Genomic DNA, 115,343 nt, shown 5'->3' with positions numbered 1-115,343 from the left:
GGTACTATCCTGGGGATTCTTCCTTATCATACATACTTGGTTTTGTTGATAAAGACAGTAATGGTATGTATGGGGTAGAAAAATATTATAATGAAGATTTAAAAGGAGAGCCAGGACTAAATATTTTTTCTAGTACAAGAGAGGGTAATCCTATAGCTTTTGAAAAAAACAAAAAGCTTGATGCTACTGAGGGAAAGAACTTAAAATTAAATATAGATGAAAATATTAATGCAATAGTTAGTAATGTTGCAAAAGAGGCTTATGAAAAATATGAACCGAAAAGTTTATCTATTATAGTAAGTGAACCAAAAACAAATAGAATTATAGCAATGGAAAATTTTCCAAGGTATGACTCAAATAATCCTAGAAATGGAAGAGATAGTGAAGAAACAAAGGAACTGGAGAATCTTTCTGAAGAAGAACGAGTTGAAAAGTATTATGATATTTGGAGAAATATTGCCATAAGTGATACATATGAGCCTGGATCTGTTTTCAAATTAATAACTACAGCAATAGCACTTGAAGAAAATACAGCAAATGAAAAATCTATTTACACCTGTGAAGGTATTTATAGTGAAATACCAGGTGTTAAAATAAAATGTATAAGATGGTATGACCCACATGGCGATCAAACAGTAGAAGAGGCTTTAGCAAATTCATGTAATCCGGCCTATGTAAGAATAGCTCAGGATATTGGATATGCAAAATTTTATGAGTATATAAAGGCTTTTGGCTTTGGAGAGACTACAGGCATTGATTTAAATGGAGAAGCTAAGGGGATAATTCCTAAAAGTGCTGAAGATGTAACTTCTACACAATTAGCAACTATGTCTTACGGACATGGAATTGCTGTTACACCTATTCAAATGATTACAGCAGCAAATGCTATTGTAAATGGTGGATATATTATTGAACCAAAGGTTGTTAAGGAGTTAGAAGGCGACGAAGATAAAAATGAACCTGTCGTAAAAAGACAGGTTATATCAGAAGAAACAAGTAAAAGAATGTTGAGTTTATTGGCAAATAATGTTGAAAATGGTGCAGCTAGTGGAGTAAAATCAGCTAATTATAGAGTCGGCGGCAAATCAGGGACTACTATAAAAATAGAAGATGGAAAATATACATCTGAAAAAGTAGTAGCTTCTTTCTATTCAGCATTTCCAATAGACAATCCGAAATATTCAGTAATGGTAGTCGTTGATGAACCAAAGGGAGCTAACTCTGGAAATGCAGTTTCTGGTTCGATTTCTAAGGAAATTAACAATCAAATTGTTAAATATAAAAATTTAGAAGAGCATAATTACAATACAGGGGACATAGAGGAATCAACAGTACCTGATTTAGTAGGACTATCATTAAAAAATGCGGTAAAATTGCTGGAGGAAAATAATTTAAAGGCAAATATAGTAAATACTTCTTTAAGTGATTCTATTATAATTACTAATCAGTCCATTAACCCTGGAACTAAAATAGAAAAAAATTCTACAGTTGATTTAAAGGCTGATGATTCAGGAACATCTTTAATAAAAGTACCGGATTTAATAGGAATGACCTCTAAGGAGGTTAGTGTTGAAATTGGAGATTTAAACATAGAATTAAGGAACAAGGGTAACTCTGATGATGGAAAAGTAATAAAAACCATACCTGAATATAATGAATTTATAGAACCGGGAAGTAAATTAGAAGTTATATATGAAAGTAATTAATAGGCTTAAGATTTTTTCTTTTGCCTATTATTTATTATAATGCTCAAATATTTGCTATAATAAGTATTTGAGTAAAGGAGAGATTTATGAAAAATATTAAAAGTGATTTACTATTACCATTAGGAGTTAGTATTATACTTTCTTTAATTATAGGTAAAATAGTAATTAAAATTTTAAAAAAAGCACATATAGGACAAAGTATAAGAGAAGATGGACCAAAAGCTCATTATTCTAAAGCTGGTACTCCAACAATGGGAGGAATTATTTTTATTTTTTCCACTTTAATTACTTTAGCAATATTTAGAGGATACAGTTTTGAAAACATATTAATAGTTTTAGGAATGCTGGGTTTTGGTTTAGTAGGATTTGTTGATGACTTTTTTAAATTAGTTATGAAAAGATCATTAGGACTTACTGAAATGCAAAAAATAGTATTCCAAATTATAATAAGTTTTATATTGATTTATTTAGCATCAAAAGTTTCAATTAAACCTATAGGAACATTTATAATTCCATTTTTTAATATAGAATTTAATCTAGGTATATTTGCCTATCCTATACTTGCATTTATAATGATTGGAACAGTTAATGCTACAAATATAACAGATGGCTTAGATGGATTGGCTACTAGTGTTACTATTCCAGTTTTTATTGCTCTAACGATAATTGCCATTAATATGAATTCAAAAATAAGTTTATTTAGCGTTATTTTCACAGGTGCTTTAATAGGGTTTTTAGTTTATAATTCTAATCCAGCAGCTGTTTTTATGGGAGATACAGGCTCTATGGCTATTGGTGGAGCATTAGTAATGGCGTGTATAATATTTAATATGTCTTTATATCTTATTATTCTTGGTGGAGTATATGTAATGGAAACTATGTCGGTAATTATTCAAGTAATCAGTTACAAAACTAGGAATAAGAAAAGGGTCTTTCTAATGTCACCAATACACCATCATTATGAATTAAAGGGATATAAGGAACAAAAGATAGTAACAGCATTTACTACTTTAAGTACAGTACTTTCAATAATCACCTTATTATTATTTTTATAGGAGTATAAAATGAATTATTTTATATTAGGACTAGGAATCACCGGGATTTCAACTATTAAGACCTTATCTTCAATGGGATATAACATATATGCCTTTGATGAAAACCTAGAGGACTTCAGTACAGTAGAAGCTTCATTAAAAGGTTATAATTACAAGCTTATTAAAAACAAGGAAGATATTAACTATGAAATTATAGATACAGTTGTAAAAAGTCCAGGCATTAAATTAGAAAATGAAATCCTTGAAAATTTTAAAAAATCAAATAAGGAAGTAATAAGTGATTTAGAGTTGGCTTATAGATTATTTCCGGAAAAAAACTTAATTTCTATTACAGGGACTAATGGCAAGACTACAACAACAATGCTTTTAACCCATATTATTAATTCTTCTGGGAAAAAAGCAATGGCAATTGGAAATATTGGAGTTGGAATGTTATGGGAGATTTACAGTAATAGAAATATTGATTACTTTGTTATAGAAGCATCTAGTTTTCAATTGGCAACTGTTAACACATTTAGAAGTAAGGTAGCTGGAATTATAAATATAAGTGAAGATCATATAGATTGGCATGGTAGCTATAAGAAATATATAGATGATAAAAGTAATATCTTTAAGCATCAAAAAAACGACGATTTTTTAGTTGCCAACAAAGATGATGAAATAATTAATAAAATCATAAAAGAAGTAAAATCCAAGGTGATTTATGTATCACAAAAAGAAGAATTGACAAATGGAGTATATGAAAAAAATGGAGAAGTTTTTTATAGCAACAATGGTATAAAAGAATATATACTCAATACTAAAGATTTGAAAATAGTAGGTAAACATAATGTTCAAAATACATTAATAGCAGTGGGAATGGCTATTTGTTTAAAAATTGATACTGATATTATAAGTAAGGCTTGTACTAGCTTTAATCCGGTAGAGCATAGAATAGAATTTGTTAGAGAATTTAAGGGCATAAAGTTTTACAATGATTCAAAAGGGACAAATATTGATGCTACCTTAAAGGCTTTAAATTCTTTTAAAGCTCCAATAATATTAATAGCAGGCGGATATGATAAAAAAGTTTCTTTTGATGAATTATTTAAAGCTGGTGACCATAACTTAAAATCATTAATACTTTTTGGAGATACGAAGTATAAAATAAAAAATAGTGCTGAAAAATTTGGATATGATAATATTCATCTTGTCGATAATATGGAAAGTGCTATTAATAAAATAGAGGAAATTGGCAAAAATGGAGATATTGCCTTGCTTTCTCCAGCATGTGCCAGTTGGGGGATGTACAAATCCTATATAGAAAGAGGCAAAGATTTTAAACGGTTAGTTTATAAATTAGGTGAATAATTGTGAAAAACAAACAGGGTAGTATAGATTATAAAATATTAATAACTACAATAATACTTATTATTATAGGAACTATAATGGTATTTAGTGCTAGTTGGCCTTATGCAACTAGACTAAAAAACGATCCATACCATTTTTTAAAAAAACAAATTGTATTTTTAATAATAGGTTTTGTAGCTATGTATATAACATCTAAAATTAATTATAAAATATATAATAAATATGCTGTAATATTATATATTCTTACAATCTGTCTTTCAATAATAGTTTTATTTGTAGGTGATGTTGAAACCTACTCTGCTAAAAGATGGATTACTATAAAAAGTATAACAATTATGCCCTCTGATTTTTTGAAATTAGGAACAATATTTGCTATTTCTAGGTATATTTCAAATAATTATAAAAAAATAAATACAATAGCATATGGTTTTATTCCGATGGTTATATTTGCTGCCATATCTGGATTTTTAGTATTTAAACAACCAGACTTATCTACAACATTAGTGATTTTAGGGTTAATACTAAGTATGTTCATAATAGCAGGAATAGAAATGAAGTACTTAACGGTGGCAATTTTAGGAGTAGGAGCAGTAGGTTTAGTAGGTATACTGGCTTCTAAAAGTATATATAGTAGAAGTTCTAGAATTGAAGCTTGGCTAGATCCTTTAAAGGATTTGTCCAATACAGGATGGCAATTAGCGCAGTCCTTGTTTGCCATAAGTTATGGTGGCTTTTTTGGCGTAGGCATTGGAAAAAGTAGACATAAATTCAGTTATTTATCAGAAGCTCACAATGACTTTATTTTTGCAATTATATGTGAGGAATTAGGATTTATTGGTGCAATGGTAATAATTTTATTGTATATTTATTTAATATACTTAGGAATGAAATTAGCATTTTCACTTAAGGATGTATTTGCCAAATTTTTAGTTATAGGAATAATGTTATTATTGGGAATTCAATCCTTTACCAATATAGCAGTAGCATTGGGATTAATACCTCCTACAGGTTTAACTTTGCCTTTTATAAGCTATGGAGGTAGCTCTTTAATAGTTTATATGACTATGATAGGAATAGTATTAAATGTTTCAAGAACGGCAAATAGGAGGTAAAATGAAAGCAATAGTTTCTGGAGGTGGAACTGGAGGACATATTTATCCGGCAGTTTCAATTATTGAAGAATTAAAAGATAGAGATAAAAATATAGAAATATTATATATTGGAAAAATTAATAGTATGGAATCAGAAATTATTCCAAAAATGGATTTGAACTTTAAAGGTATAAGAGTAGAGGGGTTACCAAGAAAATTAAATAAAAAATCATTAAGGTCCCTTAAAGAGCTAATATTTGGATTAAAGCAATCTAGAAAACTTATAAAAGAATTTAAACCGGATATTGTTATTGGAACTGGGGGGTTTGTTACAGGACCAGTACTATTGAATGCATCATTGATGAAATATAAAACATATTTCCATGAGCAAAATAGTTATCCTGGAGTAACAAATAAAATTTTATCTAGATTTGTGAATAAATATTTTGTAACCTTTGAAGAAAGTATAAAATATTTTAAAAAACCTCAAAATGCAATAGTAACAGGAAATCCCATAAGAAATAGATTCAAAAATATAGAATTGATAAAAGATAAAACCTATAGTGAATATGGATTAAAAAAGGATATAAAAACCGTATTTTCTTTTGGAGGTTCTAATGGCTCTGTTATTTTAAATAAAACAATTAAAAACTTATTAAATAGCAGTAAAGAACATAATGAATTTCAAATTATCCACGTTACAGGAAGTGATAATTATGAAGAATTCATATCAGGTATAAGTAAAAAACAATTGTCAGAAAATAAAATTTTTCCATATTTAAAGGATATTCAAAAGGCATATAGTGTTGCAGACCTAGTAATTACAAGTTCAGGAGCAATTACTTTAGCGGAACTTGCTTTTTTAGGGTTGCCTAGTATTTTAGTGCCAAAATCCTATACAACAGAAAATCATCAGGTACATAATGCAAGAGAGTTCGAAAAAGTAGGGGCTAGTAAAGTAATATTAGAAAAGGAACTAAATGAAAATCTCTTATATGATTCTATTATGGAAATAGTGTCAGATGAAGAAAAAATTGAACAAATGCAGAATGCTGCAAAAACTTTAGCAACACCAAATGCTGCAAAAACAATAGTAGATGAAATATTTAAGGATATAAAATGAGACAGGTAGGAAAGAAAAAATACAAAAAAACTAAAAAAAATAAAAATAGCGTTTTTGTAGTAATATTATTAACTTTTTTAGGAATAATATTAACCTTATCCTTTTTTGCATTGACCCATGATTATTTTAATATAAAGACTGTAAGCATTCAGGGAAATAAATATTTAGATGAAAAAGATATAGTGGAAAAATCAAACTTATTAGGCAAAAATATTTTTCGGACTAGTGAAAAACAAATAAAAAAAAGCATATTAGATGATAATATACTTAAAATAGAAGTCAGTAAGGAATATCCCAATAAAATTAATATTAAAATAGTTGAAAATGGTATAATTGCATATATAAAAAATGAAGATGGCTCATATAATTCGTTAGATGCATTGGGAAAAGTAAGTAAAAAAAAGATAGAGGATATTAATGACATACCTGAAATTAATGGAGTAGATGCAAGTTTATTAAAAAATGAATCCAGTATTTTTGATGATAAAAATATAAAGATTATTTTTGATTATACTAATAAATCAAAAATAGATGTAAATAGATATGACTTTTCAAATATAAATGATATAGTATTGTATGATAAAGACTCTACTAAATATATTATTGGAAATACTGCTGATTTAGAAGATAAAATGATCCTATTGGATCAGCTAGTGAATCAAATTAGTACTGATGATATAAGTGTAAAAATTATTGATGTAAGCAATATAGACAAACCCTTAATAAAAGCTGATTAAACAGGGGAATTAATTAGAAATTATTTAGTGTAATGTGTTAATATGAATGTATTAATAGTACAAGTTTTTATATAAATACAAAAAAATACTTTAAATTATAATAAAACAAATATTATAATTTTTAATAAAAATACTGGATTAATAGTAGTTTTATTGAAAATATATCATAAGCATAAACTTAGATTATGACAAATCAACAAAAAAGAACGAATCTTAATAAGTAGTGTACTAGAAGTACATTTAAGTTTAGGAACTGAATTTAGGCTTTGCAAGATAGTGGTTATTAGAACTAAGACTTACTATTATGATAAAATAAGAGATAATGATGTAAATGACTTAAATATAAATATATCGGGGAGGAAAATAAATGAGCTTTGAAATGGAAGTAAACAATAATGATGATTTAGCTAAAATTAAAGTAGTAGGTGTTGGTGGCGGTGGTAATAATGCAATAATGAGAATGCACGAAAGTGGTTTATCAGGTGTTGAATTTATTGCTGTAAATACGGATAAACAAATTCTTACTACTAGTCAAATCGAAAATAAATTACAAATAGGACAAAAACTAACAAAGGGTTTAGGTGCAGGAGCTAATCCGACAGTAGGTCAAAAAGCTGCAGAAGAAAGTAGAAATGATATTGTTGAAATGCTTCAAGGAGCTGACATGGTATTTATAACTGCTGGAATGGGCGGTGGTACTGGTACAGGAGCTGCACCAATAGTGGCGGAAATTGCTAAGGAATTGGGAATACTAACAGTTGGAGTTGTAACAAAACCTTTTGCTTTTGAAGGAAGAAAAAGACAGTTACAAGCTGAACAGGGTATTGAAGCTTTAAAGGATAAAGTAGATACTTTAGTCATAATTCCAAACGATAGACTATTACAAGTAGCAGAAAAAAGAACAACTATGTCTGAAGCTTTTTCTATGGCAGATGAAGTTCTTATGAATGGAATTAAGGGTATATCTGACTTAATAGCAGTACCTAACTTAATTAACCTAGATTTTGCAGACGTAAAAGCGATTATGTATGATCAAGGTATTGCTCATATGGGTATTGGAATAGCTACAGGGGAAAACAGAGCTGTTGAAGCAGCAAAAGCAGCAGTTAAGAGTCCTCTATTAGAAACATCTATTGATGGAGCAAAAGCTGTTCTTATTAATGTTACTGGTTCTGATTTAGGATTATTTGAAATTAATGAAGCTTCAGAGTTAATAAGGGAAGCTGTAGATGCAGATGCAAATATTATTTTTGGTGCTGGAATAGATGAAAGCTTAAAAGATGATATTAAAATTACTGTAATAGCTACTGGATTTGATGAAAAATTAGGTAAAAATATTATTTCAGGCGATAATGAGAAAAATAAGAAAACAAATGAAAAATCAGAAGGAGATGCTAGTTCAGAAAAAGACAATATATCAGACGAATTAGAAATTCCTTCATTCTTGAAAAAAAGAGGCTTTTAATTAATGAGATGTCCTTTCTGTGATTCAACAAATACTAAAGTTGTGGACTCTAGACAAGTAGATTCTGAAACTTCAATTAGAAGACGCAGAGAATGTCTGTCATGTAAGAGGAGATTTACTACTTATGAGAAATATGAGAATAATCCTCTTATTGTAATAAAGAAAAACCAAGAAAGGGAAGCTTATGATAGAAATAAGATTTTAAATGGAATGGTTCGTTCTTGTTATAAGAGAAAAGTTCCAATGGAAGATTTAGAAAAAGCGACTAAGGAAATTGAAATAGATATTAATCATTTAAATTTAAAAGAAGTTCCTTCTTCCTTAATTGGTGAAATAATAATGGAAAAGTTAAAAGAAATAGATAAAGTAGCATATGTAAGATTTGCATCTGTCTATAAAGAATTTCAAGATGTTAGTTCATTTTATGATGAAATAGAAAAAATCAAATAGTTTAAATAAAAAAAAGACAATTTTGTCTTTTTTTTATTTTTATATTTAGGTAAGATATGGTAAAATGCTAATAAAAGTTTGGAGATAAAAATGGATTTATTTGAATACAGTAGAAAAAAATCAATTAATAAAAATGCACCCTTAGCCGATAGAATTAGACCAAAAACCCTAGAGGATTTTTACGGTCAAAAACATATTATTTATAAAAACAGCCCCTTAGATAGATTAATAAAGAGCGATAGAATAGGTTCATTGATTATTTATGGACCACCAGGTATTGGTAAGACGACTTTAGCTATGATAATTTCCAATACAACTAATAGGGTATTTGAAAAATTATCTGCTGTAACTTCTGGAGTTAAGGACATAAAAGAAGTTGTAAAAAATGCAGAGTCTAATTTAAGCTTCTATAATAAAGGTACAATATTGTTTATTGATGAAATTCATAGATTTAATAAGTCGCAACAGGATGCATTATTACCTCATGTAGAAAATGGATTAATAACCTTAATTGGGGCAACTACAGAAAACCCATATTTTGAAGTTAATAAGGCGCTATTGTCAAGATGTAAAATAATTGAATTAAAAAATCTTACAGAAGATGATATAGTTAAGGCTTTACAAAGAGCCCTAACTCTAGAAAATGGACTAAAAAAATATAATGTTGAAATTAATAAAGAAACATTATATTTTGTTGCTAAATTATCTAACGGTGATGTTAGAGCTGCTTTAAATGGCTTAGAAGTTGCAGTACTTTCTACAGAACCTGTAGATGGTATTATATTAATAGATAAAAAAATTGTTGAAGAATCTTTTTTAAATACAACAAACTTGTATGATAAAGATTCAGACTATCATTACAATACAATTTCTGCATTTATTAAGTCTATGAGAGGTTCTGATCCTGATGCAGCTATACTTTATTTAGCTAAAATGATAAAATCAGGAGAGGATCCTAAATTTATTGCTCGGAGAATGGTTATATTTGCATCAGAGGATATAGGTAATGCTGATCCCAATGCACTTCAAGTGGCTAATAATGTTTTTAGGGCTGTGGAAATAATTGGCTTACCAGAAGCTCAATTAAATTTAGCCCAAGGTGTTTTATACTTAGCAACTGCACCTAAAAGTAACAGATCTTATTTAGCAATAAAAAATGCTATGAGTGATATTAATAATAATACTAACTTAGAAATACCTAACTATTTAAAAGATGCTCATTATAAGGGAGCAGAGAAATTAGGAATAGGTAAGGGTTATAAATATCCTCATGACTATGAAAATTCATATGTTGAACAAAGATATTTTCCAAACAATTTTAAAGAGAAGAAATATTATATACCAAGTGATATAGGATATGAATTAAATATTAAAGAATATATGAAAAAGTTAAAGGAGAAATAAATTGATATTATTAAAGGACTTAGAAAAAAAATACGAAGAATATATTGACAAAGATATAGAAGTAGCTGGCTGGATTAAAAATTCAAGATTTCAAAAAAAATTAGGATTTATTGAACTTCACGATGGAACTCAATTTAAACCAATTCAAGTAGTAGTGGATTCAAACCTAGAGAATTTTGAAGAGATTAGTAAACTACATTTAAGTAGTGCTATTATTGTAAATGGGAAATTAGTTAGTACGCCAAATGCAAAGCAAAAATATGAAATTCAAGCTAAACAAATAGTAGTAGAGGGAAAATCTTCTGATGACTATCCTTTACAGAAAAAAAGACATACTTTTGAATTTCTAAGAACTTTATTACATTTAAGGTCAAGGACCAATACCTTTAATGCTGTTTTTAAAGTTAGGTCTGAACTGAGTTATGCTATTCACAAATTCTTTAATGAAAGGGGATTTGTATATGTGCATACACCAATAATTACGGCATCTGATGCAGAAGGTGCTGGAGAAATGTTTGAAGTTTCTACTTTAGATTTAAACAACCTACCTAAAGATGAAGATGGAAATGTAGATTTTTCGGAAGATTTCTTTGGTAAAAGAACTAATTTAACAGTTAGTGGACAATTACAAGTTGAATCTTATGCTATGTCCCATAGAAATGTTTACACATTTGGTCCTACTTTTAGAGCTGAAAATTCAAATACACCAAGACATGCTGCAGAATTTTGGATGATAGAACCAGAAATAGCTTTTGCTGAATTAGAAGATGTATGTAATTTAGCAGAGGATATGGTTAGATATATTATTAAATATGTACTTGAAAAATGCCCACAAGAAATGGAGTTTTTCAATAATTTTATTGACAAAGGGTTAATAGGAAGATTAGAGAAAGTATCAAATAGTGAATTTAAAAAAATGACCTATACAGAAGCTATTGATATATTGGAAAAAGCAGATGTAAAGTTTGATTATCCTGTAAAATGGGGAATAGATTTACAAACAGAACATGAAAGATACTTAAGTGAAAAAATAGCTAATGGTCCTATTTTTATAACCGATTATCCAAAAGAAATAAAAGCTTTCTACATGAAACTTAATGAAGATGGTAAAACTGTAGCTGCTACAGATTTATTGGTGCCTGGTATAGGTGAATTAATCGGTGGTAGTGAAAGGGAATATAGATATGATGTACTATTAAATAAAATTGAAGAAGCAGGTTTAAAACCAGAAGATTATAGTTGGTATCTAGATTTGAGAAAATTTGGTACTGCTAAGCATGGTGGTTATGGCTTGGGATTTGAAAGAATGCTTATGTATTTAACAGGTATGACAAATATAAGGGACGTAATACCATTTCCAAGAACAGTAGGTCATTGTGAATATTAGTTGACATAAGAATTATTTGATAGTATAATAGGCAATGTTGAATAAGTAGAGTTATCCGCTCTCACCTTATCATTAGATGAATAAGGTATTAATTTAATTACGTTTATATTTGTAATTTTGGCGGGTATTTCTACCTGCCATTTTTTATTTAAAAACACGGAGGTGTGTATTATTAAGGAATTACAAATTAATGATGAGATTAGAGCAAAAGAGGTTAGATTGATTGATGCCAAAGGCGAACAGAAAGGAATAGTTCCTATTGCCAAAGCATTAGAATTAGCTAGGGAGAGTAATCTTGATCTAGTAAATGTAGCTCCAACTGCTAATCCACCTGTTTGTAAGATTATGGATTATGGTAAGTTTAAATACGAAACTATAAAAAAAGAAAAGGAATCTAGAAAGAAACAGAAGACAATCAATGTTAAAGAAGTGAGACTTTCCCCAAATATTGATACACATGATTTAAATGTAAAGGCTAAAAGAGCTAATAAGTTTTTACAAAATGGGGATAAAGTAAAGGTTTCTGTTAGATTTAGAGGAAGAGAATTAGGACATACTGCAATTGGTAGAGATGTTCTTAATAAATTTGCTGAATTGACTGAAGAAAATGGTGTAATTGAGAAAAAGCCTGCTATGGAAGGTAGAAGTATGATTATGATACTAAACTCAATTACAGATAAATAATTAGGAGGAATATTATGCCAAAGATGAAAACACATAGAGCTTCTGCTAAGAGATTTAAAAGAACTGGAACTGGTAAATTAAGAAGATTCAAAGCTTATAAAAGTCACTTAACTTCTAAGAAATCTCCAAAGAGAATTAGAAATTTAAGAAAAGGTACTTTAGTAAGCAGTGGAGATCAAAAAAGAATTAATCATATGATTCCATAAATATTGTTAGGAGGAAAATTAAATGGCAAGAATTAAACGTGGTGTTACAGCACATGCTAAACATAAAAAAGTATTAAAAGCAGCAAAAGGTTATTATGGATCAAAATCTACATTATATAGAACAGCAAATCAAGCTGTTATTAAGTCAATGACTTATTCTTATATAGGTAGAAAAAGAAGAAAAAGAGATTTTAGACAATTATGGATTGCTAGAATAAATGCAGCATCTAGACAAAACGGCTTAAGCTATAGTAAATTTATGCATGGTTTAAAAAAAGCTAATATAAATATGAATAGAAAAATGTTATCTGAAATGGCTATTAACGATCCAAATGCATTTGCACAATTAGTAGAAATAGCTAAAAACGCTTAAATCCCAAAACTTGGGGTTTTTTTGTTTACCTAAATAATTAAAACAAATAATATATATAAATCAAATATATCAGAAGTGGTTAAAATGAAAACTATAAGAAAAAAAAGAATAATAGATAATCCATCACTATATTTAGTTTTAGGTTTTTTTACTGTAATTATAATAGGAAGCTTTTTATTAATGCTTCCTATATCATCTGCAGATGGTAGTGTAGGTAATTACATAGATTGCCTCTTTGTTTCAACGTCGAATGTCTGTGTTACTGGACTTACTCCAGTAGTTACAGCTAGCCATTGGAGTACATTTGGACATGTTGTAATTATTGTATTAATACAAATTGGTGGATTAGGAATAATGACAATGTCAACATTAATGGCATTGATTTTAGGTAAAAGAATTACCTTATCTTCAAGATTAGTAATAAAAGAACAATTAAGTACAGATAATATGAAGGGGCTTGTAAAGTTAATAAAATACGTTTTAGCATCAACTTTTATTATTGAATTAATAGGAGCGGCTTTACTATCTATTACTTTTATACCTGAATATGGTTTAGGAAAGGGTATTTGGTATAGTATATTTCATTCAATTTCATCTTTTTGTAATGCTGGATTTGATATTTTAGGCGATTCAAGTTTAACTAATTATAATTCAAACGCTTTAGTAATGTTAACAATAGCCGGATTAATAATTTTAGGTGGTCTTGGATTTAATGTATACATGAATATAACGGCATATAAATTTAATTTTAAGAAGTACTCATTACACGCTAAAATTGTATTAATAGGAACAGGATTTTTAATAGTTTCTGTAGCGGTTTTTATATTTATAGCTGAGTATAATAATCCAGGTACCTTAGGAGGACTTAATACAAAAGATAAAACAATAGCATCATTTTTTCAATCGGTAACATTAAGAACTGCAGGTTATTATTCAATAGACCAAGCGGCACTAAAGGATAGTAGTGCTATTGTAAGTATACTTACAATGTTTATTGGGGGAGCACCGGCTAGTACAGCAGGTGGTTTAAAAATAACGACATTGGCATTATTAATAATTACTGTAGTAAATGAAGTAAAGAGAAATGAAAATATTGTAGTATTTAATAAAAGTATTAGAACAGAACAGGTATTTAAAGCTATTACAGTATTTATTATTTTTACATTTTGGGTATTATTTGTTTCTTTAGTAATAATTATTATAGAACCATTTCCTCCACTAGATGTTTTTTATGAAGTTGTTTCAGCTACGGCAACAGTAGGAATTAGTAGAGGAATTACTCCAGAGCTAGCAAATATATCAAAGTTGTTAATTATTTTGACTATGTATTTAGGTAGAGTTGGAATGTTAACTTTATTATTTGCTTTTTCAAAAGACAAGAAGAAGAAACAATATAAGGAAGCTTACGGAAATATTATTTTAGGATAGGTGAGAAATGAAACAATTTGTAGTTATTGGTTGTGGTAGATTTGGAAAATCTTTAGCCTTAAAACTATCTGAATTAAATCAAGAGGTTTTGGTAATAGATCAAGATGAAGATGTAGTAAATGAAATTAGTCCATTTGTTAACTATGCAGTAACAGCAGATGTTACTGCAGAAGGTGTACTGGAAGATTTAGGGGTACAGAATTTTGATGTAGTTATAATAGGTATGAGTTCAAATTTTGAAGCTTCTGTACTAGTTACTGCAACAGCAAAGGAATTGGGAGTAGACACTGTAATAGCTAAAGTAAAAGATACCTTACATGGGAAGATTATGACAAAAATTGGTGCAGACAAGGTTATAATTCCGGAAAAAGAAACAGGACTAAGATTAGCCCATAGCTTAACTAAGAAAAGCATTATAGATTTTATTGAAGTATCTGAAGAATTTAGCTTAATGGAAATAAAGGCTCCTAAAAACTGGACAAATAAAATGATAAAGGATTTAGAAATAAGAAATAAATATAATTTAAGTATTATTGCTGTAAGACGTAATGAAGATATTATCATTAATCCTGATGCTGATTTAATAATAGGAGATTCAGATATATTGTCAGTAGTAGGAAAAACTTCCGATATAGAAGAGTTGGTTAATATTACAAATGATTAAAAAAATAGAAAGTAAGGATAATAAAGAGTTTAAGAAGCTTAAATCTTTAAAAACCAATTCTGGCAGAAAAAAGAATAAATTATTTCTAATTGAAGGCAAAAAAATGTTAATAGAAGCATTTGAGTCAAAAGTATCAATTAAAAATATAATTATAAATGAGGATTTTAAAAATTTAAATATATTAAAGGACAGTAATGTAAATATTATTCTATTAAAAAATTCATTATTTAATGAAATAACAGAAATGAAAAATCCTGAAGGAATAATGGCTAGCTGTGATTTTCTAAAAAATGAAACAATAGATTTTAACAATAATCTTCTAATTTTAGATAATATTAGAGATCCAGGAAATATGGGGACAATAATCCGTACAGCTGAATCCTTTGGATATAATAATATACTCTTAATAAATGGCTGTGTAAATATATATAATTATAAGGTATTACGTTCTTCTATGGGTTCTATATTTAGAGTTAATTTAAAAGAAATAGAATTAAAGGATTTAAATACCTTAAAAAATACGCATCTATTATATTCAATGGCATTATCCAATAGTGCTGAGAGTATATATAATATGACAGATATAAAAAAACATGCTATAATTATTGGAAATGAGGCAAATGGAGTAAATAAGAAAATTATAGATATTTCTGATAAAAATGTTATTATTCCTATTTCAAAAAATGTTGAATCTTTAAATGCAGCAATTGCAGCATCGGTTACAATGTTTTATTTTAATTTAATAAAAACAAAGAAGGAAAAAAAGATAGATTTTAATTAATAGAGAGCTATGAATTGGTGAAACATAGTAATTAAACTATCCCTATTCATTCCGGAGTTCTCAGGTAATTCTGAGCGTTAACTAACGATATATAGTTTCAAATTAAGTGATGTTTTCATAATTTGGGTGGTACCGCGGAAATCTTCCGTCCCATTTTGGGATGGGAGATTTTTTTATTTAAAATAGGATACTAATTAGGAGGAAAAATGAAAAATAAATTATTGAATATAAAAGAGCAAACTTTAGCTAAACTAAATGAAATAAAAAATTTAGATGAATTGGAAAGTATTAGAGTTAAAATATTAGGGAAAAAGGGAGAATTGACTCTAGTTTTAAGAGGAATGGGTAAATTATCTAAAGAAGAAAGACCTGTTGTTGGACAATATGCAAATGAAATTAGAAATGATATAGAAAATTATATTGCAATAAGAAAAAAAGAATTAATTGAAAAAATGAATAAAATAAAAATAGAAGAAGAAAAAATAGATGTAACAGCCAAAAAAGGATCTTTAAAAATAGGTCATAGACATCCACTAAACAAAACTATGGAAGAATTGGAAAATCTATTTCAAACAATGGGATTTTCAATTATTGAAGGACCAGAAGTAGAAACTGTTGCAAATAACTTTGATTTATTAAATTCACCAAAAAATCATCCTTCTAGGGATTTATCAGATACTTTTTATATTAATGAAGACATTTTACTTAGAACCCATACATCAACAGTTCAAATTAGGACTATGTTAAATAACAAACCTCCAATAAGAATGGTGTCAGCTGGGAGAACTTTTAGATTTGATGATGTAGATGATACACATTCACCAATGTTTCATCAAATTGAAGGATTAGTAGTGGATAAAAATGTTACTATGTCTAACTTAATACATACATTAGATGTATTTATTAGAGAATTCTTTGGAGAAGATATGAAAACCAGATACAGACCACATTATTTTCCTTTTACAGAACCATCTGCAGAAGTAGATGTATCATGTTTTGCCTGCCATGGTGAAGGATGTCCAGAATGTAATTATACAGGATGGAGTATGGAACTATTAGGGTGTGGAATGGTTCATCCTAACGTTTTAAGAAATTGTGGTATAGATCCAGAAGTTTACTCAGGATTTGCCTTTGGAATGGGCGTAGATAGAATTACAATGGTAAAACATGGAATTGATAATATTAGATTATTATATGATAATGATAAGAGATTTTTAGAACAGTTTTAGGAGGAATATATGCTATTACCAATAGTTTGGATGAAAGAATATGTTAATATCGACACAGATATTATGGAATTAATAAATGAAGTTACACTATCAGGTTCACATGTTGAATCTGTTGAAAATTTAGGAGAAAAATTAAATAATATAGTAGTTGCAAAAATATTAGAAATAAAAAAACATCCTAATGCTGATAAATTATCTTTAGTAAAAGTAGACTATGGAGAGAAAATAGTTGAAATAATTACAGGTGCTAAAAACATGAAAGAAGGGGATTTAGTAGCCTTTGCAAAGCTAGGAGCTATATTACCAGATGGTTTAGAAATAAAACCTATTGATTTAAAAGGAATAGAGTCAACAGGAATGTTATGCTCATATGAGGAGTTAGGATATGCTGATAATGTAATACCTAAAAACTCTGCAAATGGAATTATTATTTTAGAAAATGGTAATATTGGTGAAAATATTATAGATGCTTTACAGTTAAAAGATTCGGTTATAGAATTTGAAATAACACCAAATAGATCTGATTGTTTATCTATAGTAGGAATTTCAAGAGAAGTAGCAGCTACTTTTAATACAAAAATCAATTTACCAGAAATTACTATAGAAAAAGAAGAAGATAAAATAGAGGATTACTTTAATTCAATTGAAGTTTTGTCTGATAATTGTTTAAGATATGTAGGTAAAGTTGTAAAAGATGTAGTAGTAAAAGAATCTCCTCAATGGATGCAAAACTACTTAATGCAAGCAGGAATGAGACCAATAAACAATATTGTAGATATAACAAATTATGTTTTATTAGAACTAGGTCAACCTCTCCATGCTTTTGATATTGAAACCTTAGAAGACAAGAAAATTATTGTAAGACAAGCAGATGAAAATGAAGAAATGACAACTTTAGATAATAATAGTAGAAAATTAAGAAAAACGGATTTAGTTATATCTGATGGAAAAAAACCGGTAGCTATAGCCGGAGTTATGGGAGGACTAAATAGTGAAATAACTAACAGTACAAAAACTATTTTAGTTGAATCTGCAGTATTTGATGGTGATTCAGTTAGAAGAACTTCTAAACATCTAGGATTAAGAACTGAAGCTTCTCAAAGATTTGAAAAGGGAATATCCCCAGAAATAAGTAAATATGCCGCTGAAAGAGTATGTGAACTTATAGAAAAAACAAATTCAGGAACAGTTGTTAAAGGCTCCTATGATATATATAAAAATCCTCAAGAAAATAGAATAATCAGTATTAATTACAATAGAATTAATAAATTATTAGGAACAGAAATCTCTAAGGAGGAAATTGTAAATTATTTAGAAAACTTAGAGTTTAAAGTAGAAGTTAATGGAGATATTTTAGTAATAACCGTTCCTAAATTTAGACTTGATATTAATATAGAGGAAGATATAATTGAAGAAGTTGGAAGATTATATGGTTTTCATAATATTAAACCAGAACCATTAGGTGGAGGCTTATTAAGAGGAAAAAGATCTGATAGTAGATTAATAGAAGATGAAACTAAAAATATAATGTATGCACTAGGATTATATGAAGCCACTACTTATTCCTTTATTAGTAAAAAGGCCTATTCAAAAATTTTAAAAGATGTTAAAGATGAAGAACTTGTTACATTAAAAAATCCACTAGGAGAAGATTTTAGTGTTATGAGAACTACTTTAATTCCAAATATTTTAAATGTATTGGAAAAAAATAGTAAAAATAAAATTGATGAGTTTAAGGTATATGAATTAGGAAATACATTTCATTCATATGATTCAAAAAAACTTCCAGTGGAAAGTAAAAAAGTAACATTAGGAATGTATGGTAAATATGATTTTTATGATATAAAGGATATAGTAACTGTTTATTTAAATGAGTTAGGATTAAAAGATTTACAATTTACAACTTTATCAAATAATAAGACATTTCATCCAGGTAGAGCGGCTAATATAATATTTAAGGGTGAAGTACTAGGACAAATTGGTGAAATTAGCTATGAAGTAGCAGAAAATTATAATATTAGTTCAAGAGTATATATTGCAGAAATAGATTTATCCATAGTTGGAAAATTTGTAGACCTAGAGAAAAAATACAAAAAAATTATAAAATACCCTAGTATCGAAAGGGATATAGCAATTGTTGTAGACAGAAACTTAGAAACAGCAAAAATTGAAGAAGTAATAAAAAAATCAGGAGAGGGAATTGTTCAAAGTATAGATTTATTTGATATATACACTGGAGAACATGTTGACAAAACAAAAAAGAGCTTGGCTTATAGGATAGTTTTCCAATCACCAGAAAGAACATTAAAAGAAGAGGAAGTAAATATTATTGTAGATAATATATTAAATGAGTTGGATAAAGGCTTTGATGCTAAATTAAGGAGCTAAAATGTCTGAAAAAACAAAATATAATATAAAGATATTAAATAATACCTATACAATAAAATCTGATAAATCAGAGGAATCAATTGAAGAAATAACAAATAAAATTAATATTAAATTATCAGAATTAAGGAAAAATAATCCTAATTTAAAACAAGAAATGCTTCTAAGCTTAGCATTACTATATTTTAGTGAGGAAATTACAAACAATGGTTTGGAAATATCTAATTTAAAAGAAGAAATTGACAGTTTTCAACAAGAAAAAAGAGCTATAAAAGAAAAGAATGAAAACTTTATCAATAGTATAGATAAATTAGAGAAGGAAAATCTACAGCTTAAAGAAGAGGTTAATATTTATACTAATAATATAAAAAAATTAAATCAACATATTGACACACTTAAAATAGAAGTTTCAAACTATTTACAAGAACTGGAAGGTAAAAATATTACCATTAAAAACTTAAATGAAAATATAGATAGTTTAAGAAGGGATTATACACAAACATTAATAATAGTTAATTCTGTAAAAAGAGAATTGGATAAAATTAAGGGTAAGGTTTTATAATTGGAAAATTATGATTTTGAAGTATTAGCTCCTGTAGGAAATTTGTTGATGTTAGACGCAGCAATTAAAGCAGGAGCTGATGCTGTTTATTTAGGTGGAAAAAACTTTAGTGCAAGAGCCTATGCAGAAAATTTTACAATAGAAAATATTAGGGATTTAGTAAAGAAATGTCATAGTAATAATATTAAGGTGTATGTAACTGTAAATACTTTACTTCATGATTATGAATTAAACGATGCTTTAAACTATATAATTGAATTATATAATTCAGATGTTGATGCTGTTATAATTCAGGATTTAGGTTTACTTAGTTTAATAAGGCAATACTTACCTAAATTAGAGGTGCATGCTAGTACACAAATTAATATTAACAATTACTATGGTGCTAAGTTAATGAAAAAGTTAGGATTTAAAAGAATTGTTTTAGCTAGAGAAACTCCAATAGATGAAATTAAGTATATTGCTGAAAATGTAGATATAGAACTAGAGGTTTTTATTCATGGTTCCTTGTGTGTTTCATCTTCAGGTCAGTGTCTTATGAGTTCATATATTGGTGGTAGAAGCGGCAATAGGGGAAAGTGTGCTCAACCTTGTAGAAAAGAATATACATTGTACAATTCTAGATTTGAAATTTTAAATTCTAAAAATAATCCTAAATCCTATTTAAGTCCCAAAGACTTATGTACAATAGAAAATATAAAGGAATTAAGGGATATAGGAATTAAATCTTTTAAAATTGAAGGAAGAATGAAAAAACCTGAGTATGTTTATACAGTAGTTAAAACATACAAAACTAAATTAAATAATGAATATATTGACGATTCTGTTTTAGATGAAGTGTCTAATAGAGGTTATACAAAAGGATTAATTAATTATAGCTTTGGAAAAGATTTTATTGAAATGAATAGAGAAAAGAATAAAAAAGGTATAATTGTTGGGAAAATTATTAAAGAAAATAGACAAAAGGCAATTAAATTCTTTATTGAAGTCAAGAAAGGTGATATTCTTCTTTTTGAAACAGAAAAAGACAAAGTTATTCAACTTACATTAACTAAGGATTATGCCACTGGAGAAAAACTTTTTAGTGAGCATATCCACGATTCAAAAATTAATTCACGAGTTAGAAGAACAAGCTCGATTAAAATAAAAAATGAATTAGAAAAAACTAAAATAGATAATCGTAAAAATATAGATATTAAATTTATTGGGAAAATTGGAGAAAATCCGAAAATTTACGCTAAAAGTTGTAATAAATCAGTATCTGTGGAATCGGATCATATTGTACTAAAGGCAATAAAACAACCATTAACTGAAGACAGAATAATAGAACAATTGTCTAAAATGGGAAATACTAATTATAAATTACAGTCAATTAATTTAGAATTAGACGATAATATATTTATACCTATAAAGGTTTTAAATGAGTTACGAAGAGATATAATATCAAAACTGGATAGTATATTTAGTAATTTTAATAATAGGGAATTTTTAAATAGAGTAAGTATAGACTTTGACTATGATATATCTACAAATGCTTCTGATGTAAATATTAATTTGGAATTAATTGATGTAGTAGAGAATATAAAAAATAATTATGGAGATATTTATACAAATAATTATGAAAAAAATACTGGAGAATTTTATTTCAAAACACCAAGAATAGCTACAACAAAGGACCTGAGAAAGCTAAATGAAGAAATTAGAGATACAAGGAACCTAAAGGGATTTTTAATAAACAATTTAGGGGATATTCAGTTTGTTAAAGAGAATTTTCCTGATTTAAAAATTATTGGAGACATTGGATTAAATGTATTAAATAGTAAAACTTATTGGCTTTTGAGAAACTTAGGTCTGCATAGAGTTACAATGTCAACAGAATTAAATATAGATGAAATTAATGATATAGTTACAAAAATTGATAGTAATTTTGAAATTTTAGTTCATGGATATTTAACTTCTATGGTAATGAAAAATTGTCCATTTAGTACTATTAAAGGTTGTAAAGACGATAGTAATTGTAATTTATGTAAATTTTCTAAAGATCATTATTTGAAAAACAATAATAATGAATACTTTTTAATTAATAGATATGAAGGCTATAGTGAACTTTACCATAATAAAATATTAGATATTTACGATATTGTTAATGATATTAATTTGGAAAAAGGTGGCAATTTAAGAATTATTGCTTATAATAAAGTAGATGATTTAATAAATATATATTATGATAAAATTAATAGTGGGAAATCCTATAAAATAGATAATAATAAGGGAAAATATACTAAGGGGCATTTTTTAAAAGGTATAAATTAATGAATGATAAAGCTTTAAAAATTTTAGAATACAATACAATAATAAATAAATTAGTAAATTATACGAAATCAAAATTAGGAAAAAAAATATCTAGTAAACTAGAACCTATTTCTGATTTTGAAGAAATTGAAGAGAAATTAAAAGAAACAGAAGAAGCCACTAGTTTGATATTTGCTTTTGGAAATCCATCTATATATGAAATTAATGATTTTATATTACCATTAAGACATGTAGAGAAAGGTGGAAGCTTAAGTACTAGAGAACTTTTAGATGCTTCTGCTTTGTTAAGGTCAGTTTATGAAATAAAAAAATATTTACCTTACACTATTGAAAATGAAGGTAAGTATCCGATTATTTCCAATATAATTTTTTCTTTAACAGAATACAACAATATTGAAAAAGAAATTTCAAATGCTATTATTTCAGAAAATGAAATAAGTGATAATGCAAGTAGTGAACTAAAAAGAATTAGAAGGGAAATATTAAGTAAGTCTAATTCTATTAGAGAAAAATTAAATAATATTTTAAAATCACAAAATTCACAAAACTTATTACAGGATTCTTTTGTAACAATGAGAGATGGCCGATATGTTATACCGGTAAAATCAGAAAATAAAAATTTAATAAAGGGTATTGTTCATGATCAATCATCTTCAGGAGCTACTTCTTTTATAGAACCAATGGCTGTAGTAGAAATAAATAACGATATTAGAATATTAGAAGCCAAAGAAGAAGAGGAAATAAAAAAAATATTAAGAGAATTATCTTTAGAATTATTAAAAATAAGAGATGATTTAATTATTAATCAAAATAATTTATCTAGATTGGATTTTATATTTGCAAAAGCTAATTTAGCTATTGAATATAACTGTTCTAGGCCTATTATTAATAAAAAAGGTATAGTAAATTTGAAAAAGGCTAGACACCCTTTATTAAATAAAGATACGGTAGTTCCAATTGATATTGATTTTGGCCGAGATTATAATACTTTAGTTATAACAGGTCCTAATACTGGTGGAAAAACAGTAACATTAAAAACAGTTGGTCTACTAACTTTAATGGCCCAGTCAGGGTTACTAATTCCCTGTAAAGAAAATTCTGAAATAGCTATTTTTGATGAAATTTATGCAGATATTGGAGACGAGCAAAGTATAGAACAATCATTAAGTACATTTTCTTCACATATGACAAATATTGTAGAGATAATGAATAATTTGAAATATAATTCCCTAGTGCTTTTTGATGAATTAGGAGCAGGTACGGACCCAACTGAAGGTGCTGCCTTAGCTATAGCAATTTTAGAAAAATTATTAAACAAAAATATAAGAACAATGGCTACTACCCATTATTCTCAACTAAAATTATTTGCATTAAATACTGAAGGAGTAAAAAATGGATCAGTGGAATTTGATGTAAATACCCTAAGTCCAACATATAGACTAACAATAGGTTTACCTGGTAAATCCAATGCTTTTGAAATTTCAAAAAGACTAGGTTTAAGTGAAGCTATTATAAACGAGGCTAGAAAATTAATATCAGAAGAAAATCAAAACTTCGAAGATATATTATCTAAAATAGAATATGATAGACGTGAAATTGAAGAAAGTAGAAATAGACAAAGAAAATTAGAAGAAGAAATTAGTCTATTAAAAACCGAGCTAAATGAGGAAATTAATAAGACTAAATTATCTAGAGCTAAAATTATTGAAGATGCAAAGGAACAAGCCTATAGGATAGTGCAGGAAGCTAAAGATTCTAGCTCTGAGCTGTTAAAAAAATTGAAATATCTACAAAGTAGCTCTGAAGAAAATATTGCCTATGAAGCTACTAAAATTGAACAAAATTTTAATAAAAAACTAAAGAAAAATGTAAGTAAAAAAGGACTTTTGGACACAGTAGACAATGGAGAAAAAAGAGAAATAACCATAGGGGATGAAGTAGAAGTACTAGGTATGAACGACATAGGTCAAGTAATTTCTAGGCCAAATAAAAAAGGTGATGTTCAAGTTCAAGTAGGTATAATTAAACTAAATGCAAATATTAATAATTTAAAACTTGTAGAATCTACTGATGAAAAAAAAGCAAAAACCAATATAAAAAATATTATAAAAAGTAAAGCTAATAAAAATATAAGTAGTGAATTAGATTTAAGAGGTTATAATATAGAAGAGGCTATTTATGAAATAGAAAAATTTATTGATGATGCTTATATAGTAGGAATTAAAGAAATAAGATTAATACATGGTAAAGGTACTGGAGTTTTAAGACAAGGTGTTCAAAATTATTTAAAAAGGAACAAATATGTAAAATCTTATAGAATAGGTTCTTATTCTGAAGGTGGTACTGGTGTAACAGTTGTACAAATAAAGTAATGAGAGGTAAATATGATAGATTTTAAAATTAAGGTTGCAGATAAATTAGAAGAATTGAAACTGGATATTTCAAGAGATGAAATAATTTCTCTTATAGAAATACCGCCGGAATCAAGTATGGGTGACTATGCTTTTCCTATGTTTAAATTTGCAAAGATTTTTAAAAAAGCACCAAATTTAATTGCAGAGGAATTAGTTGGTAAACTTACTAAGGGGGAATTCTTTTCAGATATTGTCAATACAGGTCCCTATATTAATTTCTTTGTTAATAATGAATTATTAACAAGGGAAGTTTTAGAAGGGGTTTTAAATAATAAAAAATTTGGTTCAAAAAATATAGGTTTAGGTAAAACAGCCGTAGTTGAATTTTCTTCAACAAATATAGCCAAACCCTTTCATATTGGACATTTAAGATCCACTGTAATTGGTAATTCCATTAACAATATATTAAAATATCAAGATTATAACACAGTTGCAATAAACTATATTGGGGATTATGGTACACAATTTGGAATGATGATTTCAGCATATAAAAAATGGGGAAGTAAAGAAGAAATAGATAAAGATCCTATTAATGGTCTGCTTAATTTATATGTTAGATATAATAAAGAGGCTAAAGAAGATGAATCCTTAATGGATGAAGCAAGAGATTGGTTTGATAAACTGGAAAAGAAAGATGAAGAAGCCGTTGAATTATGGCAATGGTTTAAGGATATAAGTCTAAAGGAATTTAATAGGGTTTACGAATTATTAGGAGTTAAATTTGACAACTATCATGGAGAGGCCTATCATTCTCAATTTATGGAAGAAGTAATTAAGGAACTTGAAGAAAAAAGTCTATTAAAAGAATCAGAAGGTGCAATGATAGTAGATTTAGAAAAGTATGATTTACCACCAGTGCTTATTAAAAAAAGCAATGGCTCAAGTACTTATATTACAAGGGATATAGCTACAGCTATATACAGAAAAAAAACCTACGATTTTTATAAAAACAACTATGTTGTAGCATCACAACAAAGATTACATTTCCAACAGCTTGTGGCAGTTTTAAAAGAAATGGGATATGAGTGGGCAGACGATTGTGTTCATATTTCCTTTGGAATGGTATCTATGCAGGATGGTGCAATGAAAACCAGAGAAGGAAAAGTTATATTTCTAGAAGAAGTATTAAATCAAGCCATAAGTAAAACCAATGAAATAATTGAAAATAGAAATCCAGACTTAGAGAATAAAGAAAAAGTTGCAAGGGAAATTGGTGTTGGAGCAATAATCTTCCAAGATTTATTTAATAATCGTATAAAAGATTATGTGTTTGACTGGGACCAAGTATTAAATTTTGATGGTGAAACAGGTCCATATGTTCAATATGCAAATGCTAGAGCATCATCAATTTTAAATAAAGTCAACTTCCAAGTTGAAGAAAATGTTGATTATACCTTATTAAAAGAAGATGAAGAAATAGCTATAATTAAAATTTTAGATAATTTTAGTAATGTTTTAGAAAACGCTGCTAATAAGTTAGAACCATCATTTGTTACAAGATATTCTGTTGAATTAGCAAAGGCCTTTAATAGATTTTATAATTCATGTCCAATAAATTCAGCAGAAGATAATCTGAAAAGTGCTAGATTGCTTTTAACTTACGCAACAAAGGTAGTTTTAACAACAAGTTTAAATTTATTGGGAATTGCAGCTCCTGAAAAAATGTAAGACTAGTTTAACTAGTCTTTTTTAGATAGGTGAAAAATGAAAATACTATTAACATCATTAAATACAAAATATATTCATAGTAATATAGCAATACAGTATTTAAAATCAACTGTAAAGGATTATTATGAAGTAGATACAAAGGACTTTACAATTAATCAAAATATTGATGATATTATCTATGAAATTATGAAAAATGATTATGACATTATTGGCTTTTCTACATATATTTGGAATGTTGAAGAAACCTTAAAAATATGTAGAAAAATAAAAAAAATAAAAGAAGACATTATAATCATTTTAGGGGGACCGGAAGTTTCCTATAATGGAGAAGAATTATTAAAAGAAAATACTAGTTTAAATTATATTATTTCAGGTGAAGGTGAATTTGTTTTTTTAAAACTACTAAATTATATAAAAGGAAAAGAAAACACTTTACCAAATGGAATTGTAGAAAGAAATAATAACAATATACAAGGTAATACAAATTATCAAGTAATAGATGATTTATCAATTTCTGAATTTGAATATACCGATGACTATATTAAGGATAAAAAAATAATATATTATGAAACTTCAAGAGGATGTCCTTATAATTGTGAATTTTGTCTTTCCTCATCGACTAAAAAAGTTAGATATTTTGATTTAGAAAGATGTAAAAAAGATATAAAAAGATTTATTGATTTAGAAGTACCTCTAGTTAAATTTATAGATAGAACATTTAATTATGATAAAAATCGTGCATTAGAGTTAATGAAATTTATTAAAGAAAATGATAAGGGAATAACAACATTTCATTTAGAAATACATCCGACCTTAATAGATGGGGATTATTTAGACTTATTTAAGAATTTGAGAAAAGATCTCTTCCAATTTGAAATTGGAGTCCAGTCGACAAATGTAAAAACTTGTAAAGCTATAAAAAGAGTAGGAGAATTTGAGCAAATAAAAAAGGTCTGTAAAGAAATAATAAGTTATAATAACATTCACTTACATTTAGATTTAATTACAGGACTTCCTTTTGAAGACTATGAGAGTTTAAAAAAATCCTTTAATGATATTTTGTCAATTAGACCAGATAAACTTCAATTAGGTTTTTTAAAAGTTTTAAAAGGGTCGCCATTATGGTATAAAAGTAAAGAATATGAAATAGTTTATGATGATGACCCACCATTTGAAGTTATATATACTAAATGGATTAGTTATAAAGAAATTCAAAAGATTAAACTTATAGAAACCTTAGTAGATAAATATTATAATGAAAAATATTTTATTAATACTTTTGAATTTTTAGTTAAAAATTTCTATAAAACTGATTTTGACTTTTTTAATGATTTTTCAAACTATTGGAAAATTAATGATTATTACTTTAAAAATCACTCAAGGAATAATCTATATGTAATTTTTAAAAAATTTATTGAATATAAGGATTTTAAATTTAAGAATATTCTTAAAGAATTATTAATACATGATTATATAATTACAAATAAAAAAATTCCTTATTTTTTAGATGCGGTAATAATAGAAAATAATTTAAAACATGAATTACTAAAAGATAGAGAAATTTTAAATATTATTGGAGAATATGCTTTAGATATAACTACTAAAAAACTAGTTAAGAATATTTTTATCTTGAAATTTAATTATGATATAATTGATGTTATGGAAAATAACAATTATTATGAAAAAAAATGTATAGTCCTATATGACAATACAAATAATGCATTTTATAATATAACAAATTATTATAAGGAGATAATATGAATTATCTAAAAGATTTTTTTTATGTACAAAAAACTGCCATAACAAATACCTTTAAAGGAATAAGATATTTTTTCATAGTAGCATTTGCAATATTAGCAGGCTCACTGGCAGTTAACATTATTAGTAATGTTTTATACTCAATTTTTGGCGTAGGAGTTCTATCGATAATAATAGGAGTCCTAATATATGTATTGGAAATTTTTGCAATATCCTTTGTAATGAATATTTTATACAGGGCTGTAAAGGAAAATGGAAAAGGTAGAGGGTTTATTCAAGATAATAGTAGCCAATTTATGTATAAAATAATTCAAATAGCTTTTATATTTTATTTAGTAAGACTAATTTTACAAATAGGTGGTTTATATAAAATATACTATTTAATATTACCAATAATATTAATAATTTTTAATGCCTTACCAGAATCTATATATTTGGAAAATTATGATTCCCAAGGTACCTTAATCCATTCTTTAGAATTTTTAAAGAATAATATTATAAACTGGGGAATACCAAATTTATTAATTTATGGAGTTTTATGGCTTTTTAAAATACCTTATATACTGCCTTTTAATATTTCATTTAATAGAAATATTTTAGATATAGTAATTTCATTGGCGATATTATTATTATATAGTATATTTTTGATATATAGAGGCAATTTATTTGAAGTATTAAATGGTTCATCTATGAGAAAAAGAGAATATATGAGGAAATTTGATTAATGGAAAATATTAGGGATTATTATAAATCAAAATCTGAAGAAATCTTATATTTAGAATTAAGAGAGAAGTTAGTAAATATTGATTTTCCGCTACCTATCTTAAAAAAAGATTTTGTAGAAGAGATAAAATCGGGAACTTTTAACGAGGAAATAGAGTTTAAATATTTTTTTAGAGGAATAATATTTAATTTAGCAATTGACCCAGATTTTAAATATGCAAAAAAATATTTTGATTTTTTAGTTAAAAATATTACAAATTTAAAAGGAGCGGTTTTAAATTTGTCAATTAATGAATTAAAAAATGATTTAGAAGCATCTAATGTTTTTTTAAAATTTAATTATGATAATTTTAAAGATGCAAGTAGTAATTATTACTATGCCTTATCACTTTTAGAATTATATGAGACTAAAAACAACTATATATTTTTAGAAGAAGCTGAAAGAGTTTTAAATCAAAATATATCTATTGATGAAAATTATCCACTAACATATTTTTTACTTGGAAATATTGAATTAAATAGAAACAATTTAATAAAGGCTAACTATTATTTTTTAGAATCTAAGGAAAAATTGAGTAATTTAAATATAAGTAATATAGAGGAAATTGAAAAGGAAATAAACAAAAAAATAGACTCTTTACAGGTTGAAGTAATACTATTAGAAAGTAAATATCTACTTGAAAATGGTAAATTTTATGAAGTAGTAGAAAGTTTGGAAAATGTAGATATATACGATTATAGAAAATATTATTATTTAGCTAATGCGTATTTTGCATTAATGGAGAATAACAAGGCTTTTAAAAATTATTCTTTAGCAGATGATTTTAATAATAAAGCTGTAGAATTTTATATAGATTATGGTTATTTTTTATCACAAGTAGGATATGTAGATTTAGCTTTAGAAATAATAGAAAAAGGTTTAAAAAAATATGAGGATAATGAAAAATTATTATTTAATAGAGCTGTTATATATTTAAATATAGGTGAAAATAAAAAAGCGAAAGAAGATTTAGAAAATATTATACAATATTACGATATTTCGGAAGATATTTTTAACAATGCAATGATTTTATTAGAACAAATCCAGGATTAATAATTATTTTATTAATCCTGGATTTAATTTATCTAGAATTTCCAATGCAATTAAAATATTTTGCCTAGAATTCGAATTTTCTAAATCTATATCAACAAGTTCATTAACCTTATTAATTCTATAGACAATGGAATTTCTATGTACATCCATCTGCTTAGAAGCTTTTATTAAAGACCTTTCTTCAATTAGGTAGTAATAGAGAGTCTTTAATAATTCTGAATTTTTGCCCTCATCATAATTTTTTAAAATTATTAATTCTTCTGGTATGGCAATTTCAATAAAATTATTTGAAATTGACATGGAGAATATTAATTTGTCTAAATTTAAATCTATATTTTCTTTAATATTTAAATTATTATCAACTATATATTTAGTTAATTCATAGGCCTTATAAAAATTTAACAAATTTTTCCTTAAGTATATTGAAGAATAATTAAAATTGTATTTATCAATATAATTTTCTATGTCCGAAATTACTTTATTATTATTTAAATTTGACTCATTTAAAAGTATTAGTAAGTTATTATTTATAATTATAGAATATAGGTACATAGGATAATCTAATATAAACCTATTTCCATGTATAAACATATCTCTGTATTTAAATAGACCACCTTCTAATTTTAGATTATATAGTCTATACTGGTCATTTATATTCCAGTTTAGAGTTTTTAATATATCCATATCTTCATCTGTAAAGTTATTAACAGATAAATTTTTAATAGTATCATAGAACTTATCCTTAGTATTAATGAATTTGCTAATACTATTATAAATATATGTATCAATAATACCTATTAATTTATATATATTATCATTAAACTTTTCATCTATTTTTTCAAAAGCTAGGTAACCATAAACTCTAGAAGATGCTTTTTTTGATATTTTAAGGGGGAATATATCGTTAACTTTGTTAAAATCAAAGATATTGTAAACTAGTTTTTTATTATTTCCTAAAATACATACATTTGAATTATATTCGTTTTTTAAAATTTTTAATAAATTATCAATTCCCTTATTATTTGTAATAATATCATAGACTAAAAAAATAAAATTATTGTATTTATGTAAGGACTCATTTACAATATCTACAATTTCATTACTATTTTTTAAATTACTAATAATGTAATTAATACTTGAATCTAAGGAAATATCTTTATTATAATTAAAAATTAAATAATTACCCTTCTTAATTTTCACCTTATTTAATAAATTTCCATCAATAATATTTAGTGTATTTTTGTCATCTATAAAGTTATTAGTTCTAATATGAATTATTTCATTATTAATAGGTACATTATTTTTTTGTATTTTAAGTGTAGTTAAATTTAATAATTCTTTGAAAAACATAACATAGAGCTCCTTATTTTATTATACTATTAGTATAGCATATAACTTTATAGGCAATAACAAATCTAGCAAATTATACTTTTTTATATTATAATATGTTTTATGTTTAATATAAAAATTAGGAGAAATTATGAAGTCAACAGCTTTTTTATTAATGATAATTACAGTAATATCTAAATTTTTAGGTTTACTAAGAGAATCCTTATTGGCTAAGTACTTTGCAACAGGTATAGTTGCCGATGCTTTTAATATAGCTATGGACTTACCAATATTAATATTTAGTTTTGTAGCTGTAGGTATTTCTACAGGTTTTATTCCTACTTATAAGAGAATAGAAAAAGACGAAGGTGTTTTATTAGCTAATAAATTTACCAGTAATATGGGAAATGTTAGTATAATAATCGGTATAGTAATTGTTATATTTTGTGAGATTTTTGCTGGCCCCTTAACTAAGTTATTAGCCTATAATTTTCCGGAAAAATCCCATGCATTAGCAACTAGTTTTTTAAGAATAACCTATTTAAGTTTAGTTGCTACGTCAGTTGCTACAGTCTATAGAGGCTATTTATATGCTAGAGAAAACTACTTAGTACCAGCTATACAGGGCTTTATTTTAAATTTTTTTATAATAGTTTCAATTATATTAGGTTCAAAAATAAACATATATATACTTCCTATAGGTCTAACCTTAGGAACAATGGTACAATTTATTCCTTACTTTCCAGCTGTAAGAAAAACAGGATTTAAATGGACACCTAAAATCAACTGGTCTGATAAGTACCTAAAAAGTATGTTATATTTAGCAATTCCTGTAATATTTGGAGTATCTGTTAGTCAAATAGGTGTTATGATTGACAAAAACCTAGCTACATTTATTCAGTCTGTCGGTGGATATTCTACAATGAAATATGCATCTAGATTAAGTGAATTTGTAAATGGAATTGTAGTTGTATCAATAGGAACCGTTGCCTATACAGCCCTAAGTGAAAGTACAGCATCAAGAGATATTAGAAAATTCAAAAGAATGATTTTATCTTCAATGGACTCTATGAATATATTGGTTTACCCTGCTTCTATTGGTCTTATGGTATATGCAATACCAATAGTAAATTTAGCATTTAATAGAGGAGAATGGACTCAACAGAATACTATAATTACAGCTCAAACTTTACAGTGCTATGCTTTTGGATTAGTAGGAATAGCTTTTAGAGATATACTACTAAAATCTTTTTATGCTTTAAAGGATACTAAAACACCAACTATTAATTCTGTATATATGATTTTTGTTGATTTAATACTTAGTTTAATAGCAGCATATTTTATTGGTTTACCAGGACTTGCTCTAGGTACATCACTAGGAGCTTATTTTGGCTCATTTACATTGGCAATAAGACTAAAAAGAAAAGTAGGTAGATTTGGTGGAATAAGAATATTTTTAAGAGAAAATACAAAAATGATATTATCCAGTTTAATTATGGGTGGACTTTCCTATTTACTATATAAATTTATATTAAATTATTTAGGAAGTACTATTTCTTTACTAATTGCAGTGATTTTTGCAGTTATAGTATACGGTTTGTGCTTATACTTATTAAATGTAAGGGAATTATTTAGAACCTTAAACAGTTTTAAAAATAAATTTGGGAAAATTAGAAAAAGAGGCTAAAAGCTTCTTTTTTATTGCCTGAAAAATACAAATATGGTAAAGTTATAGTTTATAGTAGATAAATAAGGGGGAAACATGAAAGCCACTACAATTATTTTAATGATTATAACAATTACATCTAAAGTCATAGGAGCTTTAAGGGATGCTGTTTTAGCAAGATTATTTGGAACCGGTGATGTGGCAGCTGCATTTAATTTAGCTATGTCAATACCTGTTGTAATATTTAGTTTTATATCCGTAGGAATTACTACAGGATTTATTCCAACTTATAAAAGATTAGAGGACAGAGAAGGATATTTAATAGCCGATAGATTTACAAGTAACTTAGGTAATATTATTTTGGTAATAAGTCTTATTTTAATGGTTATTTGTCAGATTTTCGCAAAGCAGATTACTTATTTATTTGCATTTAAATTAGAAAGTGGACCTAGGGAGTTAACTACGATATTTACACAAATTACATATTTTAGTTTACCTGCCATGGCTGTGGCTACAGTTTATAGAGGTTATTTGAACTGTAAAAATGAATTTGTAGTTCCGGCAATACAGGGGTTTATTTTAAATTTTTTCATACTAATATCATTATTTTTAGGTAAATACGTTAATGTGTACTTTTTAGCTATAGGTCTTACCTTTGCTACTATTGCTCAATTTGTTCCATACATACCGGCAATTAGAAAAAGAAAATTTAAATGGACTAAAATTTTGAATATAAGAGAGCCGGAAATAAAAAGTATGTTAATAATGGCTATACCGGTCATATTTGGAACATCTATTAGTCAATTAAATATAATTATTGATAAAAATCTTTCTTCCTTGATTTTAGGTACACAAGGCATTAATGTAATGAATTATTCTTCGAAGTTAAGTGAATTTGTAAATGGAATAGTCATTGTATCAATAACTACAGTGGCCTATCCACTATTAAGTAAAATAGCTAGTAGAGGAAATATAAAGGAGTTTAAAAAAACCATACTGGATACTTTAACCTCAATGAATATACTGGTTTTACCGGCAATGATCGGACTTGCTGTATTGTCTGAGCCAATTGTAAGATTGGTTTATGAAGGAGGAATTTTTAAACCGGAAGATACTGTATTAACTGCTCCTTGTTTATTATTTTATGCACTAGGGCTTTTGGCAATAGGCGCCAGAGATGTTTTATTTAAATCCTTCTATAGTTTGAAGGATACAAAAACCCCTACAATAAATTCTTTTTACATGGTACTGGTAAATATAGTTACAAGTATAGTATTATCGAGATTTATTGGTTTAACAGGCTTAGCTTTAGGTTCTACAATTGCTGCTTATTATGGTGCAATAACTCTATACTTAAGGCTTAGAAAGAAAATTGGAGAATTTTCAGACTTGAAAATCTTCAAGGAAGAAAATATAAAAATGATTATAGCAAGTCTATTAATGGGAGCATTTGCATATATTTCATTTAGCTTATTAAATAATATATTTGGTAGTAATGTTAGTTTGCTAATTTCTATTATGATGTCTGCTCTAGTATATTTAATTTTATTATTGCTATTTAGAGTTAAAGAGTTATACGCACTTTTAAATAGTATTAAAAATAAACTAAGCAGAAAAAAATAAATTGACTTAATAAATAAATATTATATAATGATAATTAGAAATACAGAGAAGAGAAGGGTATTTTAGAATATGTATTTTAGAGAGATAAGGCCTGGTGAAACTTATTATGCATACTAAAATTGACATCTTGGAGTAGATTATTCCGCTAGAAGCGTTAAAACAATGAGAGAGGTTTACCTAATTAGGGTGGTACCGCGAGTTAACTCGTCCCTTGTGGCGAGTTTTTTTATTTCAAATAATATTTATGTTTTAATCATATAAATTTAGGATATTAAATTAATTGGAGGAATTATGGATACAATAAAAAATTTTAAGAGAACGAATATGTGTGGAGAGGTTTTAGAAAATTGCCTAGGAAAAGAAGTTATTGTAATGGGGTGGGTAGCCAAAGAAAGAAATCTAGGCAGTATTATTTTCATGGATATTAGGGATACAACTGGAATAGTCCAAGTTGTTGTAAATGAAACTGACAACAAGGAACTTTTTGAAAAGGCAAAAGGAGTAAGAACTGAATTTGTTGTAGGAGTAAAGGGTATTGTTAGGGAAAGAGAATCTAAAAATCCTAATATTCCAACAGGTAATATTGAAATTCTAGTAAATGAATTTAGAATTTTAGACAAGGCGGAGACTACTCCTATATATATAAAAAATGATGATAATGTTTCAGAAGAAGTAAGATTAAAATATAGGTACTTAGATTTAAGAAAGGAATTTTTACAAAATAATTTGAAGTTAAGGGCTAAAACTTCTAATATAATTAGAAATTTTTTAGCAGAAAATAACTTTATTGAAATAGAAACTCCATTTTTAGGAAAACCAACTCCTGAAGGAGCAAGAGACTACCTAATCCCTTCAAGGGTTAATCCTTATGAGTTTTATGCATTGCCACAGAGTCCTCAATTAATGAAACAATTGCTTATGGTGGCAGGAATGGACAGATATTATCAAATAGTAAAATGCTTTAGAGATGAAGATTTAAGGGCGAACAGACAACCTGAGTTCACTCAAGTAGATTTAGAAATGTCCTTTGTAGAAGAAGATGACGTTATAGAAATTAATGAAAAATTAATTAAGAAAATATTTAAGGAAATTAAAAATATTGACTTAGATATTCCTTTTAGTAGAATGACCTATGCTGAAGCAATGGAAAAATATGGAAGTGATAAGCCAGATTTAAGATATGGATTTGAATTAGTAGATATATCTGAAATTGTTAAGGATTCAGATTTTAAAGTATTTTCTTCAGCAGTTAAAGAAGGTTTTTCCGTTAGAGGAATAAATATTGGTGAATACCAAAAAGAATACTCAAGAAAAAAAATAGATGCATTACAAGAATATGTAAAAACATATGGAGCTAAAGGGTTAGCTTGGATAAAAATTAATAATGGGGAAGTAAACTCACCAATAGCTAAGTTTTTAAAAGAAGAAGAAATAAACGCAATATTAAAAGCTTTTAGTGTAGAAAAAGATGGACTTATTCTAATAGTTGCAGACAAGAATTCAGTAGTATTTGATTCTTTAGGAGCTTTAAGAAGACATATCGCACAGAATTTAGGTTTGTTGAAAAATGATGATTTCAAATTTACTTGGATAGTTGATTTTCCATTATTTGAATATGATGATGAAGAAGAAAGACTTGTAGCTAAACATCATCCATTTACAAGTCCTAAAGATGAGGATATAGAACTATTGGAAAAAACTCCGGAAAAAGTAAGAGCAAAAGCATACGATATTGTAGTAAATGGAGAAGAATTAGGTGGTGGCTCTATTAGAATTAATAATAGTGAACTACAAGAAAAAATGTTTAATGCTTTAAATTTAACAAAAGAAGAAATAGAAAATAAATTTGGTTTCTTTGTTGACGCATTAAAATATGGGACTCCTCCACATGGTGGTTTAGCCTATGGATTAGATAGGCTTATGATGTTATTATGCGGTACTGAAAACATTAAAGATGTAATAGCTTTTCCAAAAACTCAGTCTGCTACAGATTTATTATCCGGTGCTCCTTCTCAGGTTACAGAAGAACAATTAAAGGAAATTCATATAAAACTGGATAAGTAAATATGGAAAATAATTTTTTACAAAGAACTGAATTATTAATAGGAGAAGAATCTCTAAAAAAATTAGCCAACTCTAAAATATTGGTTTTTGGAGTTGGTGGTGTTGGAGGTTATGTTGTTGAGGGACTAGTTAGGGCAGGAATAGGAGAAATTACAGTAGTAGATTTTGATACAATTGATATAACTAACATTAATAGACAAATCATTGCTTTACATTCTAATATAGGTGCCTATAAAGTAGATATTATTGAGCAGAGAATAAAGGATATTAATCCTAAATGTAAAGTTATTAAATTTAAAGAAAAATTAGTGCCTGATAACATTGATAAATTTTCCTTAAAAGAATATGATTATATAGTAGATGCAATTGATAGTGTTCAAAGTAAAATTGCTTTAGCAGAATATTGTTATAATAATAATATAAACTTATTTTCATCAATGGGAGCTGGCAATAAGTTAGACCCTAAGAAATTTAAAGTTTCTGATATTAGTAAAACAAGTGTCTGTCCACTAGCGAGAACTATGAGGGTTAATTTAAAAAAGAAAAATGTTAAGAAACTTAAAGTTATTTGGTCTGATGAATTACCTAAAAAAAATAACAATACAAATAATGGTTCAAATAAAACACCAACATCTAGCATTAGTTTTGTGCCATCTGTAGCAGGACTTATTATTTCAGGAGAAATAATTAATGAACTAATATCAAAGGAGGATTATGGATAAAACAGGTGTAGTAATAGATAGTAATAATAATCATATAGATGTCTTAGTAGTAAGAGAAAGTGGCTGTGGGGGGAACTGTAGCTCATGTACAGGCTGCAGTTCAGAAAACAAGCCTATGATTGTTAAAATAGAAAATGAATTAAATGCAAAAAAGGGAGATAGAGTACTGCTTTCTATAAAAAACGGTACCATTTTTAAATACTCTATAATAATGTACTTTATTCCATTGATATTCTTTGTTTTTGGAATTATTAGTGGTATAATAATATTTAGTGGAAATAACGTTTCCAGTCAAGAGATTAAAAGCTTAGGACTTGGTATAGCATTTCTGCTAATTTCACTATTTATTTTAAAAATTTTAGATAATAAATATTTTAATAAAAATAGTGAAGTGATTAAGGCAATAAAAATTATTAATTTTGAGGAGGAGTAAAATGAGTTTAAGACCTTTACCACAATTGGAGAAATTCGATAAGGAAATTTATGATGCTGTAAAAAATGAAACACAAAGACAAAGAGACCATGTGGAATTAATAGCATCAGAAAACTTTATTTCAGAAGCTGTTTTAGAAACATTAGGAACAACATTAAACAATAAGTATGCAGAAGGTTACCCTGGTAAGAGATATTATGGTGGTTGTGAGTTTGTTGATGTCGCTGAAGATCTTGCAAGAAAACGTCTATGTGAATTATTCGGAGCTGACCATGCAAATGTTCAACCTCATTCAGGAGCAAATGCTAATATGGCTGTATATTTAGCAGTTCTTAAACCAGGTGATACTGTTTTAGGAATGAATTTATCTGAAGGTGGTCATTTAACTCATGGTTCACCAGTTAATATTTCCGGTTTATACTACAACTTTGTTGACTACGGAGTTGATCCAGAAACAGAAACAATAGATTATGATCAAGTAAGAGAACGAGCTTTAGAACATAAACCAAAACTAATAGTTGCAGGTGCTAGTGCTTATTCAAGAGTGATAGATTTTGCAAAGTTCAAAGAAATTGCAGATGAAGTAGGAGCTTACTTCATGGTAGATATGGCTCATATTGCTGGATTAATTGCTGCTGATGAACATCCTAGCCCAATTCCATATGCAGATTTTGTAACGACTACAACACATAAAACTCTTAGAGGTCCTAGAGGTGGAGCTATTCTATGTAAAGCAGAACATGCTAAAAAAATAGATAAGGCAGTTTTCCCTGGTTTACAAGGTGGACCATTAGAGCATGTAATAGCTGCTAAAGCTGTATGCTTTAAAGAAGCTTTAACAGATGAATTTAAAGAATATATAAGACAAGTTAAGAAAAATGCTGTAGCATTAGGAGAAGCTTTAACAGAAGGCGGAATTAGACTAGTTTCTGGCGGTACAGATAATCATTTGTTATTATTGGATGTTAGAAATTTAGGTTTAACTGGAAAAGAAGCAGAAGCTCTATTAGAAGAAGTTAATATAACTACAAATAAAAATACTATTCCTAATGATCCTGAATCACCATTTGTTACTTCTGGAGTAAGAGTAGGTACTCCTGCAGTTACAACTAGAGGAATGAAAGAAGATGGATTTAGAGAAATAGGAAAATATATGGTACAAGCATTAAAGAAAGAAAGACCAGCAGAAGATATTAAAGCAGATGTTCTTAAATTAATGAGTAACTATAAATTATATGAATAAAATAAGTAAACTTGGGTTAGCCAGTTAGCCCAAGTTTTTTTATTGGATTAAAGGAAACCATTATGTTATTATATCTAAGAAAAGAGGTGTTATATGAAAAAACCAGTAGTAGCAATTGTAGGTAGACCAAATGTTGGAAAATCTACTTTATTTAATAGAATTGTAAGAAAAAGAGTTGCAATAACTCAGGACGACCCAGGAGTAACAAGGGATAGATTATACCAGGAAGCTGAATGGCAAAATAGATATTTTAATTTAGTAGATACTGGTGGTATAGAACTTGATTCAAAAGAGAGATTTTCAAAAGAAATAATTAATCAAGTTGAATTGGCTATTGAAACTGCAGAAATAGTTTTATTTGTTGTAGATGGAAGAGCTGGAATTACATCTGATGATAGGGAAATTGCAAACTTATTAAGAAAATCAAAAAAAGAAATAATATTAGTTGTTAATAAAATTGATAACAAAAAATTTGAAGATAATATATATGAGTTCTATGAATTAGGAATTGATAATATTAAGGCTATAAGTGCTGAAAACTCAATGGGTCTAGGAGATTTACTAGATGATATTGTAGAAAAATTCCCTATAGATTTAGATATGGAAAGTGATGAAGATATTACAAAAGTTGCAATAATAGGAAAACCAAATGTTGGTAAATCTTCTCTTATTAATCGTTTATTAGGAGAGGAGCGAATGATAGTTACGGATATTGCAGGGACAACAAGGGACTCCATTGACAGTAAATTCAAGTATAATGGTGAGGATTATATTCTAGTAGATACAGCAGGACTAAGAAGAAAAAGGGCCATAAGTGAAGAAGTTGAAAGATTTAGTGTTGTAAGGACCTTAGATGCAATAGATAAATCCGATATTTGTGTATTGATGATAGATGCAAAAGAAGGAGTCACAGAGCAGGATTCGAAAATTATAGGATATGCTCACGACCAGGGAAAAGCTATGATTATTTCAGTTAACAAATGGGATTTAATTGAAAAAGATAATAAATCACATATTAACTTTGAAAGGGAAATAAGGAATAAGCTAGGTTTTATAAATTATGTTCCTATTATATTTATGTCTGTAAAAAATAATTTAAGAGTATACAAATTATTTGAATTAATAGAACAAATAAATAACAATTACTCTATGAGAATAAGTACAGGAATTTTAAATGATATTATAAATGATGCGATTTTGTATAATCCTCCTCCGACAGACAAGGGAGAAAGATTAAAAATCTTTTATATTACTCAGGTAGCAGTTAGACCTCCTAAGTTTATTATCTATGTCAATAAGTCGAGTTTAATGCATTTTTCATATATTAGGTATATCGAAAATCAAATTAGAGAGAATTTTCATTTTACAGGGGTACCGTTAATTTTTGAATTAAGAGAACGAGGTGACTAATGGGAATATTTTTTCTTGCAATAATATCTTATTTTATAGGGAATATTTCTGGAGGATTAATACTTAGTAAAGTGCTTTTTAAAAAGGATATTAGGGAGTTTGGTAGTGGTAACACCGGAACGACTAATGCTTTAAGAGTATTTGGTAAGAAAATAGGAATATTGACATTTATAATCGATTTTCTAAAAGGAATTATTGTTGCCTATATTGGTGGAAAAATTTATGGTGATATTGGAATGTTTACAGCTGGCTTAGCAGTTGTATTAGGACATGATTGGCCAATTGTATATGGCTTTAAGGGTGGTAAGGGAATTGCCACTTCTTTTGGTGTATTAATGGCTATATCACCATTACATATACTGGCTGTATTTGGGGTTTTTTTAATTATAGTAGCAGTTTCTAGATATGTTTCATTAGGATCTGTTTCAGTGGCAGTATTGTGTATTTTAGTTGGCATATATTTTATTGTAAAGAAAGATTTCTTTTATGGTGGATTATTATATATAATTTTAGCTGTAATTACTATTTTTAAGCATAGAGGAAATATTTATAGGCTTTTAACAGGAAATGAGTCTAGAATCAAATAAAATTTGTTAAATTTATGTTATAATCAATTTTGATTACGATTATTATAATAATTATATATATTTAGGAGGAAAAATGAAGGTTTTAGTTGTAAATTGTGGTAGTTCATCATTAAAATATCAATTATTTAACATGGATGATGAAACTGTTATGGGAAAGGGACTTGTTGAAAGAATTGGAATTGATGGATCAAAAATAACTCAAACAGTTAATGGAGACAAGTATTCAAAGGAAGAGCCTATTGAAGATCATACCAAAGCTATAAAAATGGTATTTGATTTTTTAACAGACAAAGAACATGGAGTAGTTGAATCTGTAGATGAAATAGGAGCTATAGGTCATAGGGTTTTACATGGTGGAGAAGAATTAATCGATTCTACTTTAATTGACTCTAAGGTAAAGGAAATTATAAGAGATTACATAAAATTTGGACCTTTACACAATCCTGCAAATTTAATGGGAATAGAAGCTTGCGAAAAAATAGTACCTGGAAAACCAAATGTTGCTGTTTTTGATACTGCTTTCCATCAAACAATGCCAGCATATAACTATTTATATGGTATACCATATAAGTACTATGAAAAATATAAACTTAGAAAATTTGGATTCCATGGAACAAGCCATAAATATATTACTCATAGAACTGCTGAATTATTAGGGAAAAATGTAGAGGATATTAATATTATTAGTTTACATTTAGGTAATGGATCTAGTTTAGCAGCTATAAAAAATGGTAAGTGTATAAATACAACAATGGGACTTACACCATTAGAAGGATTAATTATGGGAACTCGTTCTGGAGATTTAGACCCAACAATTATTTCTTTCTTACAAAATGAAGAAAATCTATCTCCAGATGAAATTAATGAAATTTTAAATAAAGAATCAGGAGTTTTAGGTATTTCTGGACTAAGCAGTGACTTTAGAGACTTAGAAGAAGCACATGTTAAGGGAGACGAAAGAGCAACCTTAGCTCTAGATATGTTCCATAATAGAATTAGAAGATTTTTAGGAGCATATATGATAGAATTAGGTAGAGTTGACGCTATATGTTTTGCAGGTGGTGTAGGAGAAAACGGCCCAGATACAAGATATCAAGTTACAAAAAATCTTGAAGACTATGGATTGATTTTAGATAATGAAAAAAATCTATTAAGAGAAGAAGCTTGTATATCTACAGATGAATCAAAAACTAAAATCTTTATAGTACCTACTAATGAAGAATTAATGATAGCAAGGGATACTTTAAAAATAGTTAAGTAATTATTGACAATTTACCAATAAATTTGTATAATAAATTCTGTTGTATGTATAAATTTATTCATAAAGGTTAGTTTTAGATATATGGGATTGTCAACCTACCCATATCTAATTGTTTAATATATTTGAATAAAGCTTTAATATTCAAGGGAGGTGTAGCAATGGCAGTACCAAAGAGAAAAACATCCAAAACTAGAAGAGATAAAAGAAGAGCTTCTTCATATAGATTACCTAGAGTAACTATACAAGAATGTTCAAATTGTCATGAACCAAAATTACCACATAGAGTTTGTAGATCTTGCGGATATTATGATGGTAAGGAAATAATTTCAGTAGAAGACTAAATGTTTAAAAAGATAGGTTTTTACCTATCTTTTTTTATATTATTAAATCTTAATAGAATATGTTAAAATACTATTAGTAAAGAGGTGTATAATGAAAATATTAGTAGATACATTAGGAGCGGATAAAGGTTATAAAGAAATTGTAAATGGAGCATTAAAAGCTTTAGAAAATCATAAAGATTTAAGTATAACTTTTATTGGAGATAAAAATGAAATAGAAGAAGTGGTAAGCGAAAATTCAAATAGAATAGATTATATAGATACAAAAGAATACATAAAAAATGATGAAGAACCAGCATTAGCTATTAGACGAAATAAAAAATCGTCTTTACATTTAGGATTTAAGGCCTTAAACGGTGAAGATTATGATGGACTTATATCCTGTGGTAGTACTGGAGCCTTGCTAGCAGGAGCGACTTTAATAACTAAAAGATTACAAAGTATAAGTAGAGCCGCTTTAACAATAGTATTTCCAACTGAAAAAAAACCTTGTGTTCTTTTAGATGCTGGTGCTAATATGGATTGTACTCCTGAATTATTAGCTCAATTTGCATTAATGGGCAGTGTATATTCACAAGGGGTTTTAAATATTAATAACCCTGAAGTAGGCCTATTAAGTGTTGGCACAGAGGAAGGTAAGGGAGACAAGCTTAGAAAAGACACCTACGAATTATTGAAAGAATCCAATCTTAATTTTCAAGGTAATGTTGAAGCAAGGGATTTACTTTCTGGTAATTCAGATGTTATAGTAACAGATGGTTTTTCAGGAAATGTTTTATTAAAATCTACAGAAGGTACAGCAATAACTATAATGGGAAGACTTAAAAAGGGTATATTAGGTTCTTTTAAGGCGAAGATTGGTGCACTATTGTTAAAGGATGTATTGAAAGATATAAAGGATATGCTAGATTATAACGAATATGGTGCAGCACCTTTGTTAGGAGTAAAAAAAGCTGTATTTAAAGCTCATGGAAGCAGTAATTCTAGAGCAATAGAAACTGGAATTGATGCAATGGTGAAGTTTATAGAAAATGATATAATTAGTAAGATAGAGAATGAATTAGAAAAAAAGGAGAATGAGCAATGATTTATGATAAAGTTGTAGAAATTATAAAAGAAGAATTCAAAGTAGATAATATTAATGAAAATACAATTATTAGGGAAGATTTAGGAACCGATTCTATTGGTTTACTTGAACTTGTTATGGCAATAGAAGATGAATTTGATATTGAAATATCAGATGAAAATTTAGATGAAATTGTAACTGTAAAAGATATAGTAGAAAATATAGAAAAATTAAAGAAGTAGGATATTTTGAAACTCAGTAATAGTAGAATTAAGTTATTAAAACAATTAGAAAAAGAAATATTATATGAATTTAATAATTTGGAAATATTAGATTCTGCTTTTCATCATATATCAAAAGTAAATGAACAAGAGGATTCAAATTATAAATCAAATGAAAGAATGGAATTCTTAGGTGATTCTATTTTAGGATTGGTTTTTAGCGAATATTTTTATAGAAAATACAACGATATTGATGAAGGTGAATTAACAAAATTAAAAAGCGAAGTAGTTTGTGAAGAAAGTTTTTCAAATGCAGCTAAATATTTTAATCTAGGCAAATATTTAGTATTGGGAAAAGGAGAGGAAAAATCTGGAGGAAGACAGAGAAATTCTATTTTATCCGATACATTTGAAGCTTTATTTGCAGCAATTTACTTGGATTCAAATTCATATAGTACCGTATATGATTTAATTACAAAAAAACATATTAATATTTTTGATGATTATTTAAAAATTAACAAGAATAACTATAATTATAAAGCAATTTTACAAAACTATGTACAAATTAAATATAAGAGTAAAGTTAAATATCGATTGGACAAATCAATTGGTCCAGATCATGCAAAAGTATTTTTTGTTACTGCCATGTACAACGATATTGTCTTAGAGCAGGGGAGAGGGAAAAACAAAAAGATTGCCGAACAGAAGGCTGCGAAAAATTCTATAGAGAGATTAGGTATTAAAATTGAGTAAATTAAATATTATACCGGTATTTGTACCACATTATGGTTGTCCAAATGATTGTATTTTTTGTAACCAGAGAAAAATAACTAATAAAAATTATGCTGATGATTTAATAAAAACAAGGTTAGATATTGAAGAATACCTAACTTTTTTTTCGAATAAAAATCAAGAAACTCAAATTGCTTTTTACGGTGGTAGCTTTACAGGTTTAAGTGAAGATGTAATGATAGAGTATTTAAAATTAGCTAATTTTTTTATAGATAAAAATTTAGTTAATTCTATTAGATTATCAACTAGGCCAGATTATATTAACGATAGCATACTAGAGATTTTAAAATATTATAATGTAAAAACAATAGAGTTAGGAGTTCAATCTTTAGACGATGATGTCCTATACTATAATAATCGAGGTCATAACTCTCATACAGTATTTAAAGCATCGGAAAAAATAAAAGAATATGGCTTTGAATTAGGACTTCAGCAAATGATAGGTTTGTATAAAGATAATTATGAAAAATCATTAAGGACTGCAAAGAGATTTGTAGAAATAGGACCTAAATTTGTAAGAATTTATCCTACTTTAGTTATAAAAGATACTAAATTGGAAGATTTATTTTTAAAGGGGATTTATAAGCCCTTAACAATTGATGAAGCAATTAACATAATAAAACCGATTTATATTATGTATTCTTTAAATAGTATAGATGTTATTAGGATAGGTTTACAGCCAACAGATAATATTAATGAAGGTAAGGATGTTGTAGCAGGTCCTTTCCATGCTGCATTTCGTCAACTTCTGTTACAAGAAATATTTAAAGAAATGTCGTCAAAAGAATTGAGTTTATTTGAAAACGGTGAAGAAATATCAATAATAGCAAATAATAAAAATATTTCATACTTAGTAGGAAATAAGGGAATAAATAAAAAATATTATTCTAGTGAATTTAATATAAATAAAATTAAATTTATTGGAACAAAAGAAGATAATAGTAAGGTTATAATTAAATCAAATATTGAGAAAATCAAGATAGATATTTATAATTACTATAGAGAATACTTACGGAACTTAGAGGTGTAACTATTTGAAATTACAATCAATTGAAATTCAGGGATTTAAATCTTTTAAGGATAAAATTAAATTACAATTTAATAAACCTATTTGTGCAATAGTTGGACCTAATGGCAGTGGAAAATCGAATATATCAGATGCGATTAGGTGGGTTTTAGGTGAACAAAGCGTTAAGTCCTTACGAGGAACTAAAATGGAAGATGTAATTTTTTCAGGAACAAATAAGTATAAGCCTTTAAATTTTGCTCAAGTTTCTTTAAATTTTGATAATGCTGAAAAATGGATACCAGTTGAATATGGTGAAGTAAACATTACTAGAAGAGTTTTTAGGACGGGAGAATCTGAGTACTATATAAATAAAAAATCTTGTCGCTTAAAGGATATTCGAGAAATATTTATGGATACAGGTATAGGCAAGGAAGGGTATTCGATTATCGGACAAGGAAGAATTGATGAAATTCTATCTTCTAAAAGTGAAGATAGAAGATTTATTTTTGAAGAAGCTTCTGGCATATCTAAATATAAATATAAAAAAGAAGAGTCTTTAAAAAAACTTGAAAAAACCATCTCTAATTTAGGGAGAATAGAGGATATTTTAACTCAGAAAATAGAGCAAAGAGATTACCTAAAAGAACAATCAGATAGAGCAACAATTGGATTACAATTAACAAATGAAATAAAGATATTGGATTTATATTTTAATAAATTAGAAATTGAAAAGAATGAAAGAGAAATATTAAGAAATTTAGAAGAAACATCATCGTTAAATGATGATATTAGTAAAAATAGAAATAAAATTAATCTCTTAAATACTGAAATTACTTCCTTAGAAGAAAAAGTAGATATATTAAAAGAAAAATATGAAAGTTTACAAAACGAGTATAGTAATTTAGAGAAAGAAATAAATAATTTAAATTTAGAAGTTAAGTTAAATGAAGAAAAAATCAAATATGAAGATTCAGAAATAATTAGATTAAAAGAGGAAGAAAAATATCTACAGGAAAAAAACAATAGATTAAAAATCAAAATTGAAGAAAATATAGAAGAAAGACAAGTAATTGAAAAAAACATTGAAGAAACTTCTAAAAATATAGATAAATACAATAAAGAAAAAAATATTTTTTCAAAAGAACTACAAAAAAATGAAGAGTCTTTAAAAATACTAGAAGAAGAAAAAGAAAATTATATAGAGAAATTAAAAAACATAGAAGTAGAACAAAGAACAGAGGAAAACATTGAAAATTCTAATAGGGAAAAAATAAAAAACGATGAAGTTATAAGGGATAAACTACTTAAAGATATAGAAGAATTAAAAAATAATATTAATCATAAAGAAATTGAACTAAAAGATGATTATAAGATTATTGATGATTTAAATAGTATTATAGCTGATTTAGAAAAAGAAATTAATATTTTAAAGAATAATATTCAAAATAAAAATAATAATAAAACGGATATTTCTATTCAAATTAAAGATTTAAATAGGGAATTTTCTTTTTATAAAAACATAATAGAAAATTATGAAGGATATAATAGACAGGTAAGTACTTTTTTTAAAAAAATCAAATCTTCTAATTTGAATACACTGCCCTTAGGAACGTTAGCAGAATTAATAAATGTAGAGGAGAAATATTCTGTAGCAATTAATAATGTTTTAGCTGGAACATTACAAAATCTTGTTGTAAATAATGAAAATGATGCAAAGGAATTAATAGATTTTTTAAAAAGAGAAAAAATTGGGCGATTAACATTTTTACCCTTAAATAAAATTAAAGGAAGAAATCCTATACCTAACTTTAATGATAATAGAATATTATCTATTGCATCTGAAATTATTGAATGTGATGAAAAGTATAAATCACTAATTAACTACTTTTTAGGTAGGACTATTCTAGTCTCAAATATTGATGATGCAATTATAATTAGTAAAAAATACAAACAGTTTAGGGTTGTTTCTCTGGATGGGGATATTTTTAATTCATGGGGTTCTGTAATAGGTGGATATTCAAATAACAAGAAAACCATAAACATAATAAATAGGAAAAAGAATTTAGACTCTATTAAGGATAAATTAGAGGATTTAAAACAAAAATACAATAAACTAGAAAATGAAATAAGTGATTTACAAAATAAAATAATTTATAATAAAAATTTATTTAATGAAAAAAATAAAGATTTAGAAATTCTTAAAAAAAATAAAAACTTAAAAGAAAAGAAAATAGAGGAAATTAATACTCAAATATATATTAAAGAAAATTCTTATAATGAAATTGAAAAATCGATTAATGAATTTTATTTAAAGTCTTTAGAAACTAAAGATATTGGAAATGTAGATGAAATAAAAGAGAAATTAGATAAAATTAAGATTTCTTATAATAATGTTAGAGAAAGAAGAAGTCAAATAACTTCTAAGATTAATTTTTTAGACCTTGAAATAATAAAGGAAAATTCTAAACTGGAATCTTTTAAAAGAGATTTAGGTATTAATGATAACAATAGAAATGAATTTAAAAACGAAATTGAAGATACAAATATTAGAATTAAAACTATTTCAAATACTATACTAGAACTTATTAATAATTTAAAAACCAGAGAAGAAAAATTAAAGGTAGATAGGTATAATTTAGAGGAAATTAACGGTAAGGCAAGTTTATTAAAAGAAGTTATTCCTACTGAAAAATATAACTATGAAACCAATTTAAAGTTATTTTTAGAAAAGAAAGATGAAGTAAATGATATAAAAAACATATCTTCAAAATTAGAGTATAATTTAGAAATAATTAATAATAAAATAGAGAATCTTACAAGTAGTAAAAATAAAATTTTATCTAATATATACGAAGAGTATAATGTATTTTTAGAAAAGTTTACCTTAGTATACAATATAGATAATAGAAGTAAAAGTGATTTGAAAAAACTAAAATCTAAATTAAAAAATTTAGGTTATTTTAGTACAGATTCTATTGAAGAATATAAAACTATAAATGAGGAAGTGGAGTTTTTATCTGCTCAAAAAGATGACTTATTAAATTCAAAAGACGATATTGAAAGTATTATTAAAACTTTAGATATTGATATGAAAAAAATGTTTGCCAAGAGTTTTAATGTGATTAATACTAAATTTAATGAGATTTTCCATATTCTTTTTGATGGAGGACATGCAAGTTTAGAAATACAGGACAATGATGTTTTAAATGGTGGTATAGATATAGTAGCTGAACCACCTGGAAAAAAATTACAAAACTTGTCCCTGTTATCAGGGGGAGAAAGAGCATTAACAGCAGTGGCCTTATTATTCGCTATTTTTGAAACAAGCCCATCACCATTTTGTATACTAGACGAAATTGATGCAGCCTTAGATGAAGCGAATATTTCAAGATATACTAAATATTTAAAATCATTTACAGATACTACTCAATTTATTATGATTTCTCATAGAAAGACAACAATGGAAATTGCAGATATTCTTTATGGTGTAAGTATGGAAGAAGAGGGAGTAAGTAAAGTTATATCCTTAGAAATTGAATAGGAGGAATTATGTTTAAAAATTTTTTTGATAAATTTAAGAATAAAGACAATGAAGAAATAGAAGAAAAGGAAGAACTGGAGAAACAAGAGGAAGAAAAAAGTGGCTTAGAAGAGGAAGATTTAAATAAATCTTCCGAAAAGGAAACAGAAAAAATCGTAGAGGAAACAGTTGAAGTAGTAGAGGAAGTAAATCAAGAAGAAATAGTTACTGAAGAAAAGGAAAGTTTTTTTAACAGGTTAAAAAAGGGATTAACAAAAACTCGTGATAATATTTCCAATAAAATAGATACAATTTTAGCAAGCTATCAAAAAGTAGATGAGGAATTATTTGAAGAAATAGAGGATACTTTAATTTCAGCAGATGTTGGAGTTGATTCTACTATGCAAATAATAGATGAATTAACAGAAAGGGTAAAACTTGAAAGAATAAAAGATCCAAAGGAAGTAAAAAGTCTTTTAATTTCTATTATGAAGCAAAAACTAGCTGAAGCAGTGCCAAATAATGATCTTGACACTTCAAAAAGTCCAACAATTATATTGGTAGTCGGTGTAAATGGAGTAGGGAAGACTACAACAATTGGTAAAATGGCAGCAAAATTAAAGCAACAAGATAAAAAAGTAATGTTAGTTGCAGCTGATACTTTTAGGGCGGCAGCAATTGAACAATTAACAGAATGGGCAAATAGAGCTGAAGTAGATATTATCTCCCATAAAGAAGGAGCAGACCCTGCATCTGTAGTTTTTGATGGAATAGCTTCTGCTAAATCTAAAAATGTAGATGTATTAATTTGTGATACTGCAGGTAGATTACACAATAAAAAGAATTTAATGAACGAGCTTAATAAAATACATCGTGTTGTTGAAAGAGAATATCCAGAGGCAAAGAAAGAAACATTATTAGTAGTAGATGGTACAACAGGTCAAAATGCAATTTTTCAAGCAAAAGAATTTAAAGAAGTTGCAGATTTAACAGGTGTAGTAATCACTAAATTAGATGGAACTGCAAAGGGAGGAGTTGTATTTCCTTTAGAAATAGAACTTGGATTACCTGTAAAATTAATAGGTGTTGGAGAACAAATAGATAATTTAATGGAATTTGATTCTGATAATTTCGTAGATGCAATATTTAATTAATAATTATTCGTTTATTTGAAAATATACATGTTATTTGTTAAAATTATACAACGGGGGTACGTTATGCTTAATAAAAATAAATTTAAAAATGGTTCTGTAAAGATATCTAATGATATTATAAATAAAATTGCAGGCACTTCTGCTTTAGAAGTTGAAGGTGTTACTGCATTAATTGGCTCTATGGGTGAGAAAATTACCAGTTCTAAAAAAGGAGCTATGAAAGCTACTGAGGTAGAAGTTGGTAGGGACTATGTTATTGTTAGTATAAACTTGATTTTAGATTCTGAATCAAAAATACCAGAGACTACAAAAGCAGTTCAAAATAAAATTAAAAGCGATATTGAAAATATGACAGGACTAAGTGTTAGTCAGGTTAATATAAATGTAGTAGGAATAGATAATAATTAGAAAATACCCTCTTTTAAATAGAAAGAGGGAATTTTTGTGTGGAGGAATTTTGAGTAGAAAATCAGCTAGAGAATGGGTTGTAAAGTATATATTTCAAGCAACAATAAATAATGAATATAATAATTACAATTTTGAAAAATTTTGTGAAAATTTTGAAATAAATAATAATGAAAAAGAATTTATAGATAGTTCAATAAAATCAATTTTTGAGAACTTAGAAACAATAGATAAGCATATTGAAAAAAATCTTATCGGTTGGGAATTTAATAGATTATCCAGTATTGATAAGTCTATTTTGCGAGTAGCAACTAATGAAATTTTATTCAATGAAAATATACCAAATAAGGTAGCTATTAATGAAGCAGTAGAAATAGCAAAAAGATTTTCTTCAGACGATGCTTATAGGTTTATTAATGGGGTCTTAGGATCAATATCAAGAAAGAGTTTGATGGAATGACAAAAGCTATAAAAATAAAGGAATTAAGTAAATATATTAATTCTTTAGTTAAACGTGACCCAATTTTGGCAAATTTACACGTTGAAGGTGAAGTTTCTAATTTTAAGATATCATCAGGTAATGTTTATTTTGTTTTAAAAGATGAAGCAGCATCCTTAAGATGTATTATATTTAAAAATATGGAATTAGCAAAAACCATATCTATAAAAGATGGAATGAAAGTAATTGCGAGAGGTTCATTAACAACTTATGATTATGGAAGTTATTATCAATTATTAGTTAAGGAAATAGTATCAGATGGTATAGGTGATATATATCAACAATTTGAAATTTTAAAGAGCAAACTAGCAAAAGAAGGTTTGTTTTCATCTGACCATAAAGTAAACATTCCTAATATGCCTAATTCCATAGGTGTTATAACATCTCCAACAGGAGCAGCAGTTAGGGATATTATAAATACTATAAGAAGAAGGTTTCCAATAGCTAATATCTATATTTATCCTTCAAAAGTTCAAGGAAATGAAGCTGCTGAAAATTTAATAGAGGGATTAAAATTTTTTGATGAGTCTAAACTTGTAGATACTATTATTATTGGTAGAGGTGGAGGATCTTTTGAAGATTTAAATAGTTTTAATGATGAAGGTTTGTTGTATGAAATCTATAACACTAAAACTCCAGTAATATCTGCAGTCGGTCATGAAATTGATAATATGTTATCTGATTATGTTGCAGATCTTAGAGCAGCAACACCAACAGCAGCTGCTGAATTAGCAACACCTAAAATTGAAGATTTAAAAAACAATTTAAATGAATCATTTAATTTATTAAATAAGTATTTTTATAATTACTTTGTTGAAGAAAAAAAACTTTTAGATTTTTATTATAAGGAAATTAATTACTATAATCCTAAAGAAAGGATTATTAACCTAAAAAAAGAATTAACCTATATAAAAGAAAGACTTGAAAAAAACAATTTGAACTATTTTAGTTCTGAAAAGAATAAGATTGATAATATTTATTTAAAAATTAAAAATTTTAATCCAATTAATAGAATTCAAAAAGAAAAAGAAAAATTACAAGTTTTAAATAAATTGTTAAATATGAATATAAATAATTTACTTTCTAAAGAAAAATTCAAAATAGATAGTTTTAAAATTAAATTAGATACCTATGATTCAAATAAAGTCTTAAAATATGGGTATGCGAAGGTATATTTAGATAATAAACCTGTAGGAAGTATAAATAATATTAATGTCAATGACAATGTTAAGATTTATTTTCATGATGGTGAAGCAAATGCATTAATAGAAAGTAAGGAGAATAAATTTGAGTAATAATTTTAGTGAATATGAAAAGGGTATTGAAAGATTAAATGAAATTTTAGAAAAAATGGAAAATGGAGATATTTCCCTAGAAGAAAATGTTTTATTATACGAGGAAGGAATTAAACTTCATAATAAATTATCTAAGATTTTAGAAAGAGAAGAAGGTAAAATTAAAATAATTTCCAATAATAATATTGAAGAAATAGATGAGATGAATTTTTTAAATGAAGAGTAGAAATAATTTTAAAACAGATTTACAAATTAAACAAAACATAATTAATGAAAAATTAAATACAGTTTTTACAGATGATGATATACTATCAAAAGCTTCTAAATATGCAATTATAAATGGGGGAAAAAGGTTAAGACCAATTTTACTTATTGAATTTGCAAAACTATTCTCTAAAGAAGATGACTATATTTATGATTTTGCAATAGCTTTGGAATTAATACATAATTATTCCTTAGTTCATGATGACTTACCTTCTATGGATAATGACGACTATAGGAGAGGTCAACTAACTGTCCATAAGAAGTTTGGTGAGGATATAGCCATACTTGTTGGAGATAATTTACTTAATACTTCAAATGAAATTGTCTTGGACATTATTTATAAAACAAAAGAAAAAGATAGTGTTATTGAAGCAGGTAGGTATTTGGCATATAAGGCAGGAAGAAATGGTATGATAACTGGTCAAATTTTAGATATATCCAATGAATTTTTAAATTCAGATCAGATTTTAGATATGTATAATAAAAAAACCTGCGGATTAATTATGGCTGCTTGTAAATGTGGTGCTATTTTAGGTAAGGCTAATAGTGATGAAATCAAACTAGCCGAAGAATTTGGATATGCCTTAGGATTGTCTTTTCAAATTCAAGACGATATTTTAGATTATGAAGAGGATAAAAAAATAGGAAAGATTACTTTTGCTAATTATACATCAAAAGACAATGCTGAAAGAATACTATTAGAATACTCTAATAAAGCACTGGGGATTTTAAATAAATTTAAAAAAGACACGTATTTTCTTAATAGTTTAGTTAAATATTTAATTAATAGGGATATTTAAATGGAAAAAAAAAGAATAGACCTACTTTTAGTAGAGTTAGGATATTCAAAATCTAGAACATATTCTAAAGAATTAATTAAACAAAAAAGAGTTTATCTTAATAACAAATTAGTAACTAAGGCATCGACCTTAGCAAGCTCTAATAATTTAAAAGTTATTGAAGGTAAAGATTATGTTTCAAGAGGTGCTTATAAACTTATTAAAGCTATAGAAGTTTTTAATATAGATATTAACAATAAGGTATGTTTGGATATAGGTTCTTCAACTGGAGGATTTACACAGGTATTATTGGAACATGGTGCAAGAAAAGTTTTTGCCCTAGATGTTGGAACCAGTCAATTAGACAGGAGTTTAAAAGATAACCCTAGGGTTGTATCTTTAGAAAATACCAATATAAAAAATATTGATACCAATGTATTTTTTAATTATAATCTAGAAATAATTACTATAGATATTTCTTTCATATCTATAAAAAAAATACTTTTTGTATTGGATAAAATAGTACATGATTTTACCAATATTATTATTCTTATTAAACCTCAATTTGAAGGTGATAGCTCGTTATTAAAAAAAGGAATAGTCAATAAAAAGTTTCATTATAATATTCTTAGAGATATTGTAGATTATATTAATAAGAATGGTTTTATTGTTATGGATATAAGTTTTTCACCTATTTTGGGAAAAGAAGGAAATGTTGAGTATTTAATGCACTTAATAAAGGGAAAAGAAGAAAAGATATTTCCAAAAGATATTATAGTAGAAACTATTGAATCAGCATTTGATAAAAGGAGAAGAAATGAAGAAATATACTAGACAAAGACTGATTTTAGATTTAATTCAAGATAATGAAATTCATACCCAGGAAGAATTGTCAGATCTTTTGGAAAAAAGTGGAGTCAGAGCGACTCAGGCTACTATTTCTAGAGATATTAAAGAATTAAGAATTTCAAAAGTTCAAACACGAGATGGTGAGTATCACTATGCAATAATTGATACAGTACATGATTCTTTAAATGAGCGATTAGATAAAATTTTTAAATCAGCAGTCTTAACTGTTAAGCATAATAACGACATGGTTATTGTTAAGACAATTTCCCATACAGCAACAGTTTGTGCAACGTCTATTACAAATGCAAAAATTGATAACATAAGTGGGATTATTGCAGGAAATGATACTATATTTATTGCAGTTGAAGATAAAAGTAAATTGGATATTACAGTTAACGATATTAAATCAATTATAAGGTAGAATTATGCTTGCAGAATTATACATAGAAAATTTTATTATAATAAAAAAACTTAATATAGAATTTTCCAATAGATTTAATGTAATTACAGGAGAAACGGGTTCTGGAAAATCGATACTAGTTAATTCTTTACAACTATTACTTGGAGGTAGATTTCAAAAGAGTTTTTTTGGCAAATATGGAAATAAGTCTATAGTTGAAGGAAAATTTCTAGTATATGATGTTGATAAGCTAAAAGAGTTTCAGGATGCAGGTTATACTTTAGATGATAATGAGCTAATTATTACTAGAGAACTACAATTAAATGGAAAAACTTCTAATAGAATTAATGGACGTAATATTAGCTTGGCCCTACTTAAAGAATTAATGGATGGGCTAATGGATATTCATAGTCAAAATGAAAATCAAACTCTTCTAAAAAAAGAAAACTATTTAAATTTAATAGATTCTTTTAATCCTAATATAATCAATGATGAATTAAAAAAGATTGAAAAGCTTCTAAAGGAAAAAGATGAATTATTAAGGGAAATAGAGAGTTTGGAAATTTCTCCTCAAGAACTAGATAGGGAAAAAGATATACTACAGTATCAATTATCTGAACTTGAAGAGTTAGACTTGGAAAATATAGATGAAGAGGAGATTTTATCCGAATATAAGCTATTAAGTAATATTGAAGAAATAATTAATGATTTAAATAGCTTTTCCAATCTTTTTAGTTCTGAAGACTATAATAGTATAGATATTTTTACAATGCTTGGTAAAAGTAAGGAATTATTGGGAAATGTTGAAGAAAAGGATAAATATATTAAGCCTTACTATGAAGAACTAAATAATATATATTTTCAATTAGAAGATATAGTTTCGGAAATTAGTCGATATACAAGTAATTTATATGTAGATGATGAAAAATTAGCAATACTTAATAGCAATATAGAAACAATAACAAATCTAAAAAGAAAATATGGTGCAAGTATTGAAGATTTAATTGTTTTTAGGGATAATATTTATAGTAGAATAAATAGACTTAATAATATTGAAGAAAATTTAGAAAATTTAAAAAAACAATTAGAAAAAAATAATAAGGAATTAAATATTACAGCATCTATAATAACAGGTGAAAGAAAAAAAATTTCAGAAAAACTAGAAGAGGACATACTCTTTAATATTAAAGATTTAAATATGCCAAATGCAAAGTTTAGAATTGAATTTTCAGAACTTGAAAATGTTGTTAATTCTGGTAAAGACAAGGTAGATTTTTTAATATCTACTAATATTGGACAGGATGTTTTGCCATTAATAAAAATTGCTTCAGGTGGTGAATTATCTAGAATAATGCTTGGATTTAAAACAGCATTAGCTAATGTAGATAATGTAGAAACTTTGATTTTTGATGAAATCGATGCGGGCATTAGTGGTAGAACAGCACAATTAGTTGGAGAAAAACTAATAGATATTTCTAACTACAGGCAAATTATTGTAATATCCCATCTTCCTCAAATAGCTTCTTTGGCAGATAATCATTTATTAATCGATAAGGAAGAATTAGATGATAATACTATTTCAAAAATATATAGTATTAAGAATGAGGATAGAATAAATGAAATAGCAAGGTTAATTGGTGGAGTAAATATTACTAATACAACAATTAAACAAGCAAAGGAAATGATTGATCAAGGTATGAACTTACTTTTATCAAAAAGGAGTAAAAAATGACTTATGAAGAAAACACTATAAAAAGTGAAATGGTATACGAAGGAAGAATTTTAAATTTAAGAATTGATACAGTAGAATTACCAAATAGAAAATATTCAAAAAGAGAAATAGTTGAACACAATAATGCAGTGGCAATAATAGCTATTAAAGACAATAGAATTTTTTTCATAAAACAATATAGAAAAGCTGTAAATAAAGTATTACTTGAAATTCCAGCAGGATTAATAGATGCAAATGAATCTCCAAGAGAAGCCGCTTTAAGAGAACTACAAGAAGAAATAGGCTATGGTGCAAATAAACTAGAATTTTTGTTTGATGGTTATTCTTCACCGGGATTTACAGATGAAAAGACATCTTATTTTTTAGCACAAGACCTTTTTGAAAGTAAATTAGAAGCTGATGATGATGAATATTTAGAAGTTTTAGATTTTGATATAGATGAGGCTTTAAAAATGATAGATGATGGTGAAATTGAAGATACTAAAACTATAACGGGAATTCTATATGTTTATAGAAAGTTTATGACAAATGATAAATAGTATAAAAATAATAGATGTTTTGGCTATGGCAGTTGCTCTTCTAACTGCCCTAGTACTACATGAAAATGCCCATGGTCTTATGGCTTACTTAATGGGGGATGATACTGCAAAAAATAGTGGACGATTATCTTTAAATCCATTTAAACACCTGTCTTTAATTGGAACATTATCTTTATTTATATTTAAATTTGGATGGGCAAAGCCAGTTCCAATTAATCCTTATAAGTTTAAGAAAAAAAGATTAGGTAATTTTTTAGTTTCAATTGCTGGAATTATGACTAATTTATTCCTAGCAATTATTTTTATTATTGTCTATGGATTTATTAAAAATATAAATGTCACTAATTTATTTTCGTTTTTTTTAATACAGTTAATATCTTATTTAATTTTATACAATGTATATTTGGCAATTTTTAACTTAATACCTATTCCTCCTTTAGATGGTTCTAAAATTATTTATAGTTTTTTACCGGAAAAAATTGTATATAAAATCTCTTCTATGGAGCAGTATTTAAATATAATTTTAATTTTATTGATTATTTCTGGTACTATTCCTACAATTATAAGTACTGTAGCTTCAAATTTGTTAAGCTTTTTATTTAATATACTAAGGGTGTTTTAATGACTTTAAATATTGATACAGAATTTTATAATGGTCCTTTTGATCTTTTATTAAAACTAATAGAAAAAAATAAAATAGATATCTATGATGTTTTTCTAAGTGATATTACAGAGCAATTTCTTATTGAAGTTGAGACTTTAAAAGTTAAAGATCCCGATAATATTACTGAATTTATTTATTTAGCTAGTACTTTATTAGAGATTAAATCAAAAAAATTACTGCCTAAAAATGAATACTTAGATGAAGAAGAGGAAATAACTGAGGAGATATTGCTAGGTAGATTAATAGAATATAAGAAATTTAAGAAACTAAGTAAAGAATTTATAGAGATGAAAAAAAATGCAGATTATTATTTGCCTAAATTTCAAGAGGATTTTTTAGAATATACCGTTGAAGAAGCAAAGAACGATATTATTGGTGATAGTAATTTATTACTTCAAGAGTTATTGAATTTACTTGAAAAAAATAGAAATGAAGAAGAAAACTTAAAAAAATTTGAAATAATTAGAGCTGAAGAATACTCTGTAGAAGAATATATGGAAAATATACAATGGAAGCTTGAAGGTGAGAAGAAGCTTCCTTTAGCTAGTTTTGTGGAAAAAAATGGAACTAGACAAGAAATAATAGTAGTTTTTTTATCTGTTTTGGAACTAATAAAAACTAAAGTAGTAAGAGTTATTCAAGAAGATGTATTTTCAGAAATAATTGTAGAACTGAGATGATAAAATGAATAATTTAAAATCTATAATTGAGTCATTGCTTTTTGTTTGGGGAGAGCCCTTATCCTATAAAGAGATTGCAAAAGTTGTTGAAAAAGAAAATAGTGAGATAAAAAAAACCCTAGAAGAAATGAAGGAAGAATATGAAAGAAATGATAGGGGCTTAGAATTAAAAAGTTACAATGGAGAATATCAATTTGTGACAAAAAAAGAAAACTTTGATTACATTAATAAATTAGTGGATAAAAAGAAAACTAAAAAATTAAGCAATTCTGCTATGGAAGTACTATCAATTGTAGCATATAAACAACCGGTAACAAGATTGGAAATAGAAGAAATTAGAGGTGTAAAATCCAATAGCTCTATAGATTTACTTGTAAATAGAGGGTTAATAGAAGAAGTTGGAAGACTCGATAAAATGGGAAAACCAATCCTATATGGGACAACTAAGGAATTTCTTAGAGTATTTTCGCTAGATAGTTTGAAATCCCTTCCTAAATTAAAAGAGATAGAATTAATGTTGGAAGATGAGGAAGAACATGAGAATTAATAAATATTTAGCAAAAGCGGGGATAGCTTCTAGGAGAAAAGCGGAAGAATTAATATTAGAAGGCAAAATATCCATTAATGATAAAATTATAAAAGAACTTGGCACAATAGTTAAAGAAGGGGATGTTGTAAAGTTTAACAATAGGATTATAGAGCCAGTAGATGAATATGTTTATCTATTATTGAATAAACCTGTAGGATATGTAAGTACAGTTGAAGATCCTTATGCAGATAAAGTTGTACTGGATTTAATTGATTATAAAAATCGTATATATCCAGTTGGTAGATTAGATAAGGATAGTAGAGGTTTATTAATATTAACAAATGATGGCGATATTACCTACAAATTAACACACCCTAGTAATGATTTTCCTAAAACATATATAGTAAAATTAGATTCTATACCTAAATTAGATGATTTAAAGAAGCTGGAATCTGGAATAGTTTTAGAGGGGACTTTAACAAAAAAGTCAGAAATTACAAAAATTTCCGAATTTAAATATAAGATTACGATTACTGAAGGTAGAAATCGACAAGTTAGAAAAATGTTTCAATATATTGGTTGTAATGTTGTAGATTTAAATAGGATAGCCATAGGTAACATTCGGGGAAAAGGAATAAAAGAAGGGGAGTACAGACCCTTATCTACAAAGGAAATTAATTATTTAAGGAGTATTTAATGTATATTGTAAAAAATCCAATTTTAGAAGAATTTTACTATATAAGAGATGAATTTAAAATAGATTTGAATATGGATTATAAAAATCCTAGCCTATATTATATTTTTAAAGAAGATGATAACATTATAGGATTTAGTGAAGTTATTATTACAGAAAATATACCTGCTTTAGTTAGATTCTGTATAGATGATAGTTATAAAAATACAGAAAAATTATTTTTTTTAAAGGGTACGGGATCGAAGGTAAAGGATATTGGATTTGATTTTTTAAAAAACGAAACCGAGAGTTTGAAGTTTTATAAAAATAATCCCCAAAATATAAATTTAGATGAACTTTTTTTAGGAACCTGTAATGAATAATATATTATTTAAAAATACAGTTGAAATAACTGACCACTATATTAACTTGTTTAAAAATAAGATAATTATTGCTGCCGATATGACAGTAGGAAATGGTAATGATATATATAAAATTGTAAAAACAGTAGATAAAAAAAGTGAAATATTGGGATTTGATATTTCTGAAATAGCAATTGAAAATACAAAAAATCTTTTAAAAGAATTTAAAAATAATAATATACAAATTATTAAAGATAGTCATAAAAATATTTTTAAATATATTAATAAAAAACTTGACCTAGTTATTTACAACCTGGGCTATTTACCAAAAGGCAATAAGGACATAACTACAGATTATGTAACAGTAATAAAGAGTTTAGAATATGTTTTAAATTTTTTAAATATTAATGGGATTGTTATAATAACCTTTTATCCAGGTCATAGTAGTGGTAAATTAGAATCAATAGAAATTGAAAAATACTTAGCTGATTTAAATCAGAAAAATTATAATGTATTAAAATATTATTTTGTAAATCAAATAAATAATCCACCATATGTAGTGGTTATAGAGAGGTTAAATTGAAAAATACTATAGTAGTAGGTGCAGGACCAGCAGGGATTTTAGCTGCAATTACAGCAAAAACAAATAATAATAATGTTTTAATTTTAGAAAAAAATGAGAAAATTGGAAAAAAATTATATATAACAGGAAAAGGCAGATGCAATATTACTAATTATTCACCTATAGAAGAATTTTTTCCTATGATAAATAGTAATCCTAAATTTATGTATAGTTCCCTATATAATTATACAAATATGGATGTTTTGAAATTACTTGAAGATTATGGATTAAAATATAAGGTTGAAAGAGGAAATAGAGTATTTCCAGAAAGTGATAAATCAAGTGATGTTATAAAAACTTTCAATAAAATTTTATCAGACTTAAATATTAAAGTGATATTAAATGAAGATATTAGATTTATAGAGAAACAGGACAATACTTTTAAAGTATATGGGAGAGCTAATAAATATGAATCTGATTTTCTAGTAATAGCAACAGGTGGAATTTCATATCCGGCAACAGGTTCAACAGGAGATGGTTATAAATTTGCTAAAACTTTTGGACATAGTATTAAAGAATTAAAACCAAGCTTGGTACCTATGGAAATAAAGTCTAATTATTTAAAGGAATTACAAGGGATTAGCTTAAAAAATATTGAATTAACTGTAAAGTTGAATAATAGGGTTATATGTAAGGAATTTGGAGAATTATTATTTACTCATTTTGGTTTATCTGGTCCAATAGTTTTGAAAGCATCAAATTCAATTTCAAATATAGGGGAAAATTCTATTATTTCTATAGATTTAAAACCTAAATTAAGTCCCGATACTTTAGATAAAAGAATACAAAGGGATTTTACTAAATATAGTAATAAAAATTTAGAAAATGCTTTAGGAGATTTGTTAATAAAGAAATTAATACCTGTAATTTTAAATGAATCTGGAATTAATCCTTATAAGAAAGTTAATCAAATTACAAAAGAGGAAAGACTTAGATTAGTTAATACAATTAAGAATTTAGAGTTTAATCTAATAGGATTAAGACCTATTAAAGAAGCAATTATTACAAAAGGGGGAGTTTCTGTAAAGGAAATAAATCCTAAAACTATGGAAAGCAAAATAATTGATAATCTATATTTTGCAGGAGAAGTTATTGATGTTGATGCTATGACGGGAGGATATAATTTACAGATTGCTTATTCTACCGGATATGCTGCAGGAGAAAGTATAAAGGAAAAAAGTAATGAATTATGAAATTATTATAGATAATTATGTAAATAAAAACTTAGAAGAAATTTCTGAGGAAATTGTAAAGATGGTAAGAGAAACCAATATAAATGTAGATTCGTTAATAGTACAGCTTCCCAAAGAAATGTATTATTTAGATGAGAATATTCTAGAAAAACTAGGCAATATCAATATTTTTATTACTAATAATGTAAATAATAATATAGATGATAAAAGAATAATTGTAAAAATTAAAGAAAAGAAAATTTTTAGAATTGCCATAGATGGACCATCAGCTTCAGGGAAAAGTACAATTTCAAAATATTTAAGCGAAATTTTATCTATAGATTATTTAGATACAGGAGCTATGTATAGAGCAATTACATTCTATTTGTTAGAAAAAGGATACTCCTTAGAAGATGAGGATAAAATTGAAAAGGGAATTGAAAATATTATTATTGAATACAAAAATAACAATATTTTTTTAAATAAAAAATTATTAGAAGATGAATTAAGGACAGAGGCTGTTACAAAAAGTGTATCCTTGGTTTCTAGTTATAGCAGTGTTAGAAATAAATTAGTTCATATTCAAAGGAATATTGCTGAAAAAAACTCTATAATATTAGATGGAAGAGATATAGGAACAGTTGTTTTACCTAATGCAGAATATAAATTTTTCTTAATTGCTGATGCTGAGGTACGTGCAAAAAGAAGGTTAAAGGATAAGAATAGTAGATTAAATATGACCTTTGATGAAATAGTTAAAGATATTGAGAGAAGGGATTATCTTGATTCAACTAGAGCTATTTCACCTTTGAAAAAGGCAGAAGATGCTGTTATTATAGATTCTTCTAAATTATCTATTAATGAAGTAGTAGAAAATATGTTAAAGATTATTCGAGGTATGTAATGTATTGGTTTTTTAGAAATATTTTGTGGGTATTATTAAGAATTATATTTAGAATTGAAATTCATGGAAAAGAAAATATGAATACAAATGGGAAACTTATTATTTGTTCAAACCATATTAGTCTATTAGATCCATTAATTCTGGCCATAACCTATAATAGACAAATTCATTTTATGGCAAAAAAAGAATTATTTGAAATTCCCATAGTAGGTAAACTGTTTTATAAAGTTGGAGCATTTCCAGTTGATAGGAAAAAAGCTGATTTAAAAAGTATAAAACAATCTTTAAAAATATTAAAGGAAGATAAGGTTTTAGGGATTTTTCCAGAAGGAACAAGAGTAAAGACAATAGATACAAATAATGTAAAAGATGGTATAGGCATGATGGCTAATAGAGCCAATGCAGATATTTTACCAGTTCATATAGAGACAAATTATAAATTATTTAGAAAGGTAAAAGTAAGTTATAAGCCTGTAGTAAAAATAGATACTTTTTCAGAAATACCAAAAGAGGAAAAGAACAGAACTATTACCTTGGCAGCTTATAATGAAATATATGATTTATCGGAGTAATTATGGAAATATATATTGCAGAAAATGCAGGATTTTGTTTTGGAGTAAAAAGAGCTATAGATATAACAGAGGAAGCTTTAAATAGTTTAGTAAAAACAAATTCTTTAGGATTATTAATACACAACAAACAAGAAGTAGAAAGATTAGAGAAAAAAGGTCTTAATGTTTTACAAGATGTAAAACAAGTAGAAGATAAAGAAAATTTAATAATTAGAAGTCATGGTGAGACTTTAAAGAAAAAGAAAGAAATTAAAAGTCTAGGATATAATCTTATAGATGCAACTTGTCCGATTTTGTTATCTATCTATAAAAAAATACAAAAAGCAGAATCAGAAGGATATACTATTGTAATAATTGGTGATAGGAATCATCCGGAGATTATTGCAATGTGTGGTCAAATTTCAAGTGAAGCTATTATAATAAATAGTGTTGAAGAGGCAGAAAAGTTAAAAAATAAAAAAAATTTATATATTATCTCTCAAACTACTAATTTAATAGAGAAATTTTTGAAATTATCTGATATAATAAATAGAAGTAATACTAATGTAGTGATAAAAAATACAATATGCAATGCTACAAAATTAAGACAACAGTCAGCAGTTGAATTAGCAAAACAAATGGAAGCAATGATTGTTATTGGAGGAAAAACGAGTTCAAATACTAACAAACTCTATGAATTGTCCAAGAAGCATTGTAAAAATTCATTTAGAATTGAGACAATAAATGATTTATCTTTACAAGAAGTATTGAAATATAAAAAAATAGGGATTACCGCAGGTGCGTCTACACCTGAATGGATAATTGAGGAGGTTGTTCAAGTAATGGATAATTACAGCAAAGACGAGTTTATGGAGCAAGTAGAAGGAAGTATAACTAAGATATACCCTAAAGATGTAGTTAAAGGTAGTGTTATTTATGTTACTGATAATGAAGTTATGGTAAATATTGGTTATAGTTCAGATGGGATAATTAAATTAGATGAATTATCAACTGATCCAGACAAAAAACCTAAAGATCTTTTCACAGAGGGTCAAGAAATAGAAGTTTACGTTATTAAACTTGACGATGGTGAAGGAAACGTAGTTTTATCTACGAGAAGAGTTGAGGGCTTGAAAAACTGGAAAAAACTCGTAGAAATTTATGAAAATGACGAAACAGTAAATGCTGAAGTTATTAAGGAAGTTAAAGGTGGTTTGTTAGCTTCTATACTTGGTATCAATGCTTTTATTCCTGGTTCTCAGATTACTACTTCTTATGTAAAAGATTTATCACCATATGTTGGTCAAACATTAGAATATAAAATTATAAGTATAGACGAAAAGAAAAGAAGATTAGTTTTATCGAGAAGACAAATAGAAGAAGCTGCCGAAAAAGAAAGAATTGACAAAGCTTGGGAAAATATCGAAGTAGATAAAATACTTCCTGGTAAAGTTGAAAGATTAACAGATTTTGGTGCTTTTGTTGATGTTGGTGGAATTGATGGATTAATTCATATTTCTGATATTTCATGGAGAAGAATAAAACATCCTTCAGATGTATTAACAGTTGGTGATGAAATCGAAGTTAAGGTACTTAGAGCAAACAAGGAAAAGAACAGAATATCATTAGGATTAAAACAACTTACTAAAAAACCATTTGAATTATTTATGGAAAATAATAATGTTGGGGATATTGTAACAGGTGAAGTTGTTAATCTATTAGATTTTGGAGCATTTGTACGTCTTGAAGAAGGAGTTGAAGGATTAGTACATGTATCACAAATAAGCTATGAACATGTTGAAAAACCTTCAGATGAATTAAATATTGGAGATAAGATTCAAGTAAAAATACTAGATATTAATCCAGAAACTAAAAGAATTGCATTAAGTATAAAAGAAACTTTAGAAAAACCAGAAATGCCAGAAAAACCTGCACCAAAAAAAGTTTCAAAACCTAAAGAAGAAAAAATACCTGAATATGAAAATCAGGAGTTAGAACATAATTTAGGTGAAATTTTAGATGCAGAATTAAACAAAAATACTGAAGAATAAAATTAATAAATAAAGGTAGAGTGGTCTCTATCTTTTTTATTTGATACTCTCTTTTTATTATTTGTCTCAGAAAGGTATTCTATGTATAGCAGAAAAGATCAAGAAAATTTTGAAGATAGGTTTTTAAGTGAATTTGCAGCAAAAAGTAAATTTGCAACTAGAAAAAGATTTGAGGAACAAGATTTTTTAAGGACTTCATATCAAAGAGATAGAGATAGAATTATTCATTCAAAATCATTCAGAAGGTTAAAACATAAAACTCAAGTTTATATTTCTCCTGAAAAAGATCATTATAGAACAAGATTAACACATACATTAGAAGTAGCTCAAATAGCCAGAACTATAGCTAGAGCTTTAAGATTAAATGAAGATTTAACAGAGGCTATAGCTTTAGGTCATGACTTAGGGCATACTCCTTTTGGACATATGGGAGAGGAAGTATTAAATGAATTAAATCCTTTTGGATTTAAACACTACCTACATTCTGTAAGAGTAGTGGATTTATTAGAAAACTCTAAAGAAAGATCTGGTTTAAATCTAACAGAAGAAGTATTAGATGGAATTGCAAATCATACAGGAAATAACATAGCTAAAACTATGGAGGGAAAGATTATTAAATTTGCAGATAGAATTGCATATATTAATCATGATATTGATGATTCTATTAGAGCAGGAATTTTAAGCGAAACTGATATACCAAAGGATATTTCAAAATCCCTTGGTACCTCTTCTAGTATTAGAATTAATACTTTAGTAAATGATGTTATTAAGAATAGTTATTTAAAAAACAATATAGAAATGTCCAGTAATAAGGCTAAAATGATGAATGAATTAAGGAAATTTATGTTTGAGCGGGTTTATTATAATCCAAAAGTTAAAAATGACGAGGTTAAAGCTAAAGGAATAATTGAGAATCTTTATAGCTATTATAAAAAATATTTTAATAAGCTTCCAAAAGCTCATGTAGATTTTTATAAAAATAATGAAATTTTAAAAAATTCTTCTAAAGATGAAATAATTACAGATTATATAGCAGGAATGACGGACACTTTTGCAATTCATAAATATATGGATTTATTTGTACCTAAACAGTGGACAATTTAGGAGGTAAATATTGGCATATATTCCGGAAGATAAAATCGAAGAAATAAAAGATCAATTGGATATAGTTAATATTATTTCAGAATATGTTGATTTAAAACAATCTGGCAATAATTATATTGGACTATGTCCTTTTCATAATGAAAAAACACCTTCATTTACAGTATCTAGTCAAAAAGGAATATTTCATTGTTTTGGTTGTGGTGAAGGTGGGGACACCATTTCTTTTATTATGAAAAAGGAAAATTTATCATATCCTGAAGCTATACAGTTTTTAGCAGACAAATTAGGTATTTTTATAGAAACTGGAAAGGTTGATAAGGAATTATACGAGCATAGAAAAAAATTGTTTGCTATAAATAATGAAGCAAAACTTTTTTTCTTTCATAATCTTCTAACAAATCAAGAACCAAAAAAATATATTGCAGAAAGAGGATTAAAAAAAGAATTAATAAATAAATTCATGATAGGTTATGCAACTGATAATTTTCAAGATCTATTAAATTATATGGTAAAAAAGGGTTATAAAATAGAAGATCTACTAGAATTAGGATTAGTTAAAAAGTCAAGAAAAAATAATTCTCTTTATGATGCTTATAGAAATCGATTAATATTTCCAATTATAGATTCAAGAAAGAATATAATAGGTTTTGGGGGGAGAACCTTATCTAATGATAGGGCGAAATATATTAATTCCCCAGAAAGTTTAGTTTACCATAAAAGTAATAATGTTTATGGTGTAATGAATTTAAGAAATGCCTCTAAAGAGAATAAAGTTATTTTAGTTGAAGGTTACATGGATGTAATTTCTTTATCAAATTATGGAATAGATTATAGCGTGGCAAGTTTAGGGACTTCTTTAACAATAGAACAGGCAAAATTAATATCAAGATATACTAAGAACGTATATATTTGTTATGATGGCGATGAAGCAGGCATAAATGCAGCAGAAAGAGCTTTAGAAATTTTTAGAAATATTAATGTATCACCTAATATTGTAAAGATACCAGACGGCTTAGATCCAGATGATTATCTAAAAAAATATGGAAGAGATTCATTTAATCAATTATTAGAAAATTCTCTAAATCCTATTTTGTACAAATATAACAATTTAATAGATGAATATGATTTAAACGATATAGATCAAAAGGTCGTTTTTTTAAAGAAATTAACTGAATTACTAGCGGAAATAGAAAGTAAATTAGTTAGAGATGAATATATTAATAGGTTTTCAGATGATTTGTCAATTGATAAAGATAATTTACAATATGAAATAGATAATTATTTAAATACTAAAGTAAAGGATATTAGGACTAAAAAAGAAGTTATAAATAATAAATCTAATGATGGCTATAAGAAGCTTTTATTAGAGTCATTACGCTATATTATTTTTAATCCTAATATTTCAAAAGATATAATAGAAGTTTCAAATTTTTTAAATGAAAAAACTGAGTTTTGGACAAAAGCCTTAAATATAATTGAAAAAATAGATTATAGTTCAGAAGAGTCAATTAAAAATCAAATTAATAATTTGAATTTAGAAAAAAATACTAAATTAATTTTTGATGCAGTTTTTAAAGTTAAAGATTACAATTACTATTTAAATGAGGACAATGCAAAAAATTATATTAAAAGTATGGAAAAAAATAAATTAATAATAGAAAGAGATATTTTAAAAGCTCAATTTATTTTATTGGAAGATTATGATAAATTAACGGATGAATTAAAAAATGTTTATAATAAGCTAGCAATGGATATATTTAAACTAGATATAGATATAAAAAAGATGACTTAGTCAGGAGGTTTCATCATGAGTGAGAATAATTCAATTAAAGATTTTGATGAAATAAGCATAGAAATAGATGAAATTAAAAAAGATATAATTGAGGAATTAATTAGTGTAGCTTCAGATAATGATGGTTTGATTACAGAAGAACAATTTAAAGCTGTTGAATCTTATTCTGAATTATCAGAAGAAAATATTGAAGATATTGAAAAGAAACTAATAGAAGAAAATATAGAATTAGTTAAAGATAGAGATCATATTGAAAAAGAAACCCTAGATGACGATGATGATTTAAAAGAAGATACAGATGACGATGATGATAAAGATGAACCTGCAGAAGAAGTTGAAATTAAAGTTGATGATTTATCAAACATTAAGGGGTTAAATGTAGATGATCCTGTAAAGATGTATTTAAAAGAAATTGGTAAAATACCTTTATTAACAGCAGAAGAAGAAGTTGATTTAGCTAAGAGAATGGAAGCAGGAGATAATTATGCTAAAAAGCGATTAGCTGAAACAAACCTACGATTAGTTGTAAGTATAGCAAAAAGGTATGTAGGACGTGGTATGCAATTTCTAGATTTAATTCAAGAGGGAAATCTAGGCTTAATGAAAGCAGTGGAGAAATTCGATTATAAAAGAGGATTTAAATTTTCTACATATGCTACATGGTGGATTCGTCAAGCAATAACAAGAGCTATTGCAGACCAGGCTAGAACAATAAGAATACCTGTTCATATGGTTGAAACAATTAATAAATTAGTAAGAATTGAGAGACAATTAATTCAAGAACTAGGAAGAGACCCTACAAATGAAGAAATAGCTAAGGAAATGGGAATAGAGGTAGAGAAAGTAAGAGAAGTAAGGAAGATTGCTCAAGAACCCGTATCACTTGAAACTCCAATAGGAGAAGAAGAAGACAGTCATTTAGGAGATTTCATTGAAGATGAAACTGCAATTGCACCTGACGAAGCAGCTAATTTCACAATGTTAAGAGAACAGTTAAACGAAATTTTAGGAACCTTAAACGATAGAGAGAGAAAAGTTTTAGAGTTAAGATTTGGATTAACAGATGGAACACCTAGAACTTTAGAAGAAGTTGGTAAAGAATTTAACGTAACAAGAGAAAGAATTCGACAAATAGAAGCAAAAGCTTTAAGAAAACTGAAACACCCTAGTAGAAGTCAAAAACTTAAAGATTTCTTGGAGTAAAAAATGCAACAATATAGATTGATTAAGATTATTAATATGATTGAGAATAATTCTATAGTAGCAGATATAGGTACTGACCATGGGTTAATACCTATATTTTTATCTGAAAAAAATATTGCTAAAAAGATTATAGCTTCAGATATAAGTGAGAAATCCTTATACAAACTAATAGAAAAATTAAATAATAGTTATTTATTAGATAATATTGAAACAAGAGTTTCTGATGGACTAGGTAAATATAAACCTTTTGAAATGGATACCATAGTTATTTCTGGCATGGGTGGACTGTTAATTACCGATATATTAAAAAAAGATTTAACTATAGCTAAATCAGCTAACAATTTAATATTACAAGCTAATAACAGTCTTTATGAACTTAGGAAATTTTTACATGAAAATGGTTTTAAAATTATAGAAGAAGATGACTTATTTGAAAATGACAAATATTATCAAATTATTAAGACAGAAGTTGGATTAGAGAAGTATGAGAACAAATATGAATATGAATTTGGCAAATTATTAATAGAAAAAAAATCGAAATCATTATATGAGCAATTAAACAGATTAATAAAAATTAATAGTAATTTAATTGAAGATTTGAAAGAAATAAAAAATCCTAATTTAAAAGATAGGATTACAGAATTAGAAGAGGAGATATTGTATTACTCTAAAGTGAGGGGTTTAATTGAAGATTAAAGAGTTCATCAAAGAATATGAAGAAATAGTTCCTTTAAATATCCAAGATGAATGGGATAATTCAGGACTTCAATTTGGAAATACAGAAAATGATTTAAATGGTATAGTACTATCTTTGGATTTTAGTATTAATGTAGTGGAGTATGCTGTAAAAAATTCATGTAATTTAATTTTTACTCATCATCCAACTTTCTTTAGTCCAATTAAGTCAATAGAATTTAATACTAATTTTGGTAAAGCTATTGAAATGGCTATAAAGAACAATGTTTCTGTATATAGCAGCCACACTAATTTAGATTATATAACTGGTGGAGTTAGTGATGCTCTAGCAAATTTATTTGATTTAGAAAATACAAAACCAATAGTACCTAAGGATTTTAATGAAAAAATAGGTTTAGGCAGATTTGGAACTATTTCTTCTATAAATGGAGAAGAATTTTTAAAATTATTAAAGAATAGAATTCTAGAGGATAATATATTAATATACGGTGATTTTAATAAGAATATTAATAAAATAGGCTTTATTGGTGGCTCAGGAGCTTCTGAAATAAAGGAAGCATTAAAATTAAAATTAGATTTATTAATTACTAGTGATATTAAATACCATAATGCTGAATTTGCAATTGACAACGGATTATTATTAGTGGATTTAGGTCACTATATTTCAGAAAAATTCATTTTAGAAGAACTATATAATATTTTTAAAGAGAAGTTAAATATAAAAATAGAAAAATTTTATTATGATAAATCTAAGAGAAAAATATTATAAAATATGGTATAATTATTTTGTGAGTAGAAAAGATAATCGCGTTAATACGAGGAAAGTCCGTGCACTACAGAGCAGAATGCTGGATAACGTCCAGTGGGGGCGACCCTAAGGAAAGTGCAACAGAGAGATACCGCCAATTTTTGGTAAGGGTGGAAAGGTGAGGTAAGAGCTTACCAGCATATAGGTGACTATATGGCTATGTAAACCCCATTCAGTGCAAGATCAAATAGGAATTTATGTGGCTGCTCGTCACTCCTAAGGTAGATCGCTTGAACTATTTGGTAACATTTAGTCTAGACAGATGATTATCTAAAACAGAACACGGCTTATTTTCTGGTCACTTGCCCGATTAAACGGGCTTTTTATTTTAATTATGTAGCAATTATTATAAATATTGAATGTCAAAATAGTAGTCAGGAATTGATTTATAGCGAGTTGGAGAAGGTGGAAGTCCAATATGAGAGAACTGATGAATGGGCTTGACAAAAGTTCAAAAGTTTAACTTACTTTATAAAGTTTTAAGTGGCAAATGCAATTGAAGTGGTACCGCGGATTTATTCGTCTTCTAATATTAGAAGACGATTTTTTATTTTAGGAGGAATTATGGATAAAAAAATTGTTTTTAGTGGAGTTCAACCATCTGGAAATTTAACTATTGGTAATTATTTAGGAGCTATTAGAAATTTTTCTAAGTTACAAGATGAATATAATGCTATTTATTCAATAGTAGATATGCATTCAATTACTGTACCTCAAATTCCAAAAGATTTAAGAAAAAGAACTTATGAGGTGCTAGCACTTTATTTAGCAACTGGATTAGACCCTAAAAAAACTACTATATTTGTACAATCCCATGTATCAGCCCATGCAGAGTTATGTTGGGTATTAAACTCAATTTCTTATATGGGTCAATTAAGTAGAATGACTCAATTTAAAGATAAAGCAAGTAAAGCAGAAGAAAATTTAAATTCTGCACTGTTTACTTATCCTGTTTTAATGGCAGCAGATATTTTGTTATATCAAACTGATTTTGTACCAGTTGGTGAAGACCAAAGACAACATTTAGAATTAGCTAGGGATTTAGCTATTAGATTTAATAGTAAGTATAGTGATACTTTCAAAGTACCTGATAATTTAATACAAAAAGAAGCAGGTAAAATTTATAGTTTAAAGAACCCAGAGTTGAAAATGTCTAAATCTGATGAAGATGTTAACAGTTATATATCAATGCTTGATAACAAGGATGCTATTATAAGAAAAATAAAAAGAGCTGTTACTGATTCCCTTGGAGAATTCAATTATTCAGACGAACAAAAAGGATTAAAAAATTTAATAAACATTTATAGTGCTTATTCTGAAGAATCTATTGATGAAATTTTAAATAGATATAAAAACGAGAACTATGCAAAATTTAAAGCTGATTTAGGAGAATTAATTGCAGAAAAAATGAATCCAATTCACCAAGAGTATAATAGATTAATTAATGATAAGGCATATTTAGAAGAAGTTATGAAAGATGGAGCAGAAAAAGCTAGAAGGTTAGCTAGCAGAACGCTAAGAAAAGTCTATAGGAAAGTTGGATTTGTTCAAATATAATTTTTGCCTAATAAAAGCAGAAAGTAATTTGACAAATTATTGAACATCTGTTATTCTAAATTTAATATAATAGTCAGTATATAAAGAGGCCGCAGTTTAAATTAGTAGGAGACGAAAGGTTAAATTGCCGAAATACGAAAGTGTTGGGGCTATGCTGAACAAGTATAGAACTGTCAATAAAGAGATGCCCATTTCTTTATTGGAGGACTTTATATATTGAGGGCAGAAGGAATGTTTATAACTATGAGTGCCTTTTGCTCATAGTTTTTTTTATACAATTATTAGGAGATGTTGCATGAAATTATTAGGAAACATGAATATTAGAGACAATGAACTATATATTGGAGAAATATCCTGTAAATATTTAGCAGAAGAATATGATACACCATTATTTATTATAGATGAAGATGATTTTAGAAAAAAAGCAAATAAATACTTGAAAAATTTCTCTAGTAAAAATATTGAAACAAGAGTTATTTATGCATCAAAAGCAATGTTAAATATATATATGGCTAAGGTAATTAAGGAAGAAGAACTTTTTATTGATGTAGTAAGTGGTGGAGAACTTTACACTGTTTTAAAAGCCAATTTTCCTAAAGATAGAATATATTTTCATGGAAACAATAAATTAAAAAAAGAATTGGAATTGGCTATTGAAAATAACATAGGTACTATTGTAATAGATAATAAAGATGAGATTCGTAAACTAAAAGAATTACTAATAGGCACCAATAAGAAACAAAAGGTTTTATTAAGAGTTAATCCAGGAATTGATGCTCATACCCATGAATATATAAAAACTACAAAATTAGATTCAAAATTTGGAGAATCTATATTTGATGAAAATATATATAGTATTGTAAAAGAGATTTTAGATTGTGATAATTTAGTATTTGAAGGATTCCATTGTCATATAGGTTCTCAAATATTTGAAAAAGAATCATTTTTTAAAGAAGCTGAAACTATGATGGAGTTTACTAAAAAAATAAATGAAAAATTAAATACTAAGGTAAATGAATTAAACTTAGGTGGTGGATTTGGAGTATATTATACCGAAGAGGATAATCCATTTGAGTTAGAAGAGTTCTTAAAGGAATTTATTTGCAAAATAGAGGAGTTAGATAAGAAATTTGGGTTAAATTTAAAAAGAGTTGATATTGAACCTGGAAGATCTTTAATATCCAATAGTGGGTCAACGCTTTATAGAATTGGTGGTATAAAGGAAACCTATGGAGGAAAGGATTATATTTTTGTAGATGGTGGAATGACCGATAATCCTAGACCAGCTCTTTATCAGGCTAAATATGAAGCTATTATAACAAATAAGGCAGAGGATGATAGAACGAATTATTATACAATAGCAGGAAAATGTTGTGAATCAGGTGATATTTTAATTGAAAATTATTTACTACCAAAGGCTGAAGAAAATGATTTATTATTGATTTCTTCTACAGGAGCTTACACATATTCAATGAGTAGTAATTATAATAGAATTGAAAAACCAGCTATGGTATTTGTAAATAAGAATAAGGTTAAGTTAGCAGTAAGAAGGCAAACTTATGAAGATATAATTAGAGAGGATGTAGGTATTGAATAGTAATATAAGTGGAGTCGTGATGAAATACGGAGGTTCATCGGTAGCTAATCCTGAAAAAATTAATCAAGTTGCAGAAAGAATAATTGAAAGAAAAAAGAAATTTAAAAACATTGTTATAGTTGTTTCTGCAATGGGAAAAACTACAAATAATTTAATATCTATGTCTAAGGAAATAAATGAAAATCCCAGTAAAAGGGAAATGGATATGCTTTTATCTACAGGGGAGCAAATAACTATTTCATTACTGGCCATGGCCTTAGCTTCAAAAGGACAAAAGGCTATTTCTTTAACAGGTTGGCAAGCTGGAGTAAAGACCTTTGGTCATCATATGAAAAGTAAAATAGAAGATATAAATAAAGATAAAATTGAAAAATATTTAAAAGATGACCATATAGTAATAGTAGCAGGTTTTCAGGGAGTAAATGAAATTGGAGATATTACTACTTTAGGTAGAGGAGGTTCGGATACTTCTGCAGTTGCTATTGCGGCAAAATTAAATTTCTCTTGTGAAATTTATACAGATGTAAAGGGAATATATACTGTAGATCCAAGAATGTTTAAAAAAGCCAGAAAGTTAGATTACTTGTCCTATGAAGAAACTTTAGAAATGGCTAATTTAGGAGCAAAGGTTATAGAACCACGTAGTGTTGAACTTGCATGGAAATATAAGGTTCCTTTATATATTGCATTAAATACAAATGACGTAGTTGGAACTATAATTAGAGAAGAAGGAAATAATATGGAAAAAAATAGTATTACGAATATTTCAGTAATTGATAATATTCTTTTAGTGAATATAGAGTTAAAGACTAAAAATATAGAAAAAATAAATAATATTTTCGTAGAATTAGGTAATAAGAATGTAAATATAGATATAATAAGTCAAAATAAATTTTCCGAAAATAATTATTTAATTTCTTTTACAACAACAAATGATAATAAGATTATTGTGTCTGAAATATTAAAAGAAATGAATTTGAATTTTAACTTTATTGAAAATGTTAGTAAGGTTTCAATAATAGGAAATGCAATGAGAACTCAGGCCGGTGTAGCATCTAGAGTTTTCGAAATTTTATCTCAAAACAATATTGAATTTCATCAAGTATCAACTTCAGAAATTAGTATTTCATATGTAATTGATGATTTCAATGTTAATAATATAGTTGAAATATTGGCAAAAGAATATAATTTATAATGGAGGCAAAGATGGGAGAAAGAAAATTAGTTAATTTAGCAGTAGTTGGTGCAACAGGAATGGTTGGAAGAACAATATTGGAAGTATTAAAAGATAGGGATTTTCCAATTAACAATTTATATTTATTTTCCTCTAAGAAGTCTGCAGGACAAAAAGTGGAATTTATGGGAAAAGAATACACAGTTGAGGAATTAAATGAAGAGTCTTTTAATAGAGATATAGATATTGCCTTATTTTCAGCAGGTGGTACTATTTCAGAAAAATTTGCTCCAATAGCATCTAAAAAAGGAGTAACAGTAATAGATAATAGTTCTTTTTGGAGAATGAATGATGACATACCTTTAATTGTTCCTGAAGTAAATGGAGAAGATGCCTTTAAGAATGATGGTATTATTGCAAATCCAAATTGTTCTACTATTCAATCAGTAGTTCCATTAAGACCTTTACACGATAAATATAAAATAAAAAGAATAATCTATAATACTTATCAAGCAGTTTCTGGTTCAGGTGTAAAAGGAGTAGCTGATTTAGAAAATGGAACTTGTGAAAATTATCCATACTCTATAGCAAAAAACTGTTTACCACATATTGATTCTTTTTTAGATAACGGATATACAAAAGAAGAAATGAAAATGATAGAGGAAACTCAAAAAATATTAAACGATGATTCTATTAGGGTAACAGCAACAACAGTAAGGGTACCAATAAAAAATTCTCATGCTGTTAGTGTTAATCTAGAATTTGAAAAACCTTTTGAAATAGAAGATATATTTGAGTTATTAAAAAATGCAGATGGGGTAGTAGTACAGGATGATACTAAGAATTTAATTTATCCTCTTGAAGAAACAGCTAATGGAAAAGATGAAGTTTTTGTAGGTAGAATTAGAAGAGATTTTAGTTTGGAAAATGGAATTAATTTCTGGTGTGTAGCAGATAATATTAGAAAAGGTGCAGCAACAAATACTGTACAAATAGCTGAATTAATTGCAAGTAGACTATAAGGAGGATTATATGATTTTTAAAGGTTCAGGAGTTGCTATAGTAACTCCTTTTAAAGATAATGGAGAAATCGATTTTGAAAAACTGGAAGAATTGTTAGAGTTTCATGTAGAAAATGGAACAGATGCAATAATTATTACAGGTACTACAGGTGAAGCTTCTACTATGACAGATGAAGAACATTTGGAAACAATAAAATTTGCCGTAGATGTTATTAATAAAAGAATTCCAGTAATTGCAGGAACTGGTAGTAATGATACAAGACATGGAATAAATTTAAGCGTTGAAGCAGAAAAAAGAGGGGCAGATGCTTTATTACAAGTAACTCCATACTATAATAAAACATCCCAAAAAGGATTAGAGGAACATTTTTTAGCCATTGCTAATGCAGTAAATATTCCTATTATTTTATATGATGTTCCAGGAAGAACTGCTATGACAATTTCTCCAGAAACTATTGAAAGATTGTCAAAACATAAAAATATAGTTGGTCTAAAAGATGCAACTGGAAATCTGTCATATACAGTTGAAGTTATGCGTAGATGTGGTGAAAATTTTGCAGTTTATTCAGGTAATGATGATGTAGTTGTGCCTTTATTATCAGTAGGAGGAGTAGGGGTTATTTCGGTTTCAGCTAATATTATTCCAAAGGAAACTAGTCAAATGGTTCACTTGTATTTAGAAGGAAAGACTAAAGAAGCAGCAGATTTACAAATTAAGTATAAGAAATTTATAGATTCATTATTTGCAGAAGCAAATCCAATACCTGTTAAGGCTGCAATGAATATTTTAGGCTTTGATGTTGGAGGATTAAGATTACCTCTTTATGAGGCGTCCGATGCAACTAAAGAATTATTAGTAGAGTCAATGAGAGAAGTAGGAATTTTATAAGGTGTAATATGGATATATTATTAATTGGTGCAACAGGTAGTATGGGAAAAACTGTTGAAGAAATATGTAGTGAGTCTAAAGATTTTAAAATTGTTGCAGGAATAGGATTAGATGATGGAAAAGATCATAAATATCCAATTTATTCAGATTTTTCAAATATTAAAGAAAATTGTGATGTAATTTTGGATTTTTCCAGTCATGATTTAATAACAGATATATTGAATTATGCTGTTAGTAAGAAAAAACCTTTAGTAATATCTACAACAGGCTATACAGATAAACAAATAGAAGAAATTGAAAATGCTTCAAAACATATTCCGATTTTATTTTCCGGAAATATGAGTCTAGGGATAAATATATTATTAAAAGTAGTGGAAAATTTATCTAAATCCTTGTTGGATTTTGACATAGAAATTATAGAGAAACATCATAATCTAAAAAAAGATTCTCCTAGTGGAACTGCACGTATGCTTTTTGATTCGGCAAATAAGGGAAGAAATAATGAATTAATAGCTAAATATGGAAGAGAGGGTACTAGTCTGCAAAGAGAGATTGGTGAAGTTGGTATTCATTCTGTAAGAGGGGGAACTATCGTTGGTGAACATACAGTAATGTTTGCTGGAAAGGATGAAATATTAGAAATAACTCATAAAGCTCAATCTAAAAAAATATTTGCTTTAGGAGCTTTAAAAGCTTGTAAATTTATAATTGATAAAGAAAATAATCTATATAGTATGAAAGATATATTTGACTTTTAATGGAGATTTTATGGAAAAAATAAAAATAGGGATTATAGGATATGGTAACCTTGGTAAAGGTGCTGAAAAAGCAGTAAAACTATCTGAGGACATGGAATTAATAGGTATTTTCACTAGAAGGGAAAAGTCCAAAATAGACAGTAATACACAAATTTACAATATTAGTGAATTAGAGGAATTTAAGGGTCGTATTGACGTTTGTATACTATGTGGTGGCTCAGCTACTGATTTATGGATTCAAGGCCCAGAAATAGCTAAAAACTTCAATACAGTAGATAGTTTTGACACACATGCTAAAATTCCGGAATATTTCTCACAAATAGATGAATCAGCAAAATTAGGAGATAATTTATCATTGATTTCTACTGGATGGGATCCAGGATTATTTTCTATTCACAGATTATTTTCTCAATCTATTTTACCTGTAGGAGAAACTTATACTTTTTGGGGTAAGGGTGTTAGTCAAGGCCATGGAGATGCTATAAGACAAATTAAAGGTGTAAAGGATGCTGTTCAATATACAATCCCTGTAGAAAAAGTAGTTAATGAAATTCAAAAAGGAAATATATTAAGCCTAACTACAAGGGATAAGCACATAAGAGAATGTTTTGTTGTAGCTGAAGAAGATGCAGATAAAAATAGAATAGAGAATGAAATAAAATCTATGCCTAATTATTTTGCAGATTATGATACTAATGTAAATTTTATATCGGAAGAAGAATTAAAACAAAACCATAGTGGAATGCCTCATGGAGGAAGGGTTATAAGAATAGGGAAAACTTCTGATAATATAAAGCAGGTTTATGAATTTAAACTTGATTTAGGAAGTAATCCGGAGTTTACTTCAGCGATAAATGTTGCATATGCCAGGGCTGTGTATAAATTAAATAAAGAGGGGAAAAAAGGAGCTGTAACAGTATTCGATGTTCCATTATCATATTTATCCACTCTTAGTCCGGAAGAACAAAGAAAACAACTTTTATAGAAACAAGAAAGGTTCAGTGAATTCACTGAACCTTTTAATATTTTATTATTTATCAATATGACCAGTATCGATGTTTTGTTTCTTTACAGTAGCTTGGGCTAAAGTAAGTCTAGCTATTGGAACTCTGTAAGGTGAACATGATACATAATCTAATCCTAAATTATAGCAAAATTCTATTGAAGAAGGTTCTCCACCATGCTCTCCACAAATTCCCAAATGTAACTTGTCATTTGCTTTCGTACCATTTTCAACAGCTATTTCTAACAATTTACCTACACCTTTTTGATCTAAGCTTTCAAAAGGACTTGCTGGGTAAATATCTTTTTCTTCATATTCTCCCAAGAATTTACCAGCATCATCTCTTGAAAAACCAAAGGCCATTTGAGTCATATCATTAGTACCGAAACTGAAGAAATCAGCTTCTTTTGCAATTTCATCTGCTAGTAATGCTGCTCTAGGTACTTCTATCATAGTACCAATTAAATATTCTACACTATCGGAATATTCTTCGAATATTGTGTTTATTTCATCTATTATTTCATTTTTTACATAAACTAATTCTTTTACATCACCAACAAGTGGAATCATAATTTCAGGTTTAATAGTTCTACCTTCTTTTTTATGTCTTAAAGCAGCTGTAATTATAGCTCTAGCTTGCATTCTATATATTTCCGGATAGGTAACAGCTAGTCTACAACCTCTATGACCTAACATTGGGTTTACTTCATGTAAATCTTGAACTGTATCGTTTACTTCGTCATAGGATAATCCCATATCTTTAGCTAAATTTTCGATATCTTTTTTATTTGTAGGTAAAAACTCATGTAGTGGAGGATCTAATAATCTTATTGTAACAGGTAAATCTTCCATTACTTTATAAATTTCGTAAAAATCATTCTCTTGCATTGGTCTAATTTTATCTAAAGCGGTTTTTCTTTGCTCAATTGTCTTAGATAAAATCATTTCTCTTACAGCAGGAATTCTTTCATCACTGAAGAACATATGCTCAGTTCTAGTAAGTCCGATACCTTCTGCACCAAATTTTAAAGCTTGAATAGCGTCTTTAGGTGAATCTGCATTAGTTCTTACCTTCATATCCCTAATTTCATCAACCCAATTCATAAATATTTCAAAGTTACCTGATAATTCAGGTTCAACCTTATCTACATTTCCTAAATAAATAGAACCATCATTTCCGTTTAAAGAAATTATATCCCCTTCGGTTAATACAACATTGTTGGAGCGCATAATTTTTTGTGCTTCATCTACTACAACTTCACTTGCCCCAGCTACACAACATTTACCCATTCCTCTTGCTACAACAGCTGCGTGAGAAGTCATACCACCTCTAGCAGTTAAAATACCTTCAGCAGAAATCATACCCTCAATATCTTCAGGGGAGGTTTCTTGTCTAACTAAAATAACTTTTTCACCTTTTTTAGCTGCTTCAACTGCTTCATCAGCATGGAAATAGATTTTTCCTGAAGCTGCTCCAGGGGAGGCAGCCAATCCTTTAGATATTAATTGGGCATTCTTTAATTGTTCTGGATCGAAATTTGGGTGTAATAGTTGATTTAAACTATTAGGTTCTATACGCATAATAGCTTCTTCTTTTGTAATAAGACCTTCATTAACTAAATCGACTACAATATTTAAAGCTGCTTGAGTAGTTCTTTTTCCGCTTCTTGTTTGTAGAATAAATAATTTGCCGTTTTCTATAGTAAACTCTAAATCCTGCATATCTTTATAATGTTCTTCTAGCTTATTAGCTGTATTTAAAAATTCATCATAAACTTCAGGCATAACTTCATGTAAAGTAGAGATATGTTCAGGAGTTCTAATACCTGCTACAACATCTTCACCTTGAGCATTAATTAGGTATTCTCCGAATAATTTATTTTCTCCAGTAGCAGGGTTTCTAGAGAATGCTACTCCAGTACCAGAAGTATCACCCATATTACCAAATACCATAGATTGAACATTAACGGCAGTTCCAAGAGAGTTGTTAATATTATGTAGTCTTCTATATACATTTGCTCTTGGGTTATTCCATGATCTAAAAACAGCTTCAATGGAATATTTCAACTGTAGCATAGGATCTTGAGGAAATTCGTTGCCAGTTTCTTCTACATATATTTTTTTATAGATGTTAACTAAATCTTTTAAGTCTTCGGCTGTTAATTCGTTATCTAATTCTACTTTTTTATCTTCCTTCATTTGTTCTAAAGCTGTTTCAAAATGAACTTTTGGCACATCCATAGCAACATCTGCAAACATTTGTATAAATCTTCTATAAGAATCGTAAGCAAAGCGTTCATTGTTAGTAGAATTTGACAGACCTATTACAGATTTATCATTTAAACCAAGGTTCAATATTGTATCCATCATACCTGGCATTGAAAAAACCGCTCCACTACGAACAGAGAATAGTAAAGGATTGTTTTCATCTGAAAATTTCTTGCCTAATTTTTTTTCAATTTCTTTTATATGCATGTCAACTTCTTCTAGTAATTCTGGCCATAAAGACTCATTTTCATCATAATAACGATTACAAGCTTCAGTTGTTATAGTAAATCCAGGTGGAACAGTTAATCCTAAACAAGTCATTTCCGCTAAGTTAGCACCTTTACCACCTAACAGGTTTCTCATTTCTTTGTTACCTTCACTAAAATCATATACGTATTTTTTAGTCATATTCTCACTCCTATATTTCGTTATTTATTTTTTTAAGATGTCTTATAATAATATCAGCAGTTTCTTCTATAGCTCTTTCTGAAACATCTATTATAGGGCATCCAATTTTCCTTATTACTGAATGTGCATGATCTAATTCCAATAGTATTCTATCCATATTAGAATATGAAGAATTAGGTGGAAGACCTAATGCTTGTAGTCTGGATTTTCTAATAAGGTTTAGTTTTTCTGGAGAATTAGTAAGTCCAATAATTTTTTTTGCCGGTATTTGAAATATTTCTTTAGGAACAGGTGTTTCTGGAACCAAAGGAATATTAGCAACTTTATAATTTTTATTTGCTAAATACATTGATAGTGGAGTTTTTGAAGTTCTAGAAACTCCTAAAATTGTAATATCGGCAGAAAGAACTCCTCTAGGATCCTTACCATCATCATATCGAACGGCAAAATCGATTGCATCAACTCTTTTAAAATACTGGGCATCTAAACTTCTTAAAGCTCCAGGTCGAGTTTTTGGTTCTTGACCTAATAATCTTTCTATGGCAACAATTGAAGAGGTAAGTACATCTACACCTGTTACACCTATTAAATCACAATTTTTTTTCATAGCTTCTATTAAATTTTCATCTACTAAAGAATAAAATATCAAGGTGTTTTTTATATCTTTAATATTATCAAAAATCTTATTTAAAGAAACGATATCTCTAATATGGGAAAACCGTTCAAAAATTTTTTCTTCAACATCAAATTGAGCTATTGAAGCATTAATAATTTGTTCACAGGTTTCACCAGTTGAATCTGACACTACAATAAATCTAATCATAATATATACCTCTACTTATTTTAGCTTCTAATATCATTATACAACACTTTTCATATTATTCTATTAGTTATTAAAAAAATAAGCTCTATAAATAGAGCTTATAATAAATTAATATTATTTTCTTTACATTCATCTATCATTTCTTTAGGCCAAGCACTGGCTTGAACTTCTCCTATATGGGCTTTTTGTAAGAATAACATACAAAGTCTTGATTGACCAATACCTCCACCTATAGCTTGAGGATATTTGTTTGAAATCAAGTTTTTATGAAATTCTAAACTTAATCTATTAAGATTGTTGGAAATTTCCAGCTGTTTTTTCAAAACGTCGGAATTTACTCTTATTCCCATAGATGACAATTCTAAGGCATCATTTAAAATTGGGTTCCAAACTATAATATCTCCATTTAAATTCCAATCATCATAGTCGGGAGATCTAACATCATGAGGTTTTCCAGAATTTAGTTTATTTCCAATTTTCATTAAAAACATAGAGCCATATTTTTTGCAATATTGTTTTTCCCTTTCTTCTGGTGATAGGGATGGATACTTATCCTCTAAATCTTGGCTAGTAACAATACTAATAGTATCTCTTAGAACTGGGTTGTATTTAGGGTAATGATTCTTCAACATAGTTTGAGTATCTAATAATACCTGATAAATAGTTCTTACAGTTTGTATTAAAAAAATTTCTGTTCTATCTTTATCGTCTATGGCTTTTTCCCAATCCCATTGATCGACATAATAAGAGTGGGTATTATCACAGGTTTCAGAAGCCCTTATTGCATTCATATCTGCATATATTCCACTACCAGATGGAATATTATATTCTTTTAAAGCATTTCTTTTCCATTTAGCCAAAGATTGAACAATTTCTAACTGAGTTTTTTTGTTTCCTTGACAAACATTAAAGCTTACTGGTTTTTCAACTCCAGTTAAATTATCATTTATACCTAAATTAGATTCAACGAAGAGAGGAGCAGAAACTCTAGTTAAATTTAAAGTACTAGCAAGTCGAGATTCAAAAAAATCTTTAATTAATTTTATGGCTTTTTGTGTTTCCAATAAGTTTAAATCAGACTTATAGCCATTAGGAATTACAAGATTGTACATTAATTTCCTCCTGAAAAATAATACTATAATTATACTTTAAGTAAAATAATCGGTCAACAATTTACTAAATACCAATTAAATATAATATAATTCAAAGGTATCATATGATATACTGAAATTAATTGATATTTTTATATAGAGGTGATTTAATGGCTTTAAAGATAATTGTAGATTCAGGTAGTGACATACCAAAAGAACTAGTGGAAAAATATAATTTAATTGTGCTTCCTTTAACTGTTATTTCTGGAGATAAAGAATATAGTGATGGTGTTGATATTACATCAAAAGAACTAACTGATAGAATGAAGGAAGGGGAGGTTTTTACAACTTCTCAAGTAACCTATGAGCAGTTTTATAATAAATTTAAGGAAGAAATCATAAAGGGAAATGAAATTGTATACATTGCATTATCAGCAGGTATATCTGGTTGTTATAATTCAGGTGTTTTAGCAATGAATGATATTCTAAAAGAGTATCCTGAAGCTTCGGTAGATGTAATAAATAGTAACTGTGCTTCATTAGCTATAGGACTTATTGCAATAAGAGCGGCAATATTAGTAGAAAACGGATTTGAATCTAAGTATATTATAGAAAAAATTAAATTTTTAGCTGATAATATAGAACATTATTTTACCGTAGATGATATGAAATATCTACATCGAGGTGGTAGGGTTACAGCTACTCAAAAGATACTTGGTGGAATGTTAAATATTAAGCCTATGTTAACGGTAAATAAAGAAAATGGTAAATTAGTTCCTATTGATAAGGGTAGGGGATTAAAACAAGTTTATAGAAAAATAATCTCTAGAATAAAAGAGGATACTATAAATAATGAAATACTTAAGACTCAAACAATGGCTATAGTACATTCAGATTCTCTAGAAAATGCATTGGAATTAAAAAATATGATTGCAAATGAACTAGGAATTGAAAATATAATAGTTGGAAATATTGGTTCAACAATTTCGGCTCATACAGGACCAGGGTGTATAGCTGTATTTATTAACAAAAAAGAAATAGGGGATGAAATAGATATTTTTAAATATTAAAATAGAAAAAGGAGAAATTATTTCTCCTTTTTTGATATTAATTCTAATTTTTTATTTCTAGTTAATTTTTTTATTTTTATTTCTCTTTTTAAGGCATCGCCTTTGTTATTAAAGGATTCATAATAAACTAATTTCACAGGAATTCTACCTCTAGTGTATTTAGCTCCTAGTCCTTTATTATGGGTTTCAAGTCTTTTATTTAAGTCTGTTGTCCAACCTGTATACAGTGAGCCATCTTTACATTCAAGAATATAAACGTAATTAATCATTGAATTCCTCAATCACACTAGTAATAATATCATAGGAGAAACCCTTTTGTGCCAAAGTCGAATAAATCTTATTTTTTAATTTAAATTTATCATATTTATTCTTCCAAATACTATAATTTTTTTCAATTACAGAAAGAGCATTATTATAATCCATTTCATAAGTATCACCGATAGCATCATAAAAGACCTCACTAGAAATACCCTTTAAATATAATTCATATTTAATTTTTTTAGAACTCCACTTGTTTATTTGTGATTTATTGTTATAAAATATTTTTGTAAATTCAATATCATCTATCATATTTAAATTTTTCAAATATAATATAATATTATCTATTTCTAAATCTGATGCCTTTTCTTTTTTTAATCTGTTAATGATTTCTTTTTCAGATCTAAATCTATAGCTAATAAAGTTAATAGCTACAGACAACAAATTATTAAAATTATCATATTCTACTAATTTAGTTAGTTCTTCTGAAGTAAGGGTCTTGCCTCTATACAAATTTAATTCATTATATAATTTATAATTAGCGTAAAAAATCTCACTATTATCTAAAGTAATATTAAATTGATCTTTATTATCGTCAAATTTTATTTCTTTTATAATCATAGTAATACTAAAGAATAAATAACTGGAATTAGCATAGATAAAATAAGTAGAAATGATACAATTCTTATAAATTTATTTCTTTTTTTCATAGTTCACCTCTTATGTATAAGATTTTATCATATTAATTACCATATTTAAAATTTCTATATGATAACTTGTAATTTATATTATTAATGTTAAAATATTTATTGAAAGTTGGGATGAAATGGAATTATATAGAGATAAACTATTAGTAGAATTAGGTATAAAAATATATGACTTAGAAAAAAAACATGAACGTAAAAAAGAAATAAATGAGTTAGAAGTAAGAAAACATTTAAAAGAGAAGTATATTTTATTAAAGCTAAGAGAAATAGAAATAGTTCAAAATATAAAAGTTAATAAAAACACAGATATACCTAATTGGTTACCATATATTGATTATATTGTAAAAAACGAGTATATAAATAAAGATATTTTAAAATCCAATAATGTAGACAATTCTAAAAATCTAAGAAAAATTTTTGCAAATATTAAATATCTTTTATATGAAGAATTGTATACAGAAGATAAAATATTTATTAGGGATTTACAAAGTAAAGTGGAGGCTGCGTATAAAAACAAAAATATTAAATTATTAAAATTTTATGAAAGGATTTCCTTTGATATTTTTAATAAAAAAATTTCCAATGGAAGTATTTCACAAGATGTTCTAGAGTACTCTATAAAAAAACTAGAGGAAGAAAATAAAAAAGAAGATATAAAACTAAATAAAATTAGAGAAGATATTTTTAAGAACATTGACAAATTAGATAAACTTATTAAAGAAATAAATGATATATTTTTAATGTCAATACCAGAACAAGAAGATATTTATATTATGTAGGAGGAGCTATGGCAGAATTTAAATTTGAAATTGTAGAAAACTTAGGTATACTTTCAGAAAATGCAAAGGGTTGGAGAAAAGAACTAAATTTAGTTAGTTGGAGTGAGCGTGAACCAAAGTATGATATTAGAGAATGGAATCCAGATCATACAAGAATGAGTAAGGGTGTTACTTTTACAAAGGACGAATTAATGATTTTACAAGAATTATTAAAAGAAGAATTGGAATAATTGATTTATTATAGTTCTAATGATATAATTTTGTAGATTAAATATATTAAGTTTTATGGAAGTATTAAGTACAAGGACTATTGTAGAGAGCTGTGGCTTGGTGAAACACAGTATAGTTTAAATACTGAACTTGTCCATATTATACTTAAACGGGACACCGATAAATGTATTAAAGAGGGTTTAACCAATAAGAGTGGTACCGCGAATTCAACTTTCGTCTCTTAATTAGAGATGGAAGTTTTTTATTTTGAGGAGGAAATTATGGAAAACTATAATCCTAGTGCTATAGAAAAAAAATGGCAAAAACATTGGGATGATTTTAAACCATTTAAAACAGAGATTAATAAAGATAAAGAGAAATTTTATGCATTAATAGAATTTCCTTACCCGTCAGGAGAAGGTCTTCACGTAGGACATCCTAGACCATATACTGCCTTAGATATTGTATCTAGGAAAAGAAGATTACAAGGTTATAATGTACTATATCCAATGGGATGGGATGCTTTTGGATTACCAGCAGAAAATTATGCTATAAAAAATAAGATTCATCCAGCAGTAATTACTGAAAAAAACATACAAAGATTTAAAGAGCAGTTAAAATCAATTGGACTATCTTTTGATTGGGACAGAGAAATAAACACAACAGATCCAAATTATTACAAATGGACTCAATGGATTTTTATAAAAATGTTTGAAAAGGGATTAGCTTACAAAAAAGAAATGCCTATTAACTGGTGTCCTTCTTGTAAAGTTGGTTTAGCAAATGAAGAAGTAGTTGGTGGACTTTGCGAGCGTTGTGGTGCTGAAGTTGTTCATAGAGTAAAAAATCAATGGATGTTAAAAATTACAGAATATGCCAATAGACTAATCGATGATTTAGCTGAGGTTGATTATCCGGAAAAAATAAAATCACAACAAATCAATTGGATAGGAAGATCATACGGATGTGAATTGAATTTCTCTATAAAGGATTCTGAAGAAAATATTAAGGTTTACACGACAAGACCAGATACGATTTTCGGGGCAACCTATATGGTTGTAGCTGTGGAGCATCCATTAATAGAAAAATTCAAAGATAGAATTACAAACTTAGAAGAAGTTGAGAGTTATAAAAAAGAAGTAATAAAAAAATCTGAATTCGAAAGAACGGAACTAAATAAAGATAAGACAGGTGTAGAATTAAAGGGAATAAAGGCTATTAATCCTTTAACAGGAAAAGATATTCCTGTTTATGTTTCAGACTATGTACTAATGACATATGGTACAGGTGCTATTATGGCAGTACCAGCCCACGATACTAGAGATTATGAATTTGCTAAAAAATTTAATTTAAATATTGTTGAGGTTGTTTCTGGAGGAGACATATCTGAAGAAGCCTATACCGATACTGATAAAGGAGTTTTAATAAATTCTGGTTTTTTAAATGGTCTTGAAGTAGAAGAGGCTAAAAAGAAAATTATTGAATATATAGAAGATAATAATCTAGGTCACAAAAAGACTAATTTTAAACTTAGAGATTGGATTTTTTCTAGACAAAGATACTGGGGAGAACCAATACCTTTAGTTTATTGTGACGATTGTGGATGGGTGGCTGTACCAGAAGATAAATTACCTGTAAAATTGCCAGATGTAAAAGAATACGAACCAACTGATGATGGTGAATCACCACTAGCTAAAATAGACTCTTTTGTTAATACTACTTGTCCTAAATGTGGTAAAAAAGCAAAAAGAGAAACCGATACTATGCCTCAATGGGCAGGCTCATCATGGTATTATATGAGATACATGGATCCACACAATAATGAAGAATTAGCAAGTAAAGAAAGTATTGATTATTATGGACCTGTAGATTGGTATAATGGAGGTATGGAACATACTACTCTTCATCTATTATACTCTAGATTTTGGCATAAGTTTTTATATGATATTGGTGTTGCAAATACTAAAGAGCCATATATGAAAAGAACTAGCCATGGTATGATTTTAGGAGATAATGGTGAAAAAATGTCTAAGTCTAGGGGAAATGTAATTAACCCAGACGATATTATTAGAGATTTTGGTGCAGATACATTAAGAACCTATGAAATGTTTATAGGGGATTTTGAAAAATCTGTTCCATGGTCAGAAAATGGTGTAAAAGGTTGTAGAAAATTCTTAGATAGAGTTTGGAAATTACAGGAAATTGTTGTCGATGGAGATGAATATTCTAAAGAGTTAGAATCTGCAATTCATAAAACAATAAAAAAAGTATCTAGTGATTTTGAAACTTTAAAATTCAATACTGGTATAGCACAATTAATGACCTTGTTAAATGACTTTTTAGCAAAAGGACAAATTACTAAGGAAGACTTAAAAACATTTTTAATACTATTAAATCCAGTAGCACCTCATATTACAGAAGAAATATGGGAAAGATTTAATTTTGCAGATCATATTTATCAACAAAAATGGCCAGAATATGATGAAGAGAAGACAAAAGATGATGTGATTAATTTACCAGTTCAAGTAAATGGGAAATTAAGAGCTAATATAGAAATTTCAATAGATGAGGAAGAAGAAAGTATTTTCAATAAAGCAATTGCTAACGAATCTATTAAAAAACATATTGAGGGGAAAGACATAATTAAGAAAATTTATGTAAATGGTAAAATATACAATATAGTGGTAAAATAGTATAATGAGATTATTAATATTATGTATAGGAGATTTTAATGAAAATTAATATAGTTACAGACACAACAGCTACTTTACCATTAGAATTTATAGATCAAGAAAATATAAATGTATTTCCTATTTATTATACTTTTGAAGGACAAGAATATAAGGAGCCAGATCCAACACAATATGATGTTTTTTATGAAAAATTAGTTGCAAGTAAAAATTTTCCTACAACTTCTCAGCCACCATTTGGATTGTTAATAGAGATTTTCAAGAAAGCATTGGAAGATGACCCAGATGCGGTTATTGTAATGCCAATTTCAGAGAAGTTAAGTGGAACTTATGATTCTTGCCTATTGGCTAAAGATATGATAGGCGACGATAGGATTCATATAATTAATGTTAAAACAACAACCTTAAATTTAAAAAGGATGGTTGAATATTTAGTTGAACTAAGAAAACTTGATTTATCTATTGATGAAATAATAGATAGGTTGTATCTTCATAGAAAATATCAGGAGGTATATTTTATTCCTGAAACTCTAGAGTATTTAAAAAGAGGTGGAAGACTTTCTAAAGTATCAGCTACTGTAGGAGATGTATTAAGCATAAAACCTATTATTTCAGTTCTAGACGATGGATCCTTAGGTTTGGTTGAAAAAGCAAGAGGGTATAACAAAGCAATAGCAAAAATATTGTCCTTTGTACCAGAAGATGTAAAATACATGACTATAGCATATGTATACAAAAAAGAGAAAGCCTATAAATTATATGAGGAAATGAAAAACAAATATCCAAATATAAATGTTCGAATAGAAGAAGTTTCGCCTGCAATTGGTTCTCATATTGGACCAGGGACAGTTGGTTTGCTTTTTGGAACATATTTAAATTTAAATGAGTAAAGGTCCTTAATAGGACCTTTGTTTTTGTTCTATTTTAGTATATAATATATGGGTAATAATGGAGGATTATAGATGAGACTTTCAACACGAGGAAGATATGGACTACATGCAATGTATGTATTAGGAAAAAACTATGGTTTAGAACCAATTCCTCTAAGTGAAATTTCTAAATTGACAGGTTTATCAAATAGTTATTTAGAACAATTAATTAGACGATTAAAGAAAAAGGGTTTAGTTAGTAGTGTCAGAGGATCACAAGGAGGATATTTTTTAACTAGAAATCCAGAAGATATTAGTATTGGAGAAATATTAATAGCATTGGAAGATTTTTTTGGTACAACTGAATGTTCTACTGATGAAGGTTATTGTTCTAAAGAAGGGTATTGTCCAGCAAGAGGAGTTTGGATTGAAATTTCTAAAGAATTAATAACTAAAGCCAATTCTATGAATTTAGCAGAAATGGTAGCTGGTAAATATATGAGATAATCCTCTTGTAATTCTTATATTAAATTTCAGTAGATAATTATTTATTTAATTTAATATAGGTTTACAGCCTATATTTTTTTAATATTTATTTATAATTTAAAATATTCCTTGTATGAAGGAGGTTGTGAAATGCCATTTGATGTTAGAGAGACTTTAATAAATGTTATATTTATTCTACTAACAGTTTTAATTGCCTTAGGTATTTATTATTTAATCAATATAGGAAATACTAAAGTCAGTTTAAAAAATAGATTAAGATTAGATCAAAGTTATATAAAGAGAGTTACAGTATATATACTGGTAATATTGGCAGTGTTATATATTTTTACTAAGTTTACCATAATAGGTAGTACCATTATAACTATGATAATTGCTTTAGTTGTAGCATATTTAATTAATCCCTTAGTAAAAAAACTAGAGAATAAAGGGGTAAAACGGGCATATGCAATTTTACTTGTGTATTTTTTAGTTATATTATTATTTGCTATAATTATAATACTAATTATGCCTAAATTAAGCGAGCAATTAAAAAGATTGTTATATACTTTACCGTCCTTTTTTGAAGATTTGTTTAATTCTGCATATAAATTTTTAAAGGAAAACTTTAGTGAAAATGAAACTGTACAGAACTTAATTACAGAGGCGAAGGGAACTTTTACTAAAAGTATTTCAAGCTTACAAGGAAAATTAATTGCCGGAATTTCAAATGTCGGAGAACGAGTTAGTGGAATAGCCAGCGGACTAATAAGAATTGTATTAATACCAATATTTTCTTTTTATTTTTTAATGGATAAGGAAAAATATGTTGAAGGATTTAAAAAATCAATACCAGAAAAACATAGAGAAAATATTATTTCACTCTTAAAGGATATAGATAAGGTTAATTCACAATTTGTTCGTGGCCGTTTAATAATGGCAATGGCAGTAGGTGTTCTTACAGCTATATTTTTATTTATAATGAGGATTGAATATGCACTAATAGTAGGAATTATTACTTGTGTAGCAGATATTATCCCCTATATTGGTCCGGCACTTGGGTTTATTCCCGCAGTATTAATAGCTTTTTTTGATAGTCCAATTAAAGCGCTATTTGTTGCAGTAGTTTTTTTGCTTATTCAATGGGCAGAAAACAATATTATGGCTCCAAAAATTTTAGGTACAACTATAGGATTAAACCCGATGTTGATTTTATTATGTCTGATAATTGGAGCAGGTATGTTTGGAGTACCGGGAATGATTTTTTCAGTACCGGTTGTTGCGACGATAAAAGTTGTTATTAATCATTATAAAAATGACGTAAAGAAGTTTTTTATTAAAGAAGAAAATGAAGAAGATAATATATAAGGTGAGGTTATATGAAAAAATTAGGATTAAATGAAATTAGAAAAGAATTTTTAGATTTTTTTAAAGATAAAGATCATAATATATTAAAAAGTTTTCCCTTGATTCCACAAGATGATAATAGTTTATTGTTAATAAATGCAGGTATGGCACCAATAAAAAAATATTTTACTGGGGAATTAAAAATGCCTAAAAATAGGGCTGCATCATCACAAAGATGTATAAGAACTGGTGATATAGAATCAGTTGGAAAGACTCAAAGACATGGTACTTTCTTTGAAATGTTAGGGAATTTTTCTTTTGGAGACTATTTTAAAAAAGAAGCTATTACTTGGGCTTGGGAATTTTTAACAGAAAAAATGGAAATACCTGAAGAAATACTTTGGGTTTCTGTTTATGAGGAAGACGATGAAGCTTATGATATATGGAAAAACCATATAGGTATTCCTGAAGAAAAGATTGTTAGACTAGGTAAAGAAGATAACTTCTGGGAGTTAGATGAGGGACCTTGTGGACCTTGTTCTGAAATTCACGTAGATAGAGGAATAGGCCATGGCTGTGACGATCCAAACTGTAAACCTGGTTGTGATTGTGATAGATTTTTAGAAGTATGGAATTTAGTATTTACACAGTTCAACAAAGATTCAAATGGAGTTTACCATGATCTAGACTCACCTAATATAGATACTGGAATGGGTTTAGAAAGATTAACAATGGTATTAGAAAATGCTGACAATATTTTTGAAATTGGTTTAGTAAAAGACATTATTTCTGTAGTAGAAAATATTTCTAATAAGAAATATAAAACAGATGAAGAAGATGATGTTTCCATTAGAATTATTGCTGACCACATACGAGCTATAACATTTTTAATATATGATGGTGTAATACCAAGTAATGAAGGTAGAGGATATGTTCTTAGAAGACTTTTAAGAAGAGCTTCTAGACATGGAAAATTACTAGGTATTGAAGGAAACTTTATTGTAGAAGTAGCAAAAAAAGTTATGGAAATCTATAATACCGAATATCCAGAATTATTAGAAGATAGTGAAAGAATATTTAAAATAATAAATGCTGAAGAAAATAAATTTCAAGAAACTATAGACCAAGGTCTTAATATACTTGAAAAAATTATGGCTGAAAGTAAAAGTCAGAATTTGTCAGAAATTAACAGTAAGGATGCTTTTAAATTATATGATACCTATGGTTTTCCAATTGATTTAACAATGGAAATTTTAGAAGAAAATGATTTAAAGGTGAATTTATCTGAATTTAATAAACTAATGGAAGAACAAAGAATTAGATCAAGACTTTCTAGACACGAGGATAATATTGGTTGGTCTAATGAAATTAATGAAAGTATTGAAAACTTAACAGAAACAAATTTTTTAGGATATGAAAAAACAGAAAACAAATCAAAAATTATTAAGATATTTGTAGATGGAGAAGATGTAAATAGAATATCAAAGGGAGAAAATGGTATACTAGTAGTAGAAGAAACCTCTTTCTATGGAGAAGGAGGAGGACAAGTAGGAGATACGGGTCTTATTGAAGATAAAGATGCGAAAGCTTATGTAACAAATACTACTAAAAATTCTAACAATGCTATTTTACATCATATAAAAGTTGATAATGGTGAGTTTTCCGTAGGGGATAATGTAGAGTTAAAAGTTGATTTAATGAGAAGGAAAAATACTGTTAGAAATCATACAGCAACTCATTTACTTCACAAAGCTTTAAGAGAAGTTTTAGGAACTCATGTTCATCAAGCTGGGTCCTATGTAGGTCCAGATAGATTAAGATTTGATATAACTCATTATGAGGCTATCTCAAAAGAAAATTTAATGAAGGTCCAAGACAAAGTAAACGAAATAATTTCTTTAGGTTTACCGATTAGTTCAAATTATATGACTTTAAAAGAGTCTGAAGATTTGGGAGCAATTGGTTTATTTGAAGATAAATATAGGGATATTGTTAGAGTAATTAATATTGGAGATAAATATTCAGTAGAGCTATGCGGTGGAACTCATGCTTCATCAACTTCAGACATACAAATGTTTGAAATAATTTCTGAATCATCTGTTGCAGCAGGAATAAGAAGAATAGAAGCTATTACAGGACCGGAAGTATATAATCATTTAAAAGAAAATGAAAAATTATTAAATGATATTTCTAAGGAATTAAAGGTAGATAGAAAAGAAATTAATAATAAAATATCTTTAATACAGAAAGATATAAAATCATTAGAAAAAGAGCTTAAAAAAATTAAAAATGAAGAGAGCAAAAAGGACCTAGATTCAGTATTAGCAAATGTTAATGAAATAAAGGGAATTAAATATATTAAATACTCAGCAAAAGATATGGATATGAACACATTTAGAGAATTAGGTGATACTATAAGGGATAAGCTTGGTTCAGGAATTGTAGTAATGTCAAATACAAGTGGTAAGAAAGTTAATTTTTTAGCCTTGGTTACTAAGGATATAGTTGAAAAAAATATTTCTGCAGGAAATATAGTAAAAGAAGTAGCTATTTTAACAGGTGGTAATGGTGGAGGAAGAAAAGACTTTGCCATGGCTGGTGGAAAAGATGTAACTAAAGTTAAATTTGCAATGGATTCAGTAGATGAAATTTTAGAATCAATAATAAAATAGGAGGAAAAATGAGAAAAGAAGATAATAATATCAACAAAACCGTAATGTTTGAACCACAAAAAGAAGAATCAAAGTCCGTTAAAGAAATTTTGAAATCTGTTTATAACCTATTAGAAGAAAAAGGTTATAAACCTGTAAATCAAATTATAGGATATATATTATCAGACGACCCAACTTATATTACAAGTCATGGAAATGCAAGAAATATTATTAGACAAATCGACAGAGATGATTTACTTGAAGAACTATTAGAATTTTATTTGAAAGAGAATAATATAAAATAATTAATGAAATATAGCGAATTAGGAAACACAGGTATTATAACTTCAAATATTTGTTTTGGTAGCTTAACTATGACGCCCTTTCAAAGTAATTTAACTATAAAAGAAGGGGCGTATTTAATAGAGCATGCTTTTAATAATGGGATTAATTTTATAGACACAGCTCAATTATATGACAATTATTATTATATAAGAGAGGCATTAAAAGGATTTAGTAGAAATGATTTAATCATCTCTACTAAATCTTATGCATGGAATAGAAAATTAGCTGAAGATGCATTAAAAGAGGCTCTAAATGAATTAAATACAGATTATATAGATATATTCCTACTACATGAACAGGAGTCAGAATTAACAATTAAAGGGCATTATGAAGCTTTGGAATTCTTCATGGAGGCTAAAAATAAGGGATATATTAGGGCCCTGGGATTATCTACTCATAGAATAAGTGGAGTTCTAGGAGCTAATAAATATCCTGAGCTAGAGTTAATTCATCCAATTTTAAATAAAGATGGACTTGGTATTGGCGATGGTAATGTTACTGAAATGATTAAAGCATTAGAGGAATCAAAAAAACTTGGCAAGGGTATTTACAGTATGAAGCCGTTAGGTGGAGGTCATTTAATTAAGGATATTGAGAAATCTTTCAAATTTTTAAATAAGCTAAAATTTATAGATTCTATTGCTGTTGGAATGCAAAGTATTGAAGAAATAGATTGTAATATATCTTTAATTAACAATGGAGTTTATCCTGAAGAACTAAAGGAAAAGTTACTTTCAAAACGAAGGAAATTAATAATTGAAGAGTATTGTACTGCTTGTGGAAATTGTGTACAAAGATGTAATCAAGATGCATTAAAAATTCTAAATGGAGTGTCTACTGTTGATTATAATAAATGCGTTTTATGTGGATATTGTGCTACAGTTTGTCCAGATTTTTATATAAAGGTGGTCTAATGGAAAGATATATGGGTTTAGATATAGGTGATAAGACAATAGGTGTTGCAATTAGCGATCCTTTCTTTATTACGGCACAGGGCTATAAAACGATATTTAGAACAAATGATAAAGATGATATAAAAGAACTTTTAAAAATAATTGAAGAAAATAATATTATAAAAATAATTGTCGGACTACCTAAAAATATGAATAATACAATAGGTCCTCAGGCAGAAAAAGTTTATAAATTTTGTGAAAAATTAAAGAAAGCTATTTCTGCAGAAATAGTTTTTCAAGATGAAAGATTAACTACAGTTTCTGCTGAAAGAACATTAATTGAAGGAAATGTAAGAAGAAAAAAAAGAAAAAAATTAATAGATATGGTTGCAGCAACTTATATTCTTCAAGCATATTTGGATATGTATTAGGAGGAGCAATGGAGATTATAGAACTTTATGATGAGTCAGGTAACTTGCATAAATATGAGCTATTAGATACTTTTGGAATGGATGATAATGATTATGCTGCTCTTTTAACTACAAATAAAGAAGATAATACTATATATATATTTAGAATAAAAAGAGCTAATAATGGAGAAATAATTTTAGAAGGCATAGAAGATGAAGAAGAATTAAAAGATGCTGTGGAAATATATGAAAAATTAAAAGGAGAAAGAATTCAGTAGAATAGGAGGGTTTATGGATTTAAATAATTTAAAACAAATATTAACAGAAAATGGTTATAAAGTAACAAAACAAAGAGAAGTTATTTTTCAAGCCTTGTTAGAAAATGATGAATCCCACTTAAGTCCTGAGGAACTACATGAAATAGTTAATAAAATAGATAAAGACATTGGAATAGCAACAGTTTATAGAACTTTATTGTTATTTGAAGAACTAGATATAGTTTACAAATTGGATTTTGATGATAATAGATATAGATACGAACTTGTTTCAGATGGAGAAAAACATCAACATCATCATTTAATTTGTACAAATTGTAGTAAGGTTGAAGAAGTGAAATATGATTTATTAGATAATATAGAAGAAGATATAGAAAAAACTTATAATTTTAAAATTCAAAATCATGTTTTGAAATTTTTTGGACTGTGCTCCGAATGTCAATCTAAAGAAATTGAACAAGGAGATTTGAATGGCACCAAAAAAACAAAATAAATTAAAAATTATACCTTTAGGCGGGGTTTCTGAAATTGGTAAAAATATGACTGTCGTAGAATTTGGAAAAGATTTAATTATAGTCGACAGTGGTTTAACTTTTCCAGATGATAATATGCCTGGAGTAGATTTAGTTATACCAGATACAGATTATTTGGAAAAAAACAAAGAAAAAATTAGAGGAATTGTTGTTACACATGGTCATGAAGACCATATAGGAGCAATTCCATATATATTAAGGAATTTTGATGTTCCAGTATATGGAACTAAATTAACAATTGGCTTAATAAAAGCAAAATTAAATGAACATGGGTTAAGTAAAAAAAATCTGAAGATAGTTGAAAAAGGAAGCTCAATAAAATTAGGTATTTTTTCTGTAGAATTTATACAAGCTAGTCATAGTATACCGGATTCTGTTAGTTTTGCTATTACTACACCTATAGGAGTTATTTTTTTCACAGGTGATTTTAAAATAGATTTTACTCCAATCGATGGAGATGTAATGGATTTAACAAGAATAGCAGAGTTAGGTAAAAAAGGTGTTTTAGTATTACTTGCAGAAAGTACAAATGTGGAAAGACCTGGATATACCTTAAGTGAAAAATCTGTTGGAGAAACTTTTATAGACTTATTTTCAAAAGCAAAATCTAGAATAGTTGTAGCAACCTTTGCTTCAAATGTTCATAGAATACAACAAGTTATTAATGCGGCAGAACATTATGGTAGAAAAATTGCATTATCGGGAAGATCAATGGTAAATATTGTTTCCGTTGCAAGGGAATTGGATTATTTAAAAGTAAAAGATGATACATTTATTGAATTAAAGGATATAGATAAGTACAAAGGCAATAAAATAGTTTTATTGACTACAGGAAGTCAAGGTGAGCCTATGAGTGCTTTGACAAGAATGGCTTATGGAGAGCATAGGAAAGTACAATTAGTTCCAGAGGACACAGTAATTATTTCGGCTTCCCCAATACCAGGAAATGAAAAAACAGTATCTTCAATAATAAATAAATTAACAGAAATAGGTGTTAATATTATATATGATACATTGGCAGATGTTCATGTTTCTGGGCATGCTTGTCAAGAAGAATTAAAGTTAATTCATACTCTATTAAAGCCTAAATTCTTTATTCCTATCCATGGTGAATATAGACATTTAAAAAAACACGCGGAACTGGCAGAAAGTTTAGGAATGAAGAAAAAAAATATTTTCATAGGTAAAAATGGTAATACTTTTGAATTTACTAAACGTACAGGAAAACTTGTAGAAACAGATTATGCAGGTAATATACTAGTAGATGGATTAGGAATAGGCGATGTTGGAAATATTGTTCTTAGAGATAGAAAACATCTTGCAGAGGACGGATTAATAGTTGTAGTAATAACTGTAAATAAGGATACTGGTGAGATTATTTCTGAACCTGATATTATTTCTAGAGGATTTGTTTATGTAAAAGAAAATACTAATTTAATGGAAGAAGCAAAATTAGTGGCAGAAAATGCTTTATCCGTTTGTAGAAATAAAAATATAAAAGATTGGACTACAATTAAAAATAGTGTTAGAGAAAATCTGAAAAAATATGTTTATGGTAAAATCAAAAGAAAACCAATGATATTACCAATAATTATTGAAGCATAGGAGGTTTTTATGGACTTAGTATCAAAAGCAAAAGACTTAGGAATTGAAATATCAAAAAGTGATAAATTTATTGAGTATAAAAATCTATATAATGAAGTTTATAAAGATGAAAAAAATAAAGATATGATAGATGACTTTAGAAAAAAAGTTATGGATTATCAATTAAATTATGTAAGTCAGGGAAAAGAATCAGAAGAAGAAGTAAAAAAATTAGAAAACTTACAAAATATTATGATGATGAACCAAGACGTAGGGAAGTTTCTAATAGCAGAAGCTAATTTTTCTATTGAATTAAAGGAAATTTATGATGCTATAGAAAAGGAATTAGAATTAGATTAATGATTGTAAATAAAGTTGTTGAAGAATATATTAGAAAAAAGTCACAAACTGACAATAAATTATTAAGAGAAATTGAAGAATTTGCATTAAAGAACAATATTCCTATAATAGAGCCGGAAGTAAGAAATTTTCTAGGAATGATTGTAAAAATAAAAAAACCTTGTAAAATATTAGAAATAGGAACTGCTATAGGATATTCATCTATAATAATGAAAATGGCATCTAAAGATTCTAAAATTACTACAATTGAAATTAATGAAGATAGTTTCTTAGAAGCTAAATTAAATATTGAAAAATTTGGCTTTGAGAAAGATATTCATTGTATACTTGGCGATGCAAATGAAGTTATTGAATTATTAGAAGATGAATATGACTTAATTTTTATTGATGCTGCAAAAGGCCAGTATATAAATTTTTTTGAAAAAACAATCGATAAATTAAAGGTTAATGGAGTTTTAGTATCTGATAATATTTTGTTTCGTGGCATGGTAGCAGAAGAAAAATATAAGACGACTAGACATAGAAAAATTACAATTGTTAAAAGATTAGACGAATATATTGATTTATTAATTAATGACAAAAGACTATCATCATCTATTGTACCAATAGATGATGGCATGATGATAACTTATAGAAATGAATAGATATAAAAAGTATTATAAAAAATAAATGATATGAAACTATATATCATTTATTTTTTTGTAGTATAATAGTTTAGGATATACTACAAAAATAGGGGGATATTTTGAAAAAAGTAGAATTATTAGCTCCAGCAGGAGATTTAGAAAAATTAAAAATTGCAATAATGTATGGTGCTGATGCAGTATATTTAGCAGGAGAGGCATTTGGAATGCGTACAGCTTCTAAAAATTTTAATGAAGAACAATTAAAAGAAGGTGTAGAATTTGCACATAGTAGAAAGAAGAAAGTATATATTACTTTAAATATAATTCCACATAATGATGATTTAGATGGACTTGAAGAATATGTTCAGTATTTAATAGATATTAATGTTGATGCTGTAATAGTATCAGATCCGGGAATATATTCAATAGTTCGAAGTATCAGTGAAGATTTGGAGGTACATTTATCCACTCAAGCATCGGTTACAAATTATAAGACAGTTAAGTTTTGGGAAAAAATGGGCATTAAACGAATAGTTTTAGCGAGAGAATTATCACTAGAGGAAATAAAAAGAATAAAAGAAGAAGTTCCAAATATGGATTTAGAGGTTTTTGTTCATGGTGCAATGTGTATATCCTATTCTGGGAGATGTTTATTAAGTAACTATATGACAGGTAGAGATGCTAATAGAGGAGATTGTGCACAGGCTTGTAGATGGAAATATCATTTAGTGGAAGAAAAAAGACCTGGAGAGTATTATCCTATAGAAGAAACAGATAAAGGTACTTTTATATATAACTCAAAGGATTTATGTATGATTGATTCCTTAGATGACTTAATTTCATCAGGCGTTGATAGTTTAAAAATAGAAGGTAGAGTAAAAACACAGTACTATGTAGCTACAGTTATAAGAAGCTATAGAATTGCTATAGACGCTTATTATAATGGAGATTTTACTAAAGAATTAGCCGATTATTTATTAAATGAAATTAAGAAGTCTAGTCATAGGGATTTTACTAAGGGTTTTTTCTATAATAAACCTACAGCAGAAGATCAGTTATATACCTCCAGTTCATATACAAGAAATTATGATTTTGTAGGTATAGTGCTAGATTACGATGAAAATACAAAAATAGCAACTATTGAACAAAGAAATAGAATTTTCAAAGGAGATAAATTAGAGGTATTTGGACCGGAAAAAGATTATTTTGAGTTTGAAATGGGGACCATGATAAATGACGAAGGAAAAGAAGTAGATGTAGTTCCTAGAGCAAGAGAGATATTTAAAACTAAAATAGATTTTTCAGTAAAACCATGGTATATGATAAGAAAAAAATTATAGAACTAGAAACTAGATTGTAAGTAAACTTTTATAATCTAGTTTTTTTATTGTAAAATTTGATATACTGTAAATAAAATAATCGTGATTACTAAAATTATCAAAAGGAGAAGGAAATGGAAAGAATAAAATTAATTGAAAAAGATAATAATATTATTTTATTTACTTGTCAGAATGATAAATCTCTTGAAGTATTAAGAAAAGAAAAGATATTAGTAAATAAAAAAAGTTATATAGAAAATAGTTTTGGAGTAATTTCAAATATTTTTATTAGAGGGTATGATTGGTTTGTTAAAGAAGCAGAAAAAAGAGTAAAAAGACCGGATTATGCACAGTATCATATTTGGTGTAGTACAAATGCAGAAAATTGTATGAAACCTATTGAAAATGAAGTTATTTATATAATTGAAGTACCTAAAGAAAACGTAATTTTATTTGATTCGGTAAAATGGGACTATGTACTTAATTTAAGATATGTTCCAAAGGACAATAATGACCACAATAATTATATTAATAGTTTAAAGAAAAAGGGAATTAAAAGTGAGTATGATATATTTGATGATTCAAAAGGTAATTTAAACTTAATTGAAAGACAAAAGATAATAGACAGTTGGCCGAGAATTTTTGATATAAAAAATACTCCAGCTCATTTTATACAAGCTAATATTTGGGAAATTAGAGAAGAATGGATAAGGGATATTATATATTTTAGAGAAAACATACCTAAAAAATATTTTAAATAATTATTTAGTATATTAATATATATCAAAAAATATAAATATGATGTTTTATTTTTTCTTTTATGATAGAATATTGTCACAAGATAATCATGATTATTATAAAATCGTAATTATTTTTTGCGATAAATTATTAAAAATTTAACAAGGAGGGAAGAATGAAGAAAAAAAAGTTTAATTTAAAAAAAGAAAGCATATTTATAGTTTCTATGTTACTAGTATTTGCAATTGTACTTTGGGGATTATTACATACATCTAGTTTTGAAAGTACTGCAAATACAGTATTTAACTTTTTATCTGGTAATTTTAGTTGGCTTTATACTTTGGCTATGACATCTTTTGTAGTTTATGTATTATGGCTTGGATTTTTTAGTAAGTATAAAAATATAAAATTAGGACCAGATGATTCGAAGCCGGATTATAAAACTATTACTTGGTTTGGAATGTTGTTTTCAGCTGGTATGGGTATAGGACTAGTATTTTGGGGAATAGCAGAACCACTTAGTCATTATTTACAGCCTGCTGCAGGAATTGAAGCTGCATCATTGGAAGCGTCTAAATTTGCAATGGAGAAATCGTTTTTACATTGGGGATTACATCCTTGGGCTAATTATTGCATTATAGGATTAGGATTAGCTTATATGCAATTTAGGATGAAAAAACCTGCCTTAGTTAGTAGTATATTCATTCCTTTATTAGGTGAAGAAAAAACAAAAGGAGGAATTGGAAAATTAATAGATATTTTAGCAGTGTTTGCTACTGCAGGAGGAATGGCTACATCTTTAGGGTTAGGTACATATCAAATAAATAGTGGTTTAAATTATCTGTTTGGAATTCCGGAAAATACTACAGTTCAATTAATAATAGTAATAGGAATAACTATTATATATACCGGAACAGCAGTAGCTGGAATAGATAAGGGTATAGCAGCAATATCTAATTTAAATATGATATTAGTAGCTATTCTATTACTGGGTTCTTTTGTATTTGGACCTACGGTTAAAATTTTAAGTATTTTTATTGAGAGTACAGGATTATATTTACAGAGATTTTTAAGTAGTGCTTTAGAAATGGGAGCGTTTAATGAGGATACTTGGTATAGTGGATGGACAATTTTTTATTGGGCTTGGTGGATTTCTTGGGCTCCATTTGTTGGAGTTTTTATTGCTAGAATTTCAAGAGGAAGAACTATAAAAGAATTTGTAGCAGGAGTTTTATTAGTACCGGCAATATTATCTTTTTTATGGTTTGCAATATTTGGTGGTATAGATTTTTCTGTAGACATTGCTATTTTAACTGAGGCAGCAAAGAATACAACAACAGCATTTTTTATAGTAATGAATGAGATACCTTTTGGAACAATATTATCTATAGTAACAGTAGTTTTACTATTTACATTTTTTATTACATCAGCAAACTCAGCAACTTTTGTTCTCGGTATGCTATGTGATGAGGGAAAACTGGAACCTAATAAAATAAAAATGGGAGTTTGGGGTGTTTTAATATCAGCTTTAACTTTAGCATTAATGTTAGGTACTAGTAATGGATTAAATATGTTACAAACAATTTCAATTGTAGCAGCTTTTCCATTTATATTTATAATGTTTTTTGCCATGTATGCATTGAAAAAAGCATTGGACAAAGACCCATATACAATTGAATTAGAAAGACAAAAGAAAATAGCAAAAGAAAAAGCGGCAGCGTTAAAATAGGAGGATATTATGAAAAAACTTGAAATAGGAAACTTTCATGTAAAAGATGTAGTTTTTGGAGATGAAACTACCTATAAAGATGGCTTACTTATTATTAATAAAAAAGAAGCAATGGATTATATTTTAGAAGATGAACATATTACGTCCCTTGATTTGAAAATAGCAAAACCTGGGGAAGATATTAGAATAGTTCCAGTAAAAGAAGCAGTAGAACCTAGAATTAGACCAGATGGAAGAGCTTTGTTTCCTGGTGTAACTGGTGATTTAGCTCCAACAGGAGAAGGTAGAGTACACGCCTTAAAAGGAGTTAGTGTATTAGGAGTAGGTAAACATTATGGAAGTTTTGGTGATGGACTTGTTGATATGGGTGGAGAAGGTCAGAAATATACTTTATTTGGTCAATTAATAAATGTAGTTTTAATTGCAGATACCGATGAAGAAGAAGAAAGATTTGAGCAACAGAAAAAAAATCATGCAATTAGATGGGCTGCACATAAATTAGCAGAATATATTGGTAGAGCTGTTAAGGATTTAGAACCAGAAGATAAAGATATATACGAGTTTGAAGGCGTTACTAAAAGAAATGAAAAGGTAAATGACTTACCATCTGTAGTATTAGTAATGCAACCTCAATCTCAAATGGAAATGATGGGTTATAATGACTTAATTTATGGATGGGATATGAACCATTATGTTCCTACATTTATTAATCCTAATGAAATTTTAGATGGAGCTTTAATCTCAGGTAGCTTTATGCCATCTTCATCAAAATGGTCAACATATGAAATGCAAAACTTTGAAACTATAAAAGAACTTTACTCAAGACATGGTAAAGAAATAAATTTCCTAGGAGTAATACTATCAAATTTAAATGTTTCTTTGGAACAGAAGGAAAGATCAGCTATATTTGTAGCAAACATTGCAAAGTCATTAGGAGCAGATGGCGCTATTGTTACTGAAGAAGGCTATGGTAATCCAGATGTTGATTATATAAGATGCATAGTAGCTTTAGAAGACGTAGGAGTAAAAACTGTAGGAATTAGTAATGAATGTACAGGAAGAGATGGACAATCTCAACCATTAGTAGTTTTAAATGAAAAAGCCAATGCGTTGGTATCAACAGGAAATGTTTCAGATTTAATAGAACTTCCAGCATGTAAAACAGTATATGGTGAATTAGCTGCTTTAGGAAGGGACGGCTTGTCTGGTGGTTGGGAAGGCGATGAGAAACTAGGACCTTCTGTGAGAGAAGATGGCTCAATTATATTAGAGAATAATGCTATGTTTTGCGGTGATGGAATTAGTGGTTGGTCTGTAAAAACCGTTAAAGAATTTTAGGAGGATAACATGAAAAAAGTTGTACATTATATAAATCAATTCTTTGCTGGTATTGGTGGAGAGGACAAGGCAGATATAAAACCTGAAATACGAGAAGGTGTTGTTGGACCAGGAGTAGAACTTAATAAAAAATTAAATGCTGAAGTTACTCATACCATCGTATGTGGAGATAATTATTTTGGAAGTAATACTGAAAAAGCGATTGATGAAATCTTAAAGATGTTAGAAGGATTAGAATTTGATGCTTTCGTAGCTGGACCAGCATTCCAAGCAGGTAGATATGGTGTTGCATGTGGAAATATCTGTAAGGCTGTTCAAGATAAATTCAATGTTCCAGTTATTACATCAATGAATATTGAAAATCCTGGAGTTGAAATGTTTAAATCGGATTTAATAATATTCAAAGGTGGTAAATCAGCTGCTTCTATGAGAAAAAACATAGCTCCAATGGCAGACTATTTAAATAGAATTCTAGAAGGAAAAGAATTGAAATCTGCTGATGAAGAAGGGTATTTTTCAAGAGGAATTAGAAAACAAGTTTGGTTAGAAGAACCTGTAAAAGCTTCTAAACGTGGTGTTGATATGTTAATAAAGAAATTAAAAGGAGAAGAATATCAGACAGAATTAGTAATAGAGGCAAAAGAAATTATTCCAATGGCAGATCCTATTAAGGACCTTAAAAAAGCTAATATAGCAGTAGTGACAAGTGGTGGAATTGTACCAGTTGATAATCCAGATAGAATTCAATCAGCATCTGCTACAAGATGGGGTAGATATGATATTTCTAATATGGATAGATTAAAAAGTGGAGAGTTTAAGACCATACATGCAGGCTTTGACCCAGAAGCAGCAGACAATGATCCTAATAGAATAACACCTATAGATGTTTTAAAAGAAATGGAAAAAGAAGGGGTATTTGGAAGATTACATCCTTATTTCTACTCAACTGTAGGAACAGGAACTACTCAAGCTGAAGCATCACGAATGGGTAAAGAGATAATAGAATATCTTAAAGAAGATTCAGTAGATGGTGTAATACTTACATCTACGTGAGGAACTTGTACACGTTGCGGTGCAACTATGGTAAAAGAAATAGAAAAAGCTGGCATACCTGTAGTACAAATGTGTAATCTAATACCTGTGGCTCAGACTGTTGGAGTTAATAAAATTGTACCAACAATATCAATACCTTATCCTTTAGGAGATCCTACAACTCCAGAAGAAGTTCAACATAAATTAAGATATGATAGAGTTAAAAGAGCTTTGGATGCATTAACTGTAAAAATAGAAGAACCCACAATATTCTAATGTTAAAAAATAGGCAAGACTAGTTCTTGCCTATTTTTTATGATATATTATCCTTAGTATAAAGATCTATAGTGGAGGAATATTTTGAATAAAGAAGAATTAATTAAAGAAAGAAACAAAAAAATTCAAAAGAAAAGAAAAATAGAATATTTTATTGATGCAGCAAGACAAATAATAGATAATGAGAGTATTCAAAATATTACAATAAGAAAAGTTGGAGAACTGGCTGGATATAATAGTGCTACAATATATAAATACTTTGATGATTTAAATCATCTTAAATTTTTTGCAGCAATGACTTATTTAGAAGACTACATTGATGAAATTCCTAACTATATTAAGGATGTAAATAGTAGTAAAGAAATATACTTTAAAGTATGGGACTGTTTTATAGATAAGTCCTTTGATATACCAAATATTTATCAAGCTTTATTTTTAGCTGAATTAAAAAAAGATATGGAATTATATGTAGAGGAGTTTTACAATATTTTTCCTTTAGATATAAAAAAACATCCTGCATATATACAAGAAATGTTACGCTCAAATTCATTAAATAGAAGATCAAAGATACTAATGGATAAATGTGTAGAAGAAGGATTGATAAATGAAGAAAATGCCGGTATGGTAGATGATATAATTATAAGTGTGTATGAAAATTATTTAGGAAGAGTATATAAAAAATTAATTCCAGCAAATGAAGCAAAAAGAATAGTAGAAAAATATATGAGGGAAATTTTTAATAGATTTTCTTAAAAGTTAATAAAAAATCAAGGTTATTTTAGAAAATAGAAGTAAAAATACCAGTTACTTCTATTTTTATTTTAAATCATATAAAAATAGTATGGGATTCTTTTTCATTGCTATAATCTATGATACAATTATGTTCGTATTATAGAATAATAGAAAAATAAGAGGTAGTATTTTGATAGAAAAAAAATATTTAATTCAAACTTACGGCTGTCAAATGAATGAACACGATTCAGAAAAGATAGCTTATATTTTAGAAAATTTAGGATATATTAAAACAGATAAAGTTGAAAATGCAGATTTTATAATTTACAATACATGTTTAGTTAGAGAAAATGCTGAACTTAAAGTTTATGGTCAATTAGGTTCATTAAAACCGTTGAAAAAAGAAAAACCTGAAATGATAATTGCAGTATGCGGCTGTATGATGCAAACAGGAGAAGCTAAGGAAATAATACAGGAAAAATATAAACATGTAGATATTATTTTTGGTACTAAGAATATATCTAGTTTACCTTCTCTTATAAATAGACATTTATCAACAGGGAAGACAGTAGTAGATATTGAAGATAGAGATTTAATTGATAATCAAATTGATATGATTCGAGAACATCCATTTATAGGTTATGTAAATATTATGACAGGGTGTAATAATTTTTGTACTTATTGTATAGTTCCATATGCTAGAGGAAGAGAAGATAGTAGAAGTCCTGAAAGTATACTTAAAGAAGTTAATGATTTAGCCAAAAAGGGTTATAAAGAAATTACATTGTTAGGACAAAATGTCAATTCATATGGAAAAAACTTATCAAATCCTATATCATTTCCAGATTTACTTAGAATGATTAATAAAGTTGAAGGTATTGAAAGAATTAGATTTTTAACAAGTCATCCAAAGGACTTATCAGATGATTTAATTGATGCTATGGCAGAATGTGATAAGGTATGTGAAAATTTACATTTACCTTTTCAAGCAGGTAGTAATAAAGTTTTAAAAGAAATGAATAGAAAATATACACAGGAAGATTATTTATTATTAGTAAAAAAACTAAAAAATAAAATTCCTAATATTACTTTATCTACAGACATAATAGTTGGATTTCCTGGAGAAACAGAAGAAGATTTTGAAGAAACATTAAAAGTTGTCAAAGAAGTTGAGTATGATCAAGGTTTTACCTTTATTTATAGTAAAAGAGAAGGAACAAAAGCGGCAACTATGGAAAATCAAGTAGAAAGAAGTATTTCACAGAAAAGATTTGAAAGACTACTTGAACTTATGTATGGAATATTTTATAAAAATAATGAAAAAGAATTAGGAAAAACATTAGAAGTTTTAGTGGAAGGGCCAAGTAAGAATAATGAAGAGGTTCTAACAGGAAGAACTAGGGGTTATAAACTTGTACATTTTAAAGGTGATAAAGGTTTAATAGGAAAACTAGTAAATGTAAAAATTACTGGACACAATTCTTTTTCTTTAAGTGGTGATTTAGTATAGGTGGTAAAATGAATAATTACACTCCAATGATTAAGCAGTATTTAGAAATAAAAGAAAAGAACAGAGATAGTATTTTATTTTTCAGATTAGGGGACTTTTATGAAATGTTCTTCGAAGATGCAATTATTGCATCTAGAGAGTTGGAAATTGTATTAACGCAAAGAGATTGTGGTGGTGGAGAAAAATGTCCAATGTGTGGTGTTCCATACCATGTTTCAGATGTATATATTTCTAAACTTGTTTCAAAAGGTTATAAGGTAGCTATTTGTGAGCAATTAGAGGATCCTAGAAAAGCTAAAGGTCTAGTAAAAAGAGATATTATTAGAATTGTTACACCAGGAACAATAATAGATGATAGTGTTTCTGAAAAAGGTGACAACAATTATTTAATGTCATTATATATAGATGAAAAAAACATAGGGATTTCATATTGTGATGTATTAGAAGGCATTATTAATTTTACTAAATTAAGGTTTTCTAACTTAAATGATGTAAGAAAAAGTATTGAAAATGAAATTAGTAGAATTAATCCTTCAGAAATAGTAATTAATGAAAATAAGATTATTCATAATGAAATTATTGAAAATTTGTCAGCTAGTAATAATTTATTGTTTACAAAAGTTGATAAGGTATCTATTGAAGATTCAAAAAAAATAATACAAGAAAAACTTAATATTAATATAGAAGAATCTGAATATAATGATGAAGCTTATATTGGAGCTATAGCAAGTATATTGAATTATATATACAATTATCAAGAAGAACGATTACAACATCTAAATAATATTAATTTTTATGAAATAGACAAATTTTTAAATATTGATTCACATACGATTGTAAATTTAGAAATACAAAAAACTTATTTACTGGAAATAAAAAAGGATCCTTATTTGATGTTTTAAATAAAACTAATACTTCTATGGGGTCTAGATTGCTTCATAATTTTTTAGAAATGCCACTAATGGAAAAAAACAAGATTTTAGAACGTCAATTAATAGTTGAAAAGATTTTTGAAAATAGAAAATTACAGGAGTTATTGACTAATTCATTAAAAGATATTTATGACTTAGATAGAATCGTTGGCAAATTATCCTATGGAAGAGCAAATGGTAGGGATTTAATTGCACTGAAATTATCAATTTCTAAAATTCCTAATATTATAAAGGATTTAGAAGAAACAAATGATATTGTTTTAAAAAAACTAGCAAAAGAAATTGATAGTTTAGAGGATATATGTAGCTTAATTGATAAGGCTATTATAGATGAACCACCGTTAACAATAACAGAAGGAAACCTTATAAAAATTGGATTTAATGAAGATTTAGATATTATTAGGAACAATAAAATTATTGGAAAACAAAAATTAATTGAATATGAAAAAAATGAAAAAGAAAAAAATAATATAAAGAATTTAAAAATAGTATTTAATAAAAAGTTAGGATATTTTATAGATGTAACTAAAGGAAATTTAAAAAATGTTCCGGATTATTATATAAGAAAACAAACTTTGACTAATTCTGAAAGATTTATAACTGAAGAACTAGAAAATATTCAAAATTTAATATTAAGTTCTGAAAATGAAATTTTTGATAAAGAATATGAGATTTTTAATAATATTAGAGATATTATTTTAGAAAATGTAGATAGATTAAAAAATACTTCTAATATATTGTCCTATTTAGATGTATATAATTCATTGGCTAAGGTAGCATATGCTAACGACTATGTTAAGCCAACAATTAATAATATTGGAATTATAGATATTGTTGGAGGAAGACATCCTGTAGTAGAGCAAAGTATTGGAAGAAGTAATTTTATTTCCAATAATGTTAACATAGGAAGTGGATTTAATAATATACAAATTATTACAGGACCAAATATGAGTGGAAAGTCCACTTATTTAAGACAGGTTGCTATATTGGTAATTATGGCTCAGATTGGTTCCTTTGTCCCTGCAGACTCGGCTAATATTTCCATAGTCGATAAAATTTTTACTAGAATAGGTGCTTCAGACAATTTATATAAAGGTGAAAGTACTTTTATGGTAGAAATGAATGAAGTGAGTAATATAATCACTAACTCTACAAAGGATAGTCTTTTAATACTAGATGAGGTAGGTAGAGGTACGAGTACTTTCGATGGCCTTAGTATAGCTTGGGCAATTGTAGAGTATATTAGTACCAAAATTAAGGCTAAGACACTATTTGCAACACATTATCATGAATTAACGGAACTTGAAAATAAATTAGACAATGTTATAAATTTACAAGTACAAATTGAAGAATATAAAAATGAAATTATATTTTTAAGAAAGATAATTAAAGGAAAGACAGATAAGAGCTACGGTATAGAAGTAGCGAGATTAGCAGGACTTCCTAAAAGCTTAACAGATAGAGCAAAGCTTATATTAAAAAATATAGAATCAAAAAATGAAGATACAGATTTTAATATAATGGAGAATTTTATTGAAGAATCACAAATGGATATGCAAGACATAAAAAGAGATGAATTTATAGACTCTTTGATAAAAATAGATATTAACTCATTATCTCCAATTGAAGCATTGACCATATTAAATGAATTTATAGAAAAAGCAAAGGATTTATAGGTATTGATATGATTCAGATTTTATCAAATGACACTATTCAAAAAATTGCTGCAGGAGAAGTTATTGAAAAACCTAGTTCCATAGTAAAGGAATTAGTTGAAAACTCTATAGATGCTGAAGCCACCAATATTGTAGTTGAAATAAAAAATGGTGGTTTAGATTTTATTGAAGTGTTAGATAATGGAAAGGGTATTGTAAAAGATGAAATTGAAATTGCATTTAAAAGACATGCAACTTCAAAATTAAATAGTTTTAATGATTTATATAATTTACAATCTTTAGGTTTTAGAGGCGAGGCATTAGCTAGTATTGTTTCAGTTAGCAAGGTTACAGTATCTACTAAAACAAGTGAAGATAAGTTAGGAAATAAAGTATACTTTGAAGATGGTAAAAAAATAGAAGAAAAACCTATTGCTAAAAATGTTGGAACAAGCATAATTGTTGAAGATTTATTTTATAATGTACCTGTTAGAAAGAGATTTCTAAAAAGTAAAACTACTGAAGCTAACAATATAACAAACTTAATGTATAAACTAGCTATAGGTAATTATGGAATAGGCATAACATATATAAAAGATGATAAATTAATTTTTGAAACAAAAGAAAAAGAAGATTTAAATTCTGTTTTAACAGAATTATTTGGTATGAGTATTGTTAACAATCTTTTAGAATTTAATTTAAAAGGTAGAGATTATAGCATTAATGGTTATATATCCAATAATAAGTATTATAGGGCAAACAGAGCATTACAATATATATATAAATGGAAGATATATAGAAAGTAAAGAAATTCGAGAAGCTATAGAAAGTTCTTATAAAGCAGTAATTCCAAATGGTAGATTTCCAATTTTTCAGATTTTTATCAATATTAATCCAAAACATATAGATGTAAATATTCATCCAAACAAAGAAAAAGTTCAAATTACAATTTTAGATGATATTTTAAATGATATACAATTAAAATCTAAAGAAATATTAAATCAAGAATTTTCTTTGCCAGAAATAAAATCTAAGGATGAGAATAAAGAAAATATTCTTTTTAGACAAGGTAATGATATTAAAGATTTACTGGAAAAATTTGAAACTAATAAAATTGATAATAATGCTACTAGCACTAGTATAGAATATAGTGAAAGTGTTGAAGATAATAGCATAAAGGAAATTAATATAAACAAGGATATAGAATTATATACTGACGAGTTTAATAATGAAAATAAATATAATGACTTTGTTTTAGAGTCTGATAATAAATATGAAATTGAAGTAGATAATGAAAAAGATTTAGTGGAAGAAGAAGCTAGTATAGAAGTTGAGGAAATTAATTTTATTATTGAAAATGACTTTAATGAATATGTGTATATAGGAACAATATTTAAAACCTATCTTTTGTATGAAGACCGACTTAAAGAAAGAATTTTCATAGTAGATCAGCATGCAGCTCATGAAAGAGTCTTATATGAGCAATTTATGAAAGAATTTGAAGAAGGAGACATTATAATACAAGATCTAATTGTGCCAATTACCATTGATTTAAGACAAGATGAATATGATTTGTATTTAAATAACAAAGAAGTCTTTGAGAAAATAGGTTACAATATTGATTTATTTGGAGAACGTACTATAATCATAAGATCTGTTCCAAATATATTAGGAAACACTAAAAATGAACGATTATTTTTGGACTTATTAGATTGTCTATATAAAACAAACATAAATGATGGATTAGATTCTATTTATAATAAAATTATAAAAAACTCTTGTAAAAATGCAGTTAAAGCAGGAGATTTTTTAAGTGAAATAGAAATTAAAGAATTACTAAATAAATTAATGGACTGTAAGGAGCCTTATACATGTCCACATGGAAGACCTACATTAATTGAAATGTCAAAATATGAATTAGAAAAAGAATTTATGAGAGTGAAGTAATGAGAAAAGTTGTTTTAATAGTTGGGCCAACAGCAAGTGGAAAAACAGATTTATCGTTGAAATTAGCTAGTAAGCTTAAAACTAAAATTATATCTGCTGATTCTATGCAAATATATAAGTATATGGATATAGGAACAGCTAAAGTTGATAAAAGTGATAGGGAAAGAATAACTCACTACATGATAGATATAATTGAACCTAGTGTAGAATTTACTGTAGCAAATTATCAAAAATTAGCTAAAGAATATATAGAAGATATCCTATCTAATAATAAAATACCAATTATAGTTGGAGGAACTGGACTATATATAAACTCTATAATATATGATTTGGATTTTTCAAATGCTAAACCGGACTTTGCAATTAGAGATTTATTATGGCAAGATTATGAAGATAAGGGAAAAGATTATATTTTAAATTTATTAAAATCAATTGATGAAAAATCCTATAATAATATAGATCATAATAATATTAAAAGAATTATACGAGCTATAGAAGTGTATAAAGTTACAGGTACTAAATTTTCTAATCAAAATAAAAATTTTAGAAAAGAAAATAAAGATTATGAATTTTTTATATATGGTTTAAATGATAATAGAGAAAAATTATATAATAGAATTAATAATCGAGTTGATGAAATGATAGATTTAGGTTTATTTGAAGAAGTTAAAACTTTAATTGATAAATATGATAAAAACCTACAAGCTTTTAAGGGAATAGGTTATAAAGAGATAATTGATTATTATAATGGAAAATATGATAAAGATACTGCGATTTATAAATTAAAACAGAATTCTAGAAAATATGCTAAACGACAATTAACTTGGTTTAGGCGAGATAATAGGATTAAATGGTTTAATTTAAGCGATTATAATTACAATCTTAATCAAATATCTGAAATAATATATAAGGAAGTAGTTAATGAATAATAAAAATTGTTATTTACTTAATCATAATATTAATAACAAGGTTTATGATTTTGTTATTGATATTGAGGAGAGTTTAAAAAATAGATTTATAGAATTAAATATTATAGAAGAGTACAATATTATAAAGATAATTAAAGCCATGCAGGATTCTCGTTTATCTGCTACAGATTTTGCCTGGTCAACAGGATATGGCTATGGTGATGTTGGAAGGGAAAAAGTTGAGGAAATATATTCTAAAGTATTTAAAACCGAAGATGCATTAGTAAGACCGAGTATTTCTTCAGGAACTCACGCCCTCGCTTTAACCCTACAAGGATTATTATTACCAGGAGACACGATATTATCGATTACAGGAGATCCCTATGATACTTTAAGACAGGTTATTGGTATTGAAGGCGATGAAAAAGGTACATTACTAGAATATGGAATAAATTATAAAAAGGTTGAATTAAGCGAGGATGGTAATATTCAAAAAGATTTAGTCCTTAGCTCCATAGATGATACTGTAAAAATTATTACAATACAAAGATCAACGGGATATAGTCTTAGAAATGCAATATCCATAGAAAGTATAAGGGATATAACTAAAGCCATAAAAGAAAAGAATACAGATATTATTATAATGGTAGATAATTGCTATGGTGAATTTACTCAGATTTTAGAACCTACAGAAGTTGGTGCAGATTTAGCTGTAGGATCTTTAATAAAAAATCCTGGTGGGGGAATAGCATTATCTGGAGGTTATGTAGTTGGACCTACAAAATATATTGAGAGAATATCAAATAGATTAACTGCCCCTGGTTTAGGAAAAGAAACCGGTCTTACATTTGGTACAACAAGAACAACATTACAAGGACTTTATTTTGCTCCTAAAGTAACCATGGAAGCATTAAAAGGAGCCTTGCTTTTTGCTAGGGTTTTTGAAAAACTAGGATTTAAGACTTTTCCAAATTCAAATTCTGAAAGATACGATATTATTGAAGCTATAATCTTTGAAAAAGAAGAATTAGTTGTAGATTTTTGTAGAACTATACAGGAAGCTTCAGTAGTAGATGCGTTTGTAACCCCATATCCTTGGGAAATGCCAGGCTATACTGATAAGGTAATAATGGCTTCGGGAAGTTTTATTGATGGCTCATCTATAGAATTAAGTGCAGATGGTCCATTAAGAGAACCTTATATTGCATATTTTCAAGGTGGTTTAAATTATTATCAATGTAAATACGCAGTTATGTTAGTATTAAATAAGTTCTTTAATAAAGGATATATAAAATTATAAAAACAACTAATTAAATACGCTGACCTCTAAAAGTTAGACTTTTAATCTAATTATTAGGGCTCTTTGTCAAATAGTGTTGGTATACAATAAAATAACAAATTACTTTTATATCAGGCAGCTATATAGCTGCCTGATAATTATTTTTTGGTTTCATCAAATTTTTAATTACAAGAATCCTATTTCT

The 115,343-nt window shown here is 27.4% G+C and carries 105 protein-coding genes, 1 other RNA gene, 1 pseudogene, 1 riboswitch and 2 other annotated features (1 of these 110 running past the window's edge); of the genes and pseudogenes, 101 read left to right on the top strand and 6 right to left on the bottom strand.

Annotation, left to right across the window (positions count from 1 at the left end):
* From WAO56_RS08235 to WAO56_RS08115, 25 genes are all read left to right on the top strand, one after another.
* Positions 1–1,706, top strand: the 3' portion of a protein-coding gene (locus tag WAO56_RS08235) for a penicillin-binding transpeptidase domain-containing protein (RefSeq protein WP_422143077.1). 454 nt of this gene lie to the left of the window's left edge; 1,706 of the gene's 2,160 nt are visible here — the last part of the coding sequence; its start codon lies off the left edge, out of view; the stop codon is at positions 1,704–1,706.
* An 86-nt stretch (positions 1,707–1,792) separates the two neighbouring features.
* Complete coding sequence (mraY, locus tag WAO56_RS08230; RefSeq protein WP_422143076.1) at positions 1,793–2,761, top strand: phospho-N-acetylmuramoyl-pentapeptide-transferase; 969 nt, start codon at positions 1,793–1,795, stop codon at positions 2,759–2,761.
* Between the two features lie 9 nt (positions 2,762–2,770).
* Positions 2,771–4,111, top strand: a complete 1,341-nt coding sequence (murD, locus tag WAO56_RS08225; RefSeq protein ID WP_422143075.1) for a UDP-N-acetylmuramoyl-L-alanine--D-glutamate ligase — start codon at positions 2,771–2,773, stop codon at positions 4,109–4,111.
* 2 nt (positions 4,112–4,113) lie between these two features.
* Positions 4,114–5,223, top strand: coding sequence for a putative lipid II flippase FtsW (ftsW, locus tag WAO56_RS08220; protein ID WP_422143074.1), 1,110 nt, complete (start codon positions 4,114–4,116; stop codon positions 5,221–5,223).
* A 1-nt stretch (position 5,224) separates the two neighbouring features.
* Positions 5,225–6,325 carry an undecaprenyldiphospho-muramoylpentapeptide beta-N-acetylglucosaminyltransferase gene (murG, locus tag WAO56_RS08215; RefSeq protein WP_422143073.1) on the top strand — a complete coding sequence of 367 codons (1,101 nt, stop codon included), beginning with the start codon at positions 5,225–5,227 and terminating at the stop codon, positions 6,323–6,325.
* Entirely contained in the window at positions 6,322–7,062 is a 741-nt protein-coding gene (locus WAO56_RS08210; RefSeq protein ID WP_422143072.1) for a cell division protein FtsQ/DivIB, read from the top strand. Before murG ends, WAO56_RS08210 begins: the two co-directional genes overlap by 4 nt.
* A 367-nt stretch (positions 7,063–7,429) precedes the next feature.
* Positions 7,430–8,527, top strand: a complete 1,098-nt coding sequence (ftsZ, locus tag WAO56_RS08205) for a cell division protein FtsZ (protein WP_422143071.1) — start codon at positions 7,430–7,432, stop codon at positions 8,525–8,527.
* 3 nt (positions 8,528–8,530) lie between these two features.
* The gene (gene nrdR / locus WAO56_RS08200; RefSeq protein ID WP_422143070.1) at positions 8,531–8,977 is read left to right on the top strand and encodes a transcriptional regulator NrdR; all 447 of its coding nucleotides are present in this window, start codon (positions 8,531–8,533) and stop codon (positions 8,975–8,977) included.
* 90 nt (positions 8,978–9,067) lie between these two features.
* Positions 9,068–10,381 carry a replication-associated recombination protein A gene (locus WAO56_RS08195; RefSeq protein ID WP_422143069.1) on the top strand — a complete coding sequence of 438 codons (1,314 nt, stop codon included), beginning with the start codon at positions 9,068–9,070 and terminating at the stop codon, positions 10,379–10,381.
* 1 nt (position 10,382) lies between these two features.
* Positions 10,383–11,768 carry an asparagine--tRNA ligase gene (asnS, locus tag WAO56_RS08190; RefSeq protein ID WP_422143068.1) on the top strand — a complete coding sequence of 462 codons (1,386 nt, stop codon included), beginning with the start codon at positions 10,383–10,385 and terminating at the stop codon, positions 11,766–11,768.
* A gap of 219 nt (positions 11,769–11,987) precedes the next feature.
* A complete protein-coding gene (gene infC, locus WAO56_RS08185) occupies positions 11,988–12,452 on the top strand; it encodes a translation initiation factor IF-3 (protein WP_422143067.1) in 465 nt (154 codons plus the stop codon).
* Positions 12,453–12,466: 14 nt separating this feature from the next.
* Entirely contained in the window at positions 12,467–12,658 is a 192-nt protein-coding gene (rpmI, locus tag WAO56_RS08180) for a 50S ribosomal protein L35 (RefSeq protein ID WP_243660554.1), read from the top strand.
* 22 nt (positions 12,659–12,680) lie between these two features.
* Entirely contained in the window at positions 12,681–13,031 is a 351-nt protein-coding gene (rplT, locus tag WAO56_RS08175; protein ID WP_422143066.1) for a 50S ribosomal protein L20, read from the top strand.
* A gap of 84 nt (positions 13,032–13,115) precedes the next feature.
* Positions 13,116–14,459 carry a TrkH family potassium uptake protein gene (locus WAO56_RS08170; RefSeq protein ID WP_422143065.1) on the top strand — a complete coding sequence of 448 codons (1,344 nt, stop codon included), beginning with the start codon at positions 13,116–13,118 and terminating at the stop codon, positions 14,457–14,459.
* Between the two features lie 7 nt (positions 14,460–14,466).
* Positions 14,467–15,123, top strand: a complete 657-nt coding sequence (locus WAO56_RS08165; protein ID WP_422143064.1) for a potassium channel family protein — start codon at positions 14,467–14,469, stop codon at positions 15,121–15,123.
* Positions 15,116–15,904, top strand: a complete 789-nt coding sequence (locus WAO56_RS08160) for a TrmH family RNA methyltransferase (RefSeq protein ID WP_422143063.1) — start codon at positions 15,116–15,118, stop codon at positions 15,902–15,904. Before WAO56_RS08165 ends, WAO56_RS08160 begins: the two co-directional genes overlap by 8 nt.
* Positions 15,866–16,060: a binding site (T-box leader), on the top strand. It overlaps the preceding gene by 39 nt.
* A 50-nt stretch (positions 16,061–16,110) precedes the next feature.
* Positions 16,111–17,133, top strand: coding sequence for a phenylalanine--tRNA ligase subunit alpha (gene pheS / locus WAO56_RS08155; protein ID WP_422143062.1), 1,023 nt, complete (start codon positions 16,111–16,113; stop codon positions 17,131–17,133).
* 9 nt (positions 17,134–17,142) lie between these two features.
* Positions 17,143–19,521: a phenylalanine--tRNA ligase subunit beta gene (gene pheT / locus WAO56_RS08150; RefSeq protein WP_422143061.1), complete on the top strand. Its 2,379-nt coding sequence runs from the start codon at positions 17,143–17,145 to the stop codon at positions 19,519–19,521.
* A 1-nt stretch (position 19,522) separates the two neighbouring features.
* A complete protein-coding gene (gene zapA / locus WAO56_RS08145) occupies positions 19,523–20,080 on the top strand; it encodes a cell division protein ZapA (RefSeq protein WP_422143060.1) in 558 nt (185 codons plus the stop codon).
* Positions 20,081–22,393 (top strand): DUF3656 domain-containing U32 family peptidase, encoded by a 2,313-nt coding sequence (locus WAO56_RS08140; protein WP_422143059.1) that lies wholly within the window; start codon positions 20,081–20,083, stop codon positions 22,391–22,393.
* Positions 22,393–24,765, top strand: a complete 2,373-nt coding sequence (locus WAO56_RS08135) for an endonuclease MutS2 (protein WP_422143058.1) — start codon at positions 22,393–22,395, stop codon at positions 24,763–24,765. Before WAO56_RS08140 ends, WAO56_RS08135 begins: the two co-directional genes overlap by 1 nt.
* A 12-nt stretch (positions 24,766–24,777) precedes the next feature.
* Positions 24,778–26,475 (top strand): arginine--tRNA ligase, encoded by a 1,698-nt coding sequence (gene argS, locus WAO56_RS08130; RefSeq protein ID WP_422143057.1) that lies wholly within the window; start codon positions 24,778–24,780, stop codon positions 26,473–26,475.
* Between the two features lie 36 nt (positions 26,476–26,511).
* Positions 26,512–28,236, top strand: coding sequence for a DUF4080 domain-containing protein (locus WAO56_RS08125; RefSeq protein WP_422143056.1), 1,725 nt, complete (start codon positions 26,512–26,514; stop codon positions 28,234–28,236).
* Complete coding sequence (locus WAO56_RS08120) at positions 28,233–28,958, top strand: hypothetical protein (protein ID WP_422143055.1); 726 nt, start codon at positions 28,233–28,235, stop codon at positions 28,956–28,958. Before WAO56_RS08125 ends, WAO56_RS08120 begins: the two co-directional genes overlap by 4 nt.
* Positions 28,958–30,049 carry a tetratricopeptide repeat protein gene (locus tag WAO56_RS08115; protein WP_422143054.1) on the top strand — a complete coding sequence of 364 codons (1,092 nt, stop codon included), beginning with the start codon at positions 28,958–28,960 and terminating at the stop codon, positions 30,047–30,049. Before WAO56_RS08120 ends, WAO56_RS08115 begins: the two co-directional genes overlap by 1 nt.
* A gap of 3 nt (positions 30,050–30,052) precedes the next feature.
* Here WAO56_RS08115 and WAO56_RS08110 read toward each other — a convergent pair whose 3' ends face one another.
* Entirely contained in the window at positions 30,053–31,399 is a 1,347-nt protein-coding gene (locus WAO56_RS08110; RefSeq protein WP_422143053.1) for a helix-turn-helix domain-containing protein, read from the bottom strand.
* A 130-nt stretch (positions 31,400–31,529) separates the two neighbouring features.
* Here WAO56_RS08110 and murJ (WAO56_RS08105) point away from each other — a divergent pair, with 130 nt between their 5' ends.
* From murJ (WAO56_RS08105) to WAO56_RS07870, 48 genes are all read left to right on the top strand, one after another.
* Positions 31,530–33,065: a murein biosynthesis integral membrane protein MurJ gene (gene murJ / locus WAO56_RS08105; RefSeq protein WP_422143052.1), complete on the top strand. Its 1,536-nt coding sequence runs from the start codon at positions 31,530–31,532 to the stop codon at positions 33,063–33,065.
* Positions 33,066–33,140: 75 nt separating this feature from the next.
* A complete protein-coding gene (gene murJ / locus WAO56_RS08100; protein ID WP_422143051.1) occupies positions 33,141–34,667 on the top strand; it encodes a murein biosynthesis integral membrane protein MurJ in 1,527 nt (508 codons plus the stop codon).
* 36 nt (positions 34,668–34,703) lie between these two features.
* Positions 34,704–34,882 (top strand) — a binding site (T-box leader).
* A gap of 76 nt (positions 34,883–34,958) precedes the next feature.
* A complete protein-coding gene (gene aspS, locus WAO56_RS08095; RefSeq protein ID WP_422143050.1) occupies positions 34,959–36,731 on the top strand; it encodes an aspartate--tRNA ligase in 1,773 nt (590 codons plus the stop codon).
* 2 nt (positions 36,732–36,733) lie between these two features.
* Positions 36,734–37,453, top strand: coding sequence for a tRNA threonylcarbamoyladenosine dehydratase (locus WAO56_RS08090; RefSeq protein ID WP_422143049.1), 720 nt, complete (start codon positions 36,734–36,736; stop codon positions 37,451–37,453).
* Positions 37,446–37,886: a SoxR reducing system RseC family protein gene (locus tag WAO56_RS08085; protein ID WP_422143048.1), complete on the top strand. Its 441-nt coding sequence runs from the start codon at positions 37,446–37,448 to the stop codon at positions 37,884–37,886. Before WAO56_RS08090 ends, WAO56_RS08085 begins: the two co-directional genes overlap by 8 nt.
* A gap of 1 nt (position 37,887) precedes the next feature.
* Entirely contained in the window at positions 37,888–39,129 is a 1,242-nt protein-coding gene (gene glyA / locus WAO56_RS08080) for a serine hydroxymethyltransferase (protein ID WP_422143047.1), read from the top strand.
* Positions 39,130–39,222: 93 nt separating this feature from the next.
* A complete protein-coding gene (gene der, locus WAO56_RS08075) occupies positions 39,223–40,539 on the top strand; it encodes a ribosome biogenesis GTPase Der (protein WP_422143046.1) in 1,317 nt (438 codons plus the stop codon).
* Complete coding sequence (gene plsY / locus WAO56_RS08070) at positions 40,539–41,126, top strand: glycerol-3-phosphate 1-O-acyltransferase PlsY (protein ID WP_422143045.1); 588 nt, start codon at positions 40,539–40,541, stop codon at positions 41,124–41,126. Before der ends, plsY begins: the two co-directional genes overlap by 1 nt.
* A 73-nt stretch (positions 41,127–41,199) precedes the next feature.
* Entirely contained in the window at positions 41,200–42,387 is a 1,188-nt protein-coding gene (locus WAO56_RS08065; RefSeq protein WP_422143044.1) for an acetate kinase, read from the top strand.
* A gap of 158 nt (positions 42,388–42,545) precedes the next feature.
* On the top strand, positions 42,546–42,728 hold the full coding sequence (gene rpmF / locus WAO56_RS08060) for a 50S ribosomal protein L32 (protein WP_422143043.1): 183 nt from the start codon (positions 42,546–42,548) through the stop codon (positions 42,726–42,728).
* A gap of 91 nt (positions 42,729–42,819) precedes the next feature.
* Complete coding sequence (gene plsX, locus WAO56_RS08055; RefSeq protein ID WP_422143042.1) at positions 42,820–43,815, top strand: phosphate acyltransferase PlsX; 996 nt, start codon at positions 42,820–42,822, stop codon at positions 43,813–43,815.
* Positions 43,812–44,036, top strand: coding sequence for an acyl carrier protein (locus tag WAO56_RS08050; RefSeq protein ID WP_422143041.1), 225 nt, complete (start codon positions 43,812–43,814; stop codon positions 44,034–44,036). Before plsX ends, WAO56_RS08050 begins: the two co-directional genes overlap by 4 nt.
* Before the next feature lie 6 nt (positions 44,037–44,042).
* Positions 44,043–44,768 carry a ribonuclease III gene (gene rnc, locus WAO56_RS08045; RefSeq protein ID WP_422143040.1) on the top strand — a complete coding sequence of 242 codons (726 nt, stop codon included), beginning with the start codon at positions 44,043–44,045 and terminating at the stop codon, positions 44,766–44,768.
* Positions 44,761–45,837 carry an elongator complex protein 3 gene (locus WAO56_RS08040; protein WP_422143039.1) on the top strand — a complete coding sequence of 359 codons (1,077 nt, stop codon included), beginning with the start codon at positions 44,761–44,763 and terminating at the stop codon, positions 45,835–45,837. The genes rnc and WAO56_RS08040 overlap by 8 nt, the downstream gene beginning before the upstream one ends.
* A 4-nt stretch (positions 45,838–45,841) precedes the next feature.
* Entirely contained in the window at positions 45,842–49,357 is a 3,516-nt protein-coding gene (smc, locus tag WAO56_RS08035) for a chromosome segregation protein SMC (RefSeq protein WP_422143038.1), read from the top strand.
* A gap of 8 nt (positions 49,358–49,365) precedes the next feature.
* Positions 49,366–50,490, top strand: a complete 1,125-nt coding sequence (ftsY, locus tag WAO56_RS08030) for a signal recognition particle-docking protein FtsY (protein WP_422143037.1) — start codon at positions 49,366–49,368, stop codon at positions 50,488–50,490.
* A gap of 63 nt (positions 50,491–50,553) precedes the next feature.
* Complete coding sequence (locus WAO56_RS08025; protein ID WP_422143036.1) at positions 50,554–50,898, top strand: Asp23/Gls24 family envelope stress response protein; 345 nt, start codon at positions 50,554–50,556, stop codon at positions 50,896–50,898.
* A gap of 49 nt (positions 50,899–50,947) precedes the next feature.
* Positions 50,948–51,355 carry a transcription antitermination factor NusB gene (gene nusB / locus WAO56_RS08020; protein WP_422143035.1) on the top strand — a complete coding sequence of 136 codons (408 nt, stop codon included), beginning with the start codon at positions 50,948–50,950 and terminating at the stop codon, positions 51,353–51,355.
* Complete coding sequence (gene xseA / locus WAO56_RS08015; protein WP_422143034.1) at positions 51,352–52,689, top strand: exodeoxyribonuclease VII large subunit; 1,338 nt, start codon at positions 51,352–51,354, stop codon at positions 52,687–52,689. The genes nusB and xseA overlap by 4 nt, the downstream gene beginning before the upstream one ends.
* Complete coding sequence (gene xseB / locus WAO56_RS08010; protein ID WP_422143033.1) at positions 52,682–52,915, top strand: exodeoxyribonuclease VII small subunit; 234 nt, start codon at positions 52,682–52,684, stop codon at positions 52,913–52,915. The genes xseA and xseB overlap by 8 nt, the downstream gene beginning before the upstream one ends.
* The gene (locus WAO56_RS08005) at positions 52,905–53,753 is read left to right on the top strand and encodes a polyprenyl synthetase family protein (RefSeq protein WP_422143032.1); all 849 of its coding nucleotides are present in this window, start codon (positions 52,905–52,907) and stop codon (positions 53,751–53,753) included. Before xseB ends, WAO56_RS08005 begins: the two co-directional genes overlap by 11 nt.
* Positions 53,754–54,566, top strand: a complete 813-nt coding sequence (locus WAO56_RS08000) for a TlyA family RNA methyltransferase (RefSeq protein ID WP_422143031.1) — start codon at positions 53,754–53,756, stop codon at positions 54,564–54,566.
* Positions 54,550–55,002 (top strand): arginine repressor, encoded by a 453-nt coding sequence (locus WAO56_RS07995; RefSeq protein ID WP_422143030.1) that lies wholly within the window; start codon positions 54,550–54,552, stop codon positions 55,000–55,002. The genes WAO56_RS08000 and WAO56_RS07995 overlap by 17 nt, the downstream gene beginning before the upstream one ends.
* Positions 55,003–55,006: 4 nt before the next feature.
* Positions 55,007–56,713, top strand: coding sequence for a DNA repair protein RecN (recN, locus tag WAO56_RS07990; protein ID WP_422143029.1), 1,707 nt, complete (start codon positions 55,007–55,009; stop codon positions 56,711–56,713).
* Positions 56,710–57,252 carry an NUDIX hydrolase gene (locus WAO56_RS07985; RefSeq protein WP_422143028.1) on the top strand — a complete coding sequence of 181 codons (543 nt, stop codon included), beginning with the start codon at positions 56,710–56,712 and terminating at the stop codon, positions 57,250–57,252. Before recN ends, WAO56_RS07985 begins: the two co-directional genes overlap by 4 nt.
* Complete coding sequence (locus WAO56_RS07980) at positions 57,242–57,874, top strand: site-2 protease family protein (protein ID WP_422143027.1); 633 nt, start codon at positions 57,242–57,244, stop codon at positions 57,872–57,874. The genes WAO56_RS07985 and WAO56_RS07980 overlap by 11 nt, the downstream gene beginning before the upstream one ends.
* The gene (locus WAO56_RS07975; protein ID WP_422143026.1) at positions 57,874–58,596 is read left to right on the top strand and encodes a segregation and condensation protein A; all 723 of its coding nucleotides are present in this window, start codon (positions 57,874–57,876) and stop codon (positions 58,594–58,596) included. Before WAO56_RS07980 ends, WAO56_RS07975 begins: the two co-directional genes overlap by 1 nt.
* Before the next feature lie 4 nt (positions 58,597–58,600).
* Positions 58,601–59,143, top strand: a complete 543-nt coding sequence (scpB, locus tag WAO56_RS07970; protein WP_422143025.1) for an SMC-Scp complex subunit ScpB — start codon at positions 58,601–58,603, stop codon at positions 59,141–59,143.
* Positions 59,133–59,822: a pseudouridine synthase gene (locus WAO56_RS07965; protein ID WP_422143023.1), complete on the top strand. Its 690-nt coding sequence runs from the start codon at positions 59,133–59,135 to the stop codon at positions 59,820–59,822. Before scpB ends, WAO56_RS07965 begins: the two co-directional genes overlap by 11 nt.
* Positions 59,822–60,181, top strand: coding sequence for a hypothetical protein (locus WAO56_RS07960; protein ID WP_422146324.1), 360 nt, complete (start codon positions 59,822–59,824; stop codon positions 60,179–60,181). The genes WAO56_RS07965 and WAO56_RS07960 overlap by 1 nt, the downstream gene beginning before the upstream one ends.
* On the top strand, positions 60,174–60,743 hold the full coding sequence (locus WAO56_RS07955) for a tRNA (mnm(5)s(2)U34)-methyltransferase (RefSeq protein WP_422143021.1): 570 nt from the start codon (positions 60,174–60,176) through the stop codon (positions 60,741–60,743). The genes WAO56_RS07960 and WAO56_RS07955 overlap by 8 nt, the downstream gene beginning before the upstream one ends.
* Positions 60,740–61,975: an NAD(P)/FAD-dependent oxidoreductase gene (locus tag WAO56_RS07950; protein ID WP_422143020.1), complete on the top strand. Its 1,236-nt coding sequence runs from the start codon at positions 60,740–60,742 to the stop codon at positions 61,973–61,975. Before WAO56_RS07955 ends, WAO56_RS07950 begins: the two co-directional genes overlap by 4 nt.
* A complete protein-coding gene (gene cmk / locus WAO56_RS07945) occupies positions 61,965–62,858 on the top strand; it encodes a (d)CMP kinase (protein WP_422143019.1) in 894 nt (297 codons plus the stop codon). The genes WAO56_RS07950 and cmk overlap by 11 nt, the downstream gene beginning before the upstream one ends.
* On the top strand, positions 62,858–63,430 hold the full coding sequence (locus WAO56_RS07940) for a lysophospholipid acyltransferase family protein (RefSeq protein WP_422143018.1): 573 nt from the start codon (positions 62,858–62,860) through the stop codon (positions 63,428–63,430). Before cmk ends, WAO56_RS07940 begins: the two co-directional genes overlap by 1 nt.
* A 2-nt stretch (positions 63,431–63,432) precedes the next feature.
* Positions 63,433–65,460 carry a bifunctional 4-hydroxy-3-methylbut-2-enyl diphosphate reductase/30S ribosomal protein S1 gene (locus tag WAO56_RS07935; RefSeq protein WP_422146323.1) on the top strand — a complete coding sequence of 676 codons (2,028 nt, stop codon included), beginning with the start codon at positions 63,433–63,435 and terminating at the stop codon, positions 65,458–65,460.
* An 81-nt stretch (positions 65,461–65,541) separates the two neighbouring features.
* The gene (locus WAO56_RS07930) at positions 65,542–66,564 is read left to right on the top strand and encodes a deoxyguanosinetriphosphate triphosphohydrolase (protein WP_422143016.1); all 1,023 of its coding nucleotides are present in this window, start codon (positions 65,542–65,544) and stop codon (positions 66,562–66,564) included.
* 10 nt (positions 66,565–66,574) lie between these two features.
* Positions 66,575–68,356, top strand: coding sequence for a DNA primase (gene dnaG / locus WAO56_RS07925; protein WP_422143015.1), 1,782 nt, complete (start codon positions 66,575–66,577; stop codon positions 68,354–68,356).
* Between the two features lie 15 nt (positions 68,357–68,371).
* Positions 68,372–69,559, top strand: coding sequence for an RNA polymerase sigma factor RpoD (gene rpoD, locus WAO56_RS07920; protein ID WP_422143014.1), 1,188 nt, complete (start codon positions 68,372–68,374; stop codon positions 69,557–69,559).
* 3 nt (positions 69,560–69,562) lie between these two features.
* A complete protein-coding gene (locus WAO56_RS07915; RefSeq protein ID WP_422143013.1) occupies positions 69,563–70,255 on the top strand; it encodes a tRNA (adenine(22)-N(1))-methyltransferase in 693 nt (230 codons plus the stop codon).
* The gene (locus WAO56_RS07910) at positions 70,245–71,024 is read left to right on the top strand and encodes a Nif3-like dinuclear metal center hexameric protein (RefSeq protein WP_422143012.1); all 780 of its coding nucleotides are present in this window, start codon (positions 70,245–70,247) and stop codon (positions 71,022–71,024) included. Before WAO56_RS07915 ends, WAO56_RS07910 begins: the two co-directional genes overlap by 11 nt.
* Positions 71,025–71,044: 20 nt before the next feature.
* Positions 71,045–71,368, top strand: an RNA gene (gene rnpB, locus WAO56_RS07905) — RNase P RNA component class A.
* 259 nt (positions 71,369–71,627) lie between these two features.
* Positions 71,628–72,620 (top strand): tryptophan--tRNA ligase, encoded by a 993-nt coding sequence (gene trpS, locus WAO56_RS07900; protein ID WP_422143011.1) that lies wholly within the window; start codon positions 71,628–71,630, stop codon positions 72,618–72,620.
* A 75-nt stretch (positions 72,621–72,695) separates the two neighbouring features.
* Positions 72,696–72,838: riboswitch (Lysine riboswitch) on the top strand.
* A gap of 77 nt (positions 72,839–72,915) precedes the next feature.
* Entirely contained in the window at positions 72,916–74,217 is a 1,302-nt protein-coding gene (gene lysA, locus WAO56_RS07895; RefSeq protein WP_422143010.1) for a diaminopimelate decarboxylase, read from the top strand.
* Positions 74,210–75,412, top strand: coding sequence for an aspartate kinase (locus WAO56_RS07890; protein ID WP_422143009.1), 1,203 nt, complete (start codon positions 74,210–74,212; stop codon positions 75,410–75,412). Before lysA ends, WAO56_RS07890 begins: the two co-directional genes overlap by 8 nt.
* Before the next feature lie 11 nt (positions 75,413–75,423).
* Positions 75,424–76,413 (top strand): aspartate-semialdehyde dehydrogenase, encoded by a 990-nt coding sequence (locus WAO56_RS07885; RefSeq protein ID WP_422143008.1) that lies wholly within the window; start codon positions 75,424–75,426, stop codon positions 76,411–76,413.
* A 10-nt stretch (positions 76,414–76,423) separates the two neighbouring features.
* Positions 76,424–77,302 (top strand): 4-hydroxy-tetrahydrodipicolinate synthase, encoded by an 879-nt coding sequence (gene dapA / locus WAO56_RS07880; RefSeq protein WP_422143007.1) that lies wholly within the window; start codon positions 76,424–76,426, stop codon positions 77,300–77,302.
* An 8-nt stretch (positions 77,303–77,310) separates the two neighbouring features.
* Positions 77,311–78,060: a 4-hydroxy-tetrahydrodipicolinate reductase gene (gene dapB, locus WAO56_RS07875; RefSeq protein WP_422143006.1), complete on the top strand. Its 750-nt coding sequence runs from the start codon at positions 77,311–77,313 to the stop codon at positions 78,058–78,060.
* 10 nt (positions 78,061–78,070) lie between these two features.
* Positions 78,071–79,045 (top strand): diaminopimelate dehydrogenase, encoded by a 975-nt coding sequence (locus WAO56_RS07870; RefSeq protein WP_422143005.1) that lies wholly within the window; start codon positions 78,071–78,073, stop codon positions 79,043–79,045.
* Positions 79,046–79,090: 45 nt separating this feature from the next.
* On the opposite strand, the gene ppdK is transcribed toward WAO56_RS07870, so the two are convergent.
* The 3 genes from ppdK to asnA all read right to left on the bottom strand — a co-directional run bounded on the left by ppdK (position 79,091) and on the right by asnA (position 83,674).
* Positions 79,091–81,739 carry a pyruvate, phosphate dikinase gene (ppdK, locus tag WAO56_RS07865; RefSeq protein WP_422143004.1) on the bottom strand — a complete coding sequence of 883 codons (2,649 nt, stop codon included), beginning with the start codon at positions 81,737–81,739 and terminating at the stop codon, positions 79,091–79,093.
* 10 nt (positions 81,740–81,749) lie between these two features.
* Positions 81,750–82,562 (bottom strand): pyruvate, water dikinase regulatory protein, encoded by an 813-nt coding sequence (locus WAO56_RS07860; RefSeq protein ID WP_422143003.1) that lies wholly within the window; start codon positions 82,560–82,562, stop codon positions 81,750–81,752.
* 98 nt (positions 82,563–82,660) lie between these two features.
* Complete coding sequence (gene asnA, locus WAO56_RS07855) at positions 82,661–83,674, bottom strand: aspartate--ammonia ligase (RefSeq protein ID WP_422143002.1); 1,014 nt, start codon at positions 83,672–83,674, stop codon at positions 82,661–82,663.
* A 149-nt stretch (positions 83,675–83,823) separates the two neighbouring features.
* On the opposite strand from asnA, the gene WAO56_RS07850 reads away from it, so the two are divergent.
* Complete coding sequence (locus WAO56_RS07850) at positions 83,824–84,723, top strand: DegV family protein (RefSeq protein ID WP_422143001.1); 900 nt, start codon at positions 83,824–83,826, stop codon at positions 84,721–84,723.
* Between the two features lie 17 nt (positions 84,724–84,740).
* On the opposite strand, the gene WAO56_RS07845 is transcribed toward WAO56_RS07850, so the two are convergent.
* Positions 84,741–84,992 (bottom strand): GIY-YIG nuclease family protein, encoded by a 252-nt coding sequence (locus WAO56_RS07845; RefSeq protein ID WP_422143000.1) that lies wholly within the window; start codon positions 84,990–84,992, stop codon positions 84,741–84,743.
* A complete protein-coding gene (locus WAO56_RS07840; RefSeq protein WP_422142999.1) occupies positions 84,985–85,602 on the bottom strand; it encodes a regulatory protein RecX in 618 nt (205 codons plus the stop codon). Before WAO56_RS07840 ends, WAO56_RS07845 begins: the two co-directional genes overlap by 8 nt.
* A 205-nt stretch (positions 85,603–85,807) precedes the next feature.
* Between WAO56_RS07840 and WAO56_RS07835 the strand changes: the two genes are divergently transcribed.
* The 27 genes and pseudogenes from WAO56_RS07835 to WAO56_RS07705 all read left to right on the top strand — a co-directional run bounded on the left by WAO56_RS07835 (position 85,808) and on the right by WAO56_RS07705 (position 115,159).
* Positions 85,808–86,467, top strand: coding sequence for a hypothetical protein (locus WAO56_RS07835; protein ID WP_422142998.1), 660 nt, complete (start codon positions 85,808–85,810; stop codon positions 86,465–86,467).
* A gap of 8 nt (positions 86,468–86,475) precedes the next feature.
* Positions 86,476–86,697 (top strand): YdbC family protein, encoded by a 222-nt coding sequence (locus WAO56_RS07830; RefSeq protein ID WP_243660622.1) that lies wholly within the window; start codon positions 86,476–86,478, stop codon positions 86,695–86,697.
* Between the two features lie 261 nt (positions 86,698–86,958).
* The gene (gene leuS, locus WAO56_RS07825) at positions 86,959–89,370 is read left to right on the top strand and encodes a leucine--tRNA ligase (protein WP_422142997.1); all 2,412 of its coding nucleotides are present in this window, start codon (positions 86,959–86,961) and stop codon (positions 89,368–89,370) included.
* A 38-nt stretch (positions 89,371–89,408) separates the two neighbouring features.
* Positions 89,409–90,257, top strand: a complete 849-nt coding sequence (locus WAO56_RS07820) for a DegV family protein (RefSeq protein ID WP_422142996.1) — start codon at positions 89,409–89,411, stop codon at positions 90,255–90,257.
* Positions 90,258–90,329: 72 nt separating this feature from the next.
* Positions 90,330–90,743: an RrF2 family transcriptional regulator gene (locus WAO56_RS07815; protein WP_422142995.1), complete on the top strand. Its 414-nt coding sequence runs from the start codon at positions 90,330–90,332 to the stop codon at positions 90,741–90,743.
* Positions 90,744–90,872: 129 nt separating this feature from the next.
* The gene (locus WAO56_RS07810) at positions 90,873–92,087 is read left to right on the top strand and encodes an AI-2E family transporter (RefSeq protein WP_422142994.1); all 1,215 of its coding nucleotides are present in this window, start codon (positions 90,873–90,875) and stop codon (positions 92,085–92,087) included.
* Positions 92,088–92,098: 11 nt separating this feature from the next.
* Complete coding sequence (gene alaS, locus WAO56_RS07805) at positions 92,099–94,738, top strand: alanine--tRNA ligase (protein ID WP_422142993.1); 2,640 nt, start codon at positions 92,099–92,101, stop codon at positions 94,736–94,738.
* A gap of 8 nt (positions 94,739–94,746) precedes the next feature.
* A complete protein-coding gene (locus WAO56_RS07800; RefSeq protein WP_422142992.1) occupies positions 94,747–95,022 on the top strand; it encodes an IreB family regulatory phosphoprotein in 276 nt (91 codons plus the stop codon).
* 3 nt (positions 95,023–95,025) lie between these two features.
* On the top strand, positions 95,026–95,976 hold the full coding sequence (locus WAO56_RS07795) for an aldo/keto reductase (RefSeq protein WP_422142991.1): 951 nt from the start codon (positions 95,026–95,028) through the stop codon (positions 95,974–95,976).
* A complete protein-coding gene (ruvX, locus tag WAO56_RS07790; RefSeq protein WP_422142990.1) occupies positions 95,976–96,386 on the top strand; it encodes a Holliday junction resolvase RuvX in 411 nt (136 codons plus the stop codon). Before WAO56_RS07795 ends, ruvX begins: the two co-directional genes overlap by 1 nt.
* Before the next feature lie 8 nt (positions 96,387–96,394).
* Positions 96,395–96,643 (top strand): DUF1292 domain-containing protein, encoded by a 249-nt coding sequence (locus tag WAO56_RS07785; protein WP_422142989.1) that lies wholly within the window; start codon positions 96,395–96,397, stop codon positions 96,641–96,643.
* 13 nt (positions 96,644–96,656) lie between these two features.
* The gene (locus WAO56_RS07780; RefSeq protein ID WP_422142988.1) at positions 96,657–97,133 is read left to right on the top strand and encodes a Fur family transcriptional regulator; all 477 of its coding nucleotides are present in this window, start codon (positions 96,657–96,659) and stop codon (positions 97,131–97,133) included.
* Entirely contained in the window at positions 97,111–98,778 is a 1,668-nt protein-coding gene (locus WAO56_RS07775) for a ribonuclease J (RefSeq protein WP_422142987.1), read from the top strand. The genes WAO56_RS07780 and WAO56_RS07775 overlap by 23 nt, the downstream gene beginning before the upstream one ends.
* 9 nt (positions 98,779–98,787) lie before the next feature.
* Entirely contained in the window at positions 98,788–99,117 is a 330-nt protein-coding gene (locus WAO56_RS07770) for a YlbF family regulator (RefSeq protein WP_422142986.1), read from the top strand.
* Entirely contained in the window at positions 99,117–99,761 is a 645-nt protein-coding gene (locus tag WAO56_RS07765; RefSeq protein ID WP_422142985.1) for an O-methyltransferase, read from the top strand. The genes WAO56_RS07770 and WAO56_RS07765 overlap by 1 nt, the downstream gene beginning before the upstream one ends.
* A 101-nt stretch (positions 99,762–99,862) precedes the next feature.
* Positions 99,863–101,083, top strand: a complete 1,221-nt coding sequence (locus tag WAO56_RS07760; RefSeq protein WP_422142984.1) for a peptidase U32 family protein — start codon at positions 99,863–99,865, stop codon at positions 101,081–101,083.
* Positions 101,084–101,196: 113 nt separating this feature from the next.
* Complete coding sequence (locus tag WAO56_RS07755; RefSeq protein ID WP_422142983.1) at positions 101,197–101,823, top strand: DUF3841 domain-containing protein; 627 nt, start codon at positions 101,197–101,199, stop codon at positions 101,821–101,823.
* Between the two features lie 152 nt (positions 101,824–101,975).
* Positions 101,976–103,529, top strand: a complete 1,554-nt coding sequence (locus tag WAO56_RS07750; RefSeq protein ID WP_422142982.1) for a BCCT family transporter — start codon at positions 101,976–101,978, stop codon at positions 103,527–103,529.
* 9 nt (positions 103,530–103,538) lie between these two features.
* Positions 103,539–104,867: a glycine/sarcosine/betaine reductase component B subunit gene (locus WAO56_RS07745; protein WP_422142981.1), complete on the top strand. Its 1,329-nt coding sequence runs from the start codon at positions 103,539–103,541 to the stop codon at positions 104,865–104,867.
* A gap of 9 nt (positions 104,868–104,876) precedes the next feature.
* Positions 104,877–106,175, top strand: a complete 1,299-nt coding sequence (gene grdH / locus WAO56_RS07740) for a betaine reductase selenoprotein B (protein ID WP_422142980.1) — start codon at positions 104,877–104,879, stop codon at positions 106,173–106,175.
* Positions 106,176–106,259: 84 nt separating this feature from the next.
* Entirely contained in the window at positions 106,260–106,928 is a 669-nt protein-coding gene (locus tag WAO56_RS07735) for a TetR/AcrR family transcriptional regulator (RefSeq protein WP_422142979.1), read from the top strand.
* A gap of 172 nt (positions 106,929–107,100) precedes the next feature.
* Complete coding sequence (miaB, locus tag WAO56_RS07730) at positions 107,101–108,417, top strand: tRNA (N6-isopentenyl adenosine(37)-C2)-methylthiotransferase MiaB (RefSeq protein WP_422143123.1); 1,317 nt, start codon at positions 107,101–107,103, stop codon at positions 108,415–108,417.
* Between the two features lie 8 nt (positions 108,418–108,425).
* Positions 108,426–111,025 (top strand): annotated as a pseudogene (gene mutS, locus WAO56_RS07725) (DNA mismatch repair protein MutS).
* An 8-nt stretch (positions 111,026–111,033) separates the two neighbouring features.
* A complete protein-coding gene (gene mutL, locus WAO56_RS07720; protein WP_422142977.1) occupies positions 111,034–111,810 on the top strand; it encodes a DNA mismatch repair endonuclease MutL in 777 nt (258 codons plus the stop codon).
* A complete protein-coding gene (locus WAO56_RS07715) occupies positions 111,728–112,951 on the top strand; it encodes a hypothetical protein (RefSeq protein WP_422142976.1) in 1,224 nt (407 codons plus the stop codon). Before mutL ends, WAO56_RS07715 begins: the two co-directional genes overlap by 83 nt.
* The gene (gene miaA, locus WAO56_RS07710) at positions 112,951–113,880 is read left to right on the top strand and encodes a tRNA (adenosine(37)-N6)-dimethylallyltransferase MiaA (protein WP_422142975.1); all 930 of its coding nucleotides are present in this window, start codon (positions 112,951–112,953) and stop codon (positions 113,878–113,880) included. Before WAO56_RS07715 ends, miaA begins: the two co-directional genes overlap by 1 nt.
* Positions 113,873–115,159 carry an aminotransferase class I/II-fold pyridoxal phosphate-dependent enzyme gene (locus tag WAO56_RS07705; RefSeq protein ID WP_422142974.1) on the top strand — a complete coding sequence of 429 codons (1,287 nt, stop codon included), beginning with the start codon at positions 113,873–113,875 and terminating at the stop codon, positions 115,157–115,159. Before miaA ends, WAO56_RS07705 begins: the two co-directional genes overlap by 8 nt.
* Positions 115,160–115,343 lie beyond the last annotated feature (184 nt).

This window comes from Miniphocaeibacter sp., from assembly GCF_049276255.1.
Taxonomy (GTDB): domain Bacteria; phylum Bacillota; class Clostridia; order Tissierellales; family Peptoniphilaceae; genus Miniphocaeibacter.
This window is presented reverse-complemented; position numbering and strand designations above follow the sequence as displayed.

Bases quoted from the DNA above. Each gene is read 5' to 3' on its own strand.
- WAO56_RS08160 (WP_422143063.1), top strand. From the start codon at position 15,116: ATGATTAAAAAAATAGAAAGTAAGGATAATAAAGAGTTTAAGAAGCTT.
- WAO56_RS08000 (WP_422143031.1), top strand. From the start codon at position 53,754: ATGGAAAAAAAAAGAATAGACCTACTTTTAGTAGAGTTAGGATATTCA.
- WAO56_RS07860 (WP_422143003.1), bottom strand. From the start codon at position 82,562: ATGATTAGATTTATTGTAGTGTCAGATTCAACTGGTGAAACCTGTGAA.
- WAO56_RS07960 (WP_422146324.1), top strand. From the start codon at position 59,822: ATGTATATTGTAAAAAATCCAATTTTAGAAGAATTTTACTATATAAGA.
- der (WP_422143046.1), top strand. From the start codon at position 39,223: ATGAAAAAACCAGTAGTAGCAATTGTAGGTAGACCAAATGTTGGAAAA.
- WAO56_RS08165 (WP_422143064.1), top strand. From the start codon at position 14,467: ATGAAACAATTTGTAGTTATTGGTTGTGGTAGATTTGGAAAATCTTTA.
- WAO56_RS07870 (WP_422143005.1), top strand. From the start codon at position 78,071: ATGGAAAAAATAAAAATAGGGATTATAGGATATGGTAACCTTGGTAAA.
- WAO56_RS07985 (WP_422143028.1), top strand. From the start codon at position 56,710: ATGACTTATGAAGAAAACACTATAAAAAGTGAAATGGTATACGAAGGA.
- WAO56_RS08065 (WP_422143044.1), top strand. From the start codon at position 41,200: ATGAAGGTTTTAGTTGTAAATTGTGGTAGTTCATCATTAAAATATCAA.
- murG (WP_422143073.1), top strand. From the start codon at position 5,225: ATGAAAGCAATAGTTTCTGGAGGTGGAACTGGAGGACATATTTATCCG.
- rpmI (WP_243660554.1), top strand. From the start codon at position 12,467: ATGCCAAAGATGAAAACACATAGAGCTTCTGCTAAGAGATTTAAAAGA.
- dapB (WP_422143006.1), top strand. From the start codon at position 77,311: ATGGATATATTATTAATTGGTGCAACAGGTAGTATGGGAAAAACTGTT.
- WAO56_RS07940 (WP_422143018.1), top strand. From the start codon at position 62,858: ATGTATTGGTTTTTTAGAAATATTTTGTGGGTATTATTAAGAATTATA.
- WAO56_RS07835 (WP_422142998.1), top strand. From the start codon at position 85,808: ATGGAATTATATAGAGATAAACTATTAGTAGAATTAGGTATAAAAATA.
- WAO56_RS08120 (WP_422143055.1), top strand. From the start codon at position 28,233: ATGAATTATCTAAAAGATTTTTTTTATGTACAAAAAACTGCCATAACA.
- WAO56_RS08135 (WP_422143058.1), top strand. From the start codon at position 22,393: ATGAATGATAAAGCTTTAAAAATTTTAGAATACAATACAATAATAAAT.
- WAO56_RS07770 (WP_422142986.1), top strand. From the start codon at position 98,788: ATGGACTTAGTATCAAAAGCAAAAGACTTAGGAATTGAAATATCAAAA.
- xseA (WP_422143034.1), top strand. From the start codon at position 51,352: ATGACAAAAGCTATAAAAATAAAGGAATTAAGTAAATATATTAATTCT.
- leuS (WP_422142997.1), top strand. From the start codon at position 86,959: ATGGAAAACTATAATCCTAGTGCTATAGAAAAAAAATGGCAAAAACAT.
- WAO56_RS07765 (WP_422142985.1), top strand. From the start codon at position 99,117: ATGATTGTAAATAAAGTTGTTGAAGAATATATTAGAAAAAAGTCACAA.
- WAO56_RS08090 (WP_422143049.1), top strand. From the start codon at position 36,734: ATGGAAAATAATTTTTTACAAAGAACTGAATTATTAATAGGAGAAGAA.
- plsY (WP_422143045.1), top strand. From the start codon at position 40,539: ATGGGAATATTTTTTCTTGCAATAATATCTTATTTTATAGGGAATATT.
- miaA (WP_422142975.1), top strand. From the start codon at position 112,951: ATGAGAAAAGTTGTTTTAATAGTTGGGCCAACAGCAAGTGGAAAAACA.
- trpS (WP_422143011.1), top strand. From the start codon at position 71,628: ATGGATAAAAAAATTGTTTTTAGTGGAGTTCAACCATCTGGAAATTTA.
- WAO56_RS07810 (WP_422142994.1), top strand. From the start codon at position 90,873: ATGCCATTTGATGTTAGAGAGACTTTAATAAATGTTATATTTATTCTA.
- murJ (WP_422143051.1), top strand. From the start codon at position 33,141: ATGAAAGCCACTACAATTATTTTAATGATTATAACAATTACATCTAAA.
- pheS (WP_422143062.1), top strand. From the start codon at position 16,111: ATGAAAAATAAATTATTGAATATAAAAGAGCAAACTTTAGCTAAACTA.
- WAO56_RS08210 (WP_422143072.1), top strand. From the start codon at position 6,322: ATGAGACAGGTAGGAAAGAAAAAATACAAAAAAACTAAAAAAAATAAA.
- argS (WP_422143057.1), top strand. From the start codon at position 24,778: ATGATAGATTTTAAAATTAAGGTTGCAGATAAATTAGAAGAATTGAAA.
- lysA (WP_422143010.1), top strand. From the start codon at position 72,916: ATGAAATTATTAGGAAACATGAATATTAGAGACAATGAACTATATATT.
- WAO56_RS07975 (WP_422143026.1), top strand. From the start codon at position 57,874: ATGACTTTAAATATTGATACAGAATTTTATAATGGTCCTTTTGATCTT.
- WAO56_RS07750 (WP_422142982.1), top strand. From the start codon at position 101,976: ATGAAGAAAAAAAAGTTTAATTTAAAAAAAGAAAGCATATTTATAGTT.
- WAO56_RS08170 (WP_422143065.1), top strand. From the start codon at position 13,116: ATGAAAACTATAAGAAAAAAAAGAATAATAGATAATCCATCACTATAT.
- WAO56_RS07755 (WP_422142983.1), top strand. From the start codon at position 101,197: ATGGAAAGAATAAAATTAATTGAAAAAGATAATAATATTATTTTATTT.
- ppdK (WP_422143004.1), bottom strand. From the start codon at position 81,739: ATGACTAAAAAATACGTATATGATTTTAGTGAAGGTAACAAAGAAATG.
- WAO56_RS07830 (WP_243660622.1), top strand. From the start codon at position 86,476: ATGGCAGAATTTAAATTTGAAATTGTAGAAAACTTAGGTATACTTTCA.
- zapA (WP_422143060.1), top strand. From the start codon at position 19,523: ATGTCTGAAAAAACAAAATATAATATAAAGATATTAAATAATACCTAT.
- WAO56_RS07785 (WP_422142989.1), top strand. From the start codon at position 96,395: ATGGAGATTATAGAACTTTATGATGAGTCAGGTAACTTGCATAAATAT.
- WAO56_RS08115 (WP_422143054.1), top strand. From the start codon at position 28,958: ATGGAAAATATTAGGGATTATTATAAATCAAAATCTGAAGAAATCTTA.
- ruvX (WP_422142990.1), top strand. From the start codon at position 95,976: ATGGAAAGATATATGGGTTTAGATATAGGTGATAAGACAATAGGTGTT.
- WAO56_RS07955 (WP_422143021.1), top strand. From the start codon at position 60,174: ATGAATAATATATTATTTAAAAATACAGTTGAAATAACTGACCACTAT.
- mutL (WP_422142977.1), top strand. From the start codon at position 111,034: ATGATTCAGATTTTATCAAATGACACTATTCAAAAAATTGCTGCAGGA.
- WAO56_RS07915 (WP_422143013.1), top strand. From the start codon at position 69,563: ATGCAACAATATAGATTGATTAAGATTATTAATATGATTGAGAATAAT.
- murJ (WP_422143052.1), top strand. From the start codon at position 31,530: ATGAAGTCAACAGCTTTTTTATTAATGATAATTACAGTAATATCTAAA.
- WAO56_RS08195 (WP_422143069.1), top strand. From the start codon at position 9,068: ATGGATTTATTTGAATACAGTAGAAAAAAATCAATTAATAAAAATGCA.
- nrdR (WP_422143070.1), top strand. From the start codon at position 8,531: ATGAGATGTCCTTTCTGTGATTCAACAAATACTAAAGTTGTGGACTCT.
- ftsZ (WP_422143071.1), top strand. From the start codon at position 7,430: ATGAGCTTTGAAATGGAAGTAAACAATAATGATGATTTAGCTAAAATT.
- dapA (WP_422143007.1), top strand. From the start codon at position 76,424: ATGATTTTTAAAGGTTCAGGAGTTGCTATAGTAACTCCTTTTAAAGAT.
- alaS (WP_422142993.1), top strand. From the start codon at position 92,099: ATGAAAAAATTAGGATTAAATGAAATTAGAAAAGAATTTTTAGATTTT.
- WAO56_RS07930 (WP_422143016.1), top strand. From the start codon at position 65,542: ATGTATAGCAGAAAAGATCAAGAAAATTTTGAAGATAGGTTTTTAAGT.
- WAO56_RS07845 (WP_422143000.1), bottom strand. From the start codon at position 84,992: ATGATTAATTACGTTTATATTCTTGAATGTAAAGATGGCTCACTGTAT.
- pheT (WP_422143061.1), top strand. From the start codon at position 17,143: ATGCTATTACCAATAGTTTGGATGAAAGAATATGTTAATATCGACACA.
- rpmF (WP_422143043.1), top strand. From the start codon at position 42,546: ATGGCAGTACCAAAGAGAAAAACATCCAAAACTAGAAGAGATAAAAGA.
- WAO56_RS07745 (WP_422142981.1), top strand. From the start codon at position 103,539: ATGAAAAAACTTGAAATAGGAAACTTTCATGTAAAAGATGTAGTTTTT.
- WAO56_RS07935 (WP_422146323.1), top strand. From the start codon at position 63,433: ATGGAAATATATATTGCAGAAAATGCAGGATTTTGTTTTGGAGTAAAA.
- WAO56_RS07885 (WP_422143008.1), top strand. From the start codon at position 75,424: ATGGGAGAAAGAAAATTAGTTAATTTAGCAGTAGTTGGTGCAACAGGA.
- WAO56_RS07995 (WP_422143030.1), top strand. From the start codon at position 54,550: ATGAAGAAATATACTAGACAAAGACTGATTTTAGATTTAATTCAAGAT.
- WAO56_RS07800 (WP_422142992.1), top strand. From the start codon at position 94,747: ATGAGAAAAGAAGATAATAATATCAACAAAACCGTAATGTTTGAACCA.
- WAO56_RS08005 (WP_422143032.1), top strand. From the start codon at position 52,905: ATGAAGAGTAGAAATAATTTTAAAACAGATTTACAAATTAAACAAAAC.
- WAO56_RS08125 (WP_422143056.1), top strand. From the start codon at position 26,512: ATGAAAATACTATTAACATCATTAAATACAAAATATATTCATAGTAAT.
- WAO56_RS08085 (WP_422143048.1), top strand. From the start codon at position 37,446: ATGGATAAAACAGGTGTAGTAATAGATAGTAATAATAATCATATAGAT.
- WAO56_RS07815 (WP_422142995.1), top strand. From the start codon at position 90,330: ATGAGACTTTCAACACGAGGAAGATATGGACTACATGCAATGTATGTA.
- plsX (WP_422143042.1), top strand. From the start codon at position 42,820: ATGAAAATATTAGTAGATACATTAGGAGCGGATAAAGGTTATAAAGAA.
- mraY (WP_422143076.1), top strand. From the start codon at position 1,793: ATGAAAAATATTAAAAGTGATTTACTATTACCATTAGGAGTTAGTATT.
- asnA (WP_422143002.1), bottom strand. From the start codon at position 83,674: ATGTACAATCTTGTAATTCCTAATGGCTATAAGTCTGATTTAAACTTA.
- WAO56_RS07980 (WP_422143027.1), top strand. From the start codon at position 57,242: ATGATAAATAGTATAAAAATAATAGATGTTTTGGCTATGGCAGTTGCT.
- WAO56_RS07795 (WP_422142991.1), top strand. From the start codon at position 95,026: ATGAAATATAGCGAATTAGGAAACACAGGTATTATAACTTCAAATATT.
- aspS (WP_422143050.1), top strand. From the start codon at position 34,959: ATGGATACAATAAAAAATTTTAAGAGAACGAATATGTGTGGAGAGGTT.
- ftsY (WP_422143037.1), top strand. From the start codon at position 49,366: ATGTTTAAAAATTTTTTTGATAAATTTAAGAATAAAGACAATGAAGAA.
- WAO56_RS07820 (WP_422142996.1), top strand. From the start codon at position 89,409: ATGAAAATTAATATAGTTACAGACACAACAGCTACTTTACCATTAGAA.
- WAO56_RS07705 (WP_422142974.1), top strand. From the start codon at position 113,873: ATGAATAATAAAAATTGTTATTTACTTAATCATAATATTAATAACAAG.
- rpoD (WP_422143014.1), top strand. From the start codon at position 68,372: ATGAGTGAGAATAATTCAATTAAAGATTTTGATGAAATAAGCATAGAA.
- WAO56_RS08050 (WP_422143041.1), top strand. From the start codon at position 43,812: ATGATTTATGATAAAGTTGTAGAAATTATAAAAGAAGAATTCAAAGTA.
- scpB (WP_422143025.1), top strand. From the start codon at position 58,601: ATGAATAATTTAAAATCTATAATTGAGTCATTGCTTTTTGTTTGGGGA.
- rplT (WP_422143066.1), top strand. From the start codon at position 12,681: ATGGCAAGAATTAAACGTGGTGTTACAGCACATGCTAAACATAAAAAA.
- WAO56_RS07715 (WP_422142976.1), top strand. From the start codon at position 111,728: ATGGTTATATATCCAATAATAAGTATTATAGGGCAAACAGAGCATTAC.
- WAO56_RS07965 (WP_422143023.1), top strand. From the start codon at position 59,133: ATGAGAATTAATAAATATTTAGCAAAAGCGGGGATAGCTTCTAGGAGA.
- WAO56_RS07840 (WP_422142999.1), bottom strand. From the start codon at position 85,602: ATGATTATAAAAGAAATAAAATTTGACGATAATAAAGATCAATTTAAT.
- WAO56_RS07775 (WP_422142987.1), top strand. From the start codon at position 97,111: ATGGCACCAAAAAAACAAAATAAATTAAAAATTATACCTTTAGGCGGG.
- recN (WP_422143029.1), top strand. From the start codon at position 55,007: ATGCTTGCAGAATTATACATAGAAAATTTTATTATAATAAAAAAACTT.
- WAO56_RS08025 (WP_422143036.1), top strand. From the start codon at position 50,554: ATGCTTAATAAAAATAAATTTAAAAATGGTTCTGTAAAGATATCTAAT.
- murD (WP_422143075.1), top strand. From the start codon at position 2,771: ATGAATTATTTTATATTAGGACTAGGAATCACCGGGATTTCAACTATT.
- WAO56_RS07780 (WP_422142988.1), top strand. From the start codon at position 96,657: ATGGATTTAAATAATTTAAAACAAATATTAACAGAAAATGGTTATAAA.
- cmk (WP_422143019.1), top strand. From the start codon at position 61,965: ATGAATTATGAAATTATTATAGATAATTATGTAAATAAAAACTTAGAA.
- glyA (WP_422143047.1), top strand. From the start codon at position 37,888: ATGAGTTTAAGACCTTTACCACAATTGGAGAAATTCGATAAGGAAATT.
- WAO56_RS08110 (WP_422143053.1), bottom strand. From the start codon at position 31,399: ATGTTTTTCAAAGAATTATTAAATTTAACTACACTTAAAATACAAAAA.
- WAO56_RS07850 (WP_422143001.1), top strand. From the start codon at position 83,824: ATGGCTTTAAAGATAATTGTAGATTCAGGTAGTGACATACCAAAAGAA.